Origin of the sequence: Collinsella sp. HCP3S3_E11, assembly GCF_052067375.1 — a bacterium.
GTDB lineage: Bacteria > Actinomycetota > Coriobacteriia > Coriobacteriales > Coriobacteriaceae > Collinsella.
In genome coordinates, this window is record NZ_JBQHQI010000002.1 from 115,344 (window position 1) to 200,458 (window position 85,115).

The window sequence follows — 85,115 nt, forward strand, 5'->3', positions numbered from 1 at the left end:
TTTGGGAAGCTCGATCGTAGGGTCGAGACGCTTAATGTTGACCGTAATGTTGGACATAAAATCACCTTAGCTTGTCGAGCTCTTGCAAAAACTCATCGATATCTTTGAAATCGCGATAGACCGAGGCAAAGCGAATGTAGGCCACCTTGTCGATCTTGGCCAAGCGCTTAAGCACCATGTCGCCCAGGTCGTGGGACGTAACAGCCGTCAGCGTACGGGAACGCAGCTCCACCTCGATGTCATCGATGAGCTCATTAAGCTTTTTCGTGTCGATGTCGCGCTTAATCGTAGCGCGCATTAAGCCGACCAGCAGCTTATTGCGATCGAACCGCTGCCTTGACCCGTCAGATTTGATGACCTCGATGGGGTCTTCGCATCGCTCGAATGTTGTGAAGCGATAGTTGCACGAACAACATTCACGACGGCGTTTAATGGTGTTATTAGATTCCTGCATACGGGAATCGACAACACGGGTATGTGCATTGCCGCATCTGGGACAGCGCATGGTACCTCCTCCAAAACGATAACAAGGGTACCATGTGCCGGAGTTTAAATCTTACGAACGCGCAGGAACTTTAAGAACGTCACCCGCACCGAGTGACCCATGCTCCAGATGATTGACACTGCGAATCATGTCAGAAGTCTCCTGTGTAGAAAGACCGTCAACGGAATGCTCCTGAGCAAGCGACCACAGGGAATCTCCGGACTGTACATGAATCGTCTCGTAGGTAACGTTGGCAACGGAATCAGCATATGCTGCATGACGAGCAGAAAAGACTGAAGCGGAAAGAACAAAAAACAAGGTGAACGCTACGGCAACAGCGACTATTGTCGAGGCCTTTAGGGCAACGGGAGCCGAAACAGCGACTGCATGTTTGGAGCGAACAGGCCCAGCGGCCATGGCTTGAAAATCGCAGCGTCCGCCCTTCACGACCGTAAAGGAAGGCGATACGGGCGTCTCATACTTAAGGGCGAGGTTTCCCTGGACCATATCCGTTGCATTCATCATGTTCTCCTCTCGCGTTTTTTGACGAGAACTGTTTTATCAAGCCGCGAGGACAAAAAAGTCTAGCGCGGGAACGAGTGTTCGGTTATTATTATCTTCGAACAGTTGTTCCTGTCAAGCAAACATAGAACATTTGTTTGGGTTAGGTAGAGAGGAATCCCTGATGGCTCGCAAAATTACCAAGCGACAGCAGCAGATTTACGACTTCATCAAGGAGTATCAGCAGGAAAAGGGCTATCCGCCCAGCGTGCGTGAGATGGCTTCGGCTGTGGGTCTTTCCTCCCCTAGCACCGTGCATGCACATCTCTCCGCACTGGAAGCACGCGGCCTGCTCAAACGTGACGCCACCAAGCCTCGTGCCCTAGAGCTCTTTGACGAGGACGGAGCCTCCGTCTCCATCTCAAAGTCCGATGAGCCCGCGGCACCCCGCGGAACCGTATCGCTACCCCTCGTGGGCCGTGTCGCCGCGGGGATCCCCATCCTTGCCGAGCAGAATATCGAGGACACCTTTACCATCCCGACCGAGATCGCAACGGACCAGGGGTCTTTTATCCTCGAGGTCCACGGCAATTCGATGATTAACGTCGGTATCCTTAACGGCGACTATATCATCGTTCGCGAACAGAAGAGTGCCATGAATGGCGAGATCGTTGTGGCCATGATCGATGGCTCCGCAACGGTCAAAACGTTCTACAAGGAGCAGGGACGAGTTCGCTTGCAGCCCGAAAACGACACCATGGAGCCCATCTATGCGACAAATCCGACGATCCTGGGCAAGGTTGTTGGATTGATGCGCCGGTTCTCGTAATGCAAAACCGCATCACGGTCTTTGATACCATTCGCGGATTTACCATGCTGTCGATGGCAGGATTTCATGCTTGCTACGATCTTGCCTATCTTTATGGTTGGGATATGCCCTGGTTTACTCAGACCATCTTCCAAGACATCTGGCGTGCCAGCATCAGTTGGGTATTTTTGTTTATTGCCGGCTGGATGTGCACCCTCTCGCGCAACAACATCAAGCGTGCCGTCAAATATGCCGCTGCCGCTTTTGTCGTATGGGTCGCGACGACGCTCGTCTCAGTCGATGACTCGGTGAACTTCGGCATCATGTTCTGCATGGCGGCCTGCACCGCCATTGTCGCGCTCGCGCGTCCGATGATCGTTAAAGTGCCGTCGGTATGGGGTATAGCAATTTGCCTCACACTTTTTACCCTTACCTGGAGCATTCCTAAAACGGTTTATCCTATCCCCTATTTAGCTTGGCTGGGTTTCCCAAGCCCAGACTTTGTCTCTGGTGATTACTATCCAGTCATACCATTCTTATTTATGTACCTTGCAGGCTTCTTTGCCGCCCACACGACTCAGGAAGCAAACTATGAGACGCCGGGATGGGCCTATGCGAATCCCATCCCGGCGCTCGCAAGTCTCGGGCGCCATGCGCTGCCGTTCTACCTGCTTCATCAACCGGTTATCTTGGGTGTACTGGAGCTGATTTACTCTGTTCGATAACGCTCGAGACGCGGTGCGATACGGGCTGGAAGCTTTGCCACAATACGAACGCCGTCCTCGAGGTATTCCTCGTGCAGAAGGGTTCCCTGTTCGTGCACGAGCGTGATTAACGCGCCCTCTCGATACGGGATATCGGCCGAGAGCAACACGTCCGTAGCGGCCGCTTCACGAGCGATGCGATCGACTAAGTCATCAAGGCCCTCACCCGTCTGAGCCGAGAACAATACCGCCTCGGGATAGCGCCGGCGAAAGCTCAAACGGTCGACGCTATCGAGCAGATCGATTTTATTGAACACGGTAAGCGTCAGGCGCTCACCGGCACCAATCTCGTCAAGGACACGATCAACCGCCTCAAGCTGACGCTCGTAATCCTCATCGGAAGCATCCACAACTTTAAGAACCAAATCGGCGCCGAGCACCTCGGAAAGCGTAGATTTAAACGCGTCGACCAGGCCATGGGGCAGCTTTTGAATAAAGCCAACGGTATCAGTGATCGTCATGCCACGGCCACCGGGTAAACGATACGAACGCGTCGTAGGATCGAGCGTGGCAAACAGCTTATCCTGCGAAAGTACCGTGGATCCCGTCAATCGATTAAGCAACGTCGACTTACCGGCATTGGTGTAGCCAGCCAACGCTACGCGAAACGCCGGCGATTCAATACGGCTTTTCGATTGCACATCGCGACGTTGTTCAACCTGTTTCAATTCGCGTCGAAGCGCAGCGATCTTATCGCGAATCAGGCGACGGTCGACCTCGAGCTGGCTTTCGCCCTGGCCAAAACGCGATCCAATGCCGCCACGCGTCTGTTCCTTAGCAAGGTGGCTCCACATACCTCGCAGACGGGGCAGCAGATACTGCAACTGAGCCAGCTGCACCTGTAAGCGACCCTCACGCGTCTGAGCATGCAGACCAAAGATATCCAAAATCAACGCCGTGCGGTCAATAATCTTGACCGGTTCGCCCACGGCTTTCTCAAGATAGGACTGCTGTGAAGGAGTCAAGTCGTCGTCGAAGATTACAACATCCGCATCCATACGATGCACCAAACCGCATAGCTCCTCGACCTTACCGGAGCCGATAAACGATTTGGGATAAGGTTTGACCAGGCGCTGAGACAAGCGTGCCACGCATTGGGCTCCAGCAGTGTGAGCCAAGCGCTCGAGCTCGTCGAGCGAACGGTCGAGCGGCCAGGCGTTATCGCGCCATTCAACACCAACCAAGACGGCACGCTCAGGTTCAGGCGCCGTGGGAACCAAGGGAAAACGTGCCATTAGGCAGCCTCGATACGACGGTAGATATCATCGACGACCTCATCGATCGTAAACTCATCCATATCGAACCACACGATGCGGTCGTCACGCTTAAACCAGGAAAGTTGGCGCTTGGCATAGCGACGTGAGCGCATCTTGATAAGCTCGCGGGCCTCATCCATGGTAATAGCGCCTCGCAAGGCATCAATAATCTCTTTGTAACCGATTGCCTGCATCGACGTGAGTGCATCACCCAGGCCCTGGTCCATAAGGCCACGGACCTCATCGACCAGCCCCTGCTCAAACATAAGGTCGACACGCAGGTTAATGCGCTCATACAGCACTTCACGGCTACGCGTCAGACCAAACCACATGGCATGATAGCGCTCATGCGGAACGCTGAATTTCGACTTCTGCTGGGCATACGACACACCGTCATCGTGCATCTCGAGCGCACGGATCACGCGGCGCACGTTATGAGGATGAATCACGGCAGCCGATTCCGGATCACGCTCGGCAAGCAGGGCATGCATAGCTTTCTCGCCAATACGCTCGGCAAGCTCCTGATAACCCGTGCGGCGTTCGTCCTCGAGCTCTCCCGAAGGAAAAGCCATTTCATCGAGTGCAGCCTTAAGATACAAGCCCGTGCCGCCGCAAAAGACCGGAAGCCGTTGCTCACCAAGCAAACGCTCGATATGCGCCCGGGCATCAGACTGATAGAGCGCAGCAGAATACGCGACGCCCGGGTCCACGATATCGACAAGGCGTAGGGGCACCGAGCACTCCTCGGGCATCATCTTGGCCGTACCGATATCCATACCGCGATAGATTTGCATCGCGTCACACGATAACACTTCAGACGACAGACGAGCAGCCAGGCGGTCGGCAACATCACTCTTGCCGACCGCCGTCGGACCGACGATCGCTACGGCAGAAAGGTTTGTGCCGGGGGAAACCATTAGCGAGGCTCACCCACAACGGAGCCAGACAGATACCACGTCTTGGCGACATCCACATCGACGTCGACAATTTTGCCGATAAGCTGATCGATGCTATAGCCAGCGGGAATCGGCGCATGCACTGTCTGGTTCTTAGGACTTTTACCAAGAAGGACAGCGTCGTTTTTCTTGCTCGTGCCCTCAATAAGCGCAGGCACCACGGTGTGAAGCTCGCCCTGGTTATACTCGTATGCCGTCGTCTCGATAACCTTGACCAGACGGTTAAAGCGCTCAAGGATAACCTCATGCGGGGTGGGATCATAAATCTCAGCTGCCGGGGTACCGGCGCGCTTGGAGTAAATAAACGTGTAGGCCTGGGCATAGCGCACCGTCTCGGCAAGCGAGAGCGTCTGCTCAAAGTCTTCCTCGGTCTCGCCCGGGAAGCCCACGATGATGTCGGTCGAAAGCGCAATTTCGGGCATACGGTTACGAATGCGATCGACCAGGCCCAGATAATCCTCGCGCGTGTACCGACGATTCATCTCTTTAAGGATACGCGTGGAACCCGACTGAACGGCTAGGTGAAGCTGCGGCATAACGGCAGGTGTCTCGGCCATAGCATCGATGGTCTCGGGAAGCAAATCCTTGGGGTGCGAAGAAGTAAAGAAGATACGCTCGACGCCCGTATCACCCACGGCGCGCAGCAGGTCGGCAAAGCGCGGCTTGCCAAAAAGATCGCGACCGTAGGAGTTAACGTTTTGTCCCAGCAGCGTAATCTCGCGCACACCCTGACGCACCAGACCCGTCACCTCGTCGACAATCTCCTCGAAGGGGCGGCTCTTCTCGCGACCACGGACGTACGGCACGATACAGTACGTGCAGAAGTTGTTGCAGCCCGTCATGATGGGCACCCATGCATGATACTGCGTCTCGCGATGCCACGGCATACTCATGGCGTCCGTATCTTCATGCTCATTCGTGCGGATATGGCGCTTGCCATCCATAAACGCCTCGGCGATAAGCTCCGCCACGTGCGCAATCGAATGCGTACCAAAAATAACGTTGACGTTATCGACGTTGGTGAGCAAGCCCTCGCCATCGCGCTGAGCGATGCAGCCACCCACGGCGACCACACGCTTGCCCGAAGGAGAAGGAGGAAGACTCTTGCAGGAGTTGCACTGACCGTACAGGCGCGTATCGGCAGCCTCGCGCACACAGCACGTCATGAATACGACAATATCGGCATGCTCCGGATCGAGCGCCATAAGACAGCCATAGGAATCGAGCAAACCGCTCACGCGCTCGGAGTCGTGCTGATTCATCTGGCAGCCGAATGTGCGGATAAAATAGGTTTTACCGGCAAGAATATCGCGTACGAAGCGCTGGTCCATGAGCTTACATCCTAACGATGATATCGACGGGGCACAAAGGTGCTACAAACGTGCGAAAACTCGCTTACGCAACAGGCTTAACGTCGTCCATGACGACATTGTCCATAGCAGCCCGATTAATCTGGTGAACGTAGATAGAGAGACGGATTGCCGTGCGAGACTCCCCGTTAATGAGGATGTCAGAGAACACCGGCGCACAAGAGACATCAAAGCCAGTCGGAATCAAAAAACCTCGCGCAATGGCAACGGCCTTTATGGCCTGGTTGACGGCGCCGGCACCGACGCACTGAATGTTGACGGGAACGCCATCTTTGACCATACCGGCAATGGCGCCGGCAACGGACGCGGGCGATGATTTGCTTGATACCTTCAGGCAATCCATGAAGAAACTCCTGCGTTTAAAAGTACGTTTTAACTGCAATAACTGTATCGTACCGAGCGGACTCGGTAAAGATGCTACTCCTCTTTGGCAAGATCGAACGTCACGGTGATGCGATCACGTGAAACGCGAATCTTAGGGTCGCCGCACAGATTGAGGTAATACCGGGCGGCGAGGTCATTGAAGTCGCGCTCGACAGCACGCGAAAACTGCGCCATGTCATCCTTGGCAATGCGAAGGCCTCGACGGTCCTTGGCAAGATCGACTGAAGCCGGCAAATGCGTGGTGGAATCGCGCTCGCGCAGCAGACGCGCGCATACACCGCGAACGGGCTTAATCTGTCCCGAAAGAATACGGTGGGCAGTACGCTCGGACATCTCGAGACCCAGCCCGGAGCAAATCCGGATAAAGTCCTCGGCATCCGAGGCAAGACCTAAACGATCGATAACCGGAAGCTCGCACTCGTCATCGATAAAGAGCAGGCGTGACGTATCGAGACGACTGGAAGCCTGGGCATACAGGGTCGCAGCGATCTCGGACGGAGAGCCCAGATACACGTCGCAGTCGCGCAGCTCCTCAAGGGCAAACTCGCAGGCTGCGCGAATGATGTTGTGAGGACCGCGAGCGCATACATAGCGGCCGTCTTCGTCTTTAACCGCCTGAGGCCAGCTCGACTGGTCGGCGCGCTCAGCCAAGCGATCGGTATCAACGCACACCTTAAACGCTGAGCCCAAATCGACGCCCGATGTAACAACGCGTGCCTCATCGGTGTTCTGCTTGATAGAGAACAGCGCCATACCACGACCGTGAACACCCCAACGGTCCATCTTCATGCTCTCGAGCTTGGAGGTGACACGGGCATCGAAGATACGCTCCTGCATATCCTGCGGCACACCCGAACCGTTATCCAGGAAGAGGAGGGTACGAACACCCTCCTCCTTGGTCGTGGCTAGATAGACCTTATCGGCTCCGGCATCGCGAGCATTACGCAGCATCTCGATGACAATGTCCTCTACATGCTGAATGTCATGCTTGGCCTGACGGCGCTCGGCCTCCGAAACGCGGAGGCGGACATACCCCTCGCCAAGGTTTTCCTCGACGCGAAGGTTGCCCTCCCCCGACATCGACGCGATAAATGAGATGAGCTCGTTCGCGTCGTTCATGTTATTTAGCGATATCGACGGCACGGCTCTCGCGAATCACGACAACGCGCACCTGACCGGGATACTCCATCTCTTCCTCGATCTGATGGGCGATATCGTGCGCAAGCACCGTGGACTGGGCATCGGAAATCTTGTCCGGCTGAACCATGACATGGACCTCGCGACCGGCCTGCATAGCATAGGTACGCTCGACGCCGTCATGAGAGTTGGCAATCTCCTCGAGCTTCTCAAGGCGCTTGATGTAGCTCTCGGCCGACTCGCGACGGGCGCCTGGACGAGAAGCGGAAACAGCATCGGCAGCCTGGACCAGAACGTCGAGCACCGTGTTGGGGTCGACATCGGCATGATGGGCCTCGATTGCGTGGACGATAACGGGCTTCTCGCCATAACGGCGGGCAAGCTCGGCACCAATCACAGCATGCGGACCCTCAACGTCGTGGTCGATGGCCTTGCCCAGGTCATGCAGAAGACCCGCGCGCTTGGCGGTCACAACATCCAGACCAAGCTCGGAGGCCATGATGCCGCACAGGTCGGAGACCTCAAGCGAGTGCTGTAGCACGTTCTGACCAAACGAGGTGCGGTAGCGCAGAGCGCCCAGGGTTTTGACGATCTCGGGATGCAGGTCGTGGATTCCGGTATCGAAGGCGGCCTGCTCGCCGGCTTCGAGCACACGCTGCTGAACCAAGTCAGCGGCCTTGTGGTACATCTCCTCGATGCGGGCGGGGTGAATGCGACCGTCGGCAATGAGGTTCTCGAGCGCCACGCGGGCGGTCTCACGACGGACCGGATCAAAGCTCGAAAGCACGACAGTCTCGGGGGTGTCGTCAATCACAAGGTTGACGCCGGAAACCTGCTCGAAAGTACGGATGTTACGACCCTCGCGACCGATGATGCGGCCCTTAAGGTCATCGGAGGGAATATGAACGGACGTGACGGTGACCTCGGCGGTATGGTCGGCGGCACAGCGCTGGATCGCCAGGGAGAGAATCTCCTGAGCGGTCTTGTGGCACTCGGCGCGGACCTGTTGCTCGGACTCACGGATGATGGTGGCCGCCTCATGGGTAACCTCGCCGCGGACCTTGTCGAGCAGCTCCTTGTGAGCATCCTCGCGCGTAAGGTCGGCAATACGCTCGAGCTCGGAGGTCTGCTTGGCGCAAAGCTCCTCAAGTTCGCGAGAGCGCTTCTCGACCTGACCGGCCTGGCTGGACAGCTGATGCTCGCGCTTATCGAGTGCATCGTTGCGTCGGTCGAGCGATTCCTCGCGCTGCATCACGCGATTTTCGAGCGCGCGAATCTCGCTCTTACGCTGCTTGTCCTCGGCCTCGGCGGCCTGTTTGTTCTTGATGATCTCTTCCTTAGCCTCGAGCAGAGCCTCTTTTTTGAGGGTCTCGGCCTGACGCTTAGCATCACCGATCAGGGACTCTGCCTGCGCGTGTGCCGACTGAATCTTTTCTTCGGCCTCGTGAAGACTTCCCTGCTTGGCGGTGCGCATGTAGGCAATGGCGACGATGGCACCCAAAACAATGCCAACGAGCGCTGCAATGATAGGCGGCATGCTCACTCCTTTTTATGGATTCGTTACACAACAAAGCGAACCGTCCATACGAACGGCTCGCGACATTTGAGTAATATGGGCGCAGCTTATGCGGGTCGGATACAGATAAACATATAAACAAACTCATCGCAGATGAGCACATATCACAATGCAAATGACAGTAATTATCCTACGTTGAACCGCAACAACTGTCAAATTAACGCACCCAGCACGGCGCCTATCGAGCGGTGAACGGCAGGGGCGTAACGTGAGCATGCTTAAACGTCGCATTTCTCGCTTAAGGCATCGAGGCGCGCCTTAACGGCATCCGCGGCAATGTGATAGGAAAAGCCCTTGCCCATCAAAAATCTGACGAGCTTTTCGAATGCACGTGCCTCGGGAACGCGACGCTTAGCGAGCAAAGCCGATGCGCGAGCCAAGTCGTCATCCTCGGCAAAATAAGCCTCGGGATACCCTGGAATCTCATCAAGTGCAACATGGCGACGCTTGAGTTCAGTCTCGATTTTGCGCTGTCCCCAACCACGACGCTTACGCTCCTCGATAAAGTACGAGCAAAAGCGGTTCTCATCTAAAAAACGATACTCGATGGCACGATTGACGGCAAAGTCGATCGCGGGCTGACGAAAGCCATAGCGCGCCAACTTATCGCGCACCTCGCCCGTAGCATGATCGCGACGCGAAAGCATCTCGGTCACCATGGTGAGCGCACATTTGCATTCGATAAGCTGCACCGCCTCGCGAAAGTCATCCCAGTCGCAGGGAAGATCGGGACGATTCTGGACGTACACACGTGCCACACGCACGGGAATCCAAATGGACCGTTCAAAACCGCCCTCCAGATCGCAATCGATATGTGCACAGGGCTTTTTAGACGCATAACCGCTCGAGAACGAGGAGGCCGTCTTCTTATCCGGAAAAACGACCCTAGCCTCGGTCACCGTATACGACATGTCGGCATCCGTTACTCGTCGTCATCGTCGAGCATCGCGGAGCCATCGATGGCATACAGCTCGTCAAACTCCTCGGGGGCGGGCTGATCGGTCAACTCAACCTCGGAGGGGGCATCATCGTCATACTCAAGACCGCAGGCAAGGCGAACCTTGTGCTCGATCTCGTCGGCGCAATCGGGATGCTCGCGCAGGAACGTCTTAGCGGCCTCGCGACCGTTGCCGAGTTTGTCCTCACCATAGGCAAACCAAGACCCCATCTTTTTGCATATGCCGCACTCGACAGCCATATCCAGAATCGAGCCCTCTTTAGAAATGCCGGTGCCATACATGATGTCAAATTCGGCCGAGCGGAACGGAGCAGCCACCTTGTTCTTAACGACCTTGGCACGTACGCGATTGCCGATTACCTCGTCCTTGAGCTTGATGGTATCGATTTTGCGAATATCGATACGCACGGAAGAGAAAAACTTGAGTGCGCGGCCGCCTGTGGTGGTCTCGGGGTTGCCGAACATGACGCCGATCTTCTCGCGCAATTGGTTAATGAAGATGCAGGTTGTGTTGGACTTGGCAAGCGAGCCGGCGAGCTTGCGGAGCGCCTGACTCATCAAGCGAGCCTGCAGACCCACCGTCGTATCACCGATCTCGCCCTCGATTTCGGCACGCGGAGTCAAAGCGGCAACAGAGTCGACGACGATGGCGTCGATGGCACCGGAACGCACAAGCATGTCAACGATCTCGAGCGCCTGTTCGCCCGTATCGGGCTGGGAAATCAGCACCTCGTCGATATCGACGCCGATGCGCGCGGCGTAGGTGGGATCAAGCGCATGCTCAGCGTCGATAAAAGCCACGACACCGCCCATGGCCTGCGCCTCTGCAAGAATCTCGAGCGAAAGCGTTGTCTTACCGGAGGACTCGGGGCCATAAATCTCAACGATACGGCCGCGCGGCACGCCGCCGATACCCAAGGCGGCATCGAGCGCCAGAGAGCCCGTCGGAATAGCCTCGACCTCGAGCTCGGGACCGCCGTCGCCATACCTCATAATAGAACCCTGGCCGAACTTCTTCTCGATCTCGGCCTTGGTAGTGGCGATCATCTCGTCGCGCTCTTTGCCCGTCGTGCGCGTATGAACGGTACGTACGGGACCTGAATTCTTGGCCATGAATAGCCCTCCTCTTAACAACCTGAATCGATGATAAACGAACGGCTGTTCGTGGTCAACCGTTCAGGTTCATCATATGCACCTGTCCATTCCAAAACCCGACCAAACGCCGACCAATCACCGACCAAACGCTTGACCATGCCAATCGCAAATACGAGTGCTCGTACAAATTAAAGACATGTGCCAGCGCAAGCGCATTCCTTGCCAAAGGTCCCTATCTCCACAATTAAGGGGCCCTAAGGCCCCTTAAAACACATCTATTCCATAGAATTGAGCACGCGGACAATGCGTTCCAAAGCCTCGGCGACCGCATAGGCACGGACGCACGACCGATCACCCTCGTAGTGACAGCGCGCAGACTCAACGACCGTCGCTCCCCCATCGGCCGCACGATACGCCCAGCCGATATAGAACGTGCCGGCGGGGTCTAGCTCGGTACCGCCGCCGGGCCCAGCGTAGCCCGTTGCGCTCACGGCGACATCGCTCTGATAGAGGTCCAGTGAGCCCGCGGCCATCTCACGCGCCGTCTGATGCGAAACGGCGCTAAACCGATCGAGCGTTTCCTGCTCGACGCCGAGCACGCGATGTTTGATCTCATCGCAGTAGGTCACCGCACCGCCACGAAGCACCGCCGAGGCACCCGGGATATCGGCAATCGTCGAGGCGATCATGCCCGCCGTCAGCGACTCCGCCGTCGACACCGTCACGCCACGGGCACTCGCGCGCTCGACAATATCGCGCGCCAGCTCCTCGTTGTTTGCGGCGATCTGCAAATAAGACTCTGTCATACCCACCAGGACCTAGACCGAAAAGACGATCTTACGGCAGTTCCAGAAGTACTGGGCACCCGAGATAATGGTCAAAATGACGGCGATGACGTACAGGAAGCGCGACACCGAATAGACACCGAGCAGCAGCGACGCCGGCCCCAGCTGAAGACCGGCCATCGCAAAGACGCACAGATAGCCACAGATGGAGACCATCGTGGTCGCCGTCTTGTACTTGCCGAGCTTATCGGCGGCAACGACCACACCGGCAGCACTCGCGACCATGCGAAGTGCGCTCACCAACAGCTCGCGAAACAGGATAATGAACACGGACCACACGGTCACCGCGCCAAAATCCAAGAACAGCAGCAAGGCCGAGAACACCAGCAACTTGTCGGCGATGGGGTCCAAGAACTTGCCGAAATCGGTGATCTCGTTGCGTGAGCGCGCCAGATAGCCGTCGACCTTATCGGTGCACGACAGGATCACATACAGAATGAAGGCAGCGGCGGCGAGCGGGCCGTCAAAGGTGCTCCAGTCCGTACCGGCAACGCTCGCGTGAGACAGAGCCGAGACGATCATGAACACCGGAATAAAGACGATGCGCACGCACGTCACGATGTTGGCGGGCGTCCAAACGCTCGTCAGTTCCTTATTGCTCTCGTTTGCCACGACGCTCTCCTACTCCACAACATGGCCGATAAGCTCATAGCAGAAGCTATCGGTAAACTCGACGGTCAAAATATCGCCCACGGACGCCTCGCTGGCGTCCAGATGCACCGCGCCATCGGAATCGGGCGCCTGGAACCAGGCATGACCGATCAGCTCGGCGCCGTCCTCGGTCTCCTCGATACCGTCGACGATTACCTGGGCGCGCTCGCCCACATGGGCTGCCGTGGCGGCAAAACCCAGCGACTCGGCCAGATCCATGGCCTCCTGGGCGCGCTCGAGCTTGACCTCCTCATCGACCTGGCCCTCCATATTGGCGGCCAGGCTGCCCTCCTCCCGCGAGTAGGCAAAGACGCTCGTATAGTCAAAGCCGACGGTGTCCATAAAGTCGATAAGATCACGGAACTCGTCGTCGGTCTCGGTCGGAAAGCCGACCATGGCCGTAGAGCGAATCACGATGCCGGGGATACGATCACGAAGATCGCGGAACAGTTCCTCGAGCTCCTGACGCGAACCGGAGCGACGCATGGCCTTGAGGATGCGCGCGTCGCAGTGCTGCACGGGGATATCGATATAGGGCAATACCTCGGGCGTATCGCGGATCGTCTCGATAAGCTCGTCGGTCATGCCCTCGGGCTGCAGATAGAGCACACGAACCCAGACGTTGTGCGGGCGCACAGCCTCGGCGACGGCACGCAGCAGCTGCGCCAGATTGCGCGGTGAGGCCTCGGCGGCGTCCTCATCGGCAAAGTCAGTGCCCCAAATGCCCGTGTCCTGGCCGATCAGCACGATCTCGCGCACACCGCCGGCAACCAGGTCGCGCACCTCGGAGATAATGCTTTCGGCATTGCGCGAATGATAGCGACCGCGAATGTAGGGAATCATGCAGAAGCTGCAAAAACGATTGCAGCCATCGGAGATCTTGACGTAGGCGACAGCGCCCTCGACGGTACGCTTGACCTGCGGGATATAGGCAGCAATTTCACGCTCCACACCAAGAACGCCATCGATGACAGAGACGATACCGTCTTCCTCATCGGCCTTCACAAATGCCGCGACCTCGGGCAGCTCGTCGGGCAGGTCGTCGCCGTAACGAGACGGCACGCAACCGCACATGACAATGGGGCAGGAGCGAACGCCGTCCTGCACCTCGTTAGCGAGCTCGAGCGTGGTCTCGATGCTCTCAGACGTCGCCGAGGTAAGAAACGAGCACGTATTGACAATGGCGATATCGGCATCCTGAGGATCGAATGCCTCCTCGTAGCCCGCAGCGGTCAGCAGCGAACGCATGCGGTCGGTATCGACCTCGTTCTTGGCGCAGCCAAGCGTGATATAGAGTACGGAACCCAACGGAGTATCCATGTTGGAGAGCGGTCCTTTCGAGTAAATTAGCGGTAGTTGGTAAACTGCAGCGGCTGGCCGTAGTCCTGGTCGCGCAGGAACTGAATCACCGTCTGTAAAGCGTCCTTAGAAGCCGAGGAAACGCGCAGCTTATCGGCCTCGATGGTCACCTTGACCTTAAGCTTTTGATCCTTGATGTCTTTATTGATCTTCTTTGCGGTCGCCTGGTCGATGCCCTCGACGATATGACCGAGCACGCGCACGGTACCGCCCGAAGCCGCCTGCGGGGTGTCCCAAGAGACAGCCTTGAGGTCGATACCGCGCTTGATGAGCTTGGAGCTCAAAACATCGATGATCTGCTTGGAGACAAAATCGGCCGGAGCGTTAATCGTAAAGAGCTTGTCGCCCTTCGAAAGCTCGATGGTGGCGCCGGAGTCTTTAAGGTCATAGCGCTGGGAAATCTCGCGGGCGGTCTGCTGGAAGGCGTTATCGACCTCCTGCATATTAACCTCGGACACAACGTCAAAGCTGGAATCTTTAGCCATGGTTCTTCCTTTCGGTACGGGGAGCCTTAGTAGCTGTCGTACGAATAGTCATCTGTATCGTTCACTGTCTGGCCGTCGGATGCCGTGTCGGTGCCGACGGTAGACTGGGCATCGGTGCCGTCGGCATTATCGGTACCGCCGGCATTATCGCCGTTCGCGGAGTCAGCGGTCTCCTTCTTGGGAACGGTAATGGTCACGCGCGCCACACCCGATGTCTTGGTGTCATAGCGAACCTTTTCACCATTCTTGGTGACCGTGACATCGGAGGGCTTGGACGTGGTGATCTCAATCGAGGACTCGGGCGTGTACTCCTGCTCAAAAGGACCGGTCGCTTGAGCGCCATAGACCGATTTACCGTCGACCTTGACCTCGATCCAGGCGGTCTTGCCCTTGGCAACAGAGACCTTGACCTTGGTGACCTCGTCCTCTTCCGTTTTGACCGTCGCCTTGGCGGCATCGGAACTGGCCGCATCCGTCGCCTCGTCGGCGTCTTCGTCCTCGTCAGTGGATTCGGTCTTCTTGGAAGATTTCTTAGTCGTCGTCTTGGTAGCCACGGGTGTCTCGGACGTCGACTCGGGTGCAGCAGAGCCACAACCACGCAGGAGTACCACGATGAGCAAAATCAACAGTAGCACCACGGCACCGATGCCGACGTAAATAATGCGCGGATCGATCGTGTTGTATTGAGAGGCGCGCCCAACGCCGCGTCCGCGATTGGAGCTACCACGACCATTACCCTGCGGTATGCGGCCGCGACCGCTATCGGGACGACCACGATAGCTACTCTGGCGCTGCGAACCCCGCCGGCCCGGACGCGGCGCAAGCTCGCCACGGCCCTGATAGCCGCGCTGGCCAGAGCGAGGCACCGAAGAGCGCTGCCCATAGGGCTGGGATTGCGAACGGAGGCGCGGCGTCACCTGCGTGGTATCGGCGTCGGAATAGCTATCGCGGGAACGCCCGGCGGGTACTCCGCGATAGCTACGACCGGAGTATCCGCCGTCGCCGTAACCGGCGCGAGGATCGCGACTCAACCCGCGAGCGGCGGGAAGCGCACGGTCATCTGGCAGGGGCGTACTGCGAAAACGATCTCGCTGAGAACGAATTTCCTCGCTGGAGCCCGTCTCGGTGATATAGCCCGCTTGCGGAGGGCGCTGGCCGTACCGTGTCGTACGACCACCCTGAACCATCAAAAAACGACCGTTATCGACCGAAGAACGCGAGTTAACGTAGCCGGCAGCATCCTGAAAACGACCGCCCTGCTGCGAGGTATCGCGTTCATATGCCATGAGGTCGTCAAAATAAGCGTTGACGACCTCGCGCGGGTTAAGCCCCAAAAAGCGAGCGTAGCTCGAAATCATGCCCTGCGCATAGCCACGCGGGGGCATCGATGCAAAGTTACCAGTCTCGAAAAACTCGATGATCTGCGGCCTGATTTTGATGGTGTTGGCGACCTGCTGGATGGAAAGGCCCATCCGGCGACGCTGCTCGAGCAGCATGTCACCAAAGCGTGCAGCCATCAGAATCCTCCAAACTCACGATCTTCACGTACCATCTCGGCGTCGACAGACTCCAGCGCGGCAAGCCCTTCGTCATCCAGCAGGACCTCGCGCGGCTTGGAACCGTCGGGCGGGCCGACGACGCCCTTTTCTTCCAGCATGTCCATAATACGCCCGGCGCGCGCATAGCCAACCTTGAGGCGGCGTTGCAGGCCAGATGTGGAGCCCAGCTGCGATTCCACCACAATATGAGCGGCCTCCCAGATAAGCGGGTCGTCATCCTGCGGCTCGGCAACGCCCGTGCGGACAATACCGCCGCCACCAGCCATGGACATGGAAGCAGGCGCCACGGCAGACAGAATCTCCTCGTGGTAGTCGGGCTCGCTTTGCGACTTAACGAACTCGACGATCTCGTTGATCTCATCATCCGAGACAAAACAGCCCTGGATACGGCGGGGCTTGCCCCAGTCGACCTTGGAGAACAGCATGTCGCCCAAACCGGTGAGCTTTTCGGCGCCCATCTGGTCGATAATGACGCGGGAATCGATGCCCGTGGCCACGTTAAAGGCGATACGATTGGTAATGTTGGCCTTAATGAGGCCCGTCACCACGTTGGAGCTGGGGCGCTGCGTAGCCACGATAAGGTGAATACCGGCGGCACGGCCCAGCTGGGCGATACGAACGATCGAGGCCTCGACATCCTTGCCGGCAACCATCATCAGGTCCGAAAGCTCATCGATGATAATGACCAGATAGGGCATCTTTTGCGGCGGGTTATCGTAGTGTTCGAACTCGCCGGCGGCCTGCTTTTCGTTATACGTCGAGATCTTGCGAACGTTGAGGCGCTCGAAGACCTTCAGGCGACGCTCCATCTCGGACACAGCCCATTGCAAGGCACTCGCAGCCTGCTTGGGTTCGGTCACCACGGGCACATAGAGATGGGGCAGGCCGTTATAGCCGGCAAGCTCAACGCGCTTGGGATCGACCATGATCAAGCGAACGTCCTCGGGAAGCGCGCGCATGAGCAGGGTCGTGATGATGGAGTTGATCATGACCGACTTACCGGAACCGGTGGTACCGGCAATAAGCAGGTGGGGCATCTTGGCTAGGTCGGCGACAACCGGCGTACCCTCGGCATCGCGACCGATGGCCAGCTCGAGCGGACCGCCCTTCACATAGGGAAGCACGTCGCCCAGGTTAACGTTCTGGCGCTTGCGATTGGGAATCTCGATACCCACAAGCGAGGTGCCGGGAATCGGCGCAAAGATACGCACCGACTGGGCGGCAAGCGAAAGCGCGATATCGTCCTCGAGGCTCGAAATCTTGCTCACGCGCTCGCCCTCGCCGGGCTGCAGCTTAAAGGTCGTCACCGTGGGACCGGCAATCCAGCCGACGACGCGAGCGCTACGGCCAAACTCCAGCAACGTGGACTGCAGCGACTCGGCAGTCTGCTCCAACTCCTTGTCAGAAGACGCGGCGGACGCCGACTGCGGGTTGGCGTGCAGGATTTCGAGCGGCGGGAGTTTGAGGCCATCCTCTTGCTCGCCCTCGACATCGGCAGCGGTGCCGTCAGCTCCCCCATCGCCGGCTGCAACAGGAGCAGCGAAAGCCGTAGGGGTGGGGGCATCGGCAACCTTGGGGTGTTTCAGGAAATCGGGGATCTGCGGGGCAGCAGACACGGGGTTCACGGCAAACGGCGGCTCGGACTCGTCGACCTTGTCCGGGTCGTCTTCCATCGAAAGCTGTCCGGTGACCTGTCCTCGCCTGTCTTGGCGACGCGGCAGCAAAGTTGTCTTGGCGGTCTCGAGCGGACACTCGTCATCCTCGTCATCGCCCGCGGTGAGTTCGATTTCGCTATCGGACCAAGACGGGTCGGGCTCACTCGTGTTGAGCTTGGGCGCGGACTTGCCATTCTTGGCATGGCGACGCGGCAGCAGCGTGGTCTTGGCGCGCTCGGCCTCCACAGCCTCGGACACGTCGACAAACGGATCATCGTCCTCGTCATCATCGTCCAGAACAGGGTCCGCGTCATTGCCCATGACCGTGGTCACGGCCATATCGGAGCCCTTCTGACGAAGAATGCTCAGGTGCGGACGGGCGACGCCGGGAACCGACAGGGCCTCTTCGTCGCCCCACGGGCTCGCATTGACATCGGCACGACGGCGCTCGGCAAAATCGGCAGCGTGATCGCGCGCAGAACGCAAAACGCCACCCACCGAAAAGCCGATGATGACAAAGCCAACGACGGCCAAACCCAACAGGACCACCATCGCGATAGGCTTACCCAGGGCATTCTGCAGCGCACTCGCAATAAACGCACCGATGTAGCCACCCGAGGCGGACAGGTTTTGCGGCACAAACATGAGGTCGCACGAATCGCTCGTGCCCGGCACCATCAACGAAAGAATGGAGACGACGGCGATAAAGACAACGGCGCCACCCGCGACCGAGCGAATGTTGAGCGGCGAGTCCTCACCCAAAAAGAGCGTGGCGGCAAACAGCAAAATGACGATCGGCAGCACGTAGGCGCCCAGGCCAAAGCCAAGATGGTAGAAACCGGCAACCACTGCCGTCACGGGTGCCGTTGCCGGAGAAATCACGGCAATGAAAGACGCAATCGCCAAAACGGCAATAACCACGCCGGCGATATCGCGGTTGGCCGAAGGCTCGACCAGGGGCTCAACATCGTCGAACTCGGCCTCGTGGCCCTTATTGGCACGAAGATGGGAACCGGCACCCTTAGCAGATGCCGGTTGGTTGTTGGCTTTATTGCCTTTGGCGTTTTGTGCAGATCCGCGCGCCAAACTAAACCTCCATGACGACCGGGATGATCATCGGACGGGTGCGCGTACGGCTCCAAATGAAGTTGGAGAGCGAATCGCGCACGGCCTTGCGAATGGCATCGGAGCCGCTGCTCGTAAAGCTAAACTTGCCCTTCTCGATTGTCTTCATAATGGATGCGGAGGCATCCTCGGAGAACTGATCGTCGATGGCAAATGAAACGCCACGGCCCGAGAACTCGATGGCCTCGATCTTCTTGTGCTTGAGCGAAACGATGGCGACGGCTGTGACCATACCGTCATTGGCGAGCTTCTGACGATCGCGCAGGACGATGGGGTCGGTATCACCGATGCGCAGGCCGTCGACGTAGACGACGCCGGATTCGACGGGCGTGCCGCGCTTGACAATACCACCGCGCATCTCGAGTGTGTCACCGTTATCGAGGATAAAGATGTGATCATCCTTAATACCCATCTTACGGGCAAGCTGGGCATGGGCACGCAGGTGCACGGCCTCGCCGTGAACCGGCATAAAATAGGTGGGCTTGGCCATGGCCATCAGAAGCTTGAGCTCCTCCTGGCTGCCGTGACCCGAGACATGGACGAGGGCACGGTTCTTGTCCCACACGTCGCAGCCAAGCTTGGCCAGGCTGTTGACGACCTGCTGGACGGCCTTCTCGTTGCCGGGAACAGGGGTCGCCGAGAGGATGACGGTATCGCCCTCGTGGATGGAGAGCGTCTTGTGCTCGCCGTTGGCCATGCGGGACAGCGCCGACAGCGGCTCGCCCTGAGAGCCGGTGCACATGACGACGATCTTGTCGTCAGGCAGGTTATCGATATCGAAGGCATCGATGATATCGGCATCGTCGATGTTGAGGTAGCCCAGCTCGCGCGCCACGCGGGTGTTGGTGAGCATGGAACGTCCGGTCACGACGACCTTGCGGCCGCACTTGCGGGCGGCGTCGCAGATCTGCTGCAGGCGATGGATATGGCTCGAGAACGAGGCGACGAACACGCGGCCCGGGGCATTCTTGATGGCGTGCAGCAAGTTGGGGCCGACCTCGGCCTCGGACTTGGTAAAGCCCGGAACCGTGGCGTTGGTGGAGTCGGAAAGCAACAGGTCGATGCCCTGCTTGGCAAAGCGACTGATAGCGGCATAATCGGGCGTGACGCCATCGATGGGCGTCTGGTCGAGCTTAAAGTCGCCCGTGTGCATAACGGTGCCCTGGTTGGTGCGAATGAATACGCCCAAAGCGCCCGGAATTGAGTGCGTCATAGAGAAGAAGTCGAGCGAAATGCTGCCAAGATTGACATGGCTACCGCCCTTGACCTCGCGGAACTTGGGCGCGCGGATGCGGAACTCGGAAAGCTTGCCCTCGATGAAACCAAGCGTCAGCTTGCTCGAGAAGATGGGCACCTTGTTGTTGAGGTCCTGCAGCAGGTACGGAAGCGAACCGGTATGGTCCTCGTGGCCGTGGGTGACGATGATGCCGCGGAGCTTCTCCTCGTTCTCCAGAACATAGGTGTAGTCGGGAAGCACCAAATCGATACCGGGCTGGGAATCGTCGGGGAACATAAGGCCGGCGTCGACGAGCACCATGTCGTCGCCGCACTCGAAGACCGTCATATTCTTGCCGATGCCGTCAAGGCCTCCGAGCGGAATGATCTTCAAGGGAGATGATTTTTTAGCTGCCATAGGTTCGTGCGGTTTCCTTTCTTCGAAACGGGTCTGGAACAACCGACGGGGCGCTTCTGGCAAACCGACCGCCGGGAACGTACAAACATGCATCACGGAGTCGATGCAGTAACCGCATTATGATACCCATTTGCCCACCAACAGACCACCCATGCATCAAAGCCCCATCCAAACCGGTCCATCCCGCCGGTCTGGGGCCATCGGGGGCCGGGGCGGGTTAAGTTTGCTGCTCTACAGTCCTGCGCAAGACGGAAAGCACATTAAGTGCTTTCCTTTGCGTGCGGAACTCGCGACAAACTTAACCCGCCCCGGCCCCCGATGGCCCCAGACCAGCCAAAAAGGGACAGGTTTATTTTGGTAGGTTTTATCTGGGGTAATGCCGCACATGCGATTATCTAAAGATCTGAATTCAGATAACTGAATAGACTATCTGACAAAATCGAAACCCGCACCCACCAGCCCTTTTGCTATTCCCGGCGGGGTCCGCGGGTAAAGTTTATCGCGAGTTCCGCACGAGCCGGAGAGCACTTAATGTGCTCTCCGTGCGAGCAGGACTGTAGAGCAGGAAACTTTACCCGCGGACCCCGCCGGGAATAGCAAAAGGGCGACCCCTGTCCGGAGTCGCCCTTGTTGAGCTGCTTATGTGCGGCTGTTACTCGGCGTCGTGGTGACGGCGGGGCTTGCGGCCTCCGTTGTCGCCGGGACGGCGCGGACGGTCGCTGCGCTCGGAGCGCTCGCGACGCGGACGCTCACGGCGCTGGAAGTGCTCACCGTCGCCCTCGGGGGCACCCTCGGCACGAGCCGGGGCCTCGGGCTTATCCAGACGATCGAGCGAGATCTTGCCGCGATCATCGACCTCGATGACGACGACCTTAACCTCGTCGCCCACATTGAGGACATCCTCGACCTTCTCCACGCGACCCTTGGCAACGCGGGAAATGTGCAAAAGACCGTCCTTACCGGGCAGCAGGTTGACAAAGGCGCCAAAGGGCTGGATGGAGACCACGCGACCGGTGTACTCCTCGCCCGGCTCGGGAACCTTGATGATGAGCTTGATGCGCTCGACAGCCTGGTCGACGGACTCGCCGGTGCCACCGACAAAGACAGTGCCGTCCTCCTGGATGTCGACCAAAGCACCGGTCTCGTCTTGGATGCCGCGGATGACCTTGCCGCCGGAACCGATAACGTCGCGGATCTTGTCGGTCGGAACCTGGATGGAGACGATGCGCGGAGCGGTGCTGCGCGTGGTGTGGCGCGGCTCGGGGATCACATCGAGCATCTTCTGCAGGATGAAGGCGCGACCCTCCTTGGCCTGCTGCAGGGCGCGGGCAAGGATGTCGAAGGTAAGGCCCGTGGCCTTGTTGTCCATCTGCAGAGCGGTAATGCCCTCGGTGGTGCCGGTGACCTTAAAGTCCATATCGCCCAGGAAGTCCTCGAGACCCTGGATGTCAGACAGGACCACGGTCTTGCCCTCCTCCTGGATCAGACCCATGGCGATACCGGAGACCGGGCGCTTAATGGGCACGCCGCCGTCCATGAGGGCGAGCGTGGAGCCGCAAGTCGAAGCCATCGAAGAGGAGCCGTTGGACTCCATGACCTCGGAGACCACGCGGATGGCGTAGGGGAACTCGTTCTCGTCGGGGAGCACCGGAAGCAGGGCGCGCTCGGCCAGGTTGCCGTGGCCGATCTCGCGGCGCTTGGGGCTACCCATGCGGCCGGTCTCGCCGGTGCAGAACGGCGGGAAGTTGTAGTGGTGCATGTAGCGCTTGCCCTCGGTGGGCTCGATGGTATCCAGACGCTGGCCCTCGTTGAGCATGCCGAGCGACAGGACGGAGAGCACCTGGGTCTGACCGCGCTGGAACAGGCCGGAGCCATGAACGAGCGGCAGGTAGTTGTCCTTCACCATAATGGGGCGGATCTCATCGGCGGCACGGCCGTCGACGCGCTCACCGGTCTCGACGACCATGGTGCGCATGGCCTTCTTCTCGAGCTTCTTGAGTGCCACGGGGATCTCGCGCTCCCAAGCGGCCTGCTCCTCCTCGGTGAACTCGGCACGGATGGACTCCTTCAGAGCCTCGACCTTGCCGATACGGGAGAGCTTGTCGGCGTCGCGAAGGGCGGCTGCCATCTCGTCGTAGTGGGCGAAGATGCGCTCCTGGACCTCCTCGACGGGCTGGTCGAGCGGGTACTCCTTCTTGACGATAGCGCCGTTGACCTGCTCCCACTCGGCAACGAACTCGTCCTGAGCCTGGCAGAAGGCAGCGAGGGCCTCCTGGCCAAACTTCATGGCGGCGAGCATGTCGTCCTCGGAGATCTCATCGGCGCCGGCCTCGACCATCGAGATGAAGTCGGCAGAGCCGCCCAGCTCCAGGTCCAGATCGGAGTTCTCGCGCTCCTCATAGGTGGGGTTGACGATAAACTCGCCGGTCTCCACGTTGCGGCCGATGCGCACGCACGCAAGCGGGCCCTCGAAGGGCACGCCGCCGAGCGTCATGGCCAGGGAGGCACCCATGACGTTGATGACGTCGAAGGGGTTGACCTGGTCGGCGACGAGCGAGGTGGCGACGATGTGCACCTCGTTGCGGAAGCCGTCCGGGAAGCTCGGGCGAATAGGACGGTCGATCATGCGGGCCGTGAGCGTGGCCTTCTCGCTGGGACGGCCCTCACGCTTGAGGTAGCCACCCGGGATGCGGCCGGCAGCGTACATCTTCTCGTTGAAGTCGACGGTCAGCGGAAAGAAGTCGTAGTTCTTGCGCTCCTTGGAGACGACCACGGTGTCGAGCATCGTGGTGTCGCCCTGCTTGACCAGACAGGCGCCGGTGGCCTGCTTGGCAAGCTCGCCCGACTCAAAGGTGTAGGTCTTGCCGTACAGCTCAAAGGTCTTGGATACGAGTGTCATTGTTCTCCTTTACCCCGCAGGCCCCTTGCCTGCGGGCTTCTCATGTGACGCGGGCCCCCTGCCCCCGCCACGCTTCAGAGCGTGATTATTCACGCCCCTACACAAAAAGAGCGCCCCGCTGCGCAGGACGCTCTTAGCATGTACAAATCCTTACTGGATGTTGTCGCGGATGCCCAGAGCCTTGATGAGCTCACGATACTCGACGACGTCGTTCTTCTTGATGTAGGAGAGAAGACGACGACGGCGACCGACGAGCATGAGCAGACCACGACGGGTGTGGAAGTCCTTCTGGTGGGACTTCATGTGCTCGGTCAGCTCCTTGATGCGCTCGGTCAGGATGGCGACCTGAACCTTGGGGTTGCCGGTGTCGACCGGGGTGTTACCGAACTGGGCAGTCAGCTCCGCCTTGCGCTCTTTGGAAACAGTCATTGTTTCACCTTTCGTTTCGCGTCGCCCGCGGGCGACTCTATTCGCCTCGGACTGGGAAGCCGCCGGTGGAGCGAGCATCCAAGGTCGAGGTACCAACAGGTCGGTATGTTACCACAAGCGGACCGCGTATGCCCATCATCACCGACCCAACATGAATTCCATCGCGCGAAGACGCTGATCGGTGTGTGTCGCAGCCCAAACATGCGAAAGCCCCAGCAAAAAGGCGGCAGTATGGGGATCGACCCTCACGGCCATGAGCGCATCGAAGGTCATGGACATGAGGGCGCGCAGCCATGCGACCTCGCCGGTCGACACCAGCTCGGCACCCGGAACGCTCGACGCGCACGACCCGCACATGAGCCCGCCCGCCTGGGGCGAAAAATACGACAGCATGGGGTCTCCGCACAGTACGCAGGCCGAAAAATCGGGTCGATAGCCAACGTGCGACAGCAGCTTAAAGACATATGCCGCCACAAGCAGGTCCATATGTGCCGTGTCGAGCCTGCTGCCCACCAGGGCAAGTGCTCGCTGCGTAATGGCAAAGGTAAACGGGTCCTCGGCGTCCTCGAACGAGCACACGCGCGCGACCTCGGCGATCGCGCTTGCGGCGCAGGTCGTCTCGTAATCGGGCGCGGCGCCGAGCGGCGCCTCCATAAGCTCGGCCTGGGAAACCACGTCGAGCGACCGTCCGTGCGCGAGCAGCATATCGACGGTACAGAACAGCTCGCAGCGCGCCGCCAGGCGCCCACCGGGTTTGCGCGCGCCCTTTGCCACGGCACGGACCTGCCGACCCCGCTCATCAAGCATCGTCAAGATCAGATCGGTCTCCTTGAGCTTGGTCTTATCGAGGACGAGTGCCTTTGTGCGATATGTCCGTGAGCCTGCCATGAGCGCCGCGCGCCCTTAGTCCTCGGCGTTGTAGCCAAAACGGCGAATCTGGGCCTCGTCGTCACGCCAACCGGCCTTTACCTTCACGTCCAGCTCCAAAAAGACCTGCGTGCCAAAGATGCGCTCAAGATCGCGACGGGCGTCGATGCCGATATGCTTGATCATCTCGCCGCCCTTACCGATGATGATGCCCTTTTGGCCCTCGCGCTCAACGTAAATGGTGGCATGCACGCGCAGCACCTTCTTGGTCTGCTCGAGCGCATCGCAGATTACGCCAACGGAGTGCGGAATCTCATCACGGGTGCGGCGCAAGACCTTCTCGCGCACAAACTCGGCAACGAGCGTCTCGTCGGAAGCGTCGGTACCCATGTCCTCGGGGAACCAACGCGGGCCCTCGGGCAAAAAGTGCGCAACGGTCTCGATGAAGGCATCGACGTTAAAGTTCTTGACCGACGACGTCACGATCTCATCGTCATATTCCATGAGCTCGTGGGCGGCCTTAAGCTGCTCCATGACCTGTGCGGAATCGGCCTCATCGGCCTTGGTGAGCACCAGGACCTTCTTGGAACGGGCGCATCTGACGCGCTCGGCAACCCAGGCGTCTCCCCTGCCGATCGGTTTGGTGGCATCAATCAAAAACGCGACGACATCGACATCGTTCAGCTCGAACAGCGCGCTCTTGTTGAGCTCGGACCCCAGGCCGTCCTTGGGTTTGTGAATACCCGGGGTATCGACAAAAACCAGCTGGTAACCGGGGCGATTGACGACGGCGCGCATGCGACGGCGGGTCGTCTGGGCCACCGGCGAGGTGATGGCGACCTTTTTGCCATAGCAGGCGTTGAGCAGCGTGGACTTACCGGCGTTGGGGCGACCGACCAGGGCCACGAAGCCGCTGCGGAAACCGGGCTCAACGTCGCCAAAGCCCGCGAGGCTGTCGCCCTCGTCGCACAGGGCGTCGAGCTCCTCGTCACTCATGCCCTCAAACGGGTCGAACTCCTCGACCTCGCAAGCCTCAGTCGCTTCGGCATCCACAGCATCCAGGGGCTCGTCGTCCAGCGTTTCATCGATAGGCTGCATATTGTCGGACATGAAAATCCCTTTCTAAATAAAGCCGAGCGCGTGGGCAAATACCAACAAGCCCACAATCGCGGCGGTGATGGAAAGAACGTATACGGAGGCGGCGGCGATATCCTTCGCACGCTTTGCCAGCGGATGGAACTCCTGGGTCGCCAAATCGACAATCGCCTCCATGGCGGTGTTGCACAGCTCGCCGTGAATCACCAGGCCGCAGCAAATGATAATCGTAGCCCACTCGGCAATGTCGAGCCCCACGATGCAGCCGGCAATGACAGTGCACACACCCGCCACGAGCATGACCTTAATGTTGCGCTCGGTCTTGACAGCGGTAACGAAGCCCTCCATGGCGTAGGAGAACGACTTTAAAAAGGACGGATGGTCCTTGTTCGATCCGGGAATCATAGACGGCTCCTAGTCGTGGGCATGGTTGGTGATGGGGCCGACGTGAACCAGCTTGGGGTCCTCGCCGCGCTCGAGCGCCAGATCGCGCAGGATGGCGTCCTCGCGGGCCTCCATGACCTCGGCCTCGTCGTCCACGATATGATCGTAGCCCAGTAAATGCAACATGCCATGCACGAGCATCAGGCGGCACTCATCGGCAGTGCTATTGCCAAAGCCGGGGGCCTGACGGGCAATGACCTGCGGGGCCAAGATGATATCGCCGAGCTCGAGCGTCTCGTCGGCTGGGATATCCTCGTCAAAGGCCGAGTCGCATTCGAACGAGAGGACATCGGTGGTACGGTCGATACCGCGCCACTCGTGGTTGAGCTCGTGCATCTCATCCTCATCGACATACGAAAGGGAAATCTCGACTTTTCGCTCAACGCCCTCGGCAGCAAGCACGACCTCGCAGATGTGCTCTACCTCCTGCACGTCAAGCAGCGTATCGAGCTCGGCATCGTTGCTGATCAATACACTCAACGGGACTCCTTTCGGTCGCGCACGCGTTTCTCGCGCACGTCATCATAAGCATCATATGCCTCGACGATTCGCCCCACCAAGGCGTGACGCACCACGTCGGCACGCTCGAGGTGCGAAAACGCGACATCGTCGACACGACCCAAAATCTGCTCAACGTCGGCAAGACCGCCGCGACGACCTACCAAGTCACGCTGGCTCAGGTCACCGGTAATCACAAACTTGGAGTTAAAGCCCAAGCGCGTCAGGAACATCTTCATCTGCTCGGGCGTGGTATTTTGAGCCTCGTCGAGCACCACGAAGGCATCGCTCAGCGTACGACCGCGCATGTAGGCAAGCGGGGCGATCTCGATCACGCCACGCTCCATAAGCTCATCGGTGCGCTCGCGATCCATCATGTCAAAAAGGGCGTCGTAGAGCGGACGCATGTAGGGATCGATCTTTTCCTCGAGGGTACCGGGCAAAAAGCCCAAGTTCTCCCCCGCCTCGACAACCGGACGCGTCAAGATCAGACGGCCCACCTCGTGACGCTTGAGCGCGGCAACGGCAAGGGCCATGGCCAGATAGGTCTTACCGGTACCGGCAGGACCCAAGCCAAACGTGATGGTATGCGAGCGGATGGCATCCACATAGCGCTTTTGACCGAGCGTCTTGGGGCGAATGGCACGACCGCGATACGAAAGCAGCACATCATCGCGAAGCGACGTAGCCCCGTACTCACCGTCGCGCAAGACGGCCAGGCAGCGAGAGACATCGTCGACAGACAGCGTCCGTCCGGCGGCAGCCTCGCGAAAAGCATGCTCGAAAAAGCGCGCCACGAGCTCGACCTCGTCCGGGTCACCGCACACGGCGATACGGTCGCCACGGGCGACCACGTGGGCGCGAACCAAGCTCTCGAGCGCACGAAGGACGCCGTCGCCGGCACCCAAAACGCGCGAGGGATCAATTCCATCGGGAACGGTAAGTCTAATCTTCGAGGCTTCCATGAACCTCCCTGCGTGCATGGACCAAGCCGGAATCATCGACTCCGATGATAGCAACATCGAGCAGGCACGGGGCTGTGAGTCCGCAGGTATCGTCAAGACGGGCATGATGGAACGAACCGAGCGTCAGGTTGTCGCCATACTCGAGCACGGCACGCTCGACGGTGCCCACGCGACGGCGGGCGTCGGCAATGGCGAGTTCCTGCGCCGCGGCTCGCATACGACGGCTGCGCTCAGCCATGACCTCGGGCGGCACCTGGTCGGGCATGTCGGCAGCAAGGGTACCGGGACGCTTGCTATAGCGGAAGACATGCATGCGCGAAAAGCCCACGCGACGGCACAGCGCCAGCGACTCCTCAAATTCCTCGTCCGTCTCGCCGGGAAAACCGACGATGACGTCGCACGAAAGGGACGCCGGGGGCAAGTTGGCACGAATCATACGCACCGTCTCCTCAAATGCCTCGGCGCTATAGGGACGGCCCATGCGATGCAGGGTCGCCGTGCAGCCAGACTGCACGGGCAGGTGCAAAAACGGGGCGATGCGCCGCGGATAGCGCGCCATGACCTTAAGCAGGGGCTCGGAGATATCCATGGGCTCGACCGAGGAAATGCGCACATGCGGAATAGACGTACGCTCCATGATGGCCTCGAGCAGCTCGTCGATCTCGACGTGTTCGTCGGTCGCACTCTTGCCATCGTAGGCGCCCAGGTTCACGCCCGTCAGCACCACCTCGGGCACGCCGGCCTCCTGAGCCTCACGAACTTGTTCGAGCACAGACTCGACCGGCACGGAGCGCTCGGGGCCGCGGGCCTTCCACACAATGCAATAGGTGCAACGATGGTTGCAGCCGTCCTGGATCTTCACACCCAGACGCGAGCGACCGAGCGCGTCGACCACGTCGCCGTCGCTACAGGCGGCCACACTATCGGACTCAACGCCCAGCACCTCGCAGACGCGTTCGGCGACATCGATCTTAGACGGCTCCGCGATCACGCGGTCCGAAAGCTCCAGAAGCTCCTCGGGGTGCAAATTGACAACGCACCCGGTCACGACCACATAGGGCTCTTTTGGATGAGCCAGCGCATGGCGGACGGCCTTACGGGTCTTGGCCTCGGCCTCGCCCGTAACGGCACAGGTGTTAATGACGATCAGCTCCGCATCCTGAGGCTCCACCATTGCAAAACCCAGGCGCATAAGATCGGCAGTGATACGGTCGGACTCAACCCGGTTGACACGGCAGCCGAGGTTGACAACAGAGATATGAGGTGCGAGCACGCGGGCTCCTTAATCGAGGATGTCGTCGAGAGCGCTCTTAATGCGATCGGTCACCGATTTCTTGCCGGAAGCGACATCGTCGCCCGACTCGGCGGCAAAAGCCTCGAGCAGCTCGCGCTGCTTGGCGGAAAGGTTCGTGGGGACGAGCACGCGCAGCTGAACGATCAAGCGTCCACGCGAGCCGCCACCGCCGATACGGGGCATACCGTAGTTGTTGACACTCACGGTGTCGCCGTACTGCGTACCGGCGGGGACGCACACCTTGACGACCTCGTCGGGCAAAATGCCCTCAACCTTAATCTCGCAGCCGAGCGCAGCCTGCGCAATCGAGATATCGCTCACGAGGTACAGGTCGTCGCCGTTGCGTTTAAAACGCTCGTGATCGGCGACGCGCACGTTGACGATCAGGTCGCCCGAGGGCTCACCACGAAGGCCTGCCTCGCCAAAGCCGCTCACGCGCAGCTGGCGACCGGTCGAGACGCCGGCAGGGATATCGATGTCGATCTTTTCATGCGAAGGCGTGCGGCCCTGACCGTCGCAGGTCTCGCAGGGATGGTCGATGACCGTGCCTTCGCCATGGCAGTCGGGGCAGGGCGAAGAGGACTGAACCTGACCCAGGAACGAGCGCTGGACCGTCGTGACATAGCCCGTGCCGTGGCAACGGCTGCACTGCTTTTCGGCCGCACCCTCCGCCCTACCGGTGCCATTGCAATCATCACAGGGGGCAAGGCGGTCATAGCTGATCGTCTTTTTGCAACCGAGCGCCGCCTCCTCAAGGGTCACCGAAAGGGAGATGGCCATATCGCGGCCGCGTCGACGTTCGCGGCGATTTCGGGCGCCACCGCCGGCGCCGCCGCCAAAGAACGACGAAAAGAGGTCGTCCATGCCCATGCCGCCAAAGATATCGTTAATGTCGACATAGCCGGAGCCACCGGGGCCGTCGGGCGAACCGTAGCGATCGTAGTTTGCACGCTTCTGCTCGTCGGAAAGAACGGAATATGCCTCGTTGAGCTCTTTGAACTTGGCCTCGGCATCGGGGTCGTCCGAAACGTCCGGGTGTACGATACGGGCCTTCTTTAGAAACGCGCGCTTAATCGTCCGCGCGTCGGCATCCTTGTCGACGCCAAGTACCTCGTAGTAATCCCTATTTTCCGACACGACCGAATCCTTCCGACTTTCATTATTGTCACAGTGCGTCCTATACCCAAGCTGGGCCGACCGCAAACAAAGGGTTTGATGTTATTGCATTGCGTAGGGCGAAAGCATGGCACGTTGCGAGCAACTCGCAAACCAAACCGACACGAGAGCAAACATAAATCCGTTGGCAAAACCGTTGGCAAACTGCATCGCGCCGCGCTTCCACCACAGCAGGCTGCGGTGAAGCACGCCGTCCGAGAGCACCATGAACAAGCCCATGGCAAACGGAACAAAGCACATCATGGCAAAGGCCGAGAACACGCCCGAGATGGCCGACAGCACCAAAAAAGGCGCCACGATGCCCATCAGGTAAAAACCGGTACGAGCCTTGCCCTCCAGGCGTTCGGCCTCGACATGGGCGCGCCCGACCAAATCGCCGCCCGAGGCACCGTTGGTGCCGGCGTGACCCATGCCGTCAATATGGACCTCGTCGCCATCATGCGTGCCGGCGGGAAACTCAATCGTCTGCTCGGAGGTCACACGGGTCCGCCCGCTGCCACCGCAATCGGGGCAGGGGTCGGCGACGACCTTACCGGAACCGCCGCACTCGGGACAGACCGACTGGAACGTGCCGGCACCAAACAGGAAGGACAGGTCGACGTCGATGTGGCCGCGACCGCCGCAGCTCGGACAGGTATGTGCATGCTCGGACGAGACAGAGCCCGAGCCTCCGCAATGACCACAGGTATCGAAGCGCGTATAGCGGACGGTCTTGCGGGCACCGCCCTTGGCCTCCTTGGCGTCGAGCTTAATATCGACCACCACGTTGGCGCCGTTCTCGGGATTATAGGCAGCCTGGCTGCGACGCTGCTGGCCCCAGGCGCCACCAAAGGGAAAGCCGCCCTCAAAGGGATTGCCATAGCCTGCGCTGCCGGCGTAGCCGCCGCCATAGGGCGAAGCAGAAGGAGCGCCGGCGAAGGGATTGCCCGAGCGCATGGCATCATAGCGCGCACGCTTCTGCTCGTCCGAAAGCACGGCATAGGCCTCGGAAACCTCTTTAAACTTTTCCTCGGCATCCGGCTCTTTGTTGACGTCCGGATGGAGCTTGCGGGCCTTTTGCTGAAAGGCCTTCTGGATATCACGCGAGGTGGCGTCCTTGGAGACACCCAAGATCTCGTAGTAATCTTTTTCGTTCATCGTCGCCATGCGCGGCAACCTCCTGCTCACAGCAGCGTATATATTGCGGTAATTCTACCCGAGCGGCCTAAGCTAGACCCCAAAACAGCTCGAACAGCATATTTCCATCGAGCCAGCCCAAGTGGGTGGGCGCTAAACGGGCGCGGGCGCGACCTGCTACAACATCTTTTGAGGTGATGCGCCCCGCATGCCCCCCGACATCATCGGGTACCCAGGTGGCAAGGCCCAACTCGAGCGCACGGTCACAGGACGCCGCCAGCTCGTCTGCAGGAATCACGCTTGCCGAGCGAACCAACAGGTCGGGCCCAATGCCACGCGTCATGCGGCAGGCAAGCATCAAATCCTCCGCCGCCGCCTCGCGCCGCGACAGATACTCGGCATCAAACGTCGTCGCGGCATCGTCGCGTTGCACCAGACGCACGCGATACGCATCGCCGCGACCGGGCACGTCGGGATAAAGCCCGGCCAAGCGATCGAAATCCTCGGCGTCGAGCATACCGGCGGCAGAGCGACCCAGGCCCAGATAGCCCCGTCCGGTCCAATAGGCGATGTTATGCGAGCACTCATGTCCGTCGAGTGCATAGCTTGCCACCTCATACGGGTGATAGCCGGCCGCGCCCAGACGCTCGCGCGCCGCTTCCATGCACGCAGCCTGAAAATCCTCGTCGGGCTCGAGCGACTCGTCGTAACACGCCATGCGGTAGAGCGGCGTGCCTTGCTCGAGCGTGAGCGGGTACACCGACACATGATGCGGCAGCGCTGCCAACACGCCATCGAGCGTGCGCTTCCAACTCGCTGCGGTCTGCCCGGGAAGGCCGCACATAAGGTCGCACGACACATCGAGCCCAGCGTCCTTAACCGTCGTGATGGCAGCGAGCGCCCGATCGGCATCGTGAATACGGCAGATGGCGGTAAGTTCGGCATTATCGAGCGTTTGCACGCCCAGAGAGACGCGCGTGACACCAACCTTGGCAAGCGCAGCGGCAAGCTCGGCGGTCAGCGACTCAGGATTAGCCTCGCACGTAAACTCAACGGGCTTGCACCACATGCAAATACGCCGGGCAAGCTCCACCAGACGCTCTCCCGCCAGCGACGGTGTGCCGCCGCCAACATAGACGGTGCGGACTTGCGCAAGCGCCCCGGTGTCTCCAAAAGCATCAAGGCGCGTATACAGCTGCTCAAAATAGGCATCGAGCGCAGCGCTCAGGTCGCACGGAGCAAAACTGCGTGAGTCAAAGTCGCAGTACCGACACTTTTGAGCGCAAAACGGCACATGCACGTACAGCGCGGTAACGGCCACCGTTAGGCCTCCAGCGGATGGGCGGGCACCGACTCGCCAGCGGCAAGTGCGGCCTCGCAGGCCACAACATCGCGCTCGATATCATCGACCAATGCCATGAACTCCTCATATGTGGAGCAACGCACCACCTGGGCGCGCCAGGCGGCAGCATGGGGCATGCCCTTTAAATACCAGCTCGCGTACGTACGGGCACGAGACATGAGCGGCAGAAGCTCATGCGTCAGCGTGAGATGCTCGCGCAGGGCGTCCAGGCGCTCGACAGAGCTGCGCACCGGCACCGGTACGCCATTGAACGCAAGGGCGCGAGCATCACCAAAGACCCAGGGATTACCGTAGATGCCGCGTGCGATAAACACCGCGCTGGCACCCGAGTTGCGCAGATGCTCCGCGGCATCCTCGGCCGAGAACACGTCGCCCGAACCGATGACGGGAATCTCGACGGCATCGGCCACCTCATCGACGACCGACCAATCGGCCTGACCCGTATAGAGCTGCGTGGCACAGCGACCATGCACCGCCACAGCAGCGGCGCCCGCCCCCTCGAGCATCTGGGCAAACGTCGCGGCATTGCGATCTTCGGCGTAAAAGCCTTTGCGGATCTTAACGGTCACGGGCACGTGCGCCGCGCCCACCGCCGCCTCGACGATCTTTTCGGCCAGCTCGGGCGTGCGCATGAGCGCCGAGCCCTCGCCTTTGGTGACGACCTTGCGAGCCGGGCAGGCCATGTTGATATCGATCAGCGACAGGCGATCGCCCACACGCTCCTCGACGGCAGCGACGGCGCTCGCAAATTGATCGGGCTTGGAGCCAAAGAGCTGCACGCAGATCTGCCGCTCCTCGTCGGCCGGCAGCACCAGGCGCCACGTCTTATTGCTGGCATAGGCAAGGCCCGCCACGCTCACCATCTCGCTATAGGCAAGATTGGCGCCGCGGCGGCGGCACATGATGCGATAGGCGGGATCGGTCACGCCGGCCATGGGAGCCATAAGGAACGGCTGCTCGGCATAGGCACCCAGCAGCCGCGTACTGTATTCAGAAAGCGCCATGGAACTACTCGTCCACCTTGAGGATCGCCATAAAGGCCTCTTGCGGGACCTCGACCGAACCGATGGCCTTCATGCGCTTCTTGCCCTCTTTCTGCTTTTCGAGCAGCTTGCGCTTACGCGAGATATCGCCGCCATAGCACTTGGCCAAAACGTCCTTGCGGCGCGCCTTGACGGTCGAGCGGGCAATGATCTTGTTGCCGATGGCACCCTGAATTGGCACCTCGAACAGCTGGCGCGGAATAATTTCCTTAAGCTTGTCGCACAACCCGCGGGCCAGGCCATAGGCCTTGTCCTTGTGCACGATAAACGAAAGCGCGTCCACCTCGTCGCCCGAAAGCAGGATATCGAGCTTGACGAGCTCGGAGGGACGATACTCGTTGAACTCATAATCGAGCGACGCATAGCCCTTGGTGCGGCTCTTGAGCTGGTCAAAGAAGTCCAGGATGAGTTCGGCGAGCGGCATGTCGAAGCGCATCTCGACCGATTTGCTCGTGAGGTGGATCATGTCGGTCGTAATGCCGCGGTGCTCGATAGCGAGCTGCATGACGGCTCCCGTATACTCGGGCGGGCAGATAATCTTGGCCTTGAGGTAGGGCTCCTCAATGCGCTCGATGCGCGTAGCCTCGGGCAGATCCTGCGGGCTGCGGACATCAATCATCTCGCCGTCGGTCTTGTAGACGTGGTAGTCCACCGAAGGGCTCGTGGCGATGAGGTCCAGGTTGAACTCGCGCTCCAGACGCTCCTTGACGACCTCCATATGCAGCAGGCCCAAGAAGCCAACGCGGAAGCCAAAGCCGAGCGCCACCGAGGTCTCGGGCTCCCACACCAACGACGGGTCGTTGACATGCAGCTTATCGAGAGCGTCACGCAGGTTCTCGTAATCCTTGTTGTCGATCGGGAACAAGCCCGTGTAGACCATGGGCTTGGCCTCACGGTAACCGGGAAGCGGCTCAGGGCAGGGATTCGACGCCCACGTGAGGGTATCGCCCACGCGAACGGCCTCAGGGTCCTTCAGGCCCGTGACCACGTAGCCCACCTCACCGACCGTCAGCGCGTCGACCGGAGTCTCGGCGGGGCGCTTGACGCCCACGCCATCGACCAAAAAGTCGCCCTCGGCCTGCATCATGCGCAGGGTATCGCCCTTCTTGATGGAGCCGTCAAAGACGCGGACCGTGGCGACGACGCCGCGGTACTCGTCAAAATACGAATCCAGGATGAGCGCCTTGAGCGGCGCCGTCGCATCGCCCTTGGGCGGTGAGATCAAAAAGACGATGGACTCCAGCAGGTCATGGATGCCCTCGCCGGTCTTGCCCGATACGCATACGGCATCGTCGGCAGGAATCGCCAGGTCATCCTCGATCTCGGTCTTAACCTCGTCGGGGTGTGCCGACGGCAGGTCGATCTTGTTGATAGCGGGCACGATATCCAGGTTGGCGTTCATGGCGAGCGTCGCGTTGGAGACGGTCTGCGCCTCGACGCCCTGCGTGGCGTCGACGACGAGCACCGCACCCTCGCAAGCGGCAAGCGAACGCGAGACCTCATAGGTAAAGTCCACGTGGCCCGGCGTATCGATCAGGTTGAACTGATACGTCTCGCCATCGTCGGCGTCATAGGAAACGCGAACGGCATTGGACTTGATCGTGATGCCGCGCTCGCGCTCGATATCCATGGTGTCGAGCAGCTGCGATTCCATGTCGCGCTCGTCGACGGTATGGGTGAGCTCGAGGATGCGGTCACTGATCGTGGACTTGCCATGGTCGATGTGCGCAACGATCGAGAAGTTGCGGATGTGGGAAATGTCAATTGAAGTATTCATGCGGACTATCTTACCCGAGCGGTACAAAAAATGGAGCCTGTTCCATAAAACAGGCTCCATTTATGCGCGTAATCTGTGTGGTGTGAAATTTACAACTTAGGCGTTGATGCTGTTCACGAGCTTGGCAAGACCGGACTTGCGGTTGGAAGCCTGGTTCTTGTGGATAACATGCTTGGCGGCAGCCATGTCGAGACGCTTGGTGACGGTCTTGAGGGCAGCCTGGGCCTTCTCGGCGTCGCCCTCGGCGACGGCGGACTGGACGTGCTTGGTCAGCGTCTTGAGCTCGGACTTGACAGCCTTGTTACGCATGCGAGCTGCCTCATTGGTGCGGATACGCTTCTTCTGAGACTTGATGTTTGCCACTTCTGGAGTTCCTTTCGAGTTCCTTGCAAAAAATGTATGACACCTCTGAGACACGGTGAGGTCATGCAAGCGCCTACTATAGCACGCTCCCCCTCAAAGGGATAGAACGAATTTGTCAAATAGACAGGTATCATCACGATTTTCTCAAGATGTTCGTAATCCAGAGCAAAAGCGCGTTCTGAGAATCGGCCGAACCCTTAAGAGCGAGCTCCACATCGACCGCGCCCTCGAGCGCCGCGACGAGCTCCGCCATCGAAAAGCGGCGTGCCCAGGTCAGGTGATTCTTAACCTGCCAGGGTTGAAGCTTGAGCGTCGCGGCAAGCTCGCGACCCTGCCCACGCGCATCGAGCGCCTTGGCGACGATAAGCTCGCGAATGCGTCCGCACAGCAGCGTGTAGGTCCACACATAGCTCTTGGCGGGTAGCAGCCCAAAGAGCTCAAGCGAGCGGCGCATATCACGAGCCGAGACCGCGTTGAGAAAATCCCAGGGCTGAACTTCGGCCGTGCGCACGATCCAGCGTTCCACATCGGCAAGCTCAATTTGCGGCGCATCGACCATCTGGGCAAGCTTGGCCAAGTCGTTATCGAGCATGCGAGTGTTTTCACCCGAACGCGAGACGAGTTCCTCGGCGGCCGCCGTCGAGATCGACTTGCCGTGCTGCGTCGCCATCTGCTGCACGCGGCGCGGTAGCTCCCAGCGCTTGGTGCCGGAGCAATCGATCACGGCCTTCTTGTCGATCTTGGCGATCGCCTTATACAGGCGCGTGTTCTTGGCAAGCGAGTCGGCGATGATGAGACAGACCGTTGTGGGGCTTGGACTCGCTAAATACTCGACAAGCGGCTCCGAGACCGCCTTGGCGAGCTTTGAGCAGCCGTCAAGGATTACCAAGCGAAACTCGCTGCCCATGGGAAAAGTGTTGAGCGATCCGATAATGGACTCGATATCGGGGTCCTTGGTCATGTCGCGCTCGTCGAGGTTGAACTCGACCATACCCGACTTTTCCAGACGTGCTTTCATACGCGAGACGGCGTGGTCGCGCTTGACTCCGTCGGTACCGACGATCAGATATGCCGGCAGCAGACCGGTTTCAGACATCGCGCTCCCCTCCCGCAGGCTCTCCTGTTCGTACCGTGCCATTCTATCCCACGGGTTGGTCCCGCGCCAACGGCAGCATCACGGTCGCTGACATCGCATGGCAAAACCGGCCGCAGTCGGCGAGACGGTAATGTCGCCCCTCTCGATAGTGCATGCGAACGCGCCGCCCGCATCGCTAACGGCATCGATGCAGGCATCGGATGGATGGCCGTAGCGGTTGCCCTCGCCCGCGCTCGCAATAGAGAGCTCGGGCTTAAGGGTTTCCAGCAGGTCTGTATCGACAGAAACTTTTGAGCCGTGATGCCCCAGCTTGAGCACATCGATATCACCCACCTCCTGTACAAACTCGCACTCCTGATCGAGCTCGGCATCACCAGTGAGGAGCATACGCAGGCTTTTGCCTTCCTGAGCATAGGAGAGCAGCAAGACAAGCGAGTCCTCATTGCCCTCACCGTCAACCGTATCAAACGGCCACATCACACGAGCCCGAAATGCGCCGATATCGACTGTGTCTCCGCGAGCCACCTGCCGATACGTGACGCCTGGGCGATTCAGAACCTCAGCAGGCGCACTGCCCAGCGCATCCGCCGCAACCGCAATGGTTCCCACCGAAAACCGATCGAGCACGTCGGGAAGACCGCCCCAATGGTCTTCATCCCAATGTGTCACGAAGACGGCGTCGATATGGTGGACGTTATTGCGAACCAACGCCGACACCACGCGCGCGTCGAGCCCACAGTCGACGAGCGCCACGGCGCCACCCTGACGAACCAGAATCGCATCGGCCTGGCCAACATCAAGGACTGTCACCGAAGGCGGCGCACATCGATCCCAATAGACATACGGAACGCCCGCCGCAAGCATCAAACACAGCAGCCCCACTGCCATGGGCCGCGCGCTGGGGCGTGGCCACAAGACCAAGAGGACCACCAGCGAAAAAGGCACCACGTATACCAAGGGCGTATCGGGCGGCACGCTTACGGATGCGCCCGGAACGGCAGCAAAGAGCTGCTCAAAGAACAGGGCACAGCGAGCGATAGCCATGGGCACCACAAGCGCCCCGTGACGCAAGAGCGGCACAAGCGAGCAAGGCACCAGCACAACCGAAGATGCGAGCAGCACGCTTATCACCGGACCGATCACGGCATTTGCAAGCGGGGCAATGAGCGAAAACATCCCAAATGCGGGAATGGTTACGGGAAGTGTCGCGAGCTGCGAGCACAGCGTGACGGACAAAATACTGGCAACCCCCGATGGCACGCCCAGCTCGCCCAAGGCGTAGGTAGCGTAGGGGCAAAAACAAAGGATGGCAAAAACACTGGCGCACGATAGCTGAAAACCCATCTCGAACAATACTGTCGGCCGCAACAACATAAAGATTGTCATGGTCAAAAATAGAGCCGAAAGGCCATGCCGACGACGTCCGGCGCCGTTGACGACAAGCGTCACCGCCACCATACAGCACGCGCGCACGGCCGAGGGCGAAGCGCCCGTAAAGACGGCATAGGCAGCGAGGGCCAGCACCAACAGCCCCCTCTGCAGCCCACGAGAGAGGCGAGTCTTTTGCAGGGCGCTCTCAATCACAAACCCAACGATGGCAAGATGGCTGCCCGAGACGGCGATAAGATGTGCGGTGCCCGTTACCGAAAACAAATCGCCCGCCGGCTGAGCACGCAGCTCGGAGGAGCGTCCGCAGACAACGCCGGCAATGAGCGAGCGCGCCGGATCGGTCTCGGGCGCGATAGTGGCAAGGAGCTCGTTTCGCAGCCAGGGCAACAGCCCCGGAAAGCCCTCGTCAACCGATACCAACCGGATGACCTTAACTTTTCGAAGCTCGCCCCGAAGCACGCGTGAGCGCCCATACGCATCATTCTCAAAACGCGAAATTCGACCGATAGCTTGCACATGCGAACCGGCGCCGAGCTCACGATCACACGACAGCCGTATCTCGCCCAAGCGCTTTTCGCCCGCATATGAATCACAGGTATAGGAGTACGTCCCGTCATTGATGGATGGGTCACCCTGTACAACAAACTCAAGACTGCTCGCAGCTCGATTATCCAGTGCCGTCGAAGCACGCAGCGCCCCTATCGCCCAACCCGCGGACACGACCGCTCCCGCCAGGAGGCCGAGAGCCGCGGCATACAGCCATCGCCTCCACCGCACAAGACGCATACAAAACCGAGCCAATACGATGCACGCGGCAGCCGCAACGGGAATGGCCATAAGCAATGTGACGGGCGCTGCCCGCTCTCCCAGCAGCAAATCGGCTGCCACGTTAAGTACCAGGCCGCAGCTCGCACACAAGCCAGAACAAAGGGCCATCGTCCACGGCATCAGGGGCCGCGGCGGCATCACATGCTCGCACTCGGACACACTCATACGCAGATGCAATCTTTAATTTTGGCGAGCTTTTTCTCACCGATCCCCGATACGCGCATGAGGTCATCGACCGAGGCAAAGGCCCCGTTTTGAGTCCGCTCATCGATAATCGACTGGGCCGTAGAAGGCCCGATGCCCGAAAGCGTCTGCAGTTCCGCCGCACTTGCCGTATTGATATTCACAAGCCCCGACGAAGACCCCGCACCAGCAGTCATGGCAGCACCGCTTTCGACCCCGCCGACCGCCGCAGCCGCTTGTTGCTCCCCCACCATCGGAACATAGATCTTTTGACCATCTGTGATCTTGGACGCACGATTAAGCCCTGTCACATCCGCCTCAGCCGTAAGCCCTCCGGCGGCATCGATCGCTTGGGACACCCGCGCTCCGTCTTTGAGCCGGTACACGCCAGGCCTCGCAACGGCGCCATCGACATCGACGTACACCTCAGCAGCAGAAGAACTCTTGGCAGACGACTCATCGGCATCATCAGGTAACCCATCCCCGGCCCCGCGCACATCCGAGGCGCCCGCCTCATCACTACGCTCAAACGACACGCCGCTGGAGCGGCTACCAAAACTTGCCATCGCCAAGCCGCTCGCGGCGGCAATGACAATCAGAATCGCCACGACCATCGCCTTATGGCCGAGCAGCTTTTCTGCCCAGCGGTCCATCCGTTTAACCCGTTCGTGTTGCTCGCGTTGCGCCATAGCAAACACCTCCCAACATCATCGTGTCAGGAAACGAGCGCCGTAGCCTCCGCACGCCCACACCGGTTATCGAGGTCAAACCAAAAGCTGACCAAAACCTTGCAGGATAGTGTCCATTTATTCAGATACACGTCGACAAATGAACCGTTTATCGCCTAATGCCCAGGTAGATTAAGACCGACGATGCAAATGCACCGCCGGTCTATACACAACATTATTCGTGATCTTGTTAAATCTCACGTGGAGCAAGCTGAGGATGTTTACGTTTTAAGGTCTTAGGGGCCTTGTACGTGTTGCTCTCGAAGTCGATGTACTCGGTCTGTTTGAGCAAGCGCTCAATCATCTCCTCGTGATCGAACAGCTCCCACGCCTCATGCACGGCATCGAGTTTTGCGTGCGTCTCGGGGCGGCGCGGCATAAAGAGCGTGCAGCAATCGGGAGCAGCCTCGGTCGAGATATCGAAGGTACCGATTTCCTCGGCACGCGCGATGATCTCCTGCTTGTCCGAACCGATCAGCGGGCGGAACACGGGGATCTTGACGGCCTCGTTGACGGCCATAATGTTCTCGAGCGTCTGGGAGGCAACCTGACCGAGCGATTCACCGGTCACGATAGCCTTGGCGCCCTCGATATGCGCAATGCGCTCGGCAACCGAATACATAATGCGGCGATACATGATCACGCGCAGGTTGCTGGGGCAGGTGACGGAAATCTCACGCTGGCAATCGCCAAACGGCACCACGTACAGGCGGCCGATCTGGACGCCCGGCGCAAGCGCACGGATAATGTCCTGCACCAAATACTCGCTCGTATCGGGTGTCTGCGGACGACCGGAGAAATGTACCGGCACGCACACCGCGCCGCGACGCGCGAGCATCCAGGTCGCCACCGGAGAATCGATGCCCGACGACAGGAGCGTCACAACCTTGCCGGCGGAACCCACCGGCAGACCGCCCACGCCGCGCTCGGAGCGCGCATATACGTAAACGCTACCCTGGACCACCAGTACGTGCACCATCGCGTCGGGGTCGTGCATCTGGACCTTTTTATCGGGGAAGGCCTCGCACAGTACCTCGCCAACCTGACGATTGATATCAATCGAGGTGAGCTCGTAGTCGGTGTTAGAGCGTTTGGCATGCACCTTAAACGAATCGAAAGGACCAAACTCGCGCAGCGCCTTCACGGCGGCGGCGCAGTACTCCTGCGGGTCGCGGTTGGTGTGATATGCCAGGGACACGCGGGCAACGCCGGGGACGGTGCGAATGACACGCGCCGCCTCGTCGGCCTGATGCTCGTTAAAGGTCACGAGGATATAACCGGAAATTCGAGACACGGCATTCACGGAAAAGGCGGCCAAGGCCGCCTTGATGTTATCCATGAGGATATGCTCAAAATGTGCGCGGTTCTTGCCCTTCAGTCCAACCTCGTGATAGTGGACCAGGCAGACGCGAGCTGCCATTTAGGCTTCAGCAACCTTGTGGCCGAGCGCCTTCTTGTAACGAGCCTCGTCGTAGGAGATATCGCCGTCGACAATCTCGTCCATAGCCATCGAGATGGTATCGGCGCCGGAGAGGCCAATGGTAATATCATCGACATCCTGAACGGCAAGCACGCGGTTGTGCTGGCCGCGCAGCATGCTGTTAATGTCGCAGGCGCGCTTGGAGGCAAGCGAGGCGAGCAGGAAGCGGTTGTGATCGGTCTTCTCCAGAAGATCGTCAATACAAGGCTTTACAACGGACACGGACCTCAGATCCTTTCATGCATATCGAGAACGCGAACGAGCTCATCGGTCGCGCGGTCGAGATCGTCATTCACCACGACGTCGTCGTAGCGGTCGGCAAGGGCAAGTTCATCGGCGGCGTTTGCCATGCGCAGCTCGATCGTCTCGGGCGTCTCGGTACCGCGACCGACCAGGCGATCGCGTAACACCTCAAGCGAAGGCGGCTTGATAAAGATCAACACGGCCTCGGGGAAACGCTCCTTGACCTGCAGGGCACCCTGGACATCAATCTCCAAAATCAGAGACGAGCCAGAGGCGAGCTTGGATGCGACCTCGCTCACCAACGTACCGTAGCAGTTACCGTGGACCTCGGCCCACTCAACAAACTCACCGTTTGCCACGCGGCGGTCGAACTCCTCGCGCGTCAGGAAAAAGTAGTTGACGCCGTCGACCTCACCTTTACGTGGCGCTCGCGTGGTAGCCGAAACCGTCAGGCCCAGGTTCGAGCGGCGCTCGCGCACACGAGTGACGAGCGTCCCCTTGCCTGCACCTGACGGTCCAGAAATCACAAAGAGCTTTGAATCCTGAGCGCTCACTTATTTGGTCAGCTGCTCGAGGAGCTGCTCGCGCTGACGGACGCCGAGGCCCTGGACGCGACGGGTAGCGGAGATGCCGAGCTCCTCCATGATCTTGGCGGCCTTGGCCTTGCCATAACCGGGCAGAGACTCGATGAGGGTGGAAACCTTCATGCGGGAAGCGATGGGGTCATCGGAGTTGAGCACGGACTCGAGAGACTTCTCGCCCTTCTTGATCTGCTCGCGAAGCTCAGCGCGGGCGTGACGTGCGGCGGCAGCCTTCTCAAGAGCCTGCTTACGCTGCTCGTCGGTAAGCTGAGGGAGTGCCATTCGAACCTCCAAATAGTTGGGTTATATCTGATGCAATAATTGGCATTTTAGCACGTCAAACGCACTAAATGCCCAATCGACGGCTCCATAGGTTAGACGATACCTGCGAAAAGTGCAATATACGGAGGTCAAAGTTGAGCCCCTGACCTGTGATTCCACACAAAGGATGGGAAAGTTTTCGCAGGCACAAGGGCTAATTTGTGCTAATAAGACCCAAAAGTGGTGACTTGAGGGAATCTTTTACGCGACGTTTTCGACCAGCTCGGCGACGATGGCGTCAAAGGCCGCAACCGGATCGTCGGAGCCGGTAATAGGACGGCCCACCACGATGTGGCTCGCACCGCGCTCGATAGCCTGGGAAGGTGTCGCCACACGGGATTGATCGCCCAGGGCGGCACCCACCGGACGCACACCCGGAGTCACGATCAGCGCGTCGGGGCCGAGCAGCTCACGCATGTCGTGAGCCTCCATCGGCGAGCACACGATACCGTCGATGCCGTTGGCCTGAGCGAGCTTTGCCAGGCGAGCGGCCTCCTCGGCCACGGGCGACTCGACGCCGATCTCCGCCAGCGCATCCTGATTCATGCTCGTAAGTACGGTGATGGCGACGAGCTTGGCGCGGTCCTCGCGCGCCTCCTCGGCACCCTCGCGGCAGGCAGCGAGCATGGCGCCCGAACCCAAGCCGTGGACCGAGAGCAGGTCGGCACCGGCAAGCGAGGCCGAACGAGCGGCACCGCGCACCTGATGCGGAATGTCATGGAACTTAAGGTCGAGGAAGACCTTAAAGCCCAAATCCTTGAACGTCTTGACGATCTCGGGACCCTCGGCGTAATAGAGCGTCATGCCCACCTTGAGCCAGGCGGCATGGCCCGAAAGCTCGTGGGCGAGCTCGAGTGCGCGCTCACGGTCGCAGTCGAGGGCGACGATAACACGGTCGCGGGCATCGGTCTCTAGCATTCGAACGCACCTACCAGCTCGTTGATGTCCTTTACGCCCTGGGACTCCGCCCAGGCCTCGAGCTCGTGCGCGATCTTAAGCGAAGCACACGGGTCGACGAAGTTGGCCATGCCGACCGACACGCAGGTGGCGCCGGCCAGGATAAACTCGGCCGCATCCTCGCCGGTCATGACACCGCCGACACCGTTGATGGGGATATCGACGGCCTGGGCGACCTCCCAGACCATGCGCACGGCGATGTGGTGGCACAGCGGGCCCGAAAGGCCGCCCTTGGGCTTGGCCACACGGGACTTGCGGGTGTGCACGTCAATGGCCATGCCCTGGATGGAGTTGATGACCGAAAGGCCGTCGGCGCCGGCAGCCTCGAGGGCGCGGGCGATCTCGGCGACGTTGACCGGAGCCATCTTAACGAACAGCGGCTTATCGGTCACCTTGCGGCAGGCAGCCATAACGGAAGAGGCGCCCTCGGGCGTGGAGCCCATGGCGGCACCGCCGGCGGCAATGTTGGGGCAGCTCACGTTGATCTCATAGCCGGCAGCCCAGGGGCACAGCTCGACATACATCTCGAGCGCGCGCACGAACTCATCAACGGAGTGACCGGCAACCTGGCAGATGACCTGGCAACCGTCCTTGGAGAGCTGCTCGAGCCACGGACCGGACTCGCGGGCGAAAGCGGCCACACCGGGGTTCTGCAGGCCCACGGAATTGATCATGCCGCCGGGGATCTCGGCCATGCGGGGTGCGGGATTGCCGGGCCAGGGCTCGGCAGCGCAACCCTTGGTGGTGATGGCACCCAGCTGGGAGACATCAAAGAAGTTCTGGAACTGCCAACCGTAGCCAAAGGTACCGGCTGCGGTGTTGATGGGGTTCTGCATCTTGACGCCGCCGAAATCGACGGACATGTTCACGGTACCCACTAGAAGACCACCACCTTGGAAGCATCAAACACGGGGCCGCACATGCAGGCACCCTTCATACCGTCGACCGTCTCGACATTGCAGGTGTTGCAGGCACCAAAGCCGCAGCTCATCATGCGCTCGAGCGACACCTCGCAGTACGCGCCGGCCTCGGCGGCAGCGGCGGCGACTTTCTTCATCATAACGGCGGGACCACAGCTGGCGACGTAATCGTAACCGCCCTTGCCGAGCAGCTCAGCGGCAGGATCGGTGCATAAGCCGTGCGTACCCAACGAGCCGTCGTCGGTGCACACGTTGACCGTGGCCCCCAGCGCGCGGAACTCATCGACGCCCACGACCTTGGACGCGGTGCCAAAACCCAGGCACACGTCAACGGCCACGCCCTGCTCGGCAAGCATGCCAGCGAGGCACAGCACAGGCGGAACACCGATGCCGCCCGCCACGAGCAGTGCCTTCCTGGTGCCCTCGGGTACCAGCCAGCCGCGGCCGCCAGGGCCCAACAGGTTGGACTTGGAGCCGGGGCCCATCTGCGACAGACGACGGGTGTCGTCGCCCACGACGGCGTACCACAGCTCGACGGTACCGGCCTCGGCGTCAGAGCGATAGAAGCTCAAGGGCACGCGAAGCAGCGAAGAGGCATCGCCGGGCACGGCGATGTTCACAAACTGACCGGGCTTGAGCGCACTTGCAAGCTTGGGGGCCGAAATAACGAGCGAGAAGATGCCGTCGGCGATCTCCTGGTTCGAGACGACCTCGAAGTCGTGCATGCGTGCAGTGGAAGGTGTGGGCATAGACGCTCCAATCCCCCATGCAGTTGCATGGACCAAACGAACAGAAAGCGCGGCACCGCAAGGGCACCGCGCGCAAAAGCGATAAGGCTATGCTAGCAGATGCAGCCGTCGGCAAGCGTCTGTTTACCGCCGACAAACACATCGGTGGCACGACCGGTGAGCGTGCGGCCGGCAAAACCGGAGTTCTCGGCGCGCGACTCGTAACCGTCCTCGCCGACCGTCCAGGTAACAGACGCGTCGAAGACGGTCAGGTCGGCAACAGAGCCCGCCTTGACCTGAACCTGGTCGAGGCCCAGGATCTCACGCGGCTTAATAGCCATGAGCTCGACCATGCGGCCCATGCCCATCTTGCCCGTGTTGACCAGCTCGGTGAGCACGAGCGACAGCGAGGTCTCGAGGCCAATCATGCCAAAGGGCGCGAGCTCGAACTCACGGGCTTTCTCCCACGGCGTGTGGGGAGCGTGATCGGTGACGATGACGTCGACGGTGCCGTCGATGACACCCTGGCGGATGGCCTCGGCATCCTCGTCGGTACGCAGCGGCGGGTTAACCTTGAGCGAGGTGTTGTAGGTCTCGTCCAGGTCGTTCTCGGTCAGGAACATGTGATGCGGGGTGGCCTCGCAGGTAACCTGAACGCCAGCGGCCTTGCCGGCACGCACGAGCTCCAGGCCATGGGCGGTGGAGATGTGCTGGATGTGCAGCTTGGCACCGGTCAGTTTTGCGATCTCGATGTCGCGGGCGATCTGGAGCTCCTCGCCGGCAGCCGGCCAGCCCTCGAGGGCCAGACGAGTCGAAACCTTGCCCTCGTTGATCTGGCCGTGGCCGACCAGGTCCTCGTCCTGGCAATGGCTCATGAAGACCTTGCCGAACATCTTGCCGTAGTCCATGCAGCGACGGAGCATGCCTGCACCCTGCACGCCGCGACCGTCGTCGGTGAAGGCGACGGCGCCGTGGGCGACCATATCGCCCATCTCGGACATAGCCTCGCCCTTAAGACCGCGGGTCATGGCGCCAGAAGGATAGACGCGGCAGTGGCCGACCTCGGCAGCGCGGGACTTGACGAACTCAACAACGGTACCGTTATCGGTAACGGGGTCGGTGTTGGGCATGGCGCACACGCCAGTGAAGCCGCCCTTGGCAGCTGCGCGGGTGCCGCTCTCGATGTCCTCTTTGACCTCGTAGCCGGGCTCGCGCAGGTGGACGTGCATGTCCACCAGGCCAGGGACAAGGTACTTACCGGAAAGGTCGCGGACCTCGGCTCCCTCGGCGGCGAGGTTCTCGCCGACCTCGGCGATCTTGTCGCCGTCGATCAGGACGTCAACGACACCGTCAAGCTCGACGGACGGATCGACGACGTGGGCATTCTTAAGAAGCAAGGCCATTATCGGCACCTCCAAGCAGCAGATACAGGATAGCCATACGCACGCAGATACCGGCGTAGACCTGCTCCAGGATGACGGAGCGTTGCGGGTGGTCGGCCATATAGGAGTCGAACTCGACGCCGCGGTTGATGGGGCCCGGGTGGCAAATGATCGCGTCGGGCTTCATGAGCTTCTCACGGTCCTTGGTCAGGCCGAAGAGCTTGTGGTACTCGCGAATGGTCGGGAACGGGGCACCCTCGAGGCGCTCCTGCTGTACGCGCAGCATGTAGACGACGTCCAGCTCGGGCAGGACGGAATCGAGGTCGCTCGTCACGTGGTCGCAGCCCAGAACCTCGGGCGCCGGCGGCAGCAGCGTGCCGGGGGCGACGGCGTAGGTCTCGCAGCCCATGATCTTCAACGCGGGGATCAGCGAGCCGCAGACGCGGGAGTGGGCGATGTCGCCGACGACGGCGACTTTCAGACCGTGGAAGTCACCCTTGTGCTCCCAGATGGTGTACAGGTCGAGCAGAGCCTGCGTGGGGTGATTGTGCTTACCGTCACCGGCGCAGATAACACTCGCGGGCGAATTCTGCGTGACGATGTAGGGAGCACCGGCATGTTTGTCGCGCACGACGATGCAGTCGATCTTGTAGGCGTTGAGCGTCTCGACGGTATCGACGAGGCTCTCGCCCTTGACCGTGGAGGTCGAGGAGCCGCCAAAGTTGAGGCTGTCGGCCGAAAGACGCTTCTCGGCGAGCTCGAAGGAGCTGCGGGTACGCGTCGAGGGCTCGTTGAACATATTGACGATGGTCTTGCCCTTGAGCGTGGGGACCTTCTTGATGGCACGCTCGTTGACCTCGGAGAACGCCTTGGCGGTCTCGAGGATGAGCTTGATGTCCTCTTCGGAGTACTCGGTAATGTCGATCAGGTGCTTATGATTGAACGCCACGGTACTACTCACCTCCCAGCGGCGCGGAGCCCACGTGGGAACCCGGCGCGACGTCGTTGATCTCGACAGCGGTACGGCCGTCGACTTCCTTCATATATAGGTGCACGTTCTCCTCGTGCGAGGAGGGAACGTTCTTGCCGACAAAGTCCGGCGAGATAGGGAGCTCGCGGTGACCGCGGTCAACGAGAACTGCCAGCTCGATGCGGCTCGGACGGCCCAGGTCCATAACGGCGTCCAGAGCGGCGCGGATGGTGCGACCCGTGTACAGGATGTCGTCCACCAAAACGACGCGCTTGCCGTCGACGCTGAAGGGAATGTTGGTAGCGTGGATCGCGGGAGCGAAGTTAGTCGCATAGTCATCGCGATAGAAGCTGATGTCCAGGCTGCCGAGCGGAACGTCAACCCCCTCGATCTCCTTGATCGCCTCGGCGAGCTTCTTTGCCAGAAGGTCGCCGCGCGTGACGATGCCGACCAGAGCGAGGTCTTCACAGCCCTCGTTGCGCTCGAGAATCTCGTGCGCGATGCGGGTCATCGCTCGGTTGACGGCGGTCTCGTCCATGATGACCGCCTTGGGGGAAGTCGTGCCCATAGATCTCCTTCCTCACATGTCTTGACTGCTGATACAGTCAAAAAAATAGATGCCCGACCGCTCAAAGCGGACCAGACACCCACAGGAAGGACTGCTCTATGGCAGCAATATAAATCCATGTGGGTATCTCGTACCCCTTTAATGGTCAAGGGATAGTGTAGCCAACCCCGAGCTTAATTGCGAGCATTAATACGGAGCAATCCGCAAACGGACTCAACGCTCCATAAACCTATATATATTTGCGGGACAAGCTTGAAAACGTCGATGCGAGCTGGCATAATCCCCTCTGCTACACGCATAACGGATCTACGTCCAGGGCCGTAGCGTGGGCACTATCGCCATAAGAGAAATATCTCTGTGTAGATTACGCACAGGGAGCTGCTTCTGTGCTATAGTTCAGGCTTGTTTGTTAACGCGACATGTTCGTTTGTCGCCCAAGGAGGGTCAGTTATGTCCAAAGTTTGCGAAGTTTGCGGTAAGCACCCCGTTGCCGGTCGCTCCATCAGCCACTCTCACCGCGTCACCAACCGTAAGTTCCGCCCCAACATCCAGCGTGTCTACGTCGTCGTCGATGGTCACCGTCGCAAGATGAACGTTTGCTCCACCTGCCTTAAGTCTGGCAAGGTTGCGCGCTCCTAAATAAGGTCTTACCAACAAGTACCTCGGACTCTCCGGGTCAAAGACCTCGCGTTCACATAGAACTTACCAAAGGCGTCCTCTCTTGTGGAGGGCGCCTTTTTGCACTCATTGGGGACAGGCTTACATGGGTGTTTTTACTCATTGGGGACAGACATGATGCGTGTCTGCGGCGCCCCGACTAGCTCCGGTCCCTGCCTCACGCAGCTTCCTTCCAGCCTGCAGTGGCCTTGGTCACACTTGTAGCGCCGATACCGGTGATACGGGCAATTTGCTTGACCGTGAGATGTGCCTGCCGGAGCCTCAGCAGGCAGGCATCGCGTTCGGGGCGTGGCAGGGCCTTAAGCAGCGTAGGATCTATGCTCGGCAGGACTTCGCGCGCAACGGAAAGGGCCTCCTCATCGGGGATCCGACGGCGTGGAAGAACCTCCACCGACCAGATGCGCCCGGCAACTTCCTTGAGATGCTCGCAATAGCAACGGGAGCCTCCGACAATATCGAGCATAGGGGCCGCATCACAAATGTCAAAGGGATCGTAGCCCAGCTGATAGGCCTTGAAGCTTGACCAACGGTACGCCTCGAGTGAGTCGAGCGAACCTTTCACAGGATTGAGATGGATATAATCGAGCAACTGTACCGCCATAACAGGTCCAGAACAGCGAAATGGCAAAACTATGTCTGTCCCAAATGAGTGAAAGCACTCATATAAGTCTGTCCCCAATGAGCGGGCCGATGCCAGGCGATATTTTTAATTAAAACGATTCAACTAGTTGAAGCGTTTTAGTGTGCCTTTTACGGGAATCTTACCGTTCGCCGAATAATTTCTTGCTATCATGCAACACGTAGGGTAAATCTCCGATCGCAAGGAGACACAAATGGTGAAAAAGTCACCGGAAAACACTACTCCCGCAATTGTGGACAACGTAGAGGCGCTTGAGGCTAAGCTCGCTCAGATGCGAGAGGCCCAGGCGCTTTTTGCTACGTACACGCAGGAGCAGGTCGACAAGATCTTCTACGAGGCCGCCATGGCCGCCAACAAGGCTCGTATCCCGCTGGCGAAGATGGCGATCGAGGAGACCGGTCGCGGCGTTCTTGAGGACAAGGTCATCAAGAACCACTACGCCGCAGAGTACATCTACAACGCTTACAAGAACACCAAGACCTGTGGTGTCATTGAGCGCGACGAGGCCTACGGCATCACCAAGATCGCTGAGCCCATCGGCATCGTGGGCGCCGTCATCCCGACGACCAACCCCACCTCCACCGCGATCTTCAAGACGCTGATCAGCCTGAAGACCCGCAACGCCATCATCATCTCCCCTCACCCGGCTGCCGCCAAGTGCACCATCGCCGCCGCCAAGCTCGTGCTTGACGCCGCCGTCAAGGCCGGCGCCCCCGAGGGCATCATCGGCTGGGTCGATGTCCCCTCCATCGAGCTGACCAACATGGTCATGCGCGATGTCGACATCATCCTCGCCACCGGTGGCCCGGGCATGGTTAAGGCCGCCTACTCCTCGGGCAAGCCCGCCCTGGGCGTTGGCGCCGGTAACACCCCGGTCGTCATCGACGACACCGCCGACGTGCTGCTCGCCGTCAACTCCATCATCCACTCCAAGACCTTCGACAACGGCATGATCTGCGCCTCCGAGCAGTCCGTGACCGTCATCGACACCATCTATGACCAGGTTAAGGCCGAGTTCCAGAAGCGCGGCTGCTACTTCGTCAAGCAGGGTGCCGAGATGGAGGCCCTGCGCGGCGCCATGTTCAAGAACGGCGCTCTCGATCACCGCATCCCCGGCATGGCTGCCGCCAAGATCGCCGAGCTCGCCGGTATCGAGGTTCCCGCCAAGACCAAGATCCTGATCGCCGAGGTCACCTCCACCGACCCCGCCAAGGAGGAGTTCTCCCACGAGAAGCTCTCCCCTGTCCTGGCCATGTATCACGCCAAGGACTTCCAGGAGGCCGTCGACAAGGCCGAGCACCTGGTACTCGCCGGTGGCCCGGGCCACACCGCCTCTCTGTACGTGCATCCCGCCCAGGCCGATAAGATCAGCCTGTTCGAGCATGTCATGAAGGCCTGCCGTATCGTCATCAACACCCCGTCCTCGCACGGCGGCATCGGTGACCTGTACAACTTTGGCATGAAGCCGTCTCTGACCCTGGGCTGCGGCTCCTGGGGCGGCAACTCCGTCTCCGAGAACGTTGGGGTGAAGCACTTGATCAACGTTAAGACTGTGGCCGAGCGCCGTGAGAACATGCTGTGGTTCCGCGCTCCCGAGAAGGTCTACTTCAAGAAGGGTTCCACGCCCGTCGCCCTCGACGAGCTGGGCAGCGTCATGGGCAAGAAGCGCGCCTTTATCGTCACCGACCAGTTCCTCTTCAAGAATGGCAACACCCGCGCCATCGAGGCCAAGCTCGACGAGATGGGCATCGCCCACGACTGCTTCTACGACGTCGAGCCCGATCCGTCGCTGCAGTGCGCACGTCGCGGCGCCAAGCAGATGGCTCTCTTTGAGCCGGACGTCATCATCGCCGTCGGCGGTGGCTCCGCTATGGACGCCGGCAAGATCATGTGGATGATGTACGAGCACCCCGAGTGCAAGTTTGAGGACATGGCCATGGACTTCATGGACATCCGCAAGCGTATCTTCACCTTCCCCGAGATGGGCAAGAAGGCCTACTTCGTCGCCGTCCCGACCTCTTCGGGCACCGGTTCCGAGTGCACGCCGTTCGCCATCATCACCGACAAGGAGACCGGCATCAAGTGGCCGCTCGCCGACTACGCGCTGCTCCCCAACATGGCTATCGTTGACGCCGACAACTGCATGACCGCCCCGCGCGGCCTGACCGCCGCCTCCGGCATCGACGTCATGACCCACGCCATCGAGTCCTATGTCTCCATCATGGCCTCCGACTACACCAAGGGCCTCTCCGAGCGCGCTGCCAAGCTCGTCTTCGAGAACCTGCCCTCCAGCTTCGAAAACGGCGCCAAGGACCCGCATGCCCGCGAGGAGATGCACAACGCCTCCTGCATGGCCGGTATGGCCTTCGCCAACGCCTTCCTGGGCCTCAACCACTCCATGGCCCACAAGCTCGGTGCCTTCCATCACCTGCCCCACGGCATCGCCAACGCCATCATCCTGACTCGCGTCATGCGCTACAACGCCGCCGAGGCCCCCGTCAAGATGGGCACGTTCTCCCAGTATCCTTACCCCAACGCGCTGCACAACTACGCCGAGATGGCCAAGTACTGCGGCATCGAGGGCAAGGACGACAAGGAGGTCTTCGAGAACTTCATCACGAAGCTCGAGGAGCTCAAGGACTTCATCGGTGTCAAGAAGACCATCGCCGACTACGGTGTTGACGAGCAGTACTTCCTCGACACCCTCGACGAGATGACCGAGCAGGCATTCAACGACCAGTGCACCGGCGCTAACCCGCGCTACCCGCTCATGAGCGAGATCAAGGAGCTCTACCTGGACGCCTACTATGGCCGCGAGCCCCAGGACTACGCCGTCTGCTAGTTTTTAGCACGGTTATTTCGGCGGGGGTGAACGGGCGCACGCACGCCCCCGCCGCTGCTTCTATCGCATCGTTGAAAGGATGCAATCATGCTGCTCCCCGAATCCAAGACCGAGCTCGTCCGTCGCGGCAACAAAGTCGTTTACGACCTGGGCGACAAGATCGTCAAGGTCTTTAACGAGACCAAGCCCGTCTCCGACGTGTTCAACGAGGCTTTGAATCTTGCCCGCATCAATGAGTGCGGCATCCGCAGCCCCAAGGCTCTCGAGGTTTCTCAGCTCGAGAACGCCAACGGCTGGGCGCTCGTGACCGAGAAGGTTCCGGGCACCACCCTTGCCGAGAAGATGACTGCCGAGCCCCAGCGCTTTGGTGAGTACCTCGAGATGTTCGTCGACCTCCAGATCGAGATCCACGGCTACACCTCCCCGCTACTCAACCGTCAGCGCGACAAGTTCGTCCGCATGATCGACAGCCTCGATCAGCTCAATGCCACCACGCGCTACAACCTTCAGGAGCGTCTGGACGGCATGACCAAGGAGTTCAAGGTCTGCCACGGCGACTTCAACCCCTCCAACGTCATCGTTGGCGACGACGGCCAGCTGTACGTCTGTGACTGGGCACACGCCACCCAGGGCTCCCCTGCTGCCGACGTTGCCACCACCTACCTGCTCTTTGCCCTCAACAGCAAGGACCAGGCCGAGGCCTACCTGGAGCTCTACTGCGATCGCGCCGACATGCCCATGCAGGTCGTGCGTCAGTGGACGAGCATCGTCGCCGCTTCCGAGCTCGCTCGTAAGCGCAACGTGAACGATGAGTTCCTTAAGAACTGGATCGACGTCGTCGATTATCAGTAATATCTGAGCGATTTATTTCGCATCGGAGGCACAAAGGAAAACCCCGCAGCTCGCATGGGCTGCGGGGTTTTCCTTTTAGCAACAAATGTCCCTTAGACGCAAAAGCGGCCCTGCATCTCTACCTCGAGAGACGCAGGGCCGCTTAACAAGTGCACTAAACGCAGCGGGCTCGATTAACGGCGTGCTGCTTTCACAAGCTCAGCGACCTTGGCGACAACCTCATCGATCGCCACATCCTCGCGCTCGCCCGTAGCACGATCCTTGAGCTCGACGGTGCCGTTCTTAAGGCCGCGCTTGCCGAGCACCACCTGATAAGGGAAGCCCATAAGGTCGTTGTCGGCAAACTTAAAGCCGGGACGCTCGTCACGGTCGTCTACGACAACCTCGATACCCTCGGCGCACAGACCCTCGACGATTTGATCGCAAACAGAAGCGCACTCCTCCTTCTTGGGGTCGAGCGGAATCACCGCAACCTCGTACGGGGCAACGGAGACCGGCCAAACGATACCGTGCTCGTCGTTGTGCTGCTCCACGACGGCAGCGAGCGAGCGGGACACGCCCACGCCGTAGCAACCCATGATAAGCGGCTTCTCCTTGCCGTCCTCGTCCATAAAGGTGGCACCCATGGCCTCGGAGTACTTGGTGCCCAGCTGGAAGACCTGGGAAACCTCGATGCCGCGAGCAGCGGAGAGCGGCTTGCCGCAGTGCGGGCAAGGGTCGCCGGCAACGACGGTAACCAGGTCGGCCCACTCGTCGACGGTAAAGTCGCGCTCGGGGCAGGCACCGGTAAAGTGATAGTCGACTTCGTTGGCACCGCAGGCCCACTGCTTGGACTCGCGCAGGCTCTCGTCGCAGACCAGACGAATGCCCTCGGGCAGGTTAACCGGTCCGATAAAGCCCTTATGCAGACCGTAGGTCTGGAGCTCCTCGTCAGTCATCATGCGATAGCCCTTGCCAAAGACATGCTCGGCCTTGCAGTCGTTGAGCTCATGATCGCCCGGAACGATGGCCACAACCGGCTTGCCCTCGGCGTCGATGAGAGCCAGCGACTTGCGCGTACCGTTCTCGGGGAAGCCGAAGAACTTGGCGACGGCCTCGATGGTGCCCATACCCGGAGTCTCGACCTTGGTGAGTGTGCCGTCGCCGGGGCCCTCGGTCACAACGACCTTGGTGCTTGCCGCCTCGTCATCGGCAGCAAAGCCACAATCGTCGCAGTAGACCAGCGAAGCCTCGCCGGCCTCTGCCAGCGCCATGAACTCGACGGAGGTGTCGCCACCGATCTCGCCGGAATCGGCGACGACGGGCAGGGCCTTAATGTAGCAGCGCTCGCAGATATTGGCGTAGGCCTGCTTCATCTTGTCGTACTCCTCCTGCAGGCTCTCCTGCGTGGCAGAAAAGCTGTAGGCGTCTTTCATGATGAACTCGCGACCGCGCATCAGGCCAAAGCGGGGACGGAACTCGTCGCGGAACTTGTCCTGGATGTGATAGAGATTCACCGGCAGTTGCTTGTATGAACGCAGCTCGTTGCGCACCAGGGCAGTCACGGTCTCCTCGTGCGTAGGGCCGAGCACGAACTCGCGGCCGTGGCGGTCATCAAAGCGCACGAGTTCCTTGCCATAGGCATCGATACGGCCGGACTCACGCCACAGCTCGGCATCGACCATGATGGGCATCATGAGCTCCTGGGCGCCGGCGGCGTCCATCTCGTCGCGCACGATGTTCTCAATCTTGCGAATCGAGCGCCACGCGAGCGGCAGATAGGAATAGAGACCGGCGGCCTCCTTGCGGATCATACCGGCACGGAGCAGCAGGCGATGGCTCGCAAGCTCAGCGTCGGCCGGATCCTCTTTGAGCGTCGGAGCATACAGCTTAGACATATACATTGCTCGGGTCATTTATTTCTCCTCAATAAGCTTGTCGACCTCGGCCATAAGCGCGTCGACAATTTGGTCCTCCGCTACTTTACCAATGATCTGGCCGTGCGAAAAGAGCAGGCCCTGACCACGTCCGCAGGCAACGCCCAGGTCGGCATCAGAGGCCTCACCGGGGCCATTGACGGCACATCCCATGACGGCAATCGAAAGCGGCGCGGCATAGTTCTTAAGCCGCTCGGTTACTTCCTCGGCGATTGCGATCAGGTTAACCTGACAGCGGGCACACGTGGGGCACGAGACAATCTCGGGGCCGCGGCGACGCAGGCCCAGCGACTGCAAAATTCCCCAGGCGACCGGCGGCTCCTCAACCGGATCGGCCGTGAGCGAAACGCGCATGGTGTCACCGATTCCCTCGGACAGCAGGATTCCAAGGCCCACCGAGCTCTTGATGGTGCCCTGCAGCTTGGTACCCGCCTCGGTTACGCCCAGGTGGAGCGGAACGTGGGGAATCTCACGCGACAGGGCACGATAGGCGTCGAGCGTCGTTTGCACGCTATGGGCCTTGGCCGAAAGCACAATGTTCGTAAAGCCGCGGTCTTCAAAATGCTTGACAAAACGTTCGCTCGACATCACGAGCTTCTCGGGCTGCGTGAGGTCGTCGCGCTCAGCGATATCCTGCTCAAGCGAACCAGCATTGACGCCGATACGAATCGCACAGCCCGTGGCACCCGCAGCATCGATCACCGCGTCAACCTTGGCCCAATCGCCGATATTGCCGGGATTGATGCGCAGCTTGGCAGCACCGGCCTCAACGGCACCAATGGCGAGCTTATGGTTAAAGTGGATATCGGCAACGATCGGCACCGGAGACTCGGCACAGATGGCGCGGAAACCCTCAAGCGCGGCCTCGGTGGGCACGCTCACGCGCACGATATCGCAGCCAGCCTGCGCCAACGCACACACTTGCGCAAGCGTTGCCTGGGCATCAGCGGTATCGGTGCAGGTCATAGATTGGACCGCCACCGGCGCGCCTCCACCGATCTGCACGCCGCCCACATGCACGGGGCGCGTCAACTCGCGAGGCAAAGGATGGGATAAAGACAATCCAAACACTCCCCTACAGAATAAATCGAAGGATGTCGGAACGAAGCATATAGACAAACAGCAGCGCAAAGAGCGCGATGCCCACATAGCTCACAATCGTCTGGACCTTGAGCGGAAGCTCGCGGCCCGCAATCTTTTGAATGATCTCGATGACCAACTTGCCGCCATCGAGTGGCGGGATGGGCAGCAGGTTCATAAAGCCAAGCGAGAACGAAATGAGGGCGGCAAACGAAAGGAACGTGGCAGGGCCGGCAGCAGCAGCTTGCGAGGACATAACGCTAATACCCACGATCGAAGAGGACTGATCGAGAATCTCCATCGTATGCTGAGGCTGGAGCAGGCGCATCACGCCCTTCGCTGTCTGCACGACATAGGAGAACGACAGGCGAGCCGACGTGATGGGGTCTAAACGGACCACCTGCGTAGAGACATACACACCTAGGCGTTCGTCCTCTTTGAGCGCAACCGTGGTCGAATGCTTCTTGCCGTCACGCTCGTACTCAATGGCTATATCGTCCTTACCGGCAGCCTTGCCAATGGCATCGTAAACGTCCATCCAGGTAGAGCACGATACTCCGTCGACCGAAAGAATCGCGTCGCCATCCTCGATTCCCGCCGCGGAGGCAATCGAGCCTTCATCAACCTGGCCGATCACATTGGTGTCCACCGGCACCGTGACACCCGCAATGGAATAGATGCTCATAAGGAGCAAAAAGCCCGTCAGGATATTGACGATAATGCCCGCAAGCAACATAAAGGCACGCTTGACAAAGCCCTGACCCAAATAGGTGTGCGAGCGCTCGCGTGCAAGGAATTCGGCCTCGCCGCACGGCAGTTCCCATACATCGCCCTCGGCAGTCGCGTGCTCGCGATCGAACCGACGGCCGTCAAAGGTGGTATAACCCGCCGCATCACGCGGCAGGGTCTGGTACTTGGTGGGATAGTAACCAGGCGAAGGCTTTTCCCCTTCTTCATACCAAGGAGCTATGGAGCCCCAACCCAGCAGCAAAGCGCAGGCCTCGAGCACATCCTCCTCGGACAGCTCAAGCTCGACGGCAAGATCGACCACCGTCACACGGCCGTGGCGATAGATGGCGGCAAGCACGCGATCGGCATACGAGACATCGGTCGGATCCATGCCACAGATGGCAGCATACCCACCCAGCAACAGCGGGGTCACGCCAAACTTGGTGCCGATCCGACGAGACGTATGGTGAATATCAAAGCGACACGGCAGGCCCAAAAAGAACTCAGTCACCCGGACGCCGCAGGCACGCGCCGCCAAAAAGTGGCCGCCCTCGTGCAAAAACACGAGGACGGAAAGCATCAGCAGGCCCCAAAAGACCGATGAGAGAACGCTCAGAACAGTTTCCATAAAACGAAAAAGCAATCCTTATGGGTTAAAAACGGGTTGCGGCGAGCACTTGCGCGGCCTTTTCACGCGCCCACGCATCGATACCGCGAAGCTGTTCAAACGAATCGACCGTCTGCGCATCATGCGCATCCATACAGGATTCCACAATGCGATCGATATCGGTAAAACTGCAGCCATCATGCAGGAAGGCATCGACGGCGACCTCGTTGGCGGCATTGAGCACGCACGGCATGGTGCCGCCCGTCTTGCCCGCACGCTCGGCCAGCGCCAGGCAGCGGAACGTATCCATGTCGGCCGCAGCAAAGGTAAGCTGACCCAACTCGCGGAAATCGATGCGCGGAGCCGGAGTATCCCAGCGCTCGGGATACGAGAAGGCAAACTGGATGGGAATGCGCATGTCAGATGCCCCGAGATGCGCCATCACGGAGCCGTCGGCAAACTCGACCATCGAATGAATCTTTGACTGGCGCTGAACGACCACGTTGATAAAGTCGAGGTCGCAACCGAACAGGTGCATCGCCTCGATACGCTCCAGGCCCTTGTTCATGAGGGTAGCGGAGTCAATCGTGATCTTGGCACCCATAGCCCACGTAGGGTGCGCCAGGGCATCGGCGCGCGTCACACGGTCGAGTTCCTCGCGCGAACGGCCAAAGAACGGACCGCCCGAACAGGTAAGCCAAATACAATGGGCCTCGCGCGGATTCTCACCCAGATAGCATTGGTAAATTGCAGAGTGCTCGGAGTCGACCGGGATAAGCTGACCGGGCTGAGCCAACGGCATCAGCAGGTCACCGCCAACAACGAGCGACTCCTTATTGGCAAGGGCAAGGCGCTTATTCGAGGTCAAGGCCGCATGGCTCGCCTTGAGACCGGCGGCGCCAACAATGGCAACGAGCACGCAATCGACATCATCACGGCACGCGAGATCACAGACCGCCTGGGCACCAACGCCGACGTTCGTGCCCTGAGGCAGCTCCTGCAGCACGGCATCAGACCCGTGAGCGGTATCTGCGATGGCAACAGCCGGAACCGAAAACTCACGGGCAAACGCAACGAGCTCAGTGGTACTGGAATTAACGGAAAGCGCCGTCACCTGCAGACGATCGGCATGCTGACGGCAAACATCGAGCGCCTGAGTGCCGATAGAGCCCGTACAGCCCAGGATGGCAACACGGAGACGTCCATCGGAACCATAGGTCGTCTGGAAGGACATTACAGCACGCCTCCGATCATCAGCATCAGCTGCGCGGTGATGCAGCCGAAGATAAGCGAGTCGCTACGATCGAGCATGCCGCCGTGGCCCGGGATAAGGTTACCGGAATCCTTGACGCCCACACCGCGCTTGATGCGCGACTCGATAAGGTCGCCGATAACGCCCAGGATGGACACAACCACGCCGCAAAGCAGCGCATAGGGCAAGCTCAGCTTATAGAAATGCGTCACCCACAAAATGAGCCAGATGAGAACCGAGCCCAGAATGCCGCCGACAAACCCCTCCCAGCTCTTTTTGGGAGAGATCTTGGGAACCATCTTGTGTTTGCCGATACGGCTGCCCACGATGTAGGCAAACGAATCGGAGACCCAAAGGGACGCGCAAACACCCACTGAAAGCAGGGCGCCGGCAAAACCGGGCACGGCATCGCGCAGCAGCACAATAGCCGACAGCATAAAGCCTGTGTAGATGGGACCCATGAGCGTCACGGCCACATCAGAGATGCGGGTACGCGGCGACCAAACATACCAAATGCCCACCGCGAGCATCAGTGCAAAAAGCAGGGCGTTCAGCAAAAGCGAATCGCCAAGCGCCGATAACGGAAAGAGCACGGCGGCAATAATGCCCAGATGCTCGTTGGCGACCTTGCCATCGAGCCTCGTCATACGGAAAAACTCAAAGCAGCAAAGCCCGCTCATGACAGAGACAAAAATGGCGGTGGGCACGATACCCAAAACCAGGCACAGGATAAAGACGACGGCGTAGACGATACCGGCGGCGGCACGGGTAATAAAGCCCGCAAGCCACGAACCGGTGCCGCTCTTCGCTGCAGGCGCTCCCGCAGTGGCAGCTTTGCGCGCAGGCGTCTTGGGAGCAGATGCCTTGGGACGATCGGACACGATTAAGCCTCCTCGGTCTTGCTCAGTCCACCAAACCTACGGTCACGGCCCTGATAGGCCAAAATGGCGTCAACAAGGCCCCAACGATCAAAGTCAGGCCAATAGGTATCGGTGACATAGAACTCGGAATAAGCCACCTGCCACAGCAGATAGTTCGAAAGGCGAAGCTCACCAGAGGTGCGAATGACCAGCTCGGGATCGGGAAGACCGGCGGTGTACAGGTGCGAAGCAACCATATCATCGTCGATAGCAGCAGGGTCGATCTTGCCGGCGGCGGCATCGAGCGCAAGCTGACGGGCGGCACGGGTAATCTCGGCACGAGCGCCGTAGTTGACGGCAAGCGCCAGCGTCATACCGGTGTGATCAGCACACTCGGCAAGACCGCATTCAAAAACGTCGCGGGTCTTCTTGGGCAGCGCGGAAATATCACCCAAAAAGATAACACGGACGTTTTCGCGCTTCAGAAGCGGCAGCTCATCGATAAACGTCTTGGCAAACAGATGCATCAAGACGTTAACCTCATGCTGCGGGCGGTTCCAGTTTTCGGTTGAAAACGCATAGGCGGAAAGCACGTCGACACCCAGACGCACGCAGGCGGTAATGATCTCACGAAGGGAGACGATACCCGCCTTGTGACCCTCGGTACGGGCAAGACCTCGCGCCGTAGCCCAGCGACCGTTACCGTCCATGATGCACGAGATATGACGCGGAATGTTATTGAGGTCAAGGTCGGAAAAACCGACGCCCGCAGGGGCGTCGGCAAAGTACTCGACCAGTTTGTTCTCGTCGTATTGCACCTTAGATCTCCATGACCTCGGCTTCTTTTTCCTTCAGAAGCTCCTCGACCTTGGCGACATACTCGTCGGTATGCTTCTGCACCTTGGCCTGCTCACGGCGGACGTCGTCCTCGGTGAGCTCCTCATCGCGCTCGAGCTTGTTGTTAAAGTCGCGACGGATGTTACGGATAGACACCTTGGCCTGCTCGGCGTACTCGCGGCACTCCTTGACGAGCTCGCGACGGCGCTCCTCGGTGGGAGCCGGGAACGGAAGACGAACAACGGTGCCATCGGAGTTGGGGGTAATACCCAGATCGGAAGCGCCGATGGCCTTGACGATGGCGTTGATAAGCGCCTTATCCCACGGCTCGATGAGCAGCATGTGGGCCTCGGGGGTCTTTACGGCGGCAACCTGCGTGACCGGCGTGGGAACACCGTAATAATCGACGGTGATGTCGGACAGAATGTTAGCGTTGGCTCGGCCGGTACGGACCTTGGAGAAGTTATGCTTGAGGGACTCGAGCGACTTGTCCATGTGGGCGGTGATGTTCTCTGCCATGCTTAATCCTCCTGATAGACGAGCGTGCCGACGGGCTCACCCGAAAGCGCGCGCTTGACGTTGTCCTCGCCATCGATGTTGAGGACCAAAATGGGCATACGGTTATCCTGGCACAGGGCCGTAGCCGTGGAATCCATAACCTGCAGGCCGCGGACGAGCACCTCGTGATAGGTGATCTTGTCAAAGCGGACGGCATCGGCGCACTTGACGGGATCCTTGTCGTAGATACCGTCGACCTTGGTGGCCTTAATCAGAATCTCCGCACCGATCTCGCAGGCGCGAAGGGCCGCGGCGGTGTCAGTCGTAAAGTACGGATTGCCCGAGCCGGCCGCGAAGATAACGACATTGCCCTTGGACAGGTGATTGATGGCGCGACGACGAATATAGGGCTCGCAAATCTCGTTCATCTGGATGGCACTCATAACGCGGCAGGGAACATCGTTATGCTCGAAGGCATCCTGCAGGGCGAGCGCGTTCATAACGGTTGCAAGCATGCCCATGTAATCGGCCTGAGCACGCTCCATACCGCCGGCAGCTCCAGCCATGCCGCGGAAAATATTGCCGCCGCCGACAACGATGCCGACCTCATGGCCAACGGCGAGCAGCTCCTTGACCTGCTTGGCAAGATGGTCGGTAATCTTGGGGTCGATGCCATAGTGGCCATCGCCCATCAGTGCTTCGCCGGAAAGCTTCAGAAGCACGCGTTTATATCGGATGTCGGACAAAGCGATCCTCCTTTAATTAGACTCTCAATATGATATCAAAGGCTCTGCTTAGAGCCATGAAAAAGCAGGCTGTGAGTAAAACCCACAGCCTGCTCATTACCAGCTACAAGAGCTTATTTACTCGCCACGGACCAGACGGTCGAAGGCAACGACGGTAATGGTATCGCCGAGCTCCTTGGAGACCTGCTCGGCGTACTTCTTGATGGTGAGGGAGCTGTCCTTGATGAACTCCTGCTCGGTGAGCACGGACTGCTTGTAGAACTTCTCCAGACGGCCAACAGCCATCTTCTCCTGGATGGCCTCGGGCTTGCCGGACTCGGCAGCCTGAGCCATGTAAATCTGCTTCTCATGCTCGACGGTCTCGGCCGGAACCTGATCGCGGGTAGCGCAGATCGGAGCGACAGCGGCAACCTGAAGAGCAACGTCGTGGGCAAAGGTCTTGAAGGACTCAGCCTGAGCGGTCTCAGCCTTCTCGAAAGCAAACTCGACGAGGACGCCGATCTTACCACCCATGTGGATGTAAGAAGCGAGAGCGCCGTTCTCGACCTTGCGGGCGGCGAAGCGAGAGATCTTCATGTTCTCGCCCATGATGTGAATCATCTCGGTGAGCTCGGAGGAAACGGTCTCCTCGCCCATCGGCTTCTCGAGCAGAGCGTCGACATCGGCCGGCTCGGTGGTGGCGACAACCTCGGCGACCTTGGAAGCAAAGCCGGTGAACTTGGCGTTGGAGCCGACGAAGTCGGTCTCGCAGGAGAGCTCGAGCAGAGCGCCGGTCTTGCCATCCTCGGAGACGAACGCGGCGACAGCGCCCTCGTTGGTCTCGCGGCCAGCCTTCTTGGCAGCCTTAGCGAGGCCGTTCTTACGCAGAACGTCAACAGCGGCGTCCATGTCACCGTCAGCCTCGACGAGAGCCTTCTTGCACTCCATCATCGGGGAGTCGGTCATCTCGCGGAGCTGCTTGACCATAGCGGCGGTAATCTGGGCCATTGTGGTTCCTTTCAAAGAGATGAAAAAGACTTAAATAGGACTGATTTACTCGGCCTTGGGCTCAGCGGCCATCTCGGCCTCGGAGATCTGCTCCTTGCCGGAGCCAGCGAGGCAAGCGTCGGCCATGAGCTCGCACATAAGGGTGACAGCGGAGATGGCGTCATCGTTGCAGGGGATGCCGTACTCGACCTCGTCGGGATCGGAGTTGGTATCGATCAGAGCGACGACGGGGATGTTCAGGCGCTGGGCCTCCTTGATGGCGTTCTCCTCGCGCTTAGTGTCGATGACGAAGAGAGCCTGGGGCAGACCCTTCATGTCGCGGGCGCCACCGAGGTTGGTCTGGAGCTTAGCGAGCTCCTTACCCAGAACAGCCTGCTCCTTCTTGGGAAGAACAGCCATGCGGCCGTCCTCGACCATGGCCTCGAGCTCCTCCATGCGGTTGATGCGGGAGCGGATGGTGACGAAGTTGGTCAGCATGCCGCCGAGCCAACGCTGGTTGATGTAAGGCATGTTGGCGCGCTCAGCGGCGTTCTTGACGGCCTCCTGAGCCTGCTTCTTGGTGCCGACGAACAGCACGTTGCCACCCTTGGCAACGTTCTTGACGAAGGTGTAAGCCTGGTCGGCGTCAAGAATGGTCTGCTTGAGGTCGAGGATGTAGATGCCGTTGCGCTCACCGAAGATGAACGGCTTCATCTTGGGGTTCCAACGACGGGTCTGGTGACCGAAGTGGCAGCCGGCCTCGAGCAGGGTGCGGATATTAATCTTGGTAGCCATGTTAAACCTCCTGTGGTTTGCCTCCGCGCGGGGTCATCCTCCAAAACCAACCCGGACATGTGCTACCAAAGCCCGGGCACCACGGTATGAAGTAGCCGCGCGTGCGTGATAAAAACCTGTTGCCGTGAAGCAACCCGATGAATGATAGCAGGATTACATCTTTCTGCCAACCCGAAATCAAAACCACACACACGGACGCGTGATTGATTGGATAGAACCCCTCTCCTGCCTTATTCGCCGCGCGGAAGAGCTTGGGTAACGGCGCGTTTGAGCCGATCGGGCGTGAGATGCGTATAAATCTGCGTGGTGGACAAGCTTGCATGCCCCAGCAACTCCTGGACAGAGCGCAAGTCCGCTCCGCCCTCGAGCAAATCGGTCGCAAAAGTATGGCGCATCGCATGCGGGGCGATATCGGAAGGGATACCCGCAAGCGTCGCCAACATATGAAACCGTCGCCTAAGCATGGCGGCGCTCATACGGTTGCCGCGTGCCGAGATAAACAGCGGATGCACACCGTTCGTACCGTCGCCACGCTTTGCCTGAGCAAGAAGCTCCGGTCTTCCTTCCTCAATATAGCGGTGGGTCACATCGAGAGCACGCCGATACAGGGGCACGATACGCTCCTTGCTCCCCTTACCCCAAAGCCGCAGCGTTCGCTCGGACCAAGCAATGGACTCAACATTGAGTGCCGCAAGCTCAGAGATGCGAGCCCCAGATGCATAGAGCAATTCGAGCATCGCCGCATCACGCAGTCCCGCAGGCGTTGAAACGTCTGGCGCCTCAAGCAGTGCCTTAACCTGCTGGGTGGTCAGCACTCCGGGCAAATCGCGTGGAAGCTTGGGCGAGGCAATCGCAGAGACAGCGTCTCCATCGATAAGACCCTCGGCAGCCATCCATCGATAGAACGAACGAATGGCAGACAGGTGCGCCGCAATCGTCCTGGGCGCCACCTGCTCGCGCGACAGCTCCGCCAGATACATGCGAACGGTACGTACGTCCGCCGTGCGTGCATCGATATCCCCACGCTCGCACCAAGCGGCAAAACGCTCCAGACGAGAGCCGTAAGCGATAACAGTGTTAGAAGAAAGCCCCTCGACGCGTGCAATATAGGCTATGAACGAGTCGACGGCACCGTACAGGTCAAAGGCTATGGCCGGTCGCCCCCAAACAGGTCGGAGCGCGATTCCAGATAGGAATCCAAGGCCTTAAGGGCGCGATCCGCATAGGCCTGATAGCGCTCACGTTTACTGCGGCGTTTACCGTCCTCGAGGGGAGGCACCAGGCCAAAATTAACATGCATGGGCTGATATCCGACCGTAGCAGGATCGGTCGCATAGCCCACGAGCGCGCCGAGAGCGCCCACGCGCGGCAGCTCGACAGGAGCAACCTCGATAGCCTCGGCATAGGTATTGAGCGCAGCGAGGAGACCCGTGGCGACCGCTTCCATGTAACCCTCCGTACCGGTAATCTGTCCGGCAAGGCGCACGCCCGTGCCGGGCACGGCGAAGGTCCCATCGAGCACATGGGGAGCATCGACAAAGGTATTGCGATGCATGACGCCATAGCGGAAAAACTCGGCATTCTCCAGACCGGGAACCATATGAAAAACGCGCTTCTGCTCGCCGAAGGTCAGGTTGGTCTGAAAACCAACCAGGTTATAGGCGGTCTTCTCCTTGTTCTCGGCGCGCAGCTGAATCGCCGCCCAGGGACGGCGACCGGTGCGCGGGTCGGTGAGCCCGACGGGCTTCATAGCGCCAAAGCGGATGGCATCCTTGCCCGTGCGCGCAACCTCCTCGGCAGGCTGACAGGCCTGGAAGAGGTCCCCGCCCTCAAAGTCCTTGAGCACCACGCGATCGGCCGTGGTAAGCGCCTCGATAAAGGCCTCGTACTCCTCCTTGTTGAGCGGGGCATTGAGATAGTCGCCACTCCCCTGCTCCTCGTAGCGCGACTGCGAAAACAGCACATCCATATCGAGCGTCGAGGCATCGACAATCGGGGCCGCGGCGTCAAAGAACGCCAGGGAATCACCACCGACGAGCTTCATGACCTCCCCGCTCAACGCCGGCGAGCACAAGGGACCCGCGGCGATAACCACATGGCCCTCGGGAATCTGGGTGACCTCGCCGTGAACGACCTCGATATTGGAGCGGGCGGCAACCTCGGCCTCGACGAGCTCGGAGAATTTAACACGGTCGACCGCCAAGGCGCCACCAGCGGGAACGGCAGCGCGATGAGCGCAGTCGAGCAGCACCGAACCCATACGCTCGAGTTCGGCCTTCAACAGGCCGGCGGCGGAATCGGGTCGGGTCGACTTAAACGAATTGGAGCAGACGAGCTCCGCCAAGTGATCGGTATGGTGGGCAGGAGAGGTCACCAGCGGCCGCATCTCGCACAGCTTTACGGCAAACCCGCGATCTGCCAGCTGAATCGCGCATTCCGATCCCGCCAGACCGCCACCGATAACCGTCACTTGATCAAACAGCATCTGCAAACACCTTTCTAATTGACACGCTTTCCATTGTGACCGAAGGGCGTCTGAGCGTGAAGCGCAAACTTTGAGGGCGCATACCTTCCATCCATCATGCGCTCGATGAGTCCCTCGAGCTCGAGTGAGCCCAGGAGTTTGAGCACGCCGACGGCATCGAGGGAGACGAGCGCGGCAATGTCATCGACCTTGAGCGGCGAGGCAATGAGCGCGTGCATCACGGCCTGCTGCGTGGGGTCCAGATCGGCGATACCGGGCGCATCGGGACGCGAATAGCGCAGGGTGCCGTAAATTCGCGAGATGGCCATCTCAATAGACTCCTCGTCAACAATGCAGCAGGCCCCGTTGGCGATGAGGTAGTTGGTCCCACGCGACTCTGGTGACAAAATGGAGCCAGGTACCGCGAGCAGTTCGCGCCCCAGGTCCATGGCGGCCTCCGCTGTCGAGAACGTGCCCGAGGGCATGCCGGCCTCCGACACGAACAGCGCCTGCGAAAGCGCGGCAATCACCCGGTTACGCCGCGGAAAGGCAAACTTGCGTGGCCCCATACCCCAAGGCGAGATGGACACGACCGCGCCGCCCGTATCGATCGTGCGCGCGATCAGCCCTGCACTCGAGCGCGGGTAAACCACGTCGGCGCCCGTACCCAACACCACGACGTGCCTGCCACCAGCGTTGACCGCGGCCCAACCCGAGGCCTGGTCGCAGCCGACCGCACCGCCCGAGACCACCGTCACCCCCGCCTCGACCGCAACTTTCGCGGCCAGCTCTGCCACGGCAAGGCCGTACGGCGAGGCCTTGCGAGCGCCGATGATGGAGAGCGCGGGCGTCGACAGTGCGGCGGGGTCGCCACGCACATAAAGCGTCTGGGGTACATCAGAGAGCTCCAAAACGGTATCTGGATACAACGCATCACCGGGATGCAGCTCAAAAGTCTCCTCGGGCATTACTGGTCCCTCCTCCCCTGGTACATCGCCGCCTCGAGCACGTGGTCTTGGGTTACCCGCTCACTTTCGGCAACATCGGCAATCGTGCGCGCGATACGCACCAAGCGCACGATGCCGCGACCGGTAAGATGCGTGCGCCTCGACAGGCCGAGCACGCACTTTTCCGCTGCCCCATCGAGCGCAAAGGTCGAAACGACGCCGTCGATGGAACGTGACTCATCGTCCTCGGCCTCGGCATCTGCATCGTCCAAACGGGACTCACGCCAGGCACGAAATGCCCGACCCCGCACAACATAGTCACGTAGTTCAGCTGACGACATACCCTCGGCACCCTCGATAATTACCTGCGGGTCGGGTCGGGTCACGTCAATCATAAGGTCAATACGATCGGCCAAGGGACCACGTAGCTTAGACCGATAGCGCTCAACCATCGAAGCCGAGCAGCGGCACGGTACCTCGCGATCGCCCAAAAAGCCGCAGGGACAGGGATTGCTCGCGGCAAGCAGCTGGAACCGCGAGGGAAACGTGAAAGCCCCATCGACGCGTACGATCTTGACGTAGCCGCGCTCTATGGGCTGACGGAGTGTCTGCAGCACGCTGTTGGGAAACTCGGCAAGCTCGTCTAAAAAGAGCACGCCGCCGTGCGCTAGGCTAATCTCGCCCGGGTGCACCGGCCGACCGCCGCCAATAAGGCCCGCAGTCGAAATGCTGTGGTGGGGGCTACGGAACGGCCGGTGTCCCGCCAGCAAACCATCGATGTTCTCGCCCAAGACCGAATGGATGCACAGCGCCTCTTGCTGATCCTCGAGAGAAAGCTCGGGCAAGATACCCGTCATGCGGCGTGCGAGCATGGTCTTGCCCGAACCCGGCGAGCCAATCATAAGCAGGCCGAGCTCCCCCGCCGCCGCGAGCGCAATGCCGCGCTTGGCAACCTCCTGCCCCAGCACATCGGCATAATCAAGTTCTGGCTCAAACGACGCCTCGACACCCTCGGAATCCAGATAATGCCGAGCCGCCTCGCCCATACCGCGGGCAAGCTGAGACAGATGGTCGATAAAGCCACAGTCCACACCGGCAAGCGGCACATGTTGATCCGACCTTCCTGCAATAAAGGACAGGCCCATATCACGCGCCAACAACTGAAACGCAACCTCGCCTTTTACGGGCAGCACGCTACCATCCAGCCCGAGCTCACCGGCAATAAGGCAATGGTCTAGATGGTCGCGGGGAATCTGCCCATCGGCCGCCAGTACCGCGATGGCAATCGGCAGGTCAAAACCACTGCCCGTTTTACGGATGTCGCCCGGAGCCAAGTTGACGGTAATGCCCGCTCGTGGAATCTCAAATCCCGCCGAGCGCATTGCGCAGCGTATGCGGCCACGCGACTCCATCACCTCCATACTTGGAATGCCAAGCATTTGGATACCCGGAATACCGCCGGCAAGCGAGACCTCGACCGTGACGGGAATCGCCTCGACGCCACGAATGCATGCAGCGTGGACGGCAAAGGTGTCAAACGCCATCACGATACCTGCCAATCGAATGCGTTGTATTGATGCTCAATCTCCGCAATATGACCGCCGCGGATAGTAACGCCCACCGCGTCGAAGCGAATCGCCTTAAGGGGATAGTGATCCATAAGGTAACAACTCGCGATACGGCGGTAGCGACGCTGCTTTTGGGCGTCCACCGCCTCCTCGGGAAAGATCCGCGTGTTGCAATCTAGGGCGACGCGCCTTGTCTTGATCTCAGCCATCACCACGACATCATCAAGTTCATCAAGCAGTACCAGATCGGCCTCACCCTCGGGACACCGGTAGCCCTGTTCCAAGAGGGCATAACCGCGCTCGCGAAAGTAATCGATTGCAATAAGCTCGCCCAGCATGCCCAGTTCTCGAGGACTGAGGCCCTTAATGAACCCAGGCGTAATCGACGCGCAATCAATCTCCCCGCTCTCCCAAAGCTCTTTGAGCTGTTGCGTCTTGCTCTTTGCACTTGCGGCGCACATGGGGTCTCCTTTCCCGCGCACGATATTGACCCGATCATGAGGCCGCCTTTCTTGCGGGTAAGTACCAAAAGAAAACCAAAGACCAACCAAAAACAAACAAAAAAGGGACCGCATGCAACAATTGCGTTGCATGCGGTCCCCACCAGCTGGTTTATAAAATCCCAGAAGTCCCTGTCTCCATATTTGCCTTAAAAAAGACGCTCCGTCTGCAAAAAATTTCCGCAGAAGCTCACACGATGCAACGGAGAAAGGCCATGTTTACGAATAGCCTCAATATGCTCGGGGCTCGCATAGCCCTTTGACTCAGCAAGATGATATTCGGGATACTCGGCATCGTACTCGACCATCATCTCGTCGCGCGTGACCTTGGCCATAATGGAAGCAGCGGCGATGCAGGCGATTTTGGCATCGCCCTTCACCACATCGCGCTCGTTGGGGACGGCGCCCAAGGGGTTACCGTCCATAAGCACGCAATCGGGCTCGAGCCCCGTATCGGCCACCGCACCCGCGACGGCAGCGCGGATGGCGCGGGCCATGCCCATCTCATCGATGTCCGCAGGCGCGATATGGCAAAAACCAATGGCCGTAGCCACCTCGGCAATCTGCACCGAGAGCAGCTCACGACGGGCAGGCGTGAGCTTTTTGGAATCGTTAATGCCCCAAACGCGCGGCTCCATGGGAAGGCAGACAGCGCAGACCGTCAACGGGCCGGCGACAGAGCCGCGCCCCACCTCGTCAACACCAACGACCACGCCATCGCCGCCGAGCTCATGCATAAGCTCGTACATGCCGTTGACGCGCTCGCGCTCGGAAAGTTCCTTGGCATGGCGCTTAAGTGCGCGGTCGCAAGCCTTGATCACCTGCTGGCGCGGATCCTCGCGATAGTGCTCCACGAGGGCGGGAATCTCCTCGAACGTGGCACTCGCCAGCTCGCCGGCAACCTGCGATGCCGAAATCGAGCTCGTCATATTGGCCATACCAGGCCCTCCTTGCATGGAAATCAGATAAAAAGAAGGGCCACCCGAAGGTGACCCTTGTGTCCAAACGAGTGGACAGACGCTGCGATCTTCTTAGCGCTTCTCGGGGATGCGAGCAGCCTTGCCCACCTTGTCGCGGAGGTAGTACAGCTTGGCGCGACGGACGCGACCATGACGGACGACCTCGAGCTTGGCGATCTTGGGGCTGTGAAGCGGGAAGGTACGCTCAACACCGACACCGAAGGAAATCTTGCGGACGGTGAAGGTCTCACGGGCACCGGCGCCGGCCATGCGGATGACGTCACCCTGGAAAACCTGGATGCGCTCGCGGTCGCCTTCCTTAATGCGGTAGTGAACCTTGACGTTGTCGGCAACGCGGACCTGCGGGATGTCCTCGCGGATCTGCTGACGCTCGATTGCGCGGATGTAATCCATGTGCAATTCCTTACTCTTCTAGAGGTGCCGTACCACCTTGGCCGGCACGTAGTTGAACAAACGTATTCGAGTATACACGCCACGACCTTGGCTGCAAGAACTATTTTGCCCGTGCGCAAAAAGACAAAAACACGCACTCTTTCTGCACTTATGCGCCGTCCGCAGCATCAGTCGTCGGCGTCGTCACGGTCGTTCCGGGCGCGATATAACCGTATTCGAGCAGCACCGAAAGCGCATGCTGCTTCCAGGTGGCAAGCTCTTCGTCATTATAGTTGTCATGAGCCCATTCGTTCATCGCGTCCTCGGCGTCTTGGGGCACCAGGTCCTGGCTGTCCGCCATCAGGTACAGGATGCCTAAGATGTCGAAGTCCTGCTTGGTCATCTCTTCCTTGTTTGATGTGCCGATGAGGCCGTGATCGATACCGTAGCGGCAGATATCGGTCAAAACGGTAACGAGGCCCGTAGGAATCGGCGAGGCATCTTTTGCGGCAGCGGGCGCGGTGTCGTCAGTCACTGCAGTGGCATCGTCGCTCGCCGGAGCAGAATCGGCCGCGTTCGCATCGGAAGCCGCCTGCTCTCCCTGGGCAGGAGCCGCGCTATCCGTCGTTGCCGAAGAATCCCCCGAAGAAACGGACGTAACGCTCACCGGTGTCTCGACCACGGTCGTCATCGGGTCGACCGGTGCGGGTGCGGCGATGACCTCGGCCCAATCGGAATACACGCCGTCAATAAAGGCGCGAACATGGAAGGTGCCCGGTTGCGAGATGGTCATCGTGCCGTCCGTCGCGACCGAAATGCCCTTGCTCTCGAGCTCCTGGGCCTCCCAGCTGCAGACCCTATCGACTTCCTTGCCCGTCGTGTCATAGACCGTAGCCGTTAGGCCGTCGATGCCGTTGAGATTCTCCTCGACTCCGACGACGGTCTGTGCCGAGCCCTCGAGCTTGATGCTGCCGTTAAACGACTCGGGCGCCACGTCGCTTACCTTATATTTGTAGGCGGCGGCGTCGATCTCGTCATTGGTCGAAACATGCCCGTTCACGTCCACATAGGTGTCCTCGGGGATAAAGTACTTTACGTAGGCGGTGCCGGCCTTTTTACCCACCACGACTTGCTCGTGGGTGACAGGGTCGGTCTGGATCTCGATGACGTCGGACTTGCATTTCTTGCCGTTTTTATCGACCACGCGCCAGTCGCCCGACGACTTCACAAAGCCGTAATAGTCAACATCGTCCTCGTCCCTTGCACGCACGCGATAGGAAGAGATGGGGTCTTCGTCTCCCACCGTAAGCCTTCGGGTCTTATCGGTCTGCAGCGATACGAGAATCTTGGAAATGGGCTTAATGGGCTGCGGCGTGCCCAACTGGGTATCGACCGTCACCGACTCGAACGACAGATTGGAACCCGTAATGGACATGGGGTAGGTGGCTGCCATGTCGTTGAGCACATTGCACGTGCGCGGGGCGCCGCCGTTGCGCGATGGCACCTCGCGATCGGCCAGGACAGAATTCCAATCGATGGCGCGCACCATGTGGTTGTTGGTGCGATACGACCAGCTCGTAACGTTTCCGGCGGTGGTATCGTAGCCGTCGTCGCCACGATGGGCGATTGAGCGCAGGAACAGGTTCTGCACGGCGTCGGTCGACTGATCGCCAAAGGTGGTGTAGAACGAGCGCTGGTCATAACCGGCGGTATGGAACTCCTGCACGGCGGCGTTGTCGTCGTAGCACTCGCCGTTCATGTTAAAGATAATCACGTCGAACGTCACGCCCACCGGCTGGTCATAGTCCTCGGACAGCGTCGTAGTAGAACTCGTCTGCTTGCTATTGACCTGCGTGTGCGCAGGGATCGTCATATCGACGGTGACCGACTGATTGTCCGTTGTGGTGATAGACTGTTCCTCGGTCTTGCTCGCCTCCCACAACTGGGACATCGTGGCTTCGGCCGAAAACGAGGTCTCGATCTCCTCGCTCGCTGTTGCGGGCACGCCCAGCGACTCCTTGAGGCTCACCGATGCGCCCCACGAGCCGCCTTTGGAATACGATGCGGATTCAGAAGTGCTCGTGCCGACCGTCTCCTCGGTACCGCGGGCGAGTGTGATGCTCTGCGAGGCGTCCTCATAGCCGACGTTAAGAGCCGAGGTAACGAGCTCCTGCTCAGTCTTAGAATCGACAAAGGAATAGCCCGGCGCGTCCTCGGGCGCGCAGTTAAGCTTGTTCATGCTGTTGAGCTGCTGAACTCTAAAGTTATAGAACGCGATGCCAAAGCCATTGAAATCATACTGATAGGTGCCGCCGAGCTTGTCGACACAAGCAATGGTGGCATAGATGACGTCCTGCTCAGTCGTGTCTTTCGACAGTCCGTCGAGCGGCACGTTTTCACGGAAATCGGAGCCCTTCAGCTTGTGACCGATACAGCCGGCGATATCGTCGGTCAAGCGATCGTAGACAGCTTTGAGGCTTTTTGCCGATGTCAGACCACTCTGTTTCGATTTGTCGGCGCCGTCGGAATGCTCACCGTTGCCGCCCGAAAGCGCATCATACAGATAGATGTAGTGACCCTTACCGAAGTCCTTCTCAAAGCCCTTGCCGGCGTGGTCCCAGTACAAAAAGTCCCCGGAGTCGTCGCCTCCACCATAGCCAAGGATGTTATAGGCTAGCGATGCCCAGTTGGGCAACACCTTTTTGACGGCGGCCGTATAGAACGAGACGTTGTCGTACATCGAGGTACGGCCCTCGAGCTTGCCGTCATCGATATCTACAAACGTGCAGTCGCGATCGTTGACCGTAATGGTGAGCGGGTTGACCACGTCGCCATAAAGCTCGTCGCGCGATTCATCCTGAAGGGCAAAACCGGCCGTCGGCATCCCGCAAAGTGCCGTGACCGCAACGACCACCCAGCACAGGGTCATCTGTGCTCCCCGACGCGCTCGTTGCAAATACCTGGTGAGGTTTTTCATCGCAGTCCTCCCGTCAGTTGCCAATGTATTGAACCAACAGAATCAATATAAAACGCCGCCGCGTCCACAGGGAGCGCGGCGGCGCGAAGGGGGGCGTAAGAGGCGCAAATGGAACGCGACTCAGTTAGGCGGAACGCTTGGCATCGAGCTTGGCCTGGGCGGCAGCCAGTCGTGCGAGGGGCACGCGATAGGGCGAGCAGGACACGTAGTCCACATCGGCCACGTTGAACAGGCCCTTGATGGACTTGGGGTCGCCGCCGTGCTCGCCGCACACGCCAAAGTGCATGTCGGGGTTGGCGGCGCGACCCTTCTCGACTGCCATACGCACCAGCTCGAGCACCGCCGCGTCGATGGTCTCGAAGGGATTATCCTTCAGGATCTTCTTGTGCATGTACAGCGGGATGAACTTGGCCTCGGCGTCGTCGCGCGAGAAGCCGAAGGTTGTCTGGGTGAGGTCGTTGGTGCCAAAGCAGAAGAAGTCGGCATGGTGGGCGATCTCGTCGGCGACCATGCAGGCGCGCGGCAGCTCGAGCATCGTGCCCACGGGAATATTGAGCTCGACGCCCTCCTCGGCGGATACCTCGGCGATCACGCGCTCGATGACCTCGCGGGTCTGGACATGCTCGGCTGTGATGGAAACGAGCGGGACCATGATCTCGGGGCGCGGGTCGACGCCCTCCTTGATAAGGCGGGCGGCAGCCGTGGCGACGGCGCGAACCTGCATGAGCGGCAGATCGCCAAAGACAACGGACAGGCGCACACCGCGCAAGCCGAGCATCGGGTTGGACTCAACCATGCCGTCGATTCGACGCAGGCGGGCACGCAGCGTGGCAAGCTCTTCCTCGCTGGCGCCGGCGGCTTCCTTCTTGGTGATGGCGACCTCGAGCTCGCGAGGATTATCCAGGAACTCATGCAGCGGCGGATCGAGCAGGCGAACGACCACATCGCGACCGGACATGGTCTTAAACATCGCCAGAAAGTCCTCGGTCTGAACCTTGAGCAGGTCGGCCAGGGCCTGCTGCCTTACGGCCTCGTCGTCGGACAGGATAAAGCTCTGGATGATGTTCTTGCGGTCGCCCAGGAACATGTGCTCGGTGCGGCACAGGCCGATGGCCTCGGCGCCAAACTCGAGTGCGAGCGCGGCATCCTCGGGGTTGTCGGCGTTGACGCGCACGTGGTTGGCGTGACCGTCGGTCTCGTCCAGGCGAATCTCGTCTGCCCAGGACAGAATGGTGTCCAGGTCGCCGGTGAGCTCGGCGGAGACCAGATCGACGGCGCCATCGACGACGATACCCTGAGTGCCGTCGATGGAGATGATGTCGCCCTCGTGCAGCACGCGGTCGCTGCCCTCGATGCGCACGACCTTCTCGGCGGCGTCAATATGGAAGCGCTCGACACCGCAGACGCAGGGCGTACCCATACCGCGGGCGATAACGGCGGCATGGCTCGTCTTGCCGCCGTGGCTGGTAAGGATGCCCTCGGCAGCGACCATGCCCTTCAAGTCATCGGGGTTGGTCTCCCAGCGAACCAGAATGACCTTGTGGCCCTCGTTGGCGCGCGCGACGGCATCGTCGCTCGAGAACACGACCTCGCCTACGGCGGCGCCGGGGCTGGCGTTGAGGCCGCAGGCCAGGGCCTCGTACTTCTTGGAGGAGTCGAACTGCGGATGCAGAAGCTGGTCGAGCTGCGCCGGATCGATGCGACTCACGGCCTCCTCGCGGGTGATGAGGCCCTCCTCGACCATCTCGATAGCGATGCGCAGCGCGGCGGTAGCGGTGCGCTTGCCCACGCGGGTCTGAAGCATCCAAAGTTTACCCTGCTCGATGGTGAATTCGATATCGCACATATCGCGGTAATGATCCTCGAGCGTCAGGAAAACGCGCTCGAGCTCCTCACCAGCGGACTCGAGACCCGGGGTGGTCTTGAGGTCGGCGATGGGCTCAGTGTTGCGGATGCCGGCGACGACGTCCTCACCCTGGGCGTTAACCAAAAAGTCACCGTAGAACTCCTTGGTGCCATCGGCCGGATTGCGCGTAAAGGCGACGCCGGTCGCAGAGGTCTCGCCTTTGTTGCCAAAAGCCATGGCCTGGACGTTGACGGCGGTACCGAGCTCGTCGGAAATGCCATGCTGTTTGCGGTAGATGCAGGCGCGCTCGTTCATCCAGCTGCCAAAGACGGCCTGGATGGCAAGGCGCAGCTGGAGCTCCGGATCGTGCGGGAAGACGGGCTTGCCGTCGACAACCTCGAGCTCGGGATACAGGGCAGCCTCAACGTTCTCGGAGAAGATGCCCTTGAAGGTCTCGACGAGCTCCTGCAGGTCCTCGGCCGAAAGCTCGGAATCGACGCGAACGCCGGCGACCAAGCGAGCCTGGGTCAGGGCGTTCTCAAACAAGTCGGCATCGACACCCATAACGACGTTGGAGAACATCTGGATAAAGCGGCGGTAGCTATCCCAGGCAAAACGCGGGTTTTGCGTCTGGGTAATGAGGCCCAGAACGGAGTCGTCGTTAAGGCCCAAGTTGAGGACCGTGTCCATCATGCCGGGCATGGAGAACGGAGCACCCGAGCGAACCGACACGAGCAGCGGGTCGGATGCGTCACCAAGCTTCTTGCCGCAGCGGGCCTCGAGATCGGCCTCGGCGGCAACGATCTCATCGAGTGCGCCTTCGGGCCACACGTTGCCGGCGCCGGAGTACTCGACACAGGTTTGGCAGGTAATGGTAAAGCCACCGGGAACCGGCAGGCCGATGCGGCTCATCTCGGCAAGATTTGCACCCTTGCCGCCAAGCACGAAGTTCATGGACTTGTCGCCCTCAGTGACACAAGCGCCCTGGGCGTCGGTTCCAAAACGGTAAACCCTCTTGCAATCGCTCACGATACTCCCCTTCCATGCGCTGTCGCGCACGACCGTGGTAACGAATCGACCCGCCGGATGCGAGCCGTGAGGGTACTATACGGCGGGTATTGGAAGTGCTTGCGTAGAGGGTGCGAGGTTTGGTAAACGTGGTAAAACTGACGGTAAACGGTAGATAAAGGTGGTTACCTTATGAAGATACCAGTGTAGGAGACGTGCAGGTTAACTGAAAGAACTTTGCTAAATCGCTTTACCATAAGTAGCTAATTTGGGACGGGGCTTTTTTAGCTACCCCGTCGGCAATCGGCCAAAAAGCTCGCGACCTCAGCCGGGGTAGCTAAAAAAGCCCCGTCCCAAATTAGCTACTTTTGTTGAGCGCGGCGAGCGGCACGACGGGCTCGAGCTTCTTGGATTTCCTCCAAATGACCGATGATCTCGGATGCACTCTCCTCAATCGCCTTACCGTCGGTACGCACCACAAAGCAGCCTAGGCGCTTCATGAGGGCACGGGCTTCCTCAAGCTCGCTGCGCACACTCTCGGGCTCGGCATAGGAGCCGGCGACGGCGCGGGCGTAGTCATCGCCCAAGCGGCTGTCGCGAATCTCAGAAATTACGTCAACGGTCGAAATCAGGCCGAACAGGCGCATCGGGTCGACCTCGTAAATCGACTTCGGCGGCTCCATGCCGTGCGCCAGCGGAACGTTTGCGACCTTGTAACCCTGATAGGCCAAATACATCGACAGCGGCGTTTTGGACGTACGCGACACGCCCAGCAGCACGATATCGGCCCCCGAAAGGTCGTCGCAACCGCGCCCGTCGTCGTGCTCAACGAAATACTCCATAGCCTCAATGCGGTGGAAATAGCGGTCATCCGTTTTGTGGATAACGCCCGCAACGCCCTTGGGCGGCACACCGATGAGCGACGACAGCACGGCAAGGGTCGGACCGATCAGGTCGACAGAGCGAATATGCAGCATACCCAGGTAATCGAGCACGCGGGCGCGAAGCGCCGGATCGACGATAGTGTGGAACACGGCGATATCACGATGGTCCGCATCGACGCGCGGGCCCACAAACGACTTGACCTGCTCCACCGAGTTCACTTTGGGCAAGCGCAAGAGACGAAAAGCCCCTTCATCAAATTGCCCGGACGCCGCAAGCACCACCTCACAAGCGGTATCACCGAGCGAGTCGGAGATAACGATAACGGTGGGACGAGCGGTGACCGGGCAATCCATGCGGGGCTCCTTTTGCGCTTATGCGCAGGCTGGCTTACTTTTTGCGGGCAAGCTCACCGATGTTGGCGATGCCAGAGAAAACGGCCTCGAAGCGGTTGAGCAGCTTAAGGCGATTATCGCGGAGCTGCTCGTCCTTGTCCATGACCATAACCTCGTCGAAGAAGCGGTCGATGGGGGCACGCAGGGCGGCAAGGGCGGCAAATGCGGCCGGATAATCCTCGGCAGCAAGGGCGCCATCGACAGCGGTCTGAGCAGCCTCGGAGGCATCGGCAAGCGCGAGCTCGGCCTCACCCATCAGACTGCGATCGTACTCCATACCCAGCTCGGGCTTGGAGATGTGCGCGGCGCGGGCATAGGCAGTAGCCAGGTTGTCGAAGGTCTCGGCATCGTTCTTACGAGCCTCGTCGAGCGCGGCGCAGCGGGCGAAGAAGACGGACGGAGCGATGATGTGCACCGCGGAGACGGCGGCGACGGTATCCGCCGGAATCTTCTCGTCGCGGGCCATGCTCACCAGACGGCCGTGGAAGAATTCACGGACCTGCTGGGCGACCTCGGCGGCGTCGAACTCGATGCCCTGCTCGCTATAGAGCTCAAGGGCAAAGTCGATGAGCGTCGTGGGGTCGATCGGCAGACGATCGCGCAGGATGTTGATAATGCCGATAGCGGCGCGACGCAGCGCGTACGGGTCGGAAGAGCCGGTCGGGGGCTCACCGATGGCAAAGATACCGGCAATGGTATCGAGCTTGTCGGCACAGGCCACGATGCAGCCAGCGGTGCCCTCGGGCAGCTCATCGCCGGCAAAGCGGGGACGATAGTGATCGCGAATGGCGTGGGCGACCTCGTCGTTCTCCCCCATCGCAGTCGCGTAATAGCCACCCATCACGCCCTGCTGGCTCGTAAACTCGACGACGGCGTTGGAAACCAGGTCGGCCTTGCACAGGTGCGCGGCGCGAGCGGCATCGGCAGCGAGGTGGGCGCCCAGATGGGCCTCGCGGGCAATAGCGAGCGCGAGCTGCTCAATGCGCTCGGACTTGGCGAGCACGCTGCCGAGCTTCTCCTGGAAGGCAACCTTGGCCAGACGCTCACGGAACTCGTCGAGGGAGATCTTCAGGTCCTCCTCGTAGAAGAACTTGGCATCGTCCAGACGGGCGCGCACGACGCGCTCGTTGCCGTCGATCACACGATCGGCATTCTCGGGCTTGCTGTTGGAGACGACCACGAACTCACGCGTGAGCTTGCCCTCGCCGTCATAGATCGGGAAGTAGCGCTGGTTGGTGAGCATGGACTCGCAGATGATCTCGTGCGGGACCTTGAGGAACTCCTCGTCGAAGGTACCGACGAGCACCGTCGGCCACTCGCAGAGGTTAATGACCTCCTCGAAGACCTTCTTGGGCGTGTCGACATGGCAGCCAGGGCGAGCGGCCTCGACCTCGGCAATACCGGCAAGGATGGCCTCGCGACGACGCTCGGCAGAAAGCACGCCGGCGTCCTCGAGCACCTGCTCGTAGACGGCGGGGCTGGCGACAACATGGTCACCGGCGCCCAGCACGCGATGTCCGCGCGTGGTATTGCCGCTCGTCACATCGGCAAACGTCACGGGCACAACGTCCTCGCCCAGAAGGCAGCAGATCCAACGGACCGGACGCACAAACGTAGCGTGCTCGTGGCCCCAGCGCTGGCTGCGGTAGTTGGGCCACTGCAGGCCTGCAATCGTCTTCTCGCACAGGGCCGTCAGAATAGGGGTAGCCGGCACGGAGGGAATGTTCTTCTCGGCGAATACGTACTCGCGACCGTCGGTATCCTCACGACGGATCAGGTCCTCGGCAGCCACACCGCACTTGCGGGCGAAGCCCTGGGCGGCCTTGGTGGCGTTGCCGTCGGCATCGAAGGCAATGTTTGCCGCAGGGCCGCGCTTGACCTCGTGGACCTCATCGGTCGCGGTGGCGACGTTGGTCACGAGCGCAGCCAGACGACGCGGGCTCGAGATCACGCGGACCTCGCCATGGGCCAGGCCGGCCTCGTCGAGGCCCTTGGCGATCATATCGCCAAGCTGCTTGACGGCATTGTTCAGCGGTGCGGAGGGCATTTCCTCCGTACCGATCTCAAACAGGAAATCCTTAGCGTCTGCCATGGCTTACGCCACCTCGCCTTCCTGGTCGGCATTCTCGTTAACTCCGGCGACCTCGGCCATATAGGCCTCGCAGCACGCCTTGGCGACGGCGCGGACGCGCAGGATGTAGTTGGCGCGCTCGACTGCGGACAGGGCGCCGCGGGCATCGAGCAGGTTGAAGGCATGGCTGCACTTCATGACGCAGTCGTATGCGGGCAGCGGCAGCTTGCGCTCCAGACAGGAGTGGCACTCGGACTCGTAGTCGTCAAACTTCTGACGCATCATCTCGACGTTAGCGACCTCAAAATTGTAGGCACTAAACTCGCGCTCGTTCTCCAGGAACACGTCGCCATAGGTCATGGGCGTGCCGTCGGGCAGATAGCTCCACACCAGGTCGTAGACGGAGTTGACGCCCTGGGCGTACATTGCGATGCGCTCCAGGCCGTAGGTGATCTCGACGGGCACGGGGTCGACCTCGATGCCGCCCACCTGCTGGAAGTACGTAAACTGCGTGACCTCCATGCCGTTGAGCCAAACCTCCCAGCCAAGGCCCCAGGCACCGAGCGTCGGGCTCTCCCAGTCGTCCTCGACAAAGCGGACGTCATGGTCGTTGGGGTCCAGGCCAATGGCGGCTAGAGACCCCAGGTAAAGCTCCTGGGCGTTGACCGGCGAGGGCTTGATGAGCACCTGGAACTGATAGTAGTGCTGCATGCGGTTGGGGTTCTCGCCGTAGCGGCCGTCGGCGGGACGGCGGCAGGGCTGCGCATAGCAGGTGCGCCACTCGGCAGGACCGAGCGAGCGCAGCGTGGTCGCGGTATGGAAGGTACCGGCACCGACCTCGGAGTCATAGGGCTGCATAATGACGCAGCCCTGCTCGCCCCAGTACTGCTGGAGGCGCAGGATGATGTCTTGGAAGGAAAGCGATGAAGCGTTCATGCCTCTAATATCCCCTCGTCGAAACGATTACACGGTTAGGTACTGTACTATAGCGGTTTTTAGTCGATAGCGCCCAGACGGTTGAGCGGCCAGTAACGCACGAGCGCCACGGCGATCAGGTCCGAACGGTCGACCGGGCCAAAGTAGCGTGAGTCGGCTGAGTTCTCGCGGTTGTCGCCCATCACCCACACGCAGTCGTCTGGGACGGTGTAGGGATAGCTCACCTGAGCACCAGGCGCCTGGACCGACAGTGGCCAGCTCATGCCCGTCGTATAGTCCTCGTCGAGCGCTTGGCCGTCAACGACCACCTTGCCGTCCTGCAGGTCGACCGTCTGGCCGGCCGTAGCGATGACCCGCTTGACGAGCACATCGTGCTCAGAGGTGCCATCGGGGTTGTGGAACACCACAATATCGCCCTGTTTGACAGGCTGGCCGAGCTCAAGCGTCACCTTTTGCGCCAGGATCTGGTCGCCAATCTCGATCGTGGACTCCATGGAACCGGTGGGCACCACAAAGGGCTCGACCACAAACGAGCGAATCAAGAAGGTGGCGACGAGCGCAATCGCGACGACCACGACCCACTCAAACACACCCTTTAGTATGGAATGCTGCGACGGAACCATTCTCACTCCTCGCTCTGCGAATACGAAGCGTCCAAAATCTCCTGCGCGTACGCACGCTCCTGGGGCGTAAGGCGCGCCGTCTCGATCAGATCGGGACGCCAGCGACAGGTGCGTTCGATGGCGTTCTTGCGACGCCAGGCATCGACCTTGGCGTGGTCACCACTTACAAGCACGGGAGGCACGCCCTCGCCGTTAAACTCGGCAGGACGGGTGTACTGCGCGTACTCGAGCAGCCCACCGTCCTCGGCGGTCGAGAATGATTCGTCAACGTTGCTCATCTCGTCACCAAGCGCGCCGGGAATCAGACGCACGACGGCGTCAGCAACGACCATAGCCGGCAGCTCGCCGCCCGTGAGCACATAGTCGCCGATCGACAGGCGCTCGTCGGCATAGGCATACGCGCGCTCATCGACACCCTCGTAACGGCTGCACACAAACAGCAGGCGCTCGCTTTGGAGCAGGCGCTCGGCTACATGCTGCGTAAAAGGCTCACCGCAGGGCGTAAAGAACACCACGGTGGGCTTGGGGCCCTCAGAGCTGATGGCCTCGATGGCCTCAGCGATGGGCTCGACCTTCATAAGCATGCCCTGACCGCCGCCGTACGGCTCGTCATCGACGGTACGATGGCGATCGTGCGTCCAGTCGCGCAGGTTATACGCCTTAAAATCAAAAAGGCCGGCCTTGCGGGCGCGGCCCAAGATCGATGTGGACATGACGGGTTCAAACATCTCGGGAAAGACCGAAAGGGTCTCGATCAGCATGTTGTCCTCCCTACTTGTCCATATCGATCAAGCCGTCCATAACGTGGACGGATATTGCTCCCCGATCGGGAAGATCGAGCACAACTTGCTCGATCACGGGAATCAGCACCTCGCCATACCGATCACCCTCGACAACCCAAACGTCGTTGGCGGGCGTCGACATAATCTCAACGATCGTTCCGAGCGACCCAAAGCGCTCGTCAACCACCTCGCGACCCATAAGGTCGGTATAGGCGGCATCGAGTGAATCGAGTTCAAAGTCATCACGGTTCGCCAGAACGAAACAACCCGTGATGCCCTCGGCGGCCGTCAAGTCGTCAATGCCCTCAAACGAAACCAAATCGCCATCGCCCGTATCGGTAACGGATGTAACCGTGCAAAAGCGGTCACGCTTGAGCGCCGGTGGCGTCAGGGCGACACGCATACCCGGCTCCAATACAGAAGGAAGCCCCCGCAGCGGCTGCGCGAGGACCTCCCCCTTCCTTCCATGCGGCTTAACCACACGGGCGATGTTTTTGTACTGGGACCTCAAGGTCCTAGCCCAGAACCTCTACCTCGACGGAAGTGTCGAGGCGAGCGGCCAGTGCACGGGCGAGCGTGCGAATGGCCTTGATGGTACGGCCGCGACGGCCAATGACCTTAGCTACGTCATCCTCGGCGACCGAAACCTCAATAGTTGAGGCATCGTCGCCATCGATAACTTCCAGGCTCACGGAATCCGGGTCGTCGACGATCTGAACAACGAGATATTCGACGAGATCGGCGATGCGATCTGAGAGCATTGCCTCACCCTCGAGCTGTGCAGCGTCAACCTCAGGCACGATTTACTCCTCGGCGCCCTCAGCGGCCTCAGCGGCAGCCTTAGCGGCCTCGGCCTCTTTGGCGAGCTGCTTCTTGGACTTCTTGACGACGGTCTCGGTCTTCTCGCCCTCGTTGGCGGCCTTGACCAGGGCGGCGACAGCGTCGGTGAGCTGAGCGCCCTTGGACTGCCAGTCAGCAATCTTCTCGAGATCGAGGTTGATGGTCTTGGGGGCGGTCATCGGGTTGTAGCGGCCAACCTCCTCGATGATACGACCGTCACGCGGGGCGCGGGAATCGGCGACGACGACACGGTAGTACGGACGCTTCTTAGCGCCGTGACGAGCAAGGCGAATCTTGACTGCCAAAGGAAACTCCTCCAACCAAGCAGCTTTAGGCTGCAACTACAAACAAACAGTTGAACATAATACGCCATCGACGCGGGCAGGTGAAGTCCGTGAGACCAACTTCTTCGGTGTAGTCGAAGGCAAATCCATATCTTAGACAAGAATTCGCGATTTGCAAGCACATCCACGCACCCCACATGAGCTGCGCGGTATACTCATGCCATGAAAAGATGCGAACATACATACGGTTATGAGGATACTGCGGGCGTCACGCCGCCGCCCTGGACGGGTCCGGCGGTGGGTCTGATGGATCTCGATGCGTTTTTTGCGAGCGTGGAGATGCTCGATCATCCCGAGTGGCGCGGCAAGCCGCTTATCGTGGGCGGAGACGCCGAATCGCGCGGCGTCGTCTCCACCTGCTCATACGAGGCACGCCGCTTTGGCGTGCACTCCGCCATGCCCTCGGCCGAGGCGCGCCGCCTATGTCCGCAGGCCATTTGGACACACGGGCATTTCGATCGCTACCAAGAGGTCAGCGCACAGGTCATGAATATTCTTGCCGACGAGACACCACGCGTTGAGCGCGTGTCCATCGACGAGGCCTTTATCGACATCACGCCGGGCCGCTTTGCGCCCGAGGACCCACTGCTCGTCGTACGACGCATCAGCGATCGCGTGGCGGCACTGGGGGTGACCTGCTCCATCGGCGTCGGTTGCAACAAAACGGTAGCCAAGATTGCAAGCGAGCAAGACAAGCCGTTTGGGCTTACGGTCGTACGCCCGGGAACTGAGCAGCGTTTTCTGTCACCGTTACCTGTTTCTGCCATGAGCGGTATCGGGCGCTCGGCCGAGGAGCGGCTGCGCCGCATGCGGATTTACACGCTGGGCGAGCTGTCGCGCACACCGGAATCCACGCTGTCTGCGATTTTTGGCGTTAACGGCGAGCGCATGCGCCAGCGTGCGTTGGGGCTCGAGGTTTCCGAAGTCACGAGCCTCGATGAAGAGCGTGAGGTCAAGTCGGTAAGCAATGAGCGCACCTTTGCGAAAGATTTGACCGAGCGCGGGGACATCGAAGCGGCGATTGCATTATTGGGCGAATCCGTCGGACGTCGCCTGCGCCGCCAGGGACTTACCGGCGCCACGGTGACGCTCAAACTTAAGTACTCGTACGGCAGCGGTCGCTCGGCACAGCGACGACTCCCCCATCCCACCGACGACGAGAACATCTTTGTGGCGGTAGCGATCGAGTTGCTCGACAACATCTGGCAGGAAGGAATGCATGTACGCCTTGCCGGCATAGGCATGAGTGACTTCAATCATCAAGGCGGCATACAGACCGACCTGTTTTGCGAAGTCGACGACCGCGGAGCCCAATCCAGCGACCGCCGTGACCTCTCCGTCGCCATCGACGCAGTCCGAGACAAGTTCGGCGACACCGCCCTATCCTTCGGCCGCCAATCACGCTTCTCCTCCCACTAAGTAGTCAATTTGGGACGGGGCTTTTTTAGCTACTTTAGATTGTCAGGGTAGTACGGGGTAGCTAATTTGAACTGCCTCCCATTTCTTGGACACGAGAAATGGGAGGCTTTTTATGCGAGTCGACTTGAGGGTGAAGCACGACATCGAGGCCAGGAAGGCGGCGATCGGGCTCTTCGAGCGAGGCCACGGTTCCGAGTCGGCGGCGAAGGCGCTGTCGGTCCCGCGCGACACCGTGAGACAATGGCTCTACGTATACCGGTCGTTCGGAAGCGAGGTGCTGCTATCCATGGACGGCAAGCAGACCAGGTACACATACGAGCAGAAGGTCGCCGCCGCCTCCGCCGTCGTCGACGGCGGCATGAGCAAGCGGGACGCCATGGAGGCGTTCGGGGTCATGTCCTTGGCGCCGCTCAAGAGATGGTGCGCGCTCTACCGCGAGGGCGGCGCCGAGGCGCTCAGGCCCAGGCCCAAGGGCCGGCCAAGCGGTTCCAAGGCGAGGCCGCGCACGCGCGAGCAGGAGCTCGAAGAGCGCTGCCGAAGGCTCGAGACCGAGGTGGCC

At 60.0% G+C, this 85,115-nt stretch carries 80 protein-coding genes (1 of these 80 only partly in view); 7 read left to right on the forward strand and 73 right to left on the reverse strand.

Translation table 11 applies throughout. The features are described from left to right. The 3 genes in view from dut to ACTM86_RS02660 are tightly spaced (at most 51 nt apart) and all read right to left on the reverse strand, a layout consistent with a single transcriptional unit that may run on beyond the window. A protein-coding gene (gene dut, locus ACTM86_RS02650; RefSeq protein ID WP_427794758.1) for a dUTP diphosphatase crosses the window boundary here: on the reverse strand, positions 1–57 show its beginning. 387 nt of this gene lie to the left of the window's left edge; only the first 57 of its 444 coding nucleotides appear in the window; the start codon lies at positions 55–57; its stop codon lies off the left edge, out of view. A 4-nt stretch (positions 58–61) separates the two neighbouring features. Further along, complete coding sequence (gene nrdR, locus ACTM86_RS02655) at positions 62–505, reverse strand: transcriptional regulator NrdR (protein ID WP_427717459.1); 444 nt, start codon at positions 503–505, stop codon at positions 62–64. 51 nt (positions 506–556) lie between these two features. Beyond that, positions 557–1,006, reverse strand: a complete 450-nt coding sequence (locus tag ACTM86_RS02660) for a LysM peptidoglycan-binding domain-containing protein (RefSeq protein WP_441015464.1) — start codon at positions 1,004–1,006, stop codon at positions 557–559. Positions 1,007–1,169: 163 nt separating this feature from the next. Between ACTM86_RS02660 and lexA the strand changes: the two genes are divergently transcribed. Both lexA and ACTM86_RS02670 read left to right on the forward strand, forming a co-directional pair. Next, on the forward strand, positions 1,170–1,814 hold the full coding sequence (lexA, locus tag ACTM86_RS02665; protein ID WP_427794759.1) for a transcriptional repressor LexA: 645 nt from the start codon (positions 1,170–1,172) through the stop codon (positions 1,812–1,814). After that, the gene (locus tag ACTM86_RS02670; protein ID WP_441015466.1) at positions 1,814–2,518 is read left to right on the forward strand and encodes a heparan-alpha-glucosaminide N-acetyltransferase; all 705 of its coding nucleotides are present in this window, start codon (positions 1,814–1,816) and stop codon (positions 2,516–2,518) included. Before lexA ends, ACTM86_RS02670 begins: the two co-directional genes overlap by 1 nt. On the opposite strand, the gene hflX is transcribed toward ACTM86_RS02670, so the two are convergent. From hflX to pyrR, 42 genes are all read right to left on the reverse strand, one after another. Further along, positions 2,503–3,792: a GTPase HflX gene (gene hflX, locus ACTM86_RS02675; RefSeq protein ID WP_427748031.1), complete on the reverse strand. Its 1,290-nt coding sequence runs from the start codon at positions 3,790–3,792 to the stop codon at positions 2,503–2,505. The two genes, ACTM86_RS02670 and hflX, sit on opposite strands and share 16 nt — an antisense overlap. Further along, positions 3,792–4,730, reverse strand: coding sequence for a tRNA (adenosine(37)-N6)-dimethylallyltransferase MiaA (gene miaA, locus ACTM86_RS02680; protein ID WP_441015468.1), 939 nt, complete (start codon positions 4,728–4,730; stop codon positions 3,792–3,794). Before miaA ends, hflX begins: the two co-directional genes overlap by 1 nt. After that, positions 4,730–6,100, reverse strand: a complete 1,371-nt coding sequence (miaB, locus tag ACTM86_RS02685; RefSeq protein WP_427717472.1) for a tRNA (N6-isopentenyl adenosine(37)-C2)-methylthiotransferase MiaB — start codon at positions 6,098–6,100, stop codon at positions 4,730–4,732. Before miaB ends, miaA begins: the two co-directional genes overlap by 1 nt. A 64-nt stretch (positions 6,101–6,164) precedes the next feature. Next, positions 6,165–6,482, reverse strand: coding sequence for a stage V sporulation protein S (locus tag ACTM86_RS02690; RefSeq protein ID WP_118079896.1), 318 nt, complete (start codon positions 6,480–6,482; stop codon positions 6,165–6,167). Between the two features lie 74 nt (positions 6,483–6,556). Beyond that, positions 6,557–7,642, reverse strand: a complete 1,086-nt coding sequence (locus tag ACTM86_RS02695) for an ATP-binding protein (protein ID WP_441015470.1) — start codon at positions 7,640–7,642, stop codon at positions 6,557–6,559. Position 7,643: 1 nt separating this feature from the next. Continuing rightward, positions 7,644–9,197, reverse strand: coding sequence for a ribonuclease Y (gene rny, locus ACTM86_RS02700; protein ID WP_154516337.1), 1,554 nt, complete (start codon positions 9,195–9,197; stop codon positions 7,644–7,646). A 257-nt stretch (positions 9,198–9,454) separates the two neighbouring features. Further along, positions 9,455–10,147: a regulatory protein RecX gene (locus ACTM86_RS02705; RefSeq protein WP_441015472.1), complete on the reverse strand. Its 693-nt coding sequence runs from the start codon at positions 10,145–10,147 to the stop codon at positions 9,455–9,457. A gap of 11 nt (positions 10,148–10,158) precedes the next feature. After that, positions 10,159–11,307 (reverse strand): recombinase RecA, encoded by a 1,149-nt coding sequence (gene recA / locus ACTM86_RS02710; RefSeq protein ID WP_154516331.1) that lies wholly within the window; start codon positions 11,305–11,307, stop codon positions 10,159–10,161. 257 nt (positions 11,308–11,564) lie between these two features. Beyond that, the gene (locus tag ACTM86_RS02715; RefSeq protein WP_441015474.1) at positions 11,565–12,095 is read right to left on the reverse strand and encodes a CinA family protein; all 531 of its coding nucleotides are present in this window, start codon (positions 12,093–12,095) and stop codon (positions 11,565–11,567) included. Positions 12,096–12,107: 12 nt separating this feature from the next. After that, positions 12,108–12,656, reverse strand: coding sequence for a CDP-diacylglycerol--glycerol-3-phosphate 3-phosphatidyltransferase (gene pgsA / locus ACTM86_RS02720; RefSeq protein ID WP_229770672.1), 549 nt, complete (start codon positions 12,654–12,656; stop codon positions 12,108–12,110). A 99-nt stretch (positions 12,657–12,755) separates the two neighbouring features. Continuing rightward, the gene (rimO, locus tag ACTM86_RS02725; protein ID WP_154516325.1) at positions 12,756–14,105 is read right to left on the reverse strand and encodes a 30S ribosomal protein S12 methylthiotransferase RimO; all 1,350 of its coding nucleotides are present in this window, start codon (positions 14,103–14,105) and stop codon (positions 12,756–12,758) included. Positions 14,106–14,131: 26 nt separating this feature from the next. After that, positions 14,132–14,629: a YajQ family cyclic di-GMP-binding protein gene (locus ACTM86_RS02730; RefSeq protein ID WP_154516322.1), complete on the reverse strand. Its 498-nt coding sequence runs from the start codon at positions 14,627–14,629 to the stop codon at positions 14,132–14,134. Positions 14,630–14,655: 26 nt separating this feature from the next. Beyond that, positions 14,656–16,146 (reverse strand): RodZ domain-containing protein, encoded by a 1,491-nt coding sequence (locus tag ACTM86_RS02735; protein ID WP_441015476.1) that lies wholly within the window; start codon positions 16,144–16,146, stop codon positions 14,656–14,658. After that, positions 16,146–18,929 carry a DNA translocase FtsK 4TM domain-containing protein gene (locus ACTM86_RS02740; RefSeq protein WP_441015478.1) on the reverse strand — a complete coding sequence of 928 codons (2,784 nt, stop codon included), beginning with the start codon at positions 18,927–18,929 and terminating at the stop codon, positions 16,146–16,148. The genes ACTM86_RS02735 and ACTM86_RS02740 overlap by 1 nt, the downstream gene beginning before the upstream one ends. A 1-nt stretch (position 18,930) precedes the next feature. Then, positions 18,931–20,601, reverse strand: a complete 1,671-nt coding sequence (locus ACTM86_RS02745; protein WP_441015480.1) for a ribonuclease J — start codon at positions 20,599–20,601, stop codon at positions 18,931–18,933. Positions 20,602–21,253: 652 nt separating this feature from the next. Continuing rightward, on the reverse strand, positions 21,254–23,500 hold the full coding sequence (locus ACTM86_RS02750; RefSeq protein WP_441015482.1) for a polyribonucleotide nucleotidyltransferase: 2,247 nt from the start codon (positions 23,498–23,500) through the stop codon (positions 21,254–21,256). A gap of 150 nt (positions 23,501–23,650) precedes the next feature. Further along, a complete protein-coding gene (rpsO, locus tag ACTM86_RS02755) occupies positions 23,651–23,929 on the reverse strand; it encodes a 30S ribosomal protein S15 (protein ID WP_154516313.1) in 279 nt (92 codons plus the stop codon). A gap of 138 nt (positions 23,930–24,067) precedes the next feature. Beyond that, positions 24,068–24,817, reverse strand: a complete 750-nt coding sequence (gene recO, locus ACTM86_RS02760; RefSeq protein WP_441015484.1) for a DNA repair protein RecO — start codon at positions 24,815–24,817, stop codon at positions 24,068–24,070. A gap of 15 nt (positions 24,818–24,832) precedes the next feature. Then, a complete protein-coding gene (gene era, locus ACTM86_RS02765; protein ID WP_441015486.1) occupies positions 24,833–25,906 on the reverse strand; it encodes a GTPase Era in 1,074 nt (357 codons plus the stop codon). A gap of 12 nt (positions 25,907–25,918) precedes the next feature. Beyond that, complete coding sequence (locus ACTM86_RS02770; RefSeq protein WP_427726826.1) at positions 25,919–26,296, reverse strand: diacylglycerol kinase family protein; 378 nt, start codon at positions 26,294–26,296, stop codon at positions 25,919–25,921. A gap of 9 nt (positions 26,297–26,305) precedes the next feature. Beyond that, positions 26,306–26,815, reverse strand: coding sequence for an rRNA maturation RNase YbeY (ybeY, locus tag ACTM86_RS02775; protein WP_441015488.1), 510 nt, complete (start codon positions 26,813–26,815; stop codon positions 26,306–26,308). Continuing rightward, positions 26,812–27,798: a PhoH family protein gene (locus tag ACTM86_RS02780; RefSeq protein ID WP_441015490.1), complete on the reverse strand. Its 987-nt coding sequence runs from the start codon at positions 27,796–27,798 to the stop codon at positions 26,812–26,814. Before ACTM86_RS02780 ends, ybeY begins: the two co-directional genes overlap by 4 nt. Then, entirely contained in the window at positions 27,779–29,071 is a 1,293-nt protein-coding gene (locus tag ACTM86_RS02785) for a MiaB/RimO family radical SAM methylthiotransferase (protein ID WP_441015492.1), read from the reverse strand. The genes ACTM86_RS02780 and ACTM86_RS02785 overlap by 20 nt, the downstream gene beginning before the upstream one ends. Positions 29,072–29,080: 9 nt before the next feature. Then, positions 29,081–30,229, reverse strand: a complete 1,149-nt coding sequence (dnaJ, locus tag ACTM86_RS02790) for a molecular chaperone DnaJ (protein ID WP_427726832.1) — start codon at positions 30,227–30,229, stop codon at positions 29,081–29,083. Positions 30,230–30,310: 81 nt separating this feature from the next. Further along, positions 30,311–31,414, reverse strand: a complete 1,104-nt coding sequence (locus ACTM86_RS02795) for a DnaJ domain-containing protein (protein ID WP_427717509.1) — start codon at positions 31,412–31,414, stop codon at positions 30,311–30,313. Positions 31,415–31,472: 58 nt separating this feature from the next. After that, entirely contained in the window at positions 31,473–32,705 is a 1,233-nt protein-coding gene (locus ACTM86_RS02800) for a coproporphyrinogen-III oxidase family protein (RefSeq protein ID WP_441015494.1), read from the reverse strand. 2 nt (positions 32,706–32,707) lie between these two features. Further along, complete coding sequence (gene dusB / locus ACTM86_RS02805) at positions 32,708–33,751, reverse strand: tRNA dihydrouridine synthase DusB (RefSeq protein WP_441015495.1); 1,044 nt, start codon at positions 33,749–33,751, stop codon at positions 32,708–32,710. A 4-nt stretch (positions 33,752–33,755) separates the two neighbouring features. Continuing rightward, entirely contained in the window at positions 33,756–35,567 is a 1,812-nt protein-coding gene (gene lepA / locus ACTM86_RS02810) for a translation elongation factor 4 (protein WP_154516289.1), read from the reverse strand. A gap of 96 nt (positions 35,568–35,663) precedes the next feature. Further along, entirely contained in the window at positions 35,664–35,930 is a 267-nt protein-coding gene (gene rpsT / locus ACTM86_RS02815; protein ID WP_022094714.1) for a 30S ribosomal protein S20, read from the reverse strand. A gap of 133 nt (positions 35,931–36,063) precedes the next feature. Beyond that, positions 36,064–37,026 carry a DNA polymerase III subunit delta gene (gene holA / locus ACTM86_RS02820; protein ID WP_427747932.1) on the reverse strand — a complete coding sequence of 321 codons (963 nt, stop codon included), beginning with the start codon at positions 37,024–37,026 and terminating at the stop codon, positions 36,064–36,066. A gap of 78 nt (positions 37,027–37,104) precedes the next feature. Continuing rightward, a complete protein-coding gene (locus ACTM86_RS02825; RefSeq protein WP_441036903.1) occupies positions 37,105–39,135 on the reverse strand; it encodes a DNA internalization-related competence protein ComEC/Rec2 in 2,031 nt (676 codons plus the stop codon). 269 nt (positions 39,136–39,404) lie between these two features. Further along, complete coding sequence (locus ACTM86_RS02830) at positions 39,405–40,115, reverse strand: helix-hairpin-helix domain-containing protein (RefSeq protein ID WP_441015498.1); 711 nt, start codon at positions 40,113–40,115, stop codon at positions 39,405–39,407. Between the two features lie 229 nt (positions 40,116–40,344). Then, positions 40,345–41,574, reverse strand: a complete 1,230-nt coding sequence (thiI, locus tag ACTM86_RS02835; protein WP_441015499.1) for a tRNA uracil 4-sulfurtransferase ThiI — start codon at positions 41,572–41,574, stop codon at positions 40,345–40,347. Further along, positions 41,575–41,856 carry a DNA-directed RNA polymerase subunit omega gene (locus ACTM86_RS02840; RefSeq protein ID WP_370450597.1) on the reverse strand — a complete coding sequence of 94 codons (282 nt, stop codon included), beginning with the start codon at positions 41,854–41,856 and terminating at the stop codon, positions 41,575–41,577. A 5-nt stretch (positions 41,857–41,861) separates the two neighbouring features. Continuing rightward, positions 41,862–42,431, reverse strand: coding sequence for a guanylate kinase (gene gmk / locus ACTM86_RS02845; protein ID WP_370450596.1), 570 nt, complete (start codon positions 42,429–42,431; stop codon positions 41,862–41,864). Then, the gene (gene mihF, locus ACTM86_RS02850; RefSeq protein ID WP_006236130.1) at positions 42,432–42,740 is read right to left on the reverse strand and encodes an integration host factor, actinobacterial type; all 309 of its coding nucleotides are present in this window, start codon (positions 42,738–42,740) and stop codon (positions 42,432–42,434) included. Positions 42,741–42,980: 240 nt separating this feature from the next. Continuing rightward, entirely contained in the window at positions 42,981–43,697 is a 717-nt protein-coding gene (pyrF, locus tag ACTM86_RS02855; protein WP_427747926.1) for an orotidine-5'-phosphate decarboxylase, read from the reverse strand. Beyond that, complete coding sequence (locus tag ACTM86_RS02860) at positions 43,691–44,599, reverse strand: dihydroorotate dehydrogenase (RefSeq protein WP_427717595.1); 909 nt, start codon at positions 44,597–44,599, stop codon at positions 43,691–43,693. Before ACTM86_RS02860 ends, pyrF begins: the two co-directional genes overlap by 7 nt. A 14-nt stretch (positions 44,600–44,613) precedes the next feature. Then, positions 44,614–45,381, reverse strand: a complete 768-nt coding sequence (locus ACTM86_RS02865) for a dihydroorotate dehydrogenase electron transfer subunit (protein WP_154516544.1) — start codon at positions 45,379–45,381, stop codon at positions 44,614–44,616. A 116-nt stretch (positions 45,382–45,497) separates the two neighbouring features. Then, positions 45,498–46,787, reverse strand: coding sequence for a dihydroorotase (locus ACTM86_RS02870; RefSeq protein ID WP_154516264.1), 1,290 nt, complete (start codon positions 46,785–46,787; stop codon positions 45,498–45,500). Next, positions 46,771–47,715, reverse strand: a complete 945-nt coding sequence (locus ACTM86_RS02875) for an aspartate carbamoyltransferase catalytic subunit (protein ID WP_035138537.1) — start codon at positions 47,713–47,715, stop codon at positions 46,771–46,773. Before ACTM86_RS02875 ends, ACTM86_RS02870 begins: the two co-directional genes overlap by 17 nt. A gap of 4 nt (positions 47,716–47,719) precedes the next feature. Beyond that, positions 47,720–48,304 carry a bifunctional pyr operon transcriptional regulator/uracil phosphoribosyltransferase PyrR gene (gene pyrR, locus ACTM86_RS02880; protein WP_138374176.1) on the reverse strand — a complete coding sequence of 195 codons (585 nt, stop codon included), beginning with the start codon at positions 48,302–48,304 and terminating at the stop codon, positions 47,720–47,722. Positions 48,305–48,754: 450 nt separating this feature from the next. On the opposite strand from pyrR, the gene rpmB reads away from it, so the two are divergent. Continuing rightward, positions 48,755–48,943, forward strand: a complete 189-nt coding sequence (gene rpmB / locus ACTM86_RS02885) for a 50S ribosomal protein L28 (RefSeq protein ID WP_022094725.1) — start codon at positions 48,755–48,757, stop codon at positions 48,941–48,943. 196 nt (positions 48,944–49,139) lie between these two features. Here the strand turns inward: rpmB and ACTM86_RS02890 are convergent, their stop codons facing one another. Beyond that, positions 49,140–49,583, reverse strand: coding sequence for a hypothetical protein (locus ACTM86_RS02890; protein WP_441015500.1), 444 nt, complete (start codon positions 49,581–49,583; stop codon positions 49,140–49,142). A 232-nt stretch (positions 49,584–49,815) separates the two neighbouring features. Here ACTM86_RS02890 and adhE point away from each other — a divergent pair, with 232 nt between their 5' ends. Continuing rightward, on the forward strand, positions 49,816–52,464 hold the full coding sequence (gene adhE / locus ACTM86_RS02895) for a bifunctional acetaldehyde-CoA/alcohol dehydrogenase (RefSeq protein ID WP_427795671.1): 2,649 nt from the start codon (positions 49,816–49,818) through the stop codon (positions 52,462–52,464). An 87-nt stretch (positions 52,465–52,551) separates the two neighbouring features. After that, positions 52,552–53,316 (forward strand): phosphotransferase, encoded by a 765-nt coding sequence (locus tag ACTM86_RS02900; protein WP_441015501.1) that lies wholly within the window; start codon positions 52,552–52,554, stop codon positions 53,314–53,316. Between the two features lie 173 nt (positions 53,317–53,489). On the opposite strand, the gene ACTM86_RS02905 is transcribed toward ACTM86_RS02900, so the two are convergent. From ACTM86_RS02905 to rpsP, 27 genes are all read right to left on the reverse strand, one after another. Continuing rightward, complete coding sequence (locus ACTM86_RS02905) at positions 53,490–55,199, reverse strand: proline--tRNA ligase (RefSeq protein WP_441015537.1); 1,710 nt, start codon at positions 55,197–55,199, stop codon at positions 53,490–53,492. Between the two features lie 12 nt (positions 55,200–55,211). Beyond that, positions 55,212–56,294, reverse strand: coding sequence for a flavodoxin-dependent (E)-4-hydroxy-3-methylbut-2-enyl-diphosphate synthase (gene ispG / locus ACTM86_RS02910; protein WP_441015503.1), 1,083 nt, complete (start codon positions 56,292–56,294; stop codon positions 55,212–55,214). 13 nt (positions 56,295–56,307) lie between these two features. Continuing rightward, positions 56,308–57,669, reverse strand: coding sequence for a M50 family metallopeptidase (locus tag ACTM86_RS02915; protein ID WP_441015505.1), 1,362 nt, complete (start codon positions 57,667–57,669; stop codon positions 56,308–56,310). A gap of 25 nt (positions 57,670–57,694) precedes the next feature. After that, positions 57,695–58,882, reverse strand: a complete 1,188-nt coding sequence (gene dxr, locus ACTM86_RS02920) for a 1-deoxy-D-xylulose-5-phosphate reductoisomerase (RefSeq protein WP_441015507.1) — start codon at positions 58,880–58,882, stop codon at positions 57,695–57,697. Beyond that, positions 58,882–59,781, reverse strand: coding sequence for a phosphatidate cytidylyltransferase (locus ACTM86_RS02925; RefSeq protein WP_441015509.1), 900 nt, complete (start codon positions 59,779–59,781; stop codon positions 58,882–58,884). Before ACTM86_RS02925 ends, dxr begins: the two co-directional genes overlap by 1 nt. 2 nt (positions 59,782–59,783) lie before the next feature. After that, positions 59,784–60,578, reverse strand: coding sequence for an isoprenyl transferase (locus ACTM86_RS02930; RefSeq protein ID WP_427795667.1), 795 nt, complete (start codon positions 60,576–60,578; stop codon positions 59,784–59,786). Between the two features lies 1 nt (position 60,579). Continuing rightward, a complete protein-coding gene (gene frr, locus ACTM86_RS02935; protein ID WP_006236112.1) occupies positions 60,580–61,116 on the reverse strand; it encodes a ribosome recycling factor in 537 nt (178 codons plus the stop codon). Positions 61,117–61,118: 2 nt separating this feature from the next. Next, positions 61,119–61,841: a UMP kinase gene (gene pyrH, locus ACTM86_RS02940; protein WP_154516255.1), complete on the reverse strand. Its 723-nt coding sequence runs from the start codon at positions 61,839–61,841 to the stop codon at positions 61,119–61,121. A gap of 117 nt (positions 61,842–61,958) precedes the next feature. Further along, positions 61,959–62,828: a translation elongation factor Ts gene (gene tsf / locus ACTM86_RS02945; protein WP_409064982.1), complete on the reverse strand. Its 870-nt coding sequence runs from the start codon at positions 62,826–62,828 to the stop codon at positions 61,959–61,961. A 45-nt stretch (positions 62,829–62,873) separates the two neighbouring features. Continuing rightward, positions 62,874–63,602, reverse strand: a complete 729-nt coding sequence (gene rpsB, locus ACTM86_RS02950) for a 30S ribosomal protein S2 (protein WP_441015511.1) — start codon at positions 63,600–63,602, stop codon at positions 62,874–62,876. 230 nt (positions 63,603–63,832) lie between these two features. After that, on the reverse strand, positions 63,833–64,786 hold the full coding sequence (locus ACTM86_RS02955) for a tyrosine recombinase (protein WP_441015539.1): 954 nt from the start codon (positions 64,784–64,786) through the stop codon (positions 63,833–63,835). Continuing rightward, the gene (gene trmFO, locus ACTM86_RS02960; protein WP_441015513.1) at positions 64,750–66,087 is read right to left on the reverse strand and encodes a methylenetetrahydrofolate--tRNA-(uracil(54)-C(5))-methyltransferase (FADH(2)-oxidizing) TrmFO; all 1,338 of its coding nucleotides are present in this window, start codon (positions 66,085–66,087) and stop codon (positions 64,750–64,752) included. Before trmFO ends, ACTM86_RS02955 begins: the two co-directional genes overlap by 37 nt. A 14-nt stretch (positions 66,088–66,101) precedes the next feature. Continuing rightward, positions 66,102–67,034, reverse strand: coding sequence for a DNA-processing protein DprA (locus ACTM86_RS02965; RefSeq protein WP_441015515.1), 933 nt, complete (start codon positions 67,032–67,034; stop codon positions 66,102–66,104). Then, on the reverse strand, positions 67,034–68,557 hold the full coding sequence (locus tag ACTM86_RS02970) for a YifB family Mg chelatase-like AAA ATPase (protein WP_427717565.1): 1,524 nt from the start codon (positions 68,555–68,557) through the stop codon (positions 67,034–67,036). The genes ACTM86_RS02965 and ACTM86_RS02970 overlap by 1 nt, the downstream gene beginning before the upstream one ends. After that, the gene (locus tag ACTM86_RS02975) at positions 68,557–69,042 is read right to left on the reverse strand and encodes a YraN family protein (protein WP_441015517.1); all 486 of its coding nucleotides are present in this window, start codon (positions 69,040–69,042) and stop codon (positions 68,557–68,559) included. Before ACTM86_RS02975 ends, ACTM86_RS02970 begins: the two co-directional genes overlap by 1 nt. A 188-nt stretch (positions 69,043–69,230) precedes the next feature. Continuing rightward, positions 69,231–70,019, reverse strand: a complete 789-nt coding sequence (locus ACTM86_RS02980) for a ribonuclease HII (protein ID WP_441015519.1) — start codon at positions 70,017–70,019, stop codon at positions 69,231–69,233. 93 nt (positions 70,020–70,112) lie between these two features. After that, on the reverse strand, positions 70,113–70,454 hold the full coding sequence (rplS, locus tag ACTM86_RS02985) for a 50S ribosomal protein L19 (protein WP_117583231.1): 342 nt from the start codon (positions 70,452–70,454) through the stop codon (positions 70,113–70,115). 148 nt (positions 70,455–70,602) lie between these two features. Next, positions 70,603–73,362 (reverse strand): hypothetical protein, encoded by a 2,760-nt coding sequence (locus tag ACTM86_RS02990; protein WP_441015521.1) that lies wholly within the window; start codon positions 73,360–73,362, stop codon positions 70,603–70,605. A 172-nt stretch (positions 73,363–73,534) separates the two neighbouring features. After that, entirely contained in the window at positions 73,535–76,285 is a 2,751-nt protein-coding gene (gene ppdK, locus ACTM86_RS02995) for a pyruvate, phosphate dikinase (RefSeq protein WP_441015523.1), read from the reverse strand. A 341-nt stretch (positions 76,286–76,626) separates the two neighbouring features. Next, positions 76,627–77,502 carry a pyruvate, water dikinase regulatory protein gene (locus ACTM86_RS03000; RefSeq protein WP_154516238.1) on the reverse strand — a complete coding sequence of 292 codons (876 nt, stop codon included), beginning with the start codon at positions 77,500–77,502 and terminating at the stop codon, positions 76,627–76,629. 34 nt (positions 77,503–77,536) lie between these two features. Next, a complete protein-coding gene (gene glyS, locus ACTM86_RS03005) occupies positions 77,537–79,633 on the reverse strand; it encodes a glycine--tRNA ligase subunit beta (protein WP_441015525.1) in 2,097 nt (698 codons plus the stop codon). 3 nt (positions 79,634–79,636) lie between these two features. Then, positions 79,637–80,548, reverse strand: coding sequence for a glycine--tRNA ligase subunit alpha (locus ACTM86_RS03010; RefSeq protein ID WP_441015527.1), 912 nt, complete (start codon positions 80,546–80,548; stop codon positions 79,637–79,639). Positions 80,549–80,607: 59 nt separating this feature from the next. Further along, positions 80,608–81,171, reverse strand: coding sequence for a signal peptidase I (gene lepB / locus ACTM86_RS03015; RefSeq protein ID WP_441015529.1), 564 nt, complete (start codon positions 81,169–81,171; stop codon positions 80,608–80,610). 2 nt (positions 81,172–81,173) lie between these two features. Next, positions 81,174–81,932, reverse strand: coding sequence for a tRNA (guanosine(37)-N1)-methyltransferase TrmD (gene trmD / locus ACTM86_RS03020; RefSeq protein WP_154516229.1), 759 nt, complete (start codon positions 81,930–81,932; stop codon positions 81,174–81,176). Between the two features lie 10 nt (positions 81,933–81,942). After that, a complete protein-coding gene (gene rimM, locus ACTM86_RS03025) occupies positions 81,943–82,434 on the reverse strand; it encodes a ribosome maturation factor RimM (RefSeq protein ID WP_427717603.1) in 492 nt (163 codons plus the stop codon). A gap of 34 nt (positions 82,435–82,468) precedes the next feature. Beyond that, the gene (locus ACTM86_RS03030; protein WP_154516529.1) at positions 82,469–82,714 is read right to left on the reverse strand and encodes a KH domain-containing protein; all 246 of its coding nucleotides are present in this window, start codon (positions 82,712–82,714) and stop codon (positions 82,469–82,471) included. Positions 82,715–82,756: 42 nt separating this feature from the next. Then, positions 82,757–83,098 (reverse strand): 30S ribosomal protein S16, encoded by a 342-nt coding sequence (gene rpsP, locus ACTM86_RS03035; RefSeq protein ID WP_022094749.1) that lies wholly within the window; start codon positions 83,096–83,098, stop codon positions 82,757–82,759. Between the two features lie 201 nt (positions 83,099–83,299). On the opposite strand from rpsP, the gene dinB reads away from it, so the two are divergent. Together dinB and ACTM86_RS03045 are read left to right on the forward strand one after the other, a co-directional pair. Beyond that, positions 83,300–84,556 (forward strand): DNA polymerase IV, encoded by a 1,257-nt coding sequence (gene dinB, locus ACTM86_RS03040; protein ID WP_441015531.1) that lies wholly within the window; start codon positions 83,300–83,302, stop codon positions 84,554–84,556. 112 nt (positions 84,557–84,668) lie between these two features. Further along, positions 84,669–85,115: helix-turn-helix domain-containing protein (locus ACTM86_RS03045; protein ID WP_441053298.1), on the forward strand; the 447-nt coding region annotated here is incomplete at its 3' end.

Bases quoted from the DNA above. Each gene is read 5' to 3' on its own strand.
- nrdR (WP_427717459.1), bottom strand. From the start codon at position 505: ATGCGCTGTCCCAGATGCGGCAATGCACATACCCGTGTTGTCGATTCC.
- ACTM86_RS02660 (WP_441015464.1), bottom strand. From the start codon at position 1,006: ATGAATGCAACGGATATGGTCCAGGGAAACCTCGCCCTTAAGTATGAG.
- lexA (WP_427794759.1), top strand. From the start codon at position 1,170: ATGGCTCGCAAAATTACCAAGCGACAGCAGCAGATTTACGACTTCATC.
- ACTM86_RS02670 (WP_441015466.1), top strand. From the start codon at position 1,814: ATGCAAAACCGCATCACGGTCTTTGATACCATTCGCGGATTTACCATG.
- hflX (WP_427748031.1), bottom strand. From the start codon at position 3,792: ATGGCACGTTTTCCCTTGGTTCCCACGGCGCCTGAACCTGAGCGTGCC.
- miaA (WP_441015468.1), bottom strand. From the start codon at position 4,730: ATGGTTTCCCCCGGCACAAACCTTTCTGCCGTAGCGATCGTCGGTCCG.
- miaB (WP_427717472.1), bottom strand. From the start codon at position 6,100: ATGGACCAGCGCTTCGTACGCGATATTCTTGCCGGTAAAACCTATTTT.
- ACTM86_RS02690 (WP_118079896.1), bottom strand. From the start codon at position 6,482: ATGGATTGCCTGAAGGTATCAAGCAAATCATCGCCCGCGTCCGTTGCC.
- ACTM86_RS02695 (WP_441015470.1), bottom strand. From the start codon at position 7,642: ATGAACGACGCGAACGAGCTCATCTCATTTATCGCGTCGATGTCGGGG.
- rny (WP_154516337.1), bottom strand. From the start codon at position 9,197: ATGCCGCCTATCATTGCAGCGCTCGTTGGCATTGTTTTGGGTGCCATC.
- ACTM86_RS02705 (WP_441015472.1), bottom strand. From the start codon at position 10,147: ATGTCGTATACGGTGACCGAGGCTAGGGTCGTTTTTCCGGATAAGAAG.
- recA (WP_154516331.1), bottom strand. From the start codon at position 11,307: ATGGCCAAGAATTCAGGTCCCGTACGTACCGTTCATACGCGCACGACG.
- ACTM86_RS02715 (WP_441015474.1), bottom strand. From the start codon at position 12,095: ATGACAGAGTCTTATTTGCAGATCGCCGCAAACAACGAGGAGCTGGCG.
- pgsA (WP_229770672.1), bottom strand. From the start codon at position 12,656: ATGATCGTCTCGGCTCTGTCTCACGCGAGCGTTGCCGGTACGGACTGG.
- rimO (WP_154516325.1), bottom strand. From the start codon at position 14,105: ATGGATACTCCGTTGGGTTCCGTACTCTATATCACGCTTGGCTGCGCC.
- ACTM86_RS02730 (WP_154516322.1), bottom strand. From the start codon at position 14,629: ATGGCTAAAGATTCCAGCTTTGACGTTGTGTCCGAGGTTAATATGCAG.
- ACTM86_RS02735 (WP_441015476.1), bottom strand. From the start codon at position 16,146: ATGGCTGCACGCTTTGGTGACATGCTGCTCGAGCAGCGTCGCCGGATG.
- ACTM86_RS02745 (WP_441015480.1), bottom strand. From the start codon at position 20,601: ATGGCAGCTAAAAAATCATCTCCCTTGAAGATCATTCCGCTCGGAGGC.
- ACTM86_RS02750 (WP_441015482.1), bottom strand. From the start codon at position 23,500: ATGACACTCGTATCCAAGACCTTTGAGCTGTACGGCAAGACCTACACC.
- rpsO (WP_154516313.1), bottom strand. From the start codon at position 23,929: ATGACTGTTTCCAAAGAGCGCAAGGCGGAGCTGACTGCCCAGTTCGGT.
- recO (WP_441015484.1), bottom strand. From the start codon at position 24,817: ATGGCAGGCTCACGGACATATCGCACAAAGGCACTCGTCCTCGATAAG.
- era (WP_441015486.1), bottom strand. From the start codon at position 25,906: ATGTCCGACAATATGCAGCCTATCGATGAAACGCTGGACGACGAGCCC.
- ACTM86_RS02770 (WP_427726826.1), bottom strand. From the start codon at position 26,296: ATGATTCCCGGATCGAACAAGGACCATCCGTCCTTTTTAAAGTCGTTC.
- ACTM86_RS02780 (WP_441015490.1), bottom strand. From the start codon at position 27,798: ATGGAAGCCTCGAAGATTAGACTTACCGTTCCCGATGGAATTGATCCC.
- ACTM86_RS02795 (WP_427717509.1), bottom strand. From the start codon at position 31,414: ATGGCGACGATGAACGAAAAAGATTACTACGAGATCTTGGGTGTCTCC.
- dusB (WP_441015495.1), bottom strand. From the start codon at position 33,751: ATGGCGCTTTCTGAATACAGTACGCGGCTGCTGGGTGCCTATGCCGAG.
- lepA (WP_154516289.1), bottom strand. From the start codon at position 35,567: ATGAATACTTCAATTGACATTTCCCACATCCGCAACTTCTCGATCGTT.
- holA (WP_427747932.1), bottom strand. From the start codon at position 37,026: ATGTCTGAAACCGGTCTGCTGCCGGCATATCTGATCGTCGGTACCGAC.
- ACTM86_RS02830 (WP_441015498.1), bottom strand. From the start codon at position 40,115: ATGGCGCAACGCGAGCAACACGAACGGGTTAAACGGATGGACCGCTGG.
- thiI (WP_441015499.1), bottom strand. From the start codon at position 41,574: ATGGCAGCTCGCGTCTGCCTGGTCCACTATCACGAGGTTGGACTGAAG.
- mihF (WP_006236130.1), bottom strand. From the start codon at position 42,740: ATGGCACTCCCTCAGCTTACCGACGAGCAGCGTAAGCAGGCTCTTGAG.
- pyrF (WP_427747926.1), bottom strand. From the start codon at position 43,697: ATGCTAGAGACCGATGCCCGCGACCGTGTTATCGTCGCCCTCGACTGC.
- ACTM86_RS02860 (WP_427717595.1), bottom strand. From the start codon at position 44,599: ATGTCCGTCGATTTCGGCGGCGTCAAGATGCAGAACCCCATCAACACC.
- ACTM86_RS02865 (WP_154516544.1), bottom strand. From the start codon at position 45,381: ATGCACGACTTCGAGGTCGTCTCGAACCAGGAGATCGCCGACGGCATC.
- ACTM86_RS02870 (WP_154516264.1), bottom strand. From the start codon at position 46,787: ATGGCCTTGCTTCTTAAGAATGCCCACGTCGTCGATCCGTCCGTCGAG.
- pyrR (WP_138374176.1), bottom strand. From the start codon at position 48,304: ATGGGCACGACTTCCCCCAAGGCGGTCATCATGGACGAGACCGCCGTC.
- rpmB (WP_022094725.1), top strand. From the start codon at position 48,755: ATGTCCAAAGTTTGCGAAGTTTGCGGTAAGCACCCCGTTGCCGGTCGC.
- ACTM86_RS02890 (WP_441015500.1), bottom strand. From the start codon at position 49,583: ATGGCGGTACAGTTGCTCGATTATATCCATCTCAATCCTGTGAAAGGT.
- adhE (WP_427795671.1), top strand. From the start codon at position 49,816: ATGGTGAAAAAGTCACCGGAAAACACTACTCCCGCAATTGTGGACAAC.
- ACTM86_RS02900 (WP_441015501.1), top strand. From the start codon at position 52,552: ATGCTGCTCCCCGAATCCAAGACCGAGCTCGTCCGTCGCGGCAACAAA.
- ACTM86_RS02905 (WP_441015537.1), bottom strand. From the start codon at position 55,199: ATGTATATGTCTAAGCTGTATGCTCCGACGCTCAAAGAGGATCCGGCC.
- ACTM86_RS02915 (WP_441015505.1), bottom strand. From the start codon at position 57,669: ATGGAAACTGTTCTGAGCGTTCTCTCATCGGTCTTTTGGGGCCTGCTG.
- dxr (WP_441015507.1), bottom strand. From the start codon at position 58,882: ATGTCCTTCCAGACGACCTATGGTTCCGATGGACGTCTCCGTGTTGCC.
- frr (WP_006236112.1), bottom strand. From the start codon at position 61,116: ATGGCAGAGAACATCACCGCCCACATGGACAAGTCGCTCGAGTCCCTC.
- tsf (WP_409064982.1), bottom strand. From the start codon at position 62,828: ATGGCCCAGATTACCGCCGCTATGGTCAAGCAGCTCCGCGAGATGACC.
- rpsB (WP_441015511.1), bottom strand. From the start codon at position 63,602: ATGGCTACCAAGATTAATATCCGCACCCTGCTCGAGGCCGGCTGCCAC.
- trmFO (WP_441015513.1), bottom strand. From the start codon at position 66,087: ATGCTGTTTGATCAAGTGACGGTTATCGGTGGCGGTCTGGCGGGATCG.
- ACTM86_RS02965 (WP_441015515.1), bottom strand. From the start codon at position 67,034: ATGCCCGAGGAGACTTTTGAGCTGCATCCCGGTGATGCGTTGTATCCA.
- ACTM86_RS02970 (WP_427717565.1), bottom strand. From the start codon at position 68,557: ATGGCGTTTGACACCTTTGCCGTCCACGCTGCATGCATTCGTGGCGTC.
- ACTM86_RS02975 (WP_441015517.1), bottom strand. From the start codon at position 69,042: ATGTGCGCCGCAAGTGCAAAGAGCAAGACGCAACAGCTCAAAGAGCTT.
- ACTM86_RS02980 (WP_441015519.1), bottom strand. From the start codon at position 70,019: ATGGCCAATATGACGAGCTCGATTTCGGCATCGCAGGTTGCCGGCGAG.
- rplS (WP_117583231.1), bottom strand. From the start codon at position 70,454: ATGGATTACATCCGCGCAATCGAGCGTCAGCAGATCCGCGAGGACATC.
- ACTM86_RS02990 (WP_441015521.1), bottom strand. From the start codon at position 73,362: ATGACCCTGTGCTGGGTGGTCGTTGCGGTCACGGCACTTTGCGGGATG.
- ACTM86_RS03000 (WP_154516238.1), bottom strand. From the start codon at position 77,502: ATGGATTGCCCGGTCACCGCTCGTCCCACCGTTATCGTTATCTCCGAC.
- glyS (WP_441015525.1), bottom strand. From the start codon at position 79,633: ATGGCAGACGCTAAGGATTTCCTGTTTGAGATCGGTACGGAGGAAATG.
- ACTM86_RS03010 (WP_441015527.1), bottom strand. From the start codon at position 80,548: ATGAACGCTTCATCGCTTTCCTTCCAAGACATCATCCTGCGCCTCCAG.
- lepB (WP_441015529.1), bottom strand. From the start codon at position 81,171: ATGGTTCCGTCGCAGCATTCCATACTAAAGGGTGTGTTTGAGTGGGTC.
- trmD (WP_154516229.1), bottom strand. From the start codon at position 81,932: ATGCTGATCGAGACCCTTTCGGTCTTTCCCGAGATGTTTGAACCCGTC.
- ACTM86_RS03030 (WP_154516529.1), bottom strand. From the start codon at position 82,714: ATGCTCTCAGATCGCATCGCCGATCTCGTCGAATATCTCGTTGTTCAG.
- dinB (WP_441015531.1), top strand. From the start codon at position 83,300: ATGAAAAGATGCGAACATACATACGGTTATGAGGATACTGCGGGCGTC.